We start from the raw sequence: 111,254 nt of genomic DNA on the forward strand, positions 1-111,254 counted from the left end.
CGTCGGCAAGACCACGCTCGCGCGTCTCATGGCCGATGCGTTTCACGCGCAGTTCATCTCGCTGTCGGCGGTGCTGTCCGGTGTCAAGGACATTCGCGAGGCGGTGGAAACGGCGCAGATTCATCGCGCGAACGGGCATCAGACGCTCGTGTTCGTCGACGAGGTGCATCGCTTCAACAAGAGCCAGCAGGATGCGTTCTTGCCGCACGTCGAATCGGGATTGTTCGTGTTCGTCGGCGCGACGACGGAGAATCCGTCGTTCGAGGTGAACAGCGCATTGTTGTCGCGCGCGGCGGTGTACGTGCTGAAGAGTCTGGACGCCGATGAACTCAAGGAACTGCTGGAACGCGCAACGAAGGAACTCGGCGGCCTCACGTTCACCGACGAAGCCCGCGACGCGCTGATCGGTTCCGCCGATGGCGACGGCCGCAAGCTCCTGAACAATCTGGAAATCGTCGCGCGCGCGGCGGCGCAGCAAAAGCAGACGGAGGTCGACGGCGCACTGCTCGGCAGCGCGCTCGCCGAAAACCTGCGCCGCTTCGACAAGGGCGGCGACGCGTTCTATGACCAGATCAGCGCGCTGCACAAATCGGTTCGCGGCAGCAATCCGGACGCGGCGCTCTACTGGTTCTGCCGCATGCTCGACGGCGGCGCGGACCCGCGCTACATGGCGCGGCGCATTGTCCGGATGGCGTGGGAGGACATCGGCCTCGCCGATCCACGCGGCGCGCGCATCGCGCTCGACGCCGCCGAAACCTACGAGCGGCTCGGCTCGCCCGAAGGCGAACTGGCGCTCGCGCAGGCGCTCATCTATCTCGCCGTCGCGCCGAAATCGAACGCCGGCTACAACGCGTACAACGAAGCGCGGCGCTTCGTCGGCAAGGATCAGTCGCGCGGCGTGCCGGTGCATCTGCGCAACGCGCCGACCAAGCTGATGAAGGAACTCGGCTACGGCCACGAATATCGCTACGCGCACGACGAGCCCGACGCCTACGCGGCCGGCGAGACTTATCTGCCCGACGGCATGCGCGATCCGTACTGGTACAAGCCGACGCCGCGCGGACTCGAAGGGAAGATCGGCGAAAAGCTCTCGCGTCTCGCCGAACTCGACGATGCGTGGCGGCGCGAGCATCGCGACGAGAAGAAGCGCTGAAACCGGCGCGGTCCGTTTCGCGCGCGCGCTCGCCGCGTTTCGCCGATCCCGCCCGGCGCGCGATGGCCGTGCGCTAAAATCGGCGTTTCCGATTACTTAACAAAGCAGCCCCGCCATGCTCGACATCCAAACCCTCCGCAAAGACCTGGACGGCGTCGCGAAGCGTCTCGCCACTCGAGGCTACACGCTCGACGTCGCCGCGTTCGCCGCGCTCGAAGCCGAGCGTCGCGAGATCCAGACCCGCACCGAAGAACTCCAGGCACGCCGCAACAGCCTGTCGAAGCAGATCGGCGCGATGAAAGGCCGCGGCGAGGACACGTCGGCGGTGATGGCGGAAGTGAGCGGCATCGGCGACACGATGAAGGAATCGGCGGCGAAGCTGGATGAGATCCAGAAGCGTCTGTCGGACCTGATGCTGACCGTGCCGAACCTGCCGCACGAAAGCGTGCCGGTCGGCAACGACGAGACGCAGAACGTCGAAGTGCGGCGCTGGGGCGCGCCGCGTTCGTTCGACTTCGAAGTCAAGGATCACGTCGATGTCGGCGCGCCGCTCGGTCTCGATTTCGAAACGGGCGCGAAGCTCTCCGGCGCGCGCTTCACGCTGTTGCGCGGGCCGATCGCCCGGCTGCATCGCGCGCTCGCGCAATTCATGATCGACACGCATACGGAGCAGCACGGCTACACCGAGGCGTACACGCCGTACATCGTGAATCCGGAGATTCTCTACGGCACGGGCCAGCTGCCCAAGTTCGCCGACGACATGTTCCGCGTCGAGAAAGGCGGCGACGAGAACACGGTCACGCAGTACCTCATCTCGACGTCGGAGATCTCGCTCACCAACACGGTGCGCGACAGCATCCTCGAAGCCGACGCGCTGCCGGTGAAGCTGACCGCGCATTCGCCGTGCTTCCGCTCCGAAGCGGGCTCGTACGGGCGCGATACGCGCGGCCTGATCCGCCAGCATCAGTTCGACAAGGTCGAGATGGTGCAGATCGTGGCGCCCGAGCATTCGTACGCCGCGCTCGACGAGATGGTCGGCCAGGCGGAGACGATCTTGCAGAAGCTCGAACTGCCGTATCGCGTGATTACGCTGTGCACCGGCGACATGGGCTTTTCGGCGGCGAAGACGTTCGATCTGGAAGTGTGGCTGCCGGCGCAAAACACGTATCGCGAGATTTCGAGCTGCTCGAATACCGAGGCGTTCCAGGCGCGTCGCATGCAGGCGCGCTTCCGCAATGCGCAGGGCAAGCCGGAGTTCGTGCATACGTTGAACGGCTCGGGCCTGGCGGTCGGCCGCACGCTCGTCGCGGTGCTGGAGAACTTCCAGAATGCGGACGGCTCGGTGACGATTCCCACAGTGCTGCGTCCGTACGTGCGCGGCGCGGAAAGAATCGAAGTTTCCGCGTCGGCCTGATGTTTATTTTCAAAAAGGGGCTTGGAAAGCGCGAAAGGGTTCGATATACTTTCGTTCTTCGTTGAGCAACGACCAGTTCACGAAGACCCGCAAGGGTAGACGGAGAGGTGGCAGAGTGGTCGAATGTACCTGACTCGAAATCAGGCGTACGGTTTTCCCGTACCGTGGGTTCGAATCCCACCCTCTCCGCCAAGACACAAAAACCCCGCAAGTCGAAAGGCTTGCGGGGTTTTGCTTTTGCGGCTCCGCTTCGTCGAGGCGGAGCGCGTCTTCAGGTCGTGCACCTCGCGATATCAAAGCGCAATTCGGGTTCGGGCACGCCGCCATCGTCGCTCGATGACTGCTGCACCTTCACGATCGATCCATAAGCCGAAGGCGTGAGCGTCACGAGCCACGCATTCGAGCCGACCAGCAACTCCGTCGAGCCCTGATCGCGTCGCGTCTGCGCGGACGGAATCATGCGTTGCAGACAACTCGATATATCCGACGCAGGCCGCGCCGACGAAACATGAATCACGGGTTTCGACGCACGCAGTTCGGGATCGCTCGTCGAACTGCAGGCGGCGAGGGTGGCGACGCCCGACAGCACGGCGCAAAGAGAAGCAGATCGATGCAGGTTCATAACACTCCGGCAGGTCAGAAGTCGCGCCACTAAAACACAAACGGTCGCTCATCACAAGATCGAACGACGACGGCGACGCACGCACAAACAACGCGCCCGAAGGCTCGAAATGCAGCGCCGATGCGCCTCCGCGAGCGGAGAGGCTGCGCGGGAGTGCTATCATCGGGCCCATTGTCCTCGCGCGCCGCCTGCGTCGAACATCGGCGAAAAGGCGCGCGCGAGGCGGCACGAACCCATTCGCATTGCTCAATGGCCATCACCCTCAAGACACCCGCCGACATCGAAAAGTTGCGCATCTCCGGCCGCATGGCCGCCGAAGTCCTCGCGATGATCGGCGAATACGTCCGCCCGGGCGTCACCACCGACGAACTCGACGCCATCTGCAATCGCTTCATCGTCAACGAACTGAAGGCCCTGCCCGCTAACGTCGGCTACATGGGCTTTCCGAAAACGATCTGCACGTCGGTGAATCACGTCGTATGCCACGGCATTCCGGGGGCGAAGGAACTGAAGGAAGGCGACATCATCAACATCGATGTCGCGATCATCAAGGACGGCTACTACGGCGACACGAGTCGCATGTACTACGCCGGCACACCGAGCGAGCAGGCGCGCCGCCTCACCGAAACCACCTACGAAGCGATGGTCGCCGGCATGCGCGAAGTGCGTCCCGGCGCGACGCTCGGCGACGTCGGCGCGGCGATTCAAAGCGTCGCGCATCGGGAAGGCTTCTCGGTGGTGCGCGAGTATTGCGGACACGGCATCGGCCGCGTGTATCACGAAGATCCGCAAGTGTTGCATTACGGTCAGCGTGGCGCGGGCCTGCGTCTGAAGCCGGGCCTCGTCTTCACGATCGAGCCGATGATCAATGCGGGCCGCGCCGGCACGCAGCAGTCGCGCGACGGCTGGACCGTGACGACGAAGGACCGCTCGTTGTCCGCGCAGTGGGAGCACATGGTCGCCGTGACCGACGACGGCTTCGAAGTGCTCACGCCGTGGCCGGATGGCACGGGCAGCTATGCAGCGCCATGAGCGCGCGTTCGCCATGCCGTGTGCGTTGTAAAGCACTTTCCCGGATTTAGGAATTGACGGGTTCGCCCGTTCGGTTGAAGCTATGCCGATGGCCCGAGCGCCGGACCGGCCGACAGAGCCGCACGCGTATCCCGCCTGAAAGCCAGAGAGAAATTGTCCGCATGAGCGCCCGCATGAGTCCCTCACTGACCGTCAGCCGCATCGCCGCGCAACAAGGTTCGGTCTTGCGCGAGCTTCGCACGGCATCGCTGCGCGAAGCGCCATACGCATTCGGCGAAACGCTGGAAGATGCGCTGCTCGTCGATCCGTCGTCGTTCGACGACACCGCGTCGCTGCATGCGAGTTCGCCCCGGCTCGCGACGTTTCTGCTCTACACCGAAGGTCATCCTTGCGGTCTCGTGCACGCGTACATCGAAGAGGCGCCGAACGAGCGCGCATTCGTGAGCGCGCTGTGGGTCGCGCCGGCCGTGCGGCATCTGCGTGGCGGCGAACTGCTCGTGAACGTCGCGTCGCGATGGCTCGCGCAGCAAGGCGTCGCAGAGGTGCATGCGTGGATATCCGAGGAGAACCGCACCGCGGTGCGCTTCTACGAGCGCCTCGGCTTCGGTCCCACCGGCGATCGTCGCGCGATGCCGTCTCACGAGCAAGAAGCCGAGTCGCTCTTCGTGCGCCACATGCATCCCGAAGAGGACGACTGAGGCGCCTCCGCTTCGGCTTCGTCTTCGCTTCACGCATGTTCGTCGTGCGCGTTCGTCGCACGCACTTCTCGTTTCCGATAGCTGAAATCGGTCCTAAAAATTATGGCCGTGTGCGACAACGCCTGTAAAATACGCAAAATTTTTGGCCGTTCTTATGTCGCTCAACAAAACGCCCTTCTTCGAACTGCGCAGCGGCTCCGTCGACACGCTTCTCTTCGTCGTCAAGACTCCCGACCTCGATGCCCTGCGCACTGAACTCACGCGGCGCTTCGAAGCGACTCCCGAATTTTTCGCAGGCGATGTCGTCGCCATCGACGTGCGCCGTCTCGCCGAAGGCGAACGTGTCGCGCTTGCCGATCTGGAAAAGGTGCTGAGAGACGTCCGCATGCGTCCGATCGGCATCGTCGCGCTGCCCGAGCAGACGTGGGCGATTCAATGGGCGAACGCGGGCGGCCTGCCTGTTCTCGAAGCACGTGACCGGCGCGGCGCGCCCAAGCCCTCCGTCGACGAAGCGAAGCCCAACACCGAAGCTGCCGCGGTGATCGAAGCCGCGGTCGCGAACACGCCGCCGCCGCCCGCGCTGCCGGCGCCGGCGACCATCATCGATCGTCCGCTGCGCTCGGGGCAGCAGGTCTATGCGAAGGGCGATCTCATCGTCCTCGGGCTCGTGTCGTACGGGGCCGAAGTGATCGCCGAAGGCAATATCCATATCTATGCGCCGTTGCGAGGCCGCGCGCTCGCGGGCGTGCACGGCAATCTCGACGCGCGCATCTTCTGCACCTGTCTCGAGCCGGAACTCATCTCCATCGCGGGCATCTATCGAACGACCGAGAACCCGCTGCCGGCCGACGTGCTCAGCAAGCCGGTGCAGATCTGGCTGAACGAAGAAAAACTGATGATCGAACCGCTGCGTCTGACCTGACGGGTTGCATCGATCCGCGCGCCCGATGCCCTTGGCGCGCGCTCGCAGGCAACGCAAGCGGACTTATTGACGAACACAAGGTACTTGTATGGCAAAAATCATTGTGGTGACCTCGGGAAAGGGCGGCGTCGGCAAGACGACCACCAGCGCGAGCTTCGCATCGGCGCTCGCATTGCGCGGCCACAAGACGGCCGTGATCGACTTCGACGTCGGTCTGCGCAATCTCGACCTCATCATGGGTTGCGAACGCCGCGTCGTGTACGACCTGATCAACGTCATCCAGGGCGAAGCGAATCTGCATCAGGCGCTCATCAAGGACAAGAAGTGCGAGAACCTCTACATCCTGCCGGCATCGCAAACGCGCGATAAAGACGCGCTGACTCTCGAAGGCGTCGAGAAGGTCATCAACGAGCTGATCAAGATGGACTTCGAGTACATCGTCTGCGATTCGCCGGCGGGCATCGAATCCGGCGCGCTGATGGCAATGCACTTCGCCGACGAAGCGCTCATCGTGACGAATCCGGAAGTGTCGTCCGTGCGCGATTCGGACCGCATTCTGGGCATTCTGTCGTCGAAGACCAAGCGCGCGATCGAAGGCAAGGAACCGGTCAAGGAACATCTGCTCATCACGCGCTACAACCCGAAGCGCGTAAGCGAGGGCGAAATGCTGTCGCTCTCCGACATCCAGGAAATCCTGCGCATCGATCTGATCGGCGTGATTCCGGAATCGGAAGCGGTGCTGCACGCATCGAACCAGGGTTTGCCGGCCGTGCATCTCGATGGCACGGATGTCGCGGAATCGTACAAGGACGTGGTGTCGCGATTCCTCGGCGAGGAAAAGGCGCTGCGCTTCACCGATTATCAGAAGCCCGGTTTGCTGCAACGCATCTTCGGCACCAAGTAAGGGGACGCAATGTCGATTCTTTCGTTTTTGCTGGGCGAGAAGAAGAAGTCCGCTACGGTCGCGAAGGAACGCTTGCAGTTGATCATTGCGCACGAGCGCGCGGGTGGCAAAGCCGCCGCCGATTATCTGCCGGCGTTGCAACGGGAACTGGTTGCCGTGATTTCGAAGTACGTGAAGATTTCCGATGACGATATTCGAGTCAGCCTCGAACGTCAGGACGATCTCGAAGTGCTGGAAGTGAAGATCGAAATTCCGCAGGCGTGATGCCGCGTGCGGCGCGTGCTTGCGCGCCGCGTTTATCGAAAGAGCCAGAATCTCGGGATTCTGGCTCTTTTGCTTGGCGCGTTATCGTTTGCGCGTGTCATTTCGACGCCGCCGATGCGCGGTCGATCAGCGTTTTCCGGGGCCAGAAAAAAGAACAGGCGCGAGGCTTTCGCCGGGCGCCCAAGAAACGCTCCCGCCATAAGCAGGAGCGGAGAGGAGATGAGAGCCGTGCGTTAGGTTCGACGAGCGATCCGACGAACGGCATTACCTGCTCAGAGTGCCCGCGCGGGGGAAAGTTCAACCGATTTGAAATTTTTCTGTAGGTCCGGCGTCTGATGCCGGCGCGCGCGGCTCAGGCGGTCAGCACTTCGAAGGCGAGCACGGCCAGGATCGCGCCGACATTCGCGATGACGGCTTCGACGAGCACGCCTCGCCATGTCGCCGGTCGGAACCTGATCGCGAGCAGCAACGCGGTCGAAAGCGCGATGGCGATCATCGCGACGAGATGAGCGCTCTCAACATGAATACGCATGCCCGGCCTCCTTCTGGTTCGCGGCACAAGTTTTCCGCGCATCGTTTTTGTCGAACTTCTTTCGAGTATAGGCAGCGGCATATTTACTGGAAAGCGGACAAAAAAGTCATTTTGCCGCCAGCTTGCCGACTGGCACCGAGTGTTAATTTAAATACTCGTTGATTAAAGGAATTTTCCTTTCGGAGCAGGTACAAACCGCGTATGTGCGCCAGCCCGTCCGGCGGCGCGCCGAAACCGCAGGTCCGTGGAGCATTCGCCAGATGACTTCCCCGACGACACGTTCTCTCGAAGTCGATTTCTTTCGAGGAATCGTGCTGCTCATTATCGCGGTCGACCATATAACGGGAAGCGTGCTATCGCGCTTTACGCTGCACCAGTATGCGTTTTGCGATTCCGCCGAAGTTTTCGTGTTTCTCGGAGGTTATGCGTCGGCGGCGGCTTATACGGCGCTTGCGACTCGCCGTAGCGATTCAGCCGCCCGCCGACGCTTTTTCAAACGCAGTTGGGAAATTTATCGCGCGTATCTGTTCACTGCGTTTCTGATGCTGGTCGGCGGCGCGATCCTGATGGCGCTTCAAGTCGACACGCCGATGGTCCAGTACACCGAGTGGCCGAACTTTCTCACGCGGCCGTTCGGCCTTGCGGTCGATATCGTGCTGTTGCGTCAGCAGCCGTATCTGTCGGCGGTTTTGCCGATGTATTCGGTGTTCGCGCTCGCAGTCCCGGCGATCGTGCCGCTCGCGCAGAAGAAACCCGTCATCGCCATTTTCGGCAGCCTGCTTGTGTGGCTCGCGGCCATGCCGCTGCTGCGCTTCCTGCCGGGCACATACGGCGAAGCGTGGTCGTTCAATCCGTTCGCGTGGCAGTTGATGTTCATGACCGGCGTGCTCGCGCGCGTGCAGCCGATCAGCGACGAATTCCACGCCGGCCGATTCGCGCGCTGGCTGACCGCCGGGGCGATCGCGCTGGCGCTGACCTTCGCGTTCGCCAAGCTCTTCCTCGAAACGCAGGCGCCGCCGGGATACATGAAGCAGAATCTCGCGACGCTGCGCATCGTGAGCTTCGCCGCCATCGCGTGGATCGTCGCGCGCGGCGTGTATGCGGGCTGGGTCGGCAAGCTCGCACGCAGGCTGCCGGGCGTCGTCACGATCGGCCAGCAGGGGCTCGTGTGCTTCATCGCGGGCACATGCGTGTCGCTCGTGCTCGATTCGGCGCTGCGCGCGATGGGCGTGCTCGGGCTCGGGCGGTATCCGTCGCACTGGATTCTGGGGCTGATCGCCGATGGCATCGCCATTGTCAGCCTGCTTGCGCTCGCGCGCTTCTGGGCGGATCGGAAGGCGGCGAAAGCGGCGCGTGCGAAGAGCGTCGAGCGGCCGGCGCCGCGTATGCCCGTCATCGAGGGCAGGCCGGTCCCGGCGCACGCCACGAACCGGCGCGATCGCTGAGCGCGCCGGTTTCTCTCGTGCTTACTCCAGCGTGATGTGGCGCGTCTCGCGCATACACAGCACGGCGATCAAACTCACCGCCGCAGCCGCCGACACATATCCGCCGACCCACGCGAGCCCGCCGCGATTGGCGAGCAATTGCGCGATGTACGGCGCCACCGATGCGCCCAGAATCCCGCCGAGGTTGTACGCGACGCCCGCGCCCGTGTAACGCACGTTGGTCGGGAAGAGCTCGGGCAGGAGCGCGCCCATCGGTGCGAACGTGACGCCCATCAGGAAGAGCTCGATCGTCAGGAAGAGCGCGACCTGGATCGTGTCGCCGCTGCCGAGGAGCGGAGCCATCGCGAAGCCGGAGAGGATCGCCAGCAGACAGCCGACGATCAGCACCGGCTTGCGTCCGAAACGGTCGCTCGCGATCGCGGAGATCGGCGTGGCGAGCGCCATGAACACCACGGCGAGGCACAGAAGGCCGAGGAAGGTCTCGCGCGCGAAATGCAGTTTGGCCACGCCGTACGACAGCGAAAACACCGTCGAGATATAGAAGAGCGTGTAACAGACGACCATCGCGAACGCGCCGAGCAGCGTCGGCACGAGATGGCGCCCGAGCAGCGTCGCGACCGGCACCTTGACGCGTTCTTCGCGCTCGACGGCCGCGCGGAACGCCGGCGTTTCCGCGATCTTCAGGCGCACATACAGGCCGAGCGCGACCAGCACCGCGCTCACGATGAACGGCACGCGCCAGCCCCAGCTGCGGAATTGCTCATCGGAGAGCGAGAGCGCGAGACCGAAGAACAGACCGTTCGACGCGAGAAAGCCGATCGACGGCCCGAGCTGCGGAAACATGCCGAAGAGACCGCGTTTGCCCTTCGGTGCGTATTCGGTCGCGAGCAGCGCCGCGCCGCCCCATTCGCCGCCCAGCCCAATGCCTTGGCCGAACCGCAGGATGCACAGGAGGATCGGGGCCGCGCTGCCGATCGAATCGTAGCCGGGCACGAAGCCGATGAGCGTCGTCGAGAGGCCCATCACGAGCAGCGAGGCGACGAGCGTCGATTTGCGGCCGATGCGATCGCCGAAGTGTCCGAAGATGAACGAGCCGATAGGCCGCGCGAAGAACGCGATGCCGAAGGTGACGAACGCCGAGAGCGCCTGCGCGGCGGGCGAGTCGTGCGGAAAGAACACCGGTCCGATGACGAGCGCGGCGGCGGTCGCGTAGACATAGAAGTCGTAGAACTCGATCGCGGTGCCGATGAAGCTCGCGAAAATCACGCGGGAAGCGCTTTGGGATCCGTCGCCGGGCTTTGCGGCGGAAAGCGAGGGTGAGGCCATGTTGTCTCCGTTGTCGTGTTGCCTTGGTGCGAAGCATTGTCGCGCGCATCGCCGGGCAAGAGCGATCGGAATGACGAACGATGTCGTCGTCCGGCGCGCGTCAGCTTTTTGTAGGGATTGCGATGCAATGGCGGGAAAGCCAGGGTTGGACGGCGCGTGAGTGGCGCGCGGTGTCGCGGCGCAGTTCGGCTGCGCTCGGGCGCTGCGCCGGACGCGCGGGGTGAGCGCGAGGCGAAGGCCACGCCGGAAGCGGGTCCGGCCGGGGTGCAAAAAAAATTATAACGAGCGTGCCGGCCGAGCGCCAATCAATCAATGGTCGTGGCTTGCGGCGAATGGGACGTCTGTAGCTGGAACTGGCCGTTGTCGTTGAACATCCAGCCTTCGAAAAGCTCCAGTTGGCCGTTGCCGTTCAAAAGGCGCGGGGGCGGCGCGGGCAGCGGCGATGCGCGGCGCAGCGAGGCGAGCGCGGTGGCTTCGGCTTCGTCATCGCCGTTGGTGCGATACACCGACGATTCGACGAGCCGCCCGCCGCGATCCACCGTAAACGACACGAGCACGAACGAGCGCAGCATCGCTTGCGGCGTGCCCTTCAGCACGAGCGACGGATTGCGCTCGAAGATGCGCTGCGCGATGCGCGCCTTGTACTCGTCGAGCGTTTGACCGGAGACGGCCGGCGCGGGCGCGCGCGCAGCCACGACGCTGGGGGGCGGGGTGATCGCGCAGGCGCTCATCGCCGACGCAAGGACGAGCGCGGCGGCGGTACGGCGAAGACGTGACGCGGACATCGCAACAATGGCGGGATGACGTTACTTAAATGGTAGTCGCTGCAAGGCCGTCAGCGAACCGAATTCGTGCGCCCGGACGCATTCAGGCGCGCGTTTTGCTGCCGATGCTTTCATTCGAAAGCACTTTAAGGAGGGCGCCATGAACAGCGAGACCAACCGTCCGGAAGACGGAAAGACGGCCGAGCACAGCGACAACGAGAAAAGCAAGCTGCCCGAGCGCGATGACGACAACCGCAAGCAAGGTCCGAACGACAGGCCGGGCAAGCAGTCGGGTGAGGGCGAGGCGCCGGTCGGCTGAGTCGTGCATGGCGTGTGCGGTATCGGCGGCGCGGTGCTAATGTGGAAAGGGGATGTCCCCGGATTTCGGGAGAATGCCATGACACGCAAGAACGATCCTGCACCGTCGGGCGCGCCCGCAACGAAGCAGCAACCGGCTTCCGCGGCGCATTCGAAGAGCGAATCGCAACGCGCCGCGCCCAAACAGGACGCTGCGAAGGCGGAGCCGGTTCCGCACGTCCGGCCGCCCGTCAGATCCGATGACAATTGAGCGTTCGGTTTCGATTATTCGGTGTAGGGCTTGACGAGTTCGGCGCAGCGCATCGGCGCGGCAGATCTGACCGCGCCGGTTTCGGCCGCGCGCGTTTCCACGCAGCGGTAGAGGCTATTGTTTTTCTGAAGCACGTAGGTGTCTTCGGGAAGGCCGGAGTTGCGCGCGGCCACGCTCGTTACCGCGACGATCCCATATCCGTTTTGAATCAGGTCGAAGAGCGTTGTTTCGGTCGCGCGCCATTGCGCGTTTGGCTGAGGCTGGGCATGCGCCGACAGGCTCACGGCGGCGATGCAGCCGACGAGGATGGGCATGATGCGGCCTGACTTCATGGGCGACTCTCCGCGTTGTGATCGATGAGGCGGTTAGATGGCGTTATGGCCGTAGTGTTCACGTCGATTGTTTCTCGGGGCGTGGCATCGGACGAAAAAAAGCCTCGCGAGTGCGAGGCCCAAGTCCAACCTTTCCCATTGAAGACCTCCTTCGAATCGAGCATGGGGGAAACTCGGAAGGAGGCAGAAGGGAAGATACGTGGCTCCGGAGACGTCGGATAGGCGTTTTGTCTGAAATTGATGGTTCAGGATAGCGAAGCAACGGCCAGCTTGGCGCGTTCGAGCGCGTCGCGAAAACGGAGCGGCAAAAGACAAAGCCCCGTAAGCGTTTGAACTTACGAGGCTTGATTTGATCTGGCGGAGGCGGTGAGATTCGAACTCACGGAAGGATCGCTCCTTCGCCGGTTTTCAAGACCGGTGCCTTAAACCGCTCGGCCACACCTCCAGCAAGGCGCGTATTGTAGCGCAACTCGCAGCCGCGCAGGAACGCTCATCCTTCGAGCGATTTCGTCGCCTTGAGCGCGGGAAAAAGGCGCATCCACAACAGCGCGACGACAATCGTGCCGATTCCGCCGATCAGCACCGCCGGCACCGCGCCGAGCAGTCCCGCCGTCATCCCCGATTCGAACTCGCCGAGCTGATTCGACGTGCCGATGAACAGCGAATTGATCGCGCCGACGCGTCCGCGCATTTCGTCGGGCGTCTGCAACTGCACGAGCGACATCCGCACGACGACGCTGATCACATCCGACGCGCCCAGCGCCGCCAGCGCAATCAGCGACACGTAGATATTGCGCGACAGTCCGAAGACGATCGTCGCGATTCCGAACGCGATCACCCCGCCGAACAGCGCATTGCCCGCGCGCTGCCGCAGCGGAAAATGCGCGAGCCAGATCGATCCGGCCAGCGCGCCGGCCGCGGGCGCCGCGCGCAGAACGCCGAGTCCCCACGGTCCGGTATGCAGGATGTCGCGCGCGTAGACCGGCAGGAGCGCGGTCGCGCCGCCGAGCAACACGGCGAAAAGATCGAGCGACAGCGCGCCCAGAATCACCGGCTTGCTGCGAATGAAACCGATACCCGAAAAGAGCGCTTCGAACGAGAGCGGCGCGCGCATACGCACGGCTTCGTCGATTCTGATCGCGGCCACGGCGCACGCCGCGACGAGAAACGCGACGCTCACCGCGCCGTACACGGTCAGCGCGCCGAACCCGTAGAGCACGCCGCCCATCGCGGGACCCAGGATCTGCGCCGTCTGATTCGCCGACGTCGACCACGCGCTCGCATGCTGCAACTGATTGCGGGCGACGAGATTGGGCAAGAGCGCGGCCATCGACGGCGATTCGAACGCGCGCGCCGCACCCGTCACGGCGGCGATCGCGTAGATCGGCGCGACATCGTGCCAGCCGTGCCACGCGCCGAGACACAGCACGAGCGCGGCGATGCCCTCAATCGACTGGCACACGTACGCGATCACGCGTCTGTCGTAACGGTCCGCAACGTGCCCGACGACGAGCGTCAGCACGAACATCGGCAGGAATTGCGCGAGGCCGACGAGACCGAGCGCGTAGGCGCTATGCGTGATCGAATAAACCTGCCATCCGATCGCGACCGACATCATCTGAAACGCCACCGACGACATCACCCGAGCGCTCCAGAAAAGCGCGAACGGGCGATGCCGCATCACCGAGTTCGGCGCCATCGTCGGCGCGCTCAATTGTGCGGATCCTTCAAGAACAGTTCCTGGAGATCGTTGAGAAAGCGTTGGCCGAGTTCGGTCGGCGCAATGCGTTCGATGTCGCGCGTGATGAGCCCGCGTTTTTCCGCTTCGGCGAGCGCCGGCTCGATCGCGGACAGCGCCAGTCCCGTGCGCTCGACGAACGAATGCACCGGAAAGCCTTCGACGAGCCTAAGCGTGTTCAGCATGAACTCGAACGGCAGATCGCGCGGACCGACTTCGCGTTCTTCCTGGATCGCGGTTTCGGCCGGCGAAAGCGCGTGATCCATATAGCTCGAAGGATGCTTGAAGCGCGCCTGACGCAGAATCTTGGACGGAAACGACAGCTTCGTATGCGCGCCCGCGCCGATGCCGAGGTAATCGCCGAAGCGCCAGTAGTTCAGGTTATGCCTGCTCTGACGGTGCGGCTTCGCATACGCCGACACTTCGTAGCGCGCGTAACCGGCCTCGCGCGTGCGCTCGTGGATCCAGTCCTGCATGTCGGCGGAAGCGTCGTCGTCGGGGAGCGCGGGCGGGTATTTGGCGAAGACCGTGTTCGGCTCCATCGTCAGGTGATACAGCGACAGATGCGGCGGCGCGAACGAGATGGCCGTCTCGATATCGTGCTTGCACTCGTCGAGCGATTGCTGCGGCAGCGCGAACATCAGATCGAGATTGAAGTTGTCGAAGTGCTTCGCGGCGATCTCGACGGCTTTTTTCGCCTGCATCGCATCGTGAATGCGGCCGAGTGCCTTCAAATGCGCCTCGTTGAAACTCTGAATGCCGATCGACAAACGATTCACGCCGCTCGCGCGAAACGACGCGAACTTGGCCGCCTCGAACGTGCCGGGATTGGCTTCGAGCGTGATTTCGGCGTCGGCATCGATGGGCAGCAGCGCGCGCGCATCGGAGAGAAGGCGGTCCAGCCCTTTCGCCGATAACAGCGATGGCGTGCCGCCGCCGATGAAAATCGTATGCACCTGCCGTCCCCACACGAGCGGCAGCGCGCTTTCGAGATCGGCGCGCAGGGCATCGAGATAACGTTCTTCGGGAAACGTGTCGTCCTTCCACTCGTGCGAGTTGAAGTCGCAGTACGGACACTTGCGCACGCACCACGGGAAATGCACGTACAGCGAAAGCGGCGGCAGCGACGTCAGCCGGATGCTTCCCGGCGACGTGAACGCCTGCACGATGTTGATCGTCTTCGGTCCGGCACTCACGCAAGTTCCTTCAGTCGTTGCAGTAATTCGCGCAACGCGAGCGCGCGATGGCTGAGCGCGTTCTTGCGCGCGGGATCGAGTTCGGCGGCGGTCGCATCGAGCGTCGGCAGGAAGAAGTGCGGATCGTAGCCGAAGCCATTTGCGCCGCGCGGCGCATCGATCACTTCGCCATGCCAGCGGCCTTCCGCGATGAGCGGCTCGGGATCGTCCGCGTGACGCACGAGCACGAGCACGCAGAAGTAGTAAGCGCGGCGATCCGTGTGCTGAGCGAGGTCGGCGACGAGCTTCGCGTTGTTCGCGGCATCGCTTTTGGCGCCGCCGCTCATCGACGCATAGCGCGCCGAATACACGCCCGGCGCGCCGTTGAGCGCGCGCACGCAAAGGCCGGAATCGTCGGCGAGCGCGGGCAGGCCGGTGAACGTCGCGGCGTGCCGCGCCTTCGCCAGCGCGTTCTCGACGAAGGTCGGGTGCGGTTCGGGCGCTTCGGGCACGCCGAGTTCGCCCTGCGCGATCAGTTCGATGCCCGCCGCATCCAGCAGCGATGCGAATTCGCGCAGCTTGCCCGCATTGTTCGATGCGAGCACGACGCGCCCAAGACCATTGACGTCAGACACCGCGAATCCCCAGTGCTTCCTTCTGCTTCAGGATCAGCGCCTTGATGCCGCTGTCGGCGAGCGCGATCAGCTCGTTCATCTCGTCGCGCGTGAAGGGCGCGCCTTCCGCCGTGCCCTGCACTTCGACGAAGCCGCCCGCGCCCGTCATCACGACGTTCATGTCGGTATCGCATTGCGAGTCTTCGTCGTAGTCGAGATCGAGCACGGGCGAGCCTGCGAAGATGCCGACCGAAATCGCCGCGACGAAATCCTTCACCGGCGACTTCGCGATCCTGCCCGACGCGAGCAGTTTGCCGACCGCATCGTGCGCGGCGACGAACGCGCCCGTGATGCTCGCCGTGCGCGTGCCGCCATCGGCCTGAATGACGTCGCAATCGATATGCAGCGTGCGCGCGCCGAGCGCGTCCAGATCGAACACCGAGCGCAATGCGCGGCCGATCAGCCGCTGAATCTCCTGCGTGCGGCCCGTCTGCTTGCCGCGCGCGGCTTCGCGGTCGCTGCGCGTGTGCGTCGCGCGCGGCAGCATGCCGTATTCCGCGGTGAGCCAGCCTTGCTCCCGGCCGCGCAGAAACTCGGGCACGCGCTCGGCGATGCTCGCCGTGCAGATCACCTTGGTATCGCCGAATTCGACGAGCACCGAGCCTTCCGCGTGCTTCGTGTAATGCCGCGTGATGCGTACGTCGCGCAGCTGATTCGCACGGCGGCCGCTCGGACGCGGGGGAGAAGGCTTGAGCAGGGGAGAGTCGGTCATGGATGTCGGAAGAAGAGTGTGGAACCAGCAAACCCAGCGATTTTATCGTCATTCACTTTCAGGCGTTGCGCGTGCGCCATGCGCACCGGTCCGCCGTCCGGGCGGCTTTCGCGGTAAAAATGGGATAATGCGGGTTCCTCGCCCGGCGGCCCAACGCAGGCCACTCACAGGCACTTTCGACAGCGCCGGGCGTTTCGTATCGAATGGGTCTTCGCAACGAAGGCTCTCTATCGCGAGACGTACCATGATCTACAGCATGACAGGCTATGCCAGCGCGACGCGCGAAGTCGTCGCGGATGGCGCGGGACCCAATGGCGCGGGCGGTTCGGGCGTCGGTGTATCGGTGGAATTGCGCACGGTGAATTCGCGCTTTCTCGACCTGAACTTCCGCATGCCCGAAGACGTGCGCGCGACCGAGCCGCAATTGCGCGAAATGCTGATGACCAAGCTCTCGCGCGGCAAGGTCGATATCCGCATCAACCTGAATCGCGTCGAGCAGACGGCAAACGCGGGCGCGCTCAATCGCGACGCGCTCACGCAGCTCGCCGCGCTCGAACGCGCCGTGCTCGATATCTTCCCCGACGCCGAGCGCATGCGTACCGGCGAAATCCTGCGCTGGCCCGGCGTGCTCGCGGAAAGCTCGGTGTCGCAGGAAACGTTGCGTGAGGCCGTGCTCGCGTGCGGCAAGCAGGCGATCGCCGATCTCATCGAAGTGCGGGCGCGCGAAGGCGCGGCGCTCGGCAAAGTGCTGATCGACAACGTGACGGAGATGGAAACGATCGTCGCGCGCATCACGCCGCTCGTGCCGGAACTCATCGCGAAGCATCAGCAGAAAATTGTCGAGCGGCTGCAGGACGCGCTCGGCATCGCGACGACCGAAGGCGGCGGCGCGGTCACGACGAGCGTGCCGCGCGAGGAAATCGCCGAGCGTATCCGCCAGGAAGTGACGATGTACGGCATTCGCATCGACATCGCGGAAGAATTGCAGCGTCTCACCGCGCATCTGAACGAAACGCGCCATGTGCTGCAAAAGGGCGGCAAGGTCGGCAAGCGTCTCGACTTCATGATGCAGGAGCTCAACCGCGAAGCGAACACGCTCGGCTCGAAGGCCGCCGCGAAGGAACTCGCCGACGCATCGATGACGCTGAAACTGCTCATCGAGCAGATGCGCGAGCAAGTACAGAATCTGGAGTAACGCAACATCATGCCGAATACCACGCATCGCTCGCACAGCCATTACACGGGCATCTATCCGGGCAACCTGTTCATGGTCGTAGCGCCCTCGGGCGCGGGCAAGTCCACGCTCGTGAACGCGCTGCTCGCCGAGGACAAGGACATTCTGCTGTCGGTTTCGTATACGACGCGCGAGGCGCGCTCGAAGGAAACCAATGGCGTGCAGTATCACTTCGTGTCCGTCGATGAATTCATGGAGCGGCGCGACAAGGGCGAGTTTCTCGAAAGCGCCGAAGTGCACGGCAACTACTACGCGACATCGAAGCTGTGGATCGCGGAGCAGATGAAGCAGGGCCATGACGTGCTGCTGGAAATCGACTGGCAGGGCGCGCAGCAGGTGAAGAAGCAGTTCCGCAATGCGGTGGAGATTTTCATTCTGCCGCCGTCGCTCGATGCGCTCGAAGACCGCCTCAAGAAACGTGGCCAGGATTCCGAAAAAGTGATCGTGCGGCGTCTGCTCGCGGCCGGCAGCGAGATGGCGCATGCATCGGAAGCGGAGTATGTCGTCATCAACGAGAACTTCGATCGCGCGCTTAACGAACTGCGCTGTCTCGTCGCCGCGACGCGCCTGCGCTTCACGTCGCAATACGCACGCAACACGCAGCTTTTCGTGGACCTCGGCATCCACTCCACGCCGCAAGCGTGACGCATTGCAGTGGCCGGGTCGATCGGTCACATAAGGTAGAATAAAACCCATATTCCGAAGGAAACAAACATGGCCCGCATCACTGTCGAAGACTGCCTGAAACAAATCCCGAATCGCTTCGAGCTCGCGCTTGCGGCAACGTATCGCGCGCGCCAGCTCGCACAAGGCCACACGCCGAAGATCGAAAGCCGCGACAAGCCGACCGTCGTCGCGCTGCGCGAGATCGCCGCGGGCCAGGTTGGCATCGAAATGTTGAAGAAGGTGCCCGTCTAAGGGCCGCAGTTCCACACGGTTTCATTTTTTGCAACCGACAACCCAGCGCGTCACGTCACCACGGAGGGGAAGATGAGTCAGACACCGTTGCCCATCTCCACCGCCGTGGATCCCGATATCGAAGTCGACGCCGACTCGATGCTCGATGCCGAAAAGCCGCACGCGGCGCGCAAGTACATCGACGCGGTTCTCGAACAATCCTTCCGCCATCTGTTCGGGCCGACCGCCACGCCGGAGCAGCCGCGCAAGCACGACGTCGTTTCCATCGCGAAACTCACGAACGCGCTCGCGAGCTACATCACTCCGGAAGAGATCAAGGAAGTCAAGGCGGCTTTCCACTTCAGCGACGAAGCGCACCTCGGCCAGTATCGGCAGAGCGGCGAGCCGTACATCACGCATCCGGTCGCGGTCGCGGAAATTTGCGCGGGCTGGAAGCTCGATGCGCAATCGATCATGGCGGCGCTGCTGCATGACGTGATCGAAGACCAGGGCGTGACCAAGACCGAAATCGCGGAGCGCTTCGGGGCCAAGGTCGCGGAACTGGTCGACGGCTTGTCCAAGCTGGACAAGATGGAATTCCGCAATCGCGAGGAAGCGCAGGCGGAAAACTTCCGCAAGATGCTGCTCGCGATGGCGCGCGACGTGCGCGTCATTCTGGTCAAGCTCGCGGACCGGCTGCACAACATGCGCACGCTCGGCGCGGTGCCGCCGGAAAAGCGCAGGCGCGTCGCGCGCGAGACGCTGGATATCTATGCGCCGATCGCGCATCGGCTCGGTCTGAACAATACGTATCGCGAATTGCAGGATTTGTCGTTCGCGAACTTCAATCCGAATCGTTACGCGACGCTCGAAAAAGCGGTGAAAGCAGCGCGCGGCAACCGGCGCGAAGTGGTCGGCAAGATTCTCGAAGCGGTGCAGCGCACCATCGCGGATGCGAAGATCAACGCGGAAGTCACCGGCCGCGAAAAAACGATCTACAGCATCTACAAGAAGATGCGCGACAAGCAGTTGTCGTTCTCGCAGGTGCTCGATGTGTACGGCTTTCGGGTCGTCGTCGAGGGCGCGCTCGAATGCTATACGTGCATCGGCGCGCTGCATGCGCTCTACAAGCCCGTGCCGGGCAAATTCAAGGACTACATCGCCATTCCGAAGGTGAACGGCTATCAATCCTTGCACACGACGCTGGTCGGCCCGTTCGGCGCGCCGATCGAGTTCCAGATCCGCACGCGCAAGATGCACGAGATCGCCGAGGCGGGCGTCGCGGCGCATTGGCTCTACAAGAACGGCGGCGCCGATCTGAACGACGTGCAGAAGCGCGCGCATCAATGGCTCAAGTCGCTGCTGGACATTCAGAGCGAGGCGGGCGACTCGAGCGAGTTCCTCGAACACGTCAAGATCGACCTGTTCCCGGACGCCGTCTACGTGTTCACGCCGAAGTCGAAGATCATGCCGCTGCCGCGCGGCGCGACGGCGCTCGACTTCGCGTATTCGATTCACAGCGACCTGGGCAACCAGTGCGTCGCGGTGAAGATCAACAACGAACTTCTGCCGCTTCGCACGGAGTTGAAGAGCGGTGACATCGTCGAGGTGATCACCGCACCGTACTCGAAGCCGAATCCCGCGTGGCTCGGCTTCGTGCGCACCGGCAAGGCGCGCTCGGCCATCCGTCACTATCTGAAGACGATGCGACTGAACGAGTCGGTCCAGTTGGGCGAGCGGCTCGTCGATCAGAGTCTCAAGGGTTACGGTCTCGCGCTATCCGACGTCACGCCGGAAGTATGGGAAAAGCTCGTGCTTTGGACCGGCAACAAGACGCGTCAGGAAATCTTCGCCGATATCGGTCTCGGCCGGCGCGTGGCGGCGGTCATGGCCAAGCGCATCGAGGTGCTGATGAACGGCATCGCCGATGACGAAGATCACCCGCATCGCGAGCATCACAACACGAATACCGCGCCGCCGGTCGTCATCACGGGTACGGAAGGCATGTCGGTGCAACTGTCACCGTGCTGCCGACCGATTCCGGGCGACGACATCATGGGCTATATCGGCATCGGACTCGGCATGGCCATCCATACGACCGAATGCCGCGTGGCGCAGCGCATCCATCGGCGCGATCCGGGCCGCTGGATCGACGTCGCGTGGGCGCCGCAGCCGGGCCGTCTGTTCGACGTCGCCGTCAAGGTGCTCGTGAAGAACACGAAGGGCGTGTTCGCGCGCGTCGCGGCGGACATCACGTCGGCGGACGCGAACATCGTGCATATCGCGATGGACGAAGACGTGTCGCAGGAAGCGAAGCTGCTGCGCTTCGTGATCCAGGTGAGCGACCGCGTGCATCTGGCGAACGTCATGCGCCGCGTGCGCACCAATCCGGACGTGATGCGCATCGCGCGCGAGCGTCCGAGCGACGAACCGCATCACCGCAATCAGGACGGCGGCATGCGCATCGACCGCGAGCGCGCCGACTACTGACGCGGCGCGGGTATGCGGCGTGCATGCCTGTCGTCGTTCGACGAACAGGAGAGAGCGCCGTAATGAACACATCCGATCTCGAAGGCGCCACGCTCGACTACTGGGTCGCGCGCGGGCTGCACGAATTCATCCGGGAAATCCACTTCACCGATAGCGGCGAGACGCTGTCCATTCGCGGCAACGATCGCGGCAAGCCCTGGGACGGGCGTTTCCTGCCATCGACGTCATGGGATGCAGCGGCCGTGGTTCTGGAGCGCGCCTGCAAGCTCCAGATGCACGACCACGGGCGCGGGGAAGTGGTCTGCACCGTCACGTTCGGCAAGGACGGCAAACCCGTGGAAGGGCGCGGCGCGTCGCTACGCATCGCCTTGCTGCGGGCGTTCGTGCGGCATGCTTTCGGCGATGCCGTCGACGACGAATTCCCGCGCCGTTCTCAGACGCTGCTCGGCGCGCGGGCTGAGGCGATCGGGGAGTCGAGCGCGGTGGCTTCGGTGGAGGATGTGCCGAGGCCGGACCTGGGTATCGGCGATATCGGCTCGGTGCCGCGACAGTAGATTGCGCGCTACGATCGGGACAAACAAAAAGGGCCTTCCGTCTGGAAGGCCCTTCGAAAGATGGCGCGGCTGGCAGGATTCGAACCCACGACCCCTTGGTTCGTAGCCAAGTACTCTATCCAACTGAGCTACAGCCGCACGCAAAACGGTACAACACTATGTTACTTCAACGCGCTAATGGTTAAGCGCTTGATGACCTCGTCAGAGCGAGAACATCCGAAAAGGTGGCGCGGCTGGCAGGATTCGAACCCACGACCCCTTGGTTCGTAGCCAAGTACTCTATCCAACTGAGCTACAGCCGCACGCAAAACGGTACAACACTATGTTACTTCAACGCGCTAATGGTTAAGCGCTTGATGACCTCGTCAGAGCGAGAACATCCGAAAAGGTGGCGCGGCTGGCAGGATTCGAACCCACGACCCCTTGGTTCGTAGCCAAGTACTCTATCCAACTGAGCTACAGCCGCACGCAGAAGCGGAATTATAGCCAAGCCTATTCTGAAAAGGAAGGGGTTTTGGCCAGAATTTCGAATTTTCGGTCGATGCGCCTCCGACGAAAGATGGCCTCGACGTGGTAAGTTGATGTTTCGAAAGCAAGTACATTCCGGAATTCGACATCAATCGGCAACGAGCGGCATCATGAACAAGGCATTTGTCAAAGAGTCGGACGACACCGACGACGACCTCGAACTCGGCCAGCCCGACGTCCCGGCGGGCACGAAGAACTACATCACGCCTCAAGGCCATCAGCGGCTGCGTGACGAGTTGCTGCAGCTTCTCGATACGGAGCGCCCGGAAGTCGTCAGGCTCGTTTCGTGGGCCGCTTCGAACGGCGATCGCTCGGAGAACGGCGACTACATCTACGGCAAGCGGCGGCTGCGCGAGATCGACCGGCGCATCCGCTTCCTGGGCAAGCGCCTGGATCTCGCGGAAGTGGTGGACAGCAGCAAGCAGGAGAATGTCGATCAGGTGTTCTTCGGCGCGACGGTGGACTACGCGGGCGACGACGGCGACGTGAAGACGGTGACGATCGTCGGCGTCGACGAAGTCGATCTGGATCGCGGCTACGTGAGCTGGATCTCGCCGGTCGCGCGCGCGCTGCTAAAGGCGAAGATCGGCGATACGGTGCCGTTGCACACGCCTGCAGGCATTCAGCAGATCGACATCCTGGACGTCCGATATCCACGCTGAAGCGACGCGCAACGACGAAAAAAAAGCCGCTCCGAAGAGCGGCTTTTCTACAGCGGGACTGCTTGTGAAGCTTAGAAGCGGTGACGCATGCCGACCGTCGCCGAAACCTGGTTGCCGTTCGACGACATACCAACGCCGTTGATCACCGCGCCGACCGGCAGGCCGTCCTGGTCGGTCATGTGCTGGTATTCGCCTTGCAGGTAGACGTCGGTGCGCTTCGACAGCGCATACGCCGTTTGCAGGCTGAACTGGTGGAACTTCGGCTTTTCGCCTTCGATACGGCTATCCGTGTACGTGTACGCACCTGCGATCGACAGAGCCGGCGTCAGGTTGTAGCGGCCGTTCACTTCGTAGTTCGTGAAGCGCATGCTGTCGCCGTTCAGCGCGATGTTGCCAGCGCCTTGCGAGCCGACGTTCGTCAGTTGCGTCGCGTTGTCGAGCATCGTCTGCGTGAACACGAAGCCGACGGTTGCCGGGCCGAACGCGTAGTTGATGCCGCCGCCGAAGATGCGCTGACGCGAAGCGACGAAAGGCGTGTTGTCGGTCGTGACCGCACCGGCCGTGTTGTTCGTCGGCGAGCCGACGTTGTTCAGTTGCATGTACGCTGCAGCAACGTTCAACGGGCCGTAGTTGTACGACGCGCCGACGCTGTACGCACGGTTATCCGCGAAACCGCCGGCTTCGTTCGAGAAGCCGTACATCGCGCCCATCTTGAAGCCAGCGTAGTTCGCGCTCGTGTACTTGACCGAGTTGTTGACGCGGAACGTGTTGTCGAGGTTGTCGTTGTCGAACGGGTGAGCGAACTGCGTGCCGCCGTATTGCGTGCCCGTCAGAGCCAGAGGCCCGAGGAAGTCGACCACGGAGTCATATTGACGGCCGAGCGTGATCGAGCCGAACTGGTTGCTCGACAGACCAACGAACGCCTGACGGCCGAACTCACGACCGCCCTGGCCGTTCGTGCCGTTCATGATGTTGAAGCCGTTTTCCAACGTGAAGATCGCCTTCAAGCCGCCACCGAGGTCTTCCGAACCGCGCAGGCCCCAACGGCTGCCGTTGACCGAACCGCTCGTCGCCTTCCAGTTGCTGTGGCCTTGCTGGTTGTTCGTGTAGGTGATGCCCGCATCGATCAGGCCGTACAGCGTGACGCTGCTTTGCGCATGGGCGGCGGTAGCAAAAACGCCCGACAGGGCGGCGACCATGAGAGTCTTTTTCATCTTTGTAACTCCGAGAGCAGATAGGGCCGGGGACCCAGGCTTTGAGGAAACCTCGCTCCGGCGCGCTGCGAGAGGCGCGGGCGGAGGAGCAATGGATCGGTGTCACCGACACATTTGTTTCCGGACCAGACGAAGTGTAAAGACGGGGTTACAGCGCTAGGCGTTCCAATTTCCACAATAAATCATTGTGGATGCGGCAATGATCGATGGAACGCATATTTTTCTTTATATACAAGGGTTTATCCGCGAATAAAGTCGTAAGAGATGCGGTGTCAACCAAATGACGTTGCGCATGCGCGACACGATTGCCGCAAGAAAACAACGGGAAACTTCTGGAAATTCGATTGTTGAGATATTTGAAACAGAAGTTTGCTGCTTTTGCGGGTAATGAATGCGGGCCGCATCGTTATACTGTCGTCTCTGCTTTCCGAAGCAGACTTTTTCGTTGACGGAAAAAGATCTCCAAACTTTGTCAGCGCGACTTCCCGGTCGCGCTTTTTTTTGCCCGGAGCCTTGTGGGACTTGGGTTCGCGTCCGCGTCGCGAAAGCTTTTGAGCGGCGGCTGCGCGCAGTAAGGAAGCCGCGGCGAGCGTTTCGCATCATTGCTCGAATGGGTCGAGCGGAATCATCGCCGATTTGTTTCATTACATTTAAGTTGCGACTTAGTTTGCAGGCCGGTTAATGTCGGAGAATCGGGCAAGACGAAAGGCGCTGACGATTAATATAATGCTCTGTGCAGCCCGGAGGCACTAAAGTCTTAATATCGTTCGGTATAGGAGAAGCCGCGTTGCGTCGCTGTTCTTTTTCGCCGATAAACCGTGCTTGCGCTATTTTCATTTAATGCGGACCGATTAACTAAGCGAGAAAACGGTCAGCGCGCTAAATGGACGCTGGCGGGCGGCAGCCACGGGCGAGCGCGGCGCAACGGCCCTCGCCCAAGCCTCGCAAGGTTCGCCTTCCTGCGGCTCAGCGAGCCGCGACGGCCGCAAACTCGTATCCTTGATAATCCGGAAATGCTTTTAAGGGTTATCCGCCATTGCGATGCGTTAAATTCAGCATCGGCTTAATGGGAAACTATCAAAATGGTGTGGTTTTAACTGAAGCAAAAACTAGCCAAAACAGCCGACTCGTCCCGCCCACCGACTGTTCCGGTAAAAGTCCGCCGCTTCCGGCTGCGTTAGAATGGGCAATCCAGCATTCGCTCCATCCAAGGCGCATCCCGCCGTCTCTCGCCGTTCACGATGCATCCCGATCCGTCCGCAAGCTACGCTTATCCCTCCGAACCCATCGTCTTCGTCGATCTCGAAACGACCGGCGGCACATTCGGCGTGGACCGAATCACCGAGATCGGCGTTGTCGAAGTCGGGCCGGCGGGCGTGTCGCAGTGGACATCGCTCGTCAATCCGCAGCGGCCGATTCCTTCGTTCGTGCAACAGTTGACGGGCATCACCGATGCAATGGTGCGCGAGGCTCCGACGTTCGAGCAGCTGGCGTCCGGCTTGCTCGACCGCATGAAGGGCCGCCTTTTCATTGCGCACAACGCACACTTCGACCACAGCTTTCTGAAGGACGAATTCCGGCGCGTGGACCTTCGCTTCGCGCCCGACGTGCTGTGCACGGTACAGCTTTCCCGCGCCGTTTATCCGGCGGAAAGCCGTCACGGTCTCGATGCGCTCGTCGCGCGCCACGCGCTCGTGCCGGCGGCGCGGCATCGTGCGCTCGCCGATGCCGATTTGCTGTGGCAATTCTGGCAGCACCTGCATCGCGCGCATGCGCCGGATGTGATGCGCACGCATCTCGAACGCGTGACGCGCCGGTTCCAGCTCGCCGCGCACATCGACGAGGACACGATCGAGCAGATCGTTTCGGGCTGCGGCGTCTACATGTTTTATGGCGACGACGACGCGCCGCTCTACGCTGGCCGCAGCGTGCGCTTGCGTCAGCGTGTGCGTTCGCATCTCGTCGGCCCGCGGCGCTCGGCGAAGGATCTGCGTCTCGCCGCGCTGGTGCGTCGTCTCGAATGGAAGGCGACGGGCGGCGAAATCGGGGCATTGCTGGCCGAGGCGCAATGGATCGCGAGCGCGCGTCCAGCGCACAACCGCGCGCCGAAGTCGCGTTCCGGCGACGTTCGCGGCGCGCCTTGGCCGTATGCGGGTGCTATCGCGATCGAAGAGTGCGATGCGGCATCGGGGCAACGCGCGTGGCATGTCATCGACAACTGGCGCTATCTCGGCACGGCCGGCACGCTCGAGGAAGCCGGCGCGCTGCGCGCAAGCGCGGATTCTCCCGCGTTCGAGCTGTCCACTTATCGAATTCTGAGCGAGCGTCTCGCGCGCGGTCTCGTCGCGACACCGCTTGTCGCCGCAACGCTCGCGTCCGCCATCTGACGCGCCGTCACCCGACCGCGCCCACGCCGCCCGACGCGCAGACGTGCGACAGCGCGCGCATGAGCGGCGCGTTCATCGACGAGTTGTAGCGCGTCAGATGCTTCCATCGCGCGACGCTTTCCGCGAGCCGCACGGGGCAGTCTTCGGCATGGCGGATCGGCTCGACATGCGCGAGCGCCGAGACGAGCGACTGCGTCAGCCGATCGAGCTTCGGACGCGTGTCCTTGGCGAGATCGGGCGGCGCTTCTTCCGGCGCAGCTTTCAGCGCGCGCCAGTTCGCGAAGAGCGCGTTCTGCACATCCTTGCTGGCTTCGATCTGATCGCGAAAGAACTGACGCGCGAATTCGGGATCGACCTGCGCGGCGCCGGCCTTTTCCTCGACGTGCTTGAGCAACGCTTCTTCGCGCGGCGCATCGGTGATCGGCTCGTGATGCGCCCACTTCCAGCGCGCGACCGGCTCCGCGAGTGCGAGCCGTTGGGAGACGAGGGCGATGAGGTTGGTGAACGGAGTGTCGTCGCCGTCTGCATGCACGGAAGAGGGCGCGGCGAACGCAAGCGCACAGGCGAACGCGGCGGAGGCGAGGAGAGAAGGGGGCGATCGGCGGCGCATCGGTATCCGGGCAAAAGCGCCAGAATAGCGCACCGCGGTCAAACGGGAACGACGGCAGCCAACTGGCGGAGGGGATTTCACGAGGCGAGCCGTAGCGCACGACCCGCCCCGATGCGGTCATGAACGAGAGGCGCGACGCGTCCTGGCGTGAGCCATGTGCGGACCGGATGGTCCGAGTGCGCCGCGCGCGGCGGGCGTCGTTCTCACGACGACGGCGTGATCCAGCGGGTCCGCCTACTTCGACTGCGCCGAGTCGCGCTGTTCGTCGAAGAACGCGCGCACATGCTCGGGCAGCTCCGTCGCGAGAAACTCGACGCCAACCGGTTCCGGATCCGGACAAAGCACCTTGTCGGGCGTCGGGATTTTCGTCGGTTTTGCGTCCATGATTTCTCTCCTGAATGACTACAACAATTGCGCTAACACGGTCGATGCGGCTATTGCGCCGCCGCATGCAGCCGAATTGCCGATTACGGTTCCTTCCATAGATGCGTTATCGGATCGCCACCGCTTCTGCTTGAGCCGAATCGGCGCGTTTCATCAAGAACGCATGATCGTTCGTGTCGGGACCGGAATGGCTTCGGTAATCGATTGCCGGCCGCTGTGTTCGTTGCTGCAAAAACTACGTTTTATCGCCTAGCGACTGCCGCCCCGCGAGCCGCATCCAGCTTGGGCTGTACCCCGAAAGGCATCAGCGCGTACTTAAACTGTAGCTTTTCCTCTATGGATATAACGATACCGGGAAACCAGCGTTGACGCTTCATGGTGCGCAGCGGAAAATGGCTCGTTGTTGTACGAAAGCGCACATATAAGACGAATCAGGCGCGCGGGTGCTGCCGAATGTGAAATCGCTGAAGCCGATTTTCGGTTCGAATCGCAAACCTGTTGTCGCGATGGCGATCGTTGCGAAAGTGCGAAAGATTGCGGGGGTTTCGAGAAACGCGGCGCAAAAAGCAAAACCCGCGACACATGCGTGATCGCGGGTTTTTAGTACTGCCTGAATTCTTGTGGTGCCGGAAAGAGGAATCGAACCCCCGACCTTCGCATTACGAATGCGCTGCTCTACCGTCTGAGCTATTCCGGCTCCGAATTTTTTCTTCGTTTTTTGCGTTCGTTTAGTTCGTCAGCAACGAAGAAGTGAGATTATGCAGAGCCTTTCTGGCTTTGGCAATACCTTAGATCAATTTTTCTTTTCGACGTGGTAGCGCGTCACGCGATCGACCTCGCTCTTCGAGCCGAGGAACACGGCGACGCGCTGATGCAGGCTCGTCGGAACGATATCGAGGATGCGCTGTTCGCCGTTGGTCGCGGCGCCGCCCGCCTGCTCGACGATGAACGACATCGGGTTAGCCTCGTACATCAGACGCAGCTTGCCGGGCTTCGACGGATCGCGCTTGTCGGCCGGATACATGAAGATGCCGCCGCGATTCAGAATGCGATGCACGTCCGCGACCATCGATGCGATCCAGCGCATGTTGAAGTCTTCCTTGCGCGGGCCGTCCTTGCCGTCGTTCAGCTCGCCGATGTAGCGCTGCACCGGCTCATACCAGTGACGGCTGTTCGACGCGTTGATCGCGTATTCGCGGGTCTCGACGGGGATTTTCATGTCGCGCTGCGTGAGCACCCAAGAGCCGAGCTCGCGATCGAGCGTGAAGCAGTTCACGCCGTGGCCGGTCGTCAACACGAGGACGGTTTGCGGACCGTACACCGCATAGCCCGCCGCGACCTGCTGCGAACCCGGCTGCATGAACGCCGCTTCGCTCGGATCGGCGCCGTCCGGGCAACGCAGCACCGAAAAGATCGTGCCGATCGACACGTTCACGTCGATGTTCGACGAGCCGTCGAGCGGATCGAACGTCAGCAGATAGTTGCCCTTCGGGTAGCGATTCGGAATCGGGAAGATCTTTTCCATTTCTTCCGATGCCATCGCGGCCAGATTGCCGCCCCATTCGTTGGCTTCGAGCAGGATTTCGTTCGAAAGCACGTCGAGCTTCTTCTGCACTTCGCCCTGGACGTTCTCGCTGCCTGCCGAGCCGAGCGCCTCGCCTAGGGCGCCCTTGCTGACGTGATAGCTGATCTGCTTGCAGGCACGCGCGACGACTTCGATCAACAGACGCAAGTCGGCAGGCAGGTTCTGATGTTCACGCTGCTGCTCGATCAGATACTTCGAGAGCGTGGTGCGGCTGGAAATGGAGGACATGCTTAGGCTCCGTGAGCGTTAGACGAATATTCACGATTCTAACCGCTCGATCCGGCCGCTCCATGTGACAGCGACCGCCTGCATCCGCCATAAGCGAGAACGGCCGCCGCGCGAGGTTCTCGCGCGGCGGCCGCTAAACACCAAAAACTCCCGACGAAACAGCGCTTAAGCAGCGAGCGCCTTTTCGACGACCTCGCGAACGTCGCGCGATTTCGCCTTCGCGGCGACGTCGCTCAACGCCGCGTGCATCTTCTCGCGCAACTGCGGCGTGAAGCGGCGCCACAGTTCGAGCCCGCGTGCGAGCCGCGCCGCGACCTGCGGATTGAGCGCGTCGAGCGCGATCACCTGTTCGGCCCAGAACGCGTAGCCGGAGCCGTCGGCGGCGTGGAATTGCGCGGGATTGCCGCTGCAGAAGCTGAAGATCAGCGAGCGCGCGCGATTCGGATTCTTGATGTTGAACGCCGGATGCTGCATCAGCTTGCGCACGATCTCGATCACCTTGCGATCCGGGCCGCCGCGCTGCGTCGCCTGAAGCGCGAACCACTTGTCGATGACGAGCGCCTCGTTCTCGAAGCGGCGATAGAAGTCCGCGAGCGCCGCGTCCGCGACGGTCGCATCCGCGCCCTTGGTCGCGCTCGCAAGCAGCAGCGCGGAAAGCGCCGCCGAGCGGTCGGTCATGTTGTTGGCGGCGTCGTACTGCGCCTGCGCGAGCTTGACGGCGTCGCGCGGATCGTCGAGCTGGCTGAGATAGGCGAGCGCGAGGTTCTTCAGGCCGCGCTTGCCCGCGTCTTCCGGCGTCGGACGATATTCGCCCGGCGTGCGGTTCGCTTCGTACGTCACGAGCCATTTGTCGCGCATTTGCGACGCGAGACGGCGGCTCATGAACACGCGCGCAGCGTGGACGGCGGCGGGATCGGACACGGTCATCTGCTCGGCCAGATAGCTCTCCGACGGCAGCATCAGCGCGAGCTCGCGGAAGGCGGGCGTGAGCGTGGTGTCGTCGAGCACGCGGGCGAACGCGGCGATCACCTGATCGTCGATGCCGAGTGCCTCGCCCTTGGCCGCGCGCTCGGCGAGCGCCAGCAACTCGCGCGTGGCGAGCCGCTGGCCGGCTTCCCAGCGGTTGAACGGATCGCTGTCGTGCGCGAGCAGGAACGCGAGTTCATCGTTCGTATAGTCGTATTCGACGATCACCGGCGCGGAGAAATTGCGCAGCAGCGACGGCAGCGGCGCCTCGTTCACGTCGACGAAAGTGAACGACTGCTCGCGCTCCGTGAATTCGAGCACGCGCGTCGTGCCGTTCGGTTCCTTCTCGCCTTCGAGGCGCAGCGGCAAGTCCGCGCCGCTCTGGCCGATCAGGCCGACCGAGAACGGAATCAGCAGCGGCCCCTTCTGCGTTTCGCGCGCAGCTTCCGACCCGTCGCCGTAACCCTGCGTGAGCGTCAGCGTGTAGCGCTTCGTCCCGGCGTCGTAATTTGCGCGCACCGACACGCGCGGCGTGCCCGCCTGGCTGTACCAGCGCTCGAATTGCGCGAGATCGCGATGATTCGCGTCGGCGAGCGCCTGGCGGAAGTCGTCGCAGGTCACGGCCTGGCCGTCGAACCGCTTGAAATACAGGTCCATGCCGCGGCGGAAGCCGTCGCGACCGAAAAGCGTCTGATACATCCGCACGACTTCCGAGCCTTTTTCGTAGACGGTCATCGTGTAGAAGTTGTTGATCTCGACGTAGCTTTCCGGGCGCACCGGATGCGCCATCGGGCCGGCGTCCTCGGCGAACTGCATTTGACGCAGCACGCGCACGTCCTCGATGCGCTTGGTCGCGCGCGCGGCGGCGCTCGCCGCGCCCTCGACGTCGCCGGCGGCCATATCGGCGGAAAATTCCTGATCGCGAAACACGGTCAGGCCTTCCTTCAGGCTCAACTGGAACCAGTCGCGGCAGGTCACGCGATTGCCGGTCCAGTTATGGAAGTACTCGTGGCCGACCACGGCCTCGATGTTGGAGAAGTCGGTGTCCGTCGCGGTTTCCGGGTTTGCGAGCACATACTTCGTATTGAAGATGTTGAGGCCCTTGTTCTCCATCGCGCCCATGTTGAAATCGCTCACCGCGACGATCATGAAGCGGTCCAGATCGAGCTCGAGGCCGAAGCGCTTCTCGTCCCAGCGGATCGAGTTGATGAGCGAATCCATCGCGTGACGGGTCTTGTCGAGATCGTGCGGCTCGACCCAGACTTGCAGCAGCTTTTCCTTGCCCGAGCCCGATTCGATGCGTTCCTCGATGCACACGAGCTTGCCCGCGACGAGCGCGAACAGATAACTCGGCTTCTTGAACGGATCTTCCCATTTGGCGAAGTGGCGGCCATCGGGCAGATCGCCTTCCTCGATCAGATTGCCGTTCGACAGCAGCACCGGACACGCAGTCTTGTCGGCGCGCAGCGTGACGGTGTAGGTAGCCATCACATCCGGGCGATCGAGGAAGTAGGTGATGCGCCGAAAGCCCTCGGCTTCGCACTGCGTGAAGAAGTTGCCACTGGAGACGTAAAGTCCGGAGAGCGTCGTGTTCTCGGCCGGATTGCAGATGCTCTCGATGCTAAGCTCGAAAGCATCCGCGGGAATACTGCCGATGGACAGTCCGTTTTCATTGACGCGGACATCCGCGTGCGCGACGCCGTCGATCGCCGCGCTCACGAATTCGAGCTGCTCGCCCATCAGTTCGAGGCGCGATGCGTCGCCTTGGGCGTCGGGGTTGCGCCGCAGCTTCATCGTGTTCTTCACGACCGTGCGCGATGGCACGAGGTCGAATTCGAGCGCGACGGAATCGATCAGGAACGCGGGCGGCGTGTAGTCCTGGCGGCGAATCACAGCGGATGCGGTCGTGGTAGACATGGCAAGATCTTCATGTTTGGATTGAACGGCGCCGGCGTCTCGCGCGTGCGCTTTTAGCGCACCAACGCGTGCGCGCCTGGTCGAATCATTGTACAAGCCGCCCGGCGATCGTGAATCGGGCGGCGCCACGCGTCGTGGACCCCACAAAACAAGGACGCCGCCATGCGACGCAAGGCGGTGCTGTCTATAACGGAGAAGGGTGCTGAACGAAGTGAGGACGACCATGAAATTCCCGATCAGGACGCTCGTCACATGGCCGCTGATGCTGGCGGCGATGTGGCTCGCCGGCTGCACGACCTACGTGCAGACGCAGGTCACTGCATTCTCCGACTGGAGCGGCAGCGACGCGACCCGCACCTACGCGTTCACGCGCAAGAGCGAGCAGCAGAACAGCATCGAGCAGACGACCTACGAGACGCTCGTCGCCAACGAACTCGCGAAGTACAACTTCCGTCAGGCGCCCGAGGCGAGCGCGAACTATCAGATCGCGATCGCCTATTCGGTTCGCGGCGACATGGTGACCGTGCGTCAACCGGTCTACTACGATCCGTGGCCGATGTACGGTCCGTGGGGCGCCGGCCCATACTGGGGCGGACCGTGGGGCGGGTGGGGGCCGTACGGTTCGTGGGGCGCGACGGGTTACGTCGATCAGAGCTATCCGGTCTATACGCACGCGCTGCAGATCCGCATGAACGACCGCAAGACCGGCCGCGAGACGTACAAGGTGACGGCGGTGAACGCGACGGGCGATCCGTCGCTGTATCAGGCGATGCCGTATCTCGTGCGCAGCGCACTGGCGGACTTTCCGCTCGGTAACGGCACCGTCAGAACGGTGACGCTGCCGGTGGACAAGAGCGGCGGCATGTCGAACGAAACGGCCGCGTCGGCCGGACCGAACGAGCGCAGCGTCGCACCCGCGCCCGCAGCGAAAACCGTCGATTGATCGGGCCGTCGCATCGACGCGAAAACGGCATCGGAATTTTTTGCCGTCATGCGCAGTGAGCATTGCCTTTTACGGCTTCGGGAAATGTTTCAAACACGCCCGCCGCCCTTGACTAAACAGGGAAATATCGCGGCGGCGCCGGGCCGCAATATATGCAGCTTCGGTCAATTAGCGATATATTCCCGGGATGACAAAATCGTGTCCGCCCAATCCTGAAGCCGTTCCCGAGCCCACCACATGGGATGCGCGGCTCGCACGCCGTCTCGTCACGCCGCTCGTCGGCACGCCGGTAACGCCCAACCATCTGACCACGCTGCGCCTCGCCATCGGCTTGGCTGGAGCGTGGTATCTGTCGCTCGGCCAGTTCTGGATGTGCACGCTCGGCGCGCTTCTGATCGCGCTGTCGAATTTCGTCGATCACACCGACGGCGAACTCGCGCGCATCAGCGGCCAGTCGAGCAAGATCGGCCATTTCTACGATCTCGCGTGCGATGCGCTCGTGACGGTGCTGCTGTTCCTCGGCATCGGGTTTTACGTGGCCGTGCATCATCCGTCGATGATCGTGCCCGCCCAATGGCTCGGCGGCATGGCGGGCGTGGCGGTTGCGCTGATCTTTTTCCTGCGCATGCGTATCGAATCGATGATCGGCAAGTCGGGCACGAAACAGGCGTCGTTGGCCGGATTCGAAACGGAAGACGTGCTGTATCTGCTTCCGCTCGTGACCATTCTGAACGGCATGACGCCGTTTCTGATCGCCGCGGCGATCGGCGCGCCGCTCTTCGCCATTTATGTGGCGGTGGACTATCAGCGCGTCGTCGCGCAGACGAAACGCCGCGCGCAGGCCACACGTGCAAAAGACGACAAAGATTTCCAGGCGGTGAGATGAGCGATACGGCAACTCCGGAGAGCACGCTGACACAACCGGCGCAGACGGCGACGACCGCGCGCCCGTCGAAGCGCGATATCGATTCGACGATGAACGCGCGCCTCGCCGCGCTGCAGACGCCGAAGCTGCGCGACGAGTACGGCCAGCAAGGCTCGTTTCTCTATATCGAAGACTTCCTGCCGCGCGACTACACGGAGCGGCTGATCGCCGCCGTGCGCGACGTGATGCCGTCCGTGAACCGCAACTATCTGCCGGGGCACAAGGCGGGCGGCAGCGTGAGCCGTCACACGCTCGACAAGCTCGCGCCGTTCATCGCCGACCTGTATCGATCGGAAGCGCTCATCAAGTGGCTGGAATCGATCACCGGCGACAAGCTGCAACTCTCGCCGGAGGACGATCCTCACGCCTACGCGCTTTACTTTTACACGAAGCCCGGCGACCACATCGGCTGGCATTACGACACGTCGTATTACGATGGCCGCCGCTACACGCTCCTGCTCGGCGTGATCGACGATTCGTCCTGCAAGCTCGATTACGAACTGCACACGAAGAATCCGGCGGTTCCCGATCAGCCCGGCTCCGTGCAATATCCGCCCGGCGCGTTCGTGTTTTTCGACGGCGACAAGCTGCGCCATCGCGTCACGCCGCTCGGCGAAAACGAGATGCGCGTGTCGCTCACGTTCGAGTACGTGACGAACCCGAACATGCGTCCGTTTCAGCGCTTCATCTCGAACATGAAAGACTCGATCGCGTATTTCGGATTCAGGCAGGTCTTTCGCCGCAAGGGCGGCAAGAACGGACAGGCATGAGCCGCGCGGGCACATTCCTGCTGTCGGTCGGCGTGGTGCTGTTCATCGCGCTGCTCGGCTGGCAAGGCTTCGGTTCGGTTGCATCGACGCTGGCCGCGGCGGGCTGGGGATTGATCGCGGTCGCGGCGTTTCACTTCGTGCCGCTCGTCGTCGATGCCGGCGCGATCAGCGTGCTCTTCTCCCGCAAGGAACGCGACGTGTCCCTGCGCGACGCCTTGCTCGCGCGCTGGGCCGGCGAATCGGTCAATAGCCTGATGCCCGCGGGCCAGATCGGCGGGCCGATGCTGATGGTCCGCTATCTCGCGCAGCGCGGCATGCGCGCGCGCGACGCGGCCGCCGTCATCACCGTCAGCACGACGATGCAGACCGTCGCGCAACTGATCTTCGCGCTGATCGGCGTCGTGCTGCTGACAGGCTATGCGGCGGGCGGCTCGTCATCGACGGTCACGATCGCCGTGCTCGCGGTGATCGGCGTGATCGGTCTGATGATCTTCGGTTTCTATCTCGCGCAGCGGCGCGGTCTCTTCGGCCGCGCGATGCGCTTTGCGTCCGGCATCGCCGCGAAGTTCTCGGCGAAGCGCGACTGGTCGTCGCTCGTCACGCGCGCCGAAGCCGTCGACGCCGCCGTCCACGAGATGTATCGCGAGCGCGGCAAGGTCGCGGCGAGCTTCGGGCTGAGTCTCGTCGGCTGGATCGTCGGCACGGGCGAAGTGTGGCTTGCGCTGCATCTGCTCGGCCATCCGGTCGGCTGGGCGGAAGCGTTGCTGCTCGAAAGTCTCGGCCAGGCGATTCGCGGCGCGGCCTTCGCCATTCCCGGCTCGCTCGGCGTGCAGGAAGGCGGCTATCTGCTGCTTGCGCGTCTGGTCGGCTTGCCGCCGGAAGCGGCGCTCGCGCTGTCGCTTGCGAAGCGCGCGCGCGAACTGCTGCTCGGCGTGCCGGGCATCGTCTATCTGCATTTCGTTGAAAAAGGCTGGCAGCGCCGCCGTCTCGCGCGCGTGCCGGATATCGACTGACCCACCCACGAAGGGAACACAAGCATGCGCGCAATTATTCTTGCGGCCGGGATGGGCTTGCGCCTCGTTCAGCCCGAAGGCCAGCAAAAGCCGAAGTGTCTGCTGCGCTTTGGTGATGCATCGTTGCTCGAACGTCATCTGCACTTTTTGAAAGCCGCGAACGTCGATGAAGTCGTCTTCGTGACCGGCTTCAAGAGCGAGCAGATCGAGGCGGAGCTTGCGGCGATCGACTGGAAGCCGAAGACGGAAATCGTCGTCAACGACGAATTCACGCTCGGCAGCGTGCTGTCCGTGCACACCGCGCGCGACGCGATGACGCGCGGCGGCGACGTCCTCCTGATGGACGCCGACGTGCTCTACGACGAACGCATCTTCGAGCCGCTCGTCGCGGGCGGCTCGTTGAATCGTCTGCTGATCGATCGCGATTTCGAAGCCGGCGACGAGCCGGTGAAGCTGTGCGTCGAGAACGGCGTGCCGGTCGAACTGCGCAAGCAGGTCGCGGCGGGGCTGAAGTACGACACGATCGGCGAATCTGTCGGCTTCTTCCGCTTCGATCACGCGACGGCCACGCGCCTCGCCGAAATCTGCGCCGATTATGTCGCGACGGGCCGCGCGAAGATGCCGCATGAAGAAGCGGTGCGCGACCTGTTGCTGGAAAAGTCCCACGCGTTCGATATCGCCGATGTGACCGGCGCGCCGTGGATCGAAATCGATTTTCAGAACGACGTGAAGCGCGCCGCGGACGAAGTGTTGCCGTCGCTCAACGCGCTGCGTCAGTTTGCAGGAGCCTCGCAACAATGAACGCACCCACGCAAATCCCGGTTGGCTACTCGCGCACGCTGCGCCTGCGCGAAATGCTGCAAAGCAACCGCCTCGAATTCCTGATGGAAGCGCACAACGGCATTTCGGCGCGCATCGCGAAGGAAGCCGGCTTCAAGGCGATCTGGGGCTCGGGCCTGTCGATCTCCGCGCAATTCGGCGTGCGCGACAACAACGAAGCGAGCTGGACGCAGGTCGTCGACAACCTCGAATTCATGGCCGACGCAAGCGATCTGCCGATCCTGCTCGACGGCGATACCGGCTACGGCAACTTCAACAACGTGCGGCGTCTCGTGCGCAAGCTCGAGCAACGCGGCATCGCGGGCGTGTGCATCGAGGACAAGCAGTTTCCGAAGACCAACAGCTTCATCAACGGCGAAGCGCAGCCGCTCGCGGATATCGACGAGTTCTGCGGCAAGATCAAGGCGGGCAAGGATTCGCAAAGCGATCCGAATTTTTCGATCGTCGCGCGCGTGGAAGCGCTGATCGCCGGCTGGGGCATGGAAGAGGCGCTGAAGCGCGCCGAAGCGTATCGCCAGGCGGGCGCGGATGCGATTCTCATCCACAGCAAGCTCTCGAAGCCCGACGAAATCCTCACGTTCGCGCGCGAATGGGCGGGGCGCGGTCCGCTCGTCATCGTGCCGACGAAGTACTACAGCACGCCCACCGATGCGTTCCGTCAGGCGGGCATCAGCTGCGTGATCTGGGCGAATCATCTGATTCGCGGCGCGGTTTCGGCGATGCAGGCGATCGCGAAGGAAATCCACGACAGCGAGACGCTCGTCAACGTCGAGGACCGCATCGCGTCGGTGAACGAGATTTTCCGTCTGCAGGACGCGGACGAATATTCCGCCGCCGAGAACATCTACCTGAGCGCGGCCAACGAGAAGCGCAGCGCGATCGTGCTCGCCGCGAGCCGCGGCGCGGGCCTCGAAGCGCTGACCGAAGCGCGTCCGAAGGTGATGCTGCCGGTCGCCGGCAAGCCGCTGCTGCGCCATCTCGTCGAGGCGTTCAAGAAGGAAAGCATCAACGACATCACCGTGGTCGGCGGATATCGCGCCGATGCGATCGAGAAGGGCGGCATCCGCCTCGTCGTCAACGAGAAGCACGAAAGCACGGGCGAACTTGCGTCGCTCGCGTGCGCCGTCCAGCACATGAACGGCGACACTGTGATTTCCTACGGCGACCTGCTGTTCCGCAGCTACATCCTGCGCGATCTGGTCGAGTCGGACAGCGACTTCTGCGTGGTCGTCGATTCGTCGCAGACGCTACAGGCGGGCGCGGCGGCAACCGATTTCGCGTACTGCTCGACCGCTGACGACCGCGCGCTCTTCGGCCAGAAAGTGTGGCTCGAAAGCGTGGTCGGCGCGGGCCAGATGATCGCCGATGGACGCGCGCCGCAAGGCCGCTGGATGGGCCTCGTCAAGGTGCGCGCCGCTGCGCGCGAACGCCTGCTCGCAACGCTCGGCGCGCTGCAGCAACGCGCCGATTTCGACACGCTCGACACGGCCGCGCTTCTCAACGCGCTGATCGCCGATGGCCAGAAAATCGAAGTGCAATACGTGCACGGCCACTGGCGCGGCGTGAACGATCTCGACGATTTCCGTCGCGCGGGCGATTTCGCGCACGGTCAGACGCCGATCGGCTCGGAAAGCACGGAGAACGCGCGTGATTGAGGCCGCCCAGTTTGTCGAGGCGGCGCGCGAGCGAGGCTTCGACTGGTATGCGGGCGTGCCGTGCTCGTTTCTGACTCCGTTCATCAACTACGTGTTGCAGGACGAATCACTGCATTACGTGTCGGCGGCGAACGAAGGCGACGCGGTCGCGCTGATCGCCGGCGTCGCGTTGGGCGGCGGGAAGAAGCGTCGCGGCATCGCGATGATGCAGAACTCCGGTCTCGGCAATGCCGTAAGCCCACTGACGTCGCTCACGTGGACCTTCCGTCTGCCGCAATTGCTGATCGTCACGTGGCGCGGCCAGCCGGGCGTCCACGACGAGCCGCAGCACGCGCTGATGGGCCCCATCACGCCGCAGATGCTCGAGACGATGGAAATCCCGTGGGAGCTGTTCCCCACGGAAGCCGGCGAGATCGGCCCGGCGCTCGATCGCGCGACCGACTACATGGACCGCACGGGCCGGCCGTACGCGCTCGTGATGCAAAAGGGCAGCGTCGCGCCTTACGAGCTGAAGAAAACCGGCTTGTCCGGCGTGCGCGTCAATGCGAATCCGGCGAGCGTGCAGCGCTTCGAAGGCGAGCGCGTGACGCGCCACGACGCGCTGCAAAAGGTCATCGCGAAGACGCCGAAGGATGCGACGGTCGTGCTCGCATCGACCGGCTTTTGCGGACGTGAGCTGTACGCGATCGACGACCGCGAGAATCAGCTCTATCTCGTCGGCTCGATGGGTTGTGTCACGCCGATGGCGCTCGGCCTCGCGCTTTCGCGTCCGGATCTGACCGTCGTCGCCCTCGATGGCGACGGCGCCGCGCTCATGCGGATGGGCGCGTTCGCGACGCTCGGCGCATACGGCCCGTCGAATCTCGTTCACCTGCTGCTCGACAACGGCGCGCACGAATCGACCGGCGGCCAGGCGACGGTGTCGCGCGAAGTCGATTTCGCGTCGATCGCATCGGCGTGCGGCTATGCGCTCGCGCTCGACGGCGACGACATCGGCGTGATCGATCGTCTCTTCGAAGCGAAGGATGTCGGCGGCGTGCGTTTCGCGCGGCTGTCGATCAGAACCGGCACGCCCGCCGACTTGCCTCGTCCGAAAATCACGCCCGAGGATGTACGCGCGCGTCTGCAACAACACATAGGAGGCCGTTGATGCTGCTGCTCAATCCGGGCCCTGTCACGCTGAGCGAACGCGTGCGCAAGAGCCTGCTGCAAACCGACTTGTGCCATCGCGAGCCGGAGTTCTTCGATCTGCAGGACGAAGCGCGCGAGCGTCTCGTCGCCGCTTACGCGCTCGATCCGGCCGTGTGGAGCGCCGTGCTGATGACCGGTTCGGGCACCGCAGCGGTCGAAAGCATGATCGCCGGGCTCGTGCCGGAAGGCGGGCGGCTGCTCGTCGTGGAAAACGGCGTGTATGGCGATCGCATCGCGCAGATCGCGAAGCAGTACGGGATCGATCACGAGGTCGTCAAATACGAGTGGATGCAGGCGCCGGACATCGACGCGATCATCGGCCTGCTCGACACGAAGAAGTTCAGCAATGTCGCGATCATTCATCACGAAACGACGACCGGCCGCCTGAACGCGATCGATCAGCTTTCGCGCGCGTGCAAGGAACGCGGCGTCGGTCTGTTGCTGGACGCGGTGAGCAGCTTCGGCGCCGAAGCGATCGATTTCGCGGGCGGCGGCATCGCCGCGATTGCCGCGACCGCGAACAAGTGCCTGCACGGCGTGCCGGGCGCGGCGTTCGTCATCGCGCGTCGCGATGCGCTGGCGCAGGCCGCGAGCCGCAACTATTACCTCGGCATCGCGCGCCTCGCGAAGCTGCAGGACGAGCGCAACACGCCGTTCACGCCGTCGGTGCATGCGTATTACGCGCTCGTCGAGGCGCTGCGCGAGTTCGAGGAAGAAGGCGGCTGGCGCGCGCGGCATCAGCGTTACGCGAAGCTCGCCGAACAGGTGCGCGCGGGGCTGGCTGCGCTCGGCATCGAGAGCGCGTTGCCGCCGGAAGAGTCGTCGGTGGTGTTGCGTGCGTATCGGCTGCCGAAGGGCGTCACGTATGAAACGCTGCACGACGCGCTCAAGGCGAAGGGCTTCGTGATTTATGCGGGGCAGGGCGGCCTGTCGAAGGAACTGTTCCGCATCTCGACGATGGGCGCGCTCGACGCGAACGACATGGATCGCCTGATTTCGTCGTTCGTGACGCTGCTGCGCTGATTACAGCTTGCAGAAAATCGCCGTGATGAAGGGCGCGACGTGGCGCACGACCGCGTCGCTGCCCGCCGCGCGCACTTTTTGCTCGACCTCGGCGTCGCCGCCCCAGACGACCGCGCCGTATGCCGCATCCCCGATCGGCTCGCCCTTGCCCTGCCTGAAGAGCGGATCGTCCTTCTGATACGCCACCAGCGCGTAGACCTTGAATCCATATGCCGTCAGCGTCGCGCCTTTCGCCGCGCGGAACGCGTTGATCGAGTTCGGCTCGACGCGCATCGGCTTCTTTTCCAGCAAATTGTTTTCTTGCAGCGGCGCGATAAAAGCGTGCGGCGTCGACTTGCAATCGAGTTGCGCATCGAGCGCTTCCGCGTGGGCGAGCGCGGCCAGCGACGCGAGCGTCATCGGCAGAACAAAGCGAACGAGTCGGGCAGCGATCATGGCGAAGCAGCGAACGTAACAGCCAGCACTTTAACGAGATTGCAACAAAAGTGCTCATTCCGTCGAGTGGATCGTCGCGGTTTGCGTGACGCTACATACAAAAACGCCCTTCGAAGGAAGGGCGTCGGTTGCGCGGATTCCTGAACGCGTCAGGCCGCCAGTTCCAGCTTCGCCGTGTTGCGCGTGTCGCGCGCGTGCACGCGCTTGCCGGCCGCGTAGGTCTCGAAGACCGCGCGATCGTCGCCGAGCAGCGCGAACGCGAACAGCAGTTCTTCCAGTGATTCGGTGCGCGACGTCCGGCGCGCGAGCAGCGGCGTCGAGTTCGGATCGAGCACGACGAAATCCGCCTCGCTGCCGGGCGCGAGCGTGCCGATCCTGTCGTCGAGTTCGAGCACTTGCGCGGCGCCTGTCGTCGCGAGCCAGAACATGCGCGTCGCGGTCAGATGATGGCCGGTGAGACGCGCGATCTTGTGCGCGGCGCCCATCGTCTGAAGCATGGAGAAGGACGTGCCGCCGCCGACATCCGTCGCGAGCGCGACCGGCATGTTTGACTCGCCAGCTTTCTCGAAATCGAACAAGCCGCTGCCGAGGAAGAGGTTCGAAGTCGGGCAGTGCGATGCAACCGAGCCCGTTTCCGCCATGCGCGCGCGGTCCTTGTCGTCGAGATGGATGCAGTGGCCGTACACCGCGCGGCGACGCAGCAAGCCGTAGTGATCGTAAATGTCGAGATAGCTGCGATGTCCCGGAAACAGGCTCTCGACCCATTTGATCTCGTCGGTGTTTTCCGCGACGTGCGTCTGGATGAACACGTCGTTGTGCTTCTGCGCGAGCACGCCGCATGCTTCGAGCTGCGCTTCCGTCGATGTCGGCGCGAAACGCGGCGTCAGCGCGTACTGCTGACGGCCGCGCCCGTGCCAGCGCGCGATGAGTTCGGCGCTGTCGTCGTAGCCGGATTGCGCCGTGTCGCGCAGAAACTCGGGGCAGTTGCGGTCCATCAGCACCTTGCCCGCGATCATGCGCGTGCCGCGCGCTTCGCTTTCAGTGAAGAACGCATCGGCGGATTGCTTGTGAACCGTGCAGTAGACGAGCGCGGTCGTCGTGCCGCACGCGAGCAGCTCGTCGATGAAAAAGCTCGCCGTCTCGCGCGCCACGGCGGGATTCTCGAAGCCGCGCTCGGTCGGAAACGTGTACGTGTTGAGCCACGGCAAAAGGCCCGGCGCGGGCGACGCGATCATGTCCGTCTGCGGATAGTGGATGTGCGAGTCGATGAAACCCGGCACGATCAGCTTGTCGCGCATCGTGTGGACGGTCGCGTCGGCGGCGAGCGTGTCGCGCAGCGACGCATACGCGCCTGCCGCGACCACTTTGCCGTCATCGACGACGAGGAGGCCATCGGCCTCGTACACCGCGCCGTCGGCGGCATGCGCGGGGTCCTCGCGAAAGGTCAGCAATTGGGCGCGGTAGGCGGTCTGAGTCATGGTGCAACGTCTCCGTATCTGATGTTCAAAGCTGCGAAAGCAGGACTAACGAGAAAGCCGCGATGATCCACATCGCCGGCTTGATCTCACGCGCGCGCCCGGTCGCCGACTTCAGCACGACGAACGCGAGAAAGCCGTACGCGACGCCGTCGGTGATCGAGTACGTCAGCGGGATCAGGATCATCGCGAGGAACGCGGGAATGGCTTCGTCGAAGCGATGCCATTCGATCTTCGTGATCGCTTCCATCATGAACACGCCGACGAGCACGAGCGCGGGCGCGGTCGCGATCGCCGGCACGAGCGACAGGAGCGGCGAAAGGAACAGGAACGGCAGGAAGCACAATCCGGCGACGACCGCGACGAGACCCGTGCGTCCGCCCGCCGAAATGCCCGCCGCCGATTCGATGTACGCGTTCGCCGGGCTCGTGCCGAGCGGCGCGGAAATGAGCGCGGAGAAGGAGTCGACCATCATCGACTGGCGGATGTTGCGGGGATTGCCGTCCTTGTCGTAGAGCTTGCCGGCTTCCGAAATCGCCATGAAGGTGGACAGCGCGTCGAAGAACGACGTGAACAGCATCACGAAGATGAACGGCCAGTAGATGACCTTCAGCGAGCCCATCAGATCGAGCTGCCCGACCGCCGAAAAGTCCGGCGCGGCGAAGAGGCCGTTCCAGTTGACGAGCGTTTTCGTGGCGATGGCGGCGGGCCAGTACGCGGTGCCGTCGCCGTAGAAGCGGCCGATCGGAATCGCGATGATCGTCGTGAACACGATGCCGAGCATCAGCGCGCCCGTGACCTTGCGCGCGACGAGAATCGTCGTGACGGCGAGGCCGATCAGAAACGTGACGACCACCGGATTGAGCGACGCCGAATGCACGATCGTCACCGGATCGCCGACGACGAACTTCGCGTTCACGAGCCCGATCAGGCTGATGAAGAGTCCGATACCGCACGAGACCGCGTGCCGCAGATTCGCGGGAATCGCATCGACGACGAGCTTGCGCGCGTTGAACGCCGCGAGAATCGCGAAGATCACGCCGGACCAGAACACGCAGCCGAGCGCGGTCTGCCACGGCATCTTGCCGCCGTGAACCATGACGAACGCAAAAAGCGCGTTCATGCCCATGCCGGGCGCGACGAGCACCGGATTGCGCGCATACAGGCCCATCGCGCAGCTGCCAAGAAAGCTGACGATGACCGTGGCGGTGAGCGCCGCCGGAAACGGCACGCCCGCCGCCGACAAAATGCCCGGATTGACGACGATGATGTACATCGCCGTGAGGAACGTCGTGATGCCCGCGACGATTTCCGTCTTCGTGCGCGAGCCGGCCGCGCGAATGCCGAAGAATCGTTCGAGCGCGGTGCTGTCTTGTTGTGTTGTTGCGGTTGTTTCCATCGTGCTTGCTTACTGCTTCCAGTGCTGATCCAGGCGCGCGACCATCGCGTCGCGTTCTTCTTCGGTGACGAACGAGGCTTCGAGGCTGTTTTTCAGCAGCGTGTAGACCTCGTGATCGGTGAGCTTCAACGCATCGACGATCGCGAAGTAATTCGCGTTGACGTAGCCGCCGAAGTACGCCGGATCGTCGGAATTGATCATCACCGCGACGCCCTGATCGAGCAGATCCTTCAGCGTGTGCTTCGTCATGTCGTCGAACACGCAGAGCTTGATGTTCGAGAGCGGGCACACCGTCAATGCGATGCGCGCATCGGCGAGACGCGCGACGAGCGCCGCGTCCTCGATGCTGCGCACGCCGTGATCGACGCGATCCACTTTCAGCAGATCGAGCGCTTCGTAGACATACGACGGCGGTCCTTCTTCCCCCGCATGCGCGACGAGCTTCAGACCGCGTTCGCGCGCTTTCGCGAACACACGCTCGAATTTCGACGGCGGATGGCCGCGTTCCGACGAATCCAGCCCGACGCCGATCAGCCGATGCGCGTACTTGTCGAACAGCGGCAACGCGCTGTCGAAGGTGGCGAGCGCGTCGTCTTCGGACAGATGGCGCAGGAAGCAGAGAATCAGCTTGCTCGACAAGCCGCGCTTTTCGCCTTCCGCGAGCGCGGCGTCGATGCCCGCGACGACCGTTTCGATCGGCACGCCGCGTTCCGTGTGCGTTTGCGGATCGAAGAAGATTTCCGCATGCACGACGTGATCCGCGAGTGCGCGTTCGACGTAGGCCATCGTCATGTCGTAGAAATCCTGCTCCGTGAGCAGCACGCTCGCGCCCGCATAGTAGATGTCGAGAAACGACTGCAAGTCGGTGAACGCGTAAGCCGCGCGAAGCGCATCGATCGAGTCGTACGCGAGCTTCACGTTATTGCGCTTCGCGAGCGCGAAGATCACTTCCGGCTCTAGCGACCCTTCGATATGGATATGCAACTCGGCTTTCGGCGCGTGCGCAATCTTGTCGGCGAGTGTGGGATTCATTTGGGCTTTTGAGTTTTGGGGCTACAAGTTCGCCTGTGGGTCAGGCGGTCTGTTGCGACGACGCATGGCTCGAAGCGTTGGCTTCGACCGCCTGCAGCAGTTGGGCTGCCGCTGCAACGGCGATCACTTCGGGCGCTTTGTCGACGATGCCGTCGATGCCGATCGGACACACCATCCGCGCGATGCGCGCCGGGTCGATGCCGCGCGCCGCGAGCCGATGCTCGAACTGCTTCTTCTTCGTGAACGAGCCGATCATGCCGAAGAACGCAAAGTCGCCGCGCCGCAGGATGCATTCGGCCAGCGCGAGATCCACCGTGTGGTTGTGCGTCATCACGATGAAGTACGCGTTGGGCGGCGCATTATCGACAGCTTCGTCGGGCGCGTCGGTCGGCTCGATCGTCACGTTATCGGGCACGAACTGCGGTGCGGGAAATGCCGCATCGCGCTCGTCCACCCAGGTCACGTGACACGGCAGCGTCGCGAGCACGCGCACGAGCGCCGCCCCGACATGGCCCGCGCCGAACAGCACGACCTGAAAGTCGTTCGGCGCGATGGTCTCGGTCAAAAGCGCGCCGCGCTCGTCGAAACCGGCGCCGTCCCACAGCAGGCAGTCGGCGTCGGTCGCGCCCGGTTCGGGATCGGAGAGCATCACCGCATCGCGAAGCTCGGGATCCGGCGCGAAGGAAACGCTGCGCACGGTCGATAAACCTTGCGCGGTGCGCTTGCCGAGCGTCGTCACCCAGTTCAGATCCGCGACGTCGAGCCGCTCGAATGCGAGCACGACGGCGCCGCCGCAGCACTGGCCGAGGCTCGGGCCGAGCGCGAAACGCTCGAGTCTGCGCATGCGCGGGCTGCGCATGCCGTCCTTCAGCACTTGCCGTGCGGTTTCGATGGCCTTCCATTCCAGATGGCCGCCGCCGATCGTGTAGCGCGCGTCCTCGCGGGTGACGATCATCTTCGTGCCCGGCTCGCGCGGCGCGGAGCCTTCGACACGCGCGACCGTCACGAGCACGACGGCGTCGCCGTGCGCGAGCAGGTGTTGCAGGTCGTTCAGCCAAACTTGCATCGAGTGAGCTCCGGAAGTGATCGGGTTTGTGCGGGGTTTGCGCGGATTTGCGTCGTCGCAGACGCTAGTTTACCGGGCGATGGACATCCCATCGGCCAGCGAGAGAAAAGCGGGAAAAGCGCGCACACGCAAACGCGTGCGAGCGCATAGGAATAGGGCGCAGAGCCGAAGGGAAGCGGATGGTTTGCGTTGTCATGATTCAGGAAGACATTGCGGACCGGGCGCGCGTTACGCGGTTTCCGTTCGTTTCATGCGTTACCGTGAAAAAAACCGGTTGCCTTTGAGCGAAGCGGACTGCGCGCACGTAGATCGCCATCCAGACACGACCTTAACACCGCAATATCTCAAAAACATCGCGGCAGACGTATCAAGATTATGCGGATGCGCTGATGCGGGAAAGAGAAAGCGCGCAAAGCGCGATGAAGCGGGGAAGGACGGGCGGCGCGGACGGCCGCCCGGAACACATTACCGGACGGTCGAGCGCAGTTTGCGCTTGAATCGCAGGCTGGCCGCGACGAGCACGAAGATCAGCGCGAACGCGATCAGCGACCACTGCGGCAGCGAGAGTCCGAGGATCGGCGGATACGGCGTTTCGCACAGACCGGCGACCTTGAACACTTGCGGCAGCCAGCTTGCGGGCGGCAGGCCGTCGACGATCGGTTGCAGCGCGTCGAAGCCGCAACTGAAGCCGGGATGCGACTGCACATAGACGTGGCGAATCGCGGTGATGAGACCGCCGAGCGCCGAAATCGCGACCAGCGTCTCTAAAAGCGCGATGCCGCGCCAGTTGCGGAATGCCGCGCCGAGAAACGCGAAGATCGCGATCAGCACGAAGAAATAGCGCTGGATGATGCAAAGCGGGCAGGGATCTTCGTTATGGAAGAACTGCAGATACAGCGCACCGCCGACGAGACCGAGACTGACCAAACCGAGCAGCACGAGCAGGCGGCGCTCGCGGCGCATCACCCGGTCGTCGTGATGCATCGTGAAGTGATGTAAAGAGTTGTTCATTATTTCGCAACGATTCGAGAAGGAAGCACCTGAGTTGCGTGGGGATCGCGGGGAATTCTAGCGCGAACGCCCGGTGCGCAAAATCAGCCGCGACGATTGGCCGAGTTTCCCGGCCCGCTCAGCGCGTCGTTTCCAGCACCGCTTCGACCGCCCGTCCGATCGACAGCAACGTGTCGTCGGAGTTCGGCGCGCCCGCGAGCATCAGGCCGACGGGCGCCTCGCCGCGCGGATGGCAGGGGAGCGAGAGCGCGCAGGCATCGAGAAAATTGAACGCGGTCGGATTGCGCAGGATCAGCGCGTTGGTGCGCGTGAAGGCGTCGTCATCCGATTCGAGATCGGCGATGCGCGGCGGCAGCACCGGCACCGTCGGGCAGAGAATCGCGTCGAAACGTTGCCAGAGCGTCGTGCGCGCGGCTTCGATCATCGCGGCGCGCGCCTCGCACAAGTCGATGTAATCCGCCGCGCTCGCCGCTTCGGCGCGTTGCAGGCGCGCCAGCACGCGCGGATCGTAATCGGCGCCGCGCTCGGCCATCAGCTTGCGATGCCATGCATACGCTTCGATCGCGACGAGCGGATAGCGATTGATCTCCGGCAGACGATCGAGCGGCGCAAAGCGCACGTCTTCCACGAGCGCGCCGGCCGCCGCGAGATGATTGACGGCCGCGGCGACGGCGCTGGCGACGCTCGCCTCGACGCCATCGGTGACGTAGTTCGTCAGCACGCCGAGGCGCACGCCTTCGAGCGGGCGCGTCGCGGGCACACCGGGATCGCGCCCCGCGAGAATCCGGTCGACGAGCGCGCAGCATGCGACCGACACGCCGATCGGACCGAACGAATCGAGCGTTTTCGACAGCGGCACGCCGCCTTGCTTCGGGATGCGGCTCGCGGTCGGCTTGAAGCCGGTGAGGCCGCACAGCGCGGCCGGAATGCGGATGGAGCCGCCGGTGTCGGTGCCGAGCGCGACGGCTGCCATGCCATCGGCGACCGATGCCGCCGCGCCCGACGACGAGCCGCCCGCGATGCGCGCGTCGCCCGGCACGTTCGCGCGCCACGGCGAGCGCGGCGTGCCGTAATGCGGATTGAGCCCGAGGCCCGAGAACGCGAACTCGCTCATGTTGGTGCGCCCGACGATCACCGCGCCCGCACGGCGCAGGCGCGCGACGGTCACGGCGTCGGCGCTGGCGGGCGCGTTGTCGGCGAGCGCCTTCGAGCCGGCGCGCGTCACCTGGCCTTCGGCATCGAAGAGATCTTTGATCGACACAGGAATGCCCGCGAGCGGCGAGAGCACGGTCCCGGCGCGGCGCAGCGCGTCGTGCGCATCGGCGGCGGCGCGTGCGTGATCGGCATCGACATGCAGGAAAACGGTCGAGCCCTGGCCCGACGGGTCGGCGATCCGTTCGAGCGCCGTCTCGACGAGCGCGCGGCTCGTCGTGCGGCCGCTTTTCAGATCGGCGGCGAGTTGGGCGAGAGGGGCGAACTGCGGCGAAGTGGTCGGCATGGCGTCGGGCAGTGGCGTCGCCGTCTGCGAGAAGCCGGCAATGCCCGGCGCTTCGCATCGGCAGTGAGTGGATGGACGCCGCAGCCGAAAGCCGGGGCGTCCAAGGTGGCTGTCATTCTAAGCCACCGACGCCGATCGAACACCGCTCAGATCGTGCGCGAGAAGCGCCGCAGACTCGATTGACCCAGATAGCGGTCGAATACCGATGCGACGTTGCGCACCAGCATGCGGCCAGCGGGCAGCACGCGGATCGCGTCGCGCGAGAGATCGATGAGGCCATCGCCGGCCATCGGCGCGAGGCGCGCGAGTTCGTCGGCGAAAACGGCGGGGAATTCGATGCCGTGCGCGTTCGCGACATCGTCGAAGCGCAGGTCGCCGCCGCACATGAGACGCATGATGACGTCGCGGCGCAGTGCATCGTCGGCGGACAGGCGCACGCCGCGCGCGATGGCGAGCCGCCCCGCGTCGATTGCCGCGGCATAGTCGGCGAGTTCGCGGGCGTTCTGCGCATAGACATCGCCGATCTTGCCGATCGACGACGCGCCGATGCCGATCAGATCGCAATCCGCATGCGTGCTGTAGCCCTGGAAGTTGCGCTGGAGCGTGCCGGCTTCGAAGGCGCGCGCGAGCTCGTCGCCGGGCAGTGCGAAATGATCCATGCCGATGTACACGTAGCCCGCGTCGCTCATGCGCCCGATCACGCGCTCGAGAATCGCGAGACGCACGGCCGGTGAAGGCAGCGCGCTTTCGTCGATCTGCCGCTGCATCTTGAAGAGTGCCGGCATGTGCGCGTAGCCGAACACGGAGACGCGATCCGGTTTCAGATCGACGATCGCGTCGAGCGTGCGCGAAAAGCTTTCGACGCTCTGATGCGGCAGGCCATAGATCAGATCGACGCTCACCGACTTGAAACCGTTCGCGCGCGCGGCGTCGAGCACGGTTTCGGTCATTTCCCGCGGCTGAATGCGATTGACGGCGCGCTGCACGCGTTCGTCGAAGTCCTGCACGCCGAGGCTCAGGCGGTTGAAGCCGAGTTCGCGCAGCAACGCGATGGTTTGCGCCGACGCCTCGCGCGGATCGACTTCGATCGAATATTCCGCGCGCTCGTCGGAAACGAGATTGAAGTGCTCGCGCGTCGCGGACATCAGCTCGGCCATCTCGTCGTGCGAGAGGAAAGTCGGCGTGCCGCCGCCCCAGTGAAGCTGCGTCACCGGGCGCGACGTATCGAAAAGCGCTGCTTGCAGCGCCAGCTCGCGCTTCATGCGATCGAGGTACGGGCGAGCGTGCGCGCGATTCTTCGTCGCGACCTTGGTGCAGCCGCAGTAGAAGCAGACGGTGTCGCAGAACGGAATGTGGAAGTAGAGCGAGAGATCGGCGTTCGCGTTGGACTGGCTCGCGGCTTCGCGATAGTGCGCGGCGTCGAAGGAATCGGTGAACTGGACGGCGGTCGGATAGGACGTGTAGCGCGGACCGTGCGCGTCGTAGCGCGCGAGCAGGTCGGGGCGAAAGAGCGGGGCGGCGGGAGTCATGGCGGACCTCGGGGGGAACGTCCGAGTGTAGTCGGACGATGCGCGCGAACATTGCGTGATAAGGTCGCAGCCCAATGGCAGCATTTGACGAACCGCAAAGAAGAGGCATGAGAAAATGCCGGTTCTCTTTGCGCTGTTCAGTCACGCCATGTCGATCGATTCTTCGCCCCATGCCTGCCGCGAGGGCTGCGGCGCCTGTTGCATCGCGCCGTCCATCTCGAGTCCGATTCCGGGGATGCCGGATGGCAAGCGCGCGGGCGAACGCTGCGTTCAATTGGGCGACGATCTGCGCTGCAGGATTTTCGGCGATCCGCGCAGGCCGGCGTGCTGCGGCGGATTGCAGCCTTCGCACGAGATGTGCGGCGAGACGCGCGAATATGCGCTGACGTGGATCGAGCGGCTCGAAACAGCGACGCAGCCGACGCAACTGTCGTGACGATCGACAGTCCAATCCGCGGACCGCGCCGAAGACGGCGCAGATTCGAAGAAGAACACTGGAGGATCAAGCATGACGGAACCCGTCGCGCCGCTGCGGCGCCGGTTCGTGCGGGCAGGGCTGATGGCGCTGCCCGCGCTCGCACTCGCATCGAAGGCCCACGCGGCCTCGAACTCGATATTCCCCTTCATTCCGGATCACTACACATTCTCGACGCAGCAGGTGCAAGCCGCCGTCGCGCGCAAGTTCCCGCTGCAACGCACGGCTTCGCAGATATTCGACGTCGTCCTGAGCAATCCCGTCGTCGGGATGGCGCCGGATCGCAATCGCGTGACCGTGCGCGTCGATGCGCGACTTTCGACGCCGTTCATGCCGAATCCCGTGATCGGCGCGTTCACGCTCTCGACGCAGCTCGGCTACGATGCGCCGAGCCGTTCGGTCATTCTCGTGTCGCCGTCCGTCGACGATGCGCAGTTCACGGGCGATGCCGCGCAATATAACCAGCAGATCGCGTCGGTCGGCGCGCAACTCGCGGCGCAATTGCTCGACCGCTATCCGATCCACACCTTCAAGCCCGAGGAGCTCCAGTTCGCCGGGGTGTCTTACGAACCCGGTACAATCACAGTCCTTACAAACGGCATACGTGTGCAGATTGTCGAGAAGTGAATCGAAATCGCTGCGCAATGTGCATCAAAACCTACGGCTACACCGCGAACAAGGGCTGACGGATGGACTGGATATTGATGGTGAAGGCGCTCATCCTGGGCGTCGTGGAGGGCTTGACCGAATTTCTGCCGGTCTCGAGCACGGGGCATCTGATCGTGGCGGGCAGCTTGCTGAATTTCACCGACGCGCAATCGAAAACCTTCGACGTCGTCATCCAGTTCGGCGCGATTCTCGCGATTTGCTGGGAATACCGCGCGAAGATCGGCTCCGTCGTCGCCGGCCTGCCCGCACGCTCCGACGCGCGGCGCTTCACGCTCAACGTCATCATCGCGACGATTCCGGCCATCGCGCTCGGTCTCCTGCTCGAAAAGCACATCAAGGCGGTGCTGTTCTCGCCGGTGCCGGTGTCGGTCGCGCTGATCGTCGGCGGCATCGTCATTCTCTGGGCGGAGTCGCGCCAGCGCGAGCGGGGCGTCATCACGCGCGTGCATTCCGTCGACGATCTTTCCTATGGGGATGCCTTCAAGGTCGGCCTCGCGCAATGTTTCGCGCTGATTCCGGGCACCTCGCGTTCGGGTGCGACGATCATCGGCGGCATGTTGTTCGGGCTCGAACGGCGCGTGGCGACGGAGTTCTCGTTCTTCCTCGCCATTCCGATCATCTTCGGCGCGACGCTCTACGAAATGGCCAAGTACTGGCGCACGCTGACCGTGAACGATATCGGGCTGTTCGTCATCGGGCTCGTCGCGGCTTTCGTCAGCGCGTTCGTCTGCGTGCGCTGGCTGCTGCGCTACGTCGCGTCGCACGATTTCACGGCGTTCGCGTGGTATCGCATCGGCTTCGGCTTGCTGATCCTGATCGTCGGATACAGCGGCGGATTGAGCTGGGCCGACTGATCCCGCTCTCGCCACGCAAAGGAAAACGCCACGGCTTGCCGTGGCGTTTTCCTTTCTGGGCGATGCCGTTCAGCGGCGGCGGAACATCAGATCCCAGACGCCGTGGCCGAGCCGCAGGCCGCGCCGCTCGAACTTCGTGACCGGGCGGAAATCGGGGCGCGGCGCGTAGCCGTCGGCGGTGTTTTCGAGCGCCGGTTCCGCCGACAGCACTTCGAGCATCTGCTCGGCATAGTTCTGCCAGTCGGTCGCCAGATGGATATAGCCGCCCGGCTTCATGCGCGACACGAGCAGCGCGACGAACTTCGGCTGAATCAGGCGGCGCTTGTGATGGCGCGCCTTGTGCCACGGATCCGGAAAGTAGATGTGCACGCCGTCGAGACTGTCGGGCGCGATCATGTGTTCGAGCACTTCCACGGCGTCGTGCTGGAGGATGCGGATATTGCCGAGCCCTTGCTCGCCGATCAGCTTCAGCAGCGCGCCGACGCCCGGCTCGTGCACTTCGACGCCGATGAAGTCATCGCCCGGACGCGCGGCCGCGATTTCCGCCGTCGTCGCGCCCATGCCGAAACCGATTTCGAGCACGCGCGGCGCGTGGCGGCCGAAGTGCGCGTCCCAGTCGGCGAGCTGCGGCGTGTAGGGCACGACGTAGCGCGGGCCGAGATCGTCGATCGCGCGCTGCTGGCCCGGCGATACGCGCCCCGCGCGCGTGACGAAGCTGCGGATGCGCCGATGCCGCAGCGTGGCGTTTTCGTTGACGTCGGACGGGTGCGTGCCGTTGTCGTCGGCTTCGTCTTGGGGATCGTGGCTCATGAGGCGATGCTGGAACGGATGCGCGAAACTAAAAAGCCGCCCAAACGTGACTTGGGGCGGCTTTCGCTGGGATTCTGGAGCGGGCGATGGGAATCGAACCCACGTCTGTAGCTTGGGAAGCTACGGTAATAGCCATTATACGACGCCCGCATGAGCCGGCTATTGTAAGCGCAACGCGTCCCGAGGCGCAATTGCGCGCGGGTTTCAGATGCCGAAGAGCGTCATCGAGACGGCGACGCGCGTCACGACCATCAGCAGCACCTGGACGATCACGAAGAGCAGAATCGGCGAAAGATCGATGCCACCGAGTCGCGGCAGGATGCGCCGCAGCGGATCGAGAAACGGCGCGGTGATCTGATACAGCAGCGGCATCGCCGGCGACTGCGGATTGAGCCACGACAGGAGCGCCATCAGGATCGTCACCCAGATAATCAGGTTCAGCGCCCATTTGACGACGGTCAGCAACGCGACGAGCAGAAGGGTCGGCGCCATGAGCGTGGGATCGACGCCCGCGAGCACGACCATCAGCGTCACGTAGACAGCCGAGGCGATGAACGCCGCGACGATGCTCGCCCAGTCGATCTTCCCGCCGGGAAGAATCTTGCGCAGCGGCAGCACGAGCCAGTTGGTCGCCTGCATCACGGCGTTCGACACGGGGTTGTAGGGCGGCATCCGCACGACCTGGATCCATGCGCGCAGCAGGAGCGCCGCGCCGAACAGGGTGAAAAGGGTGTTGAGCAGAAAACGGGCGATATCGCCGAACATCTCGGGTCCTCTAGGATGCGTGCGCAGTGTTGCGACGTGCGCCGGGTCGGGTTAAGCGAAAGGTGAAGGGAGACGAAAGGCGCTAGCGGGCGCAGAGCCGCCCGCGAGTGATGTCTGGATGGCGGCCGTCCGCGCGGCGCGAATCTTGAATGCTGACCTTGATCATTGTTCGTTCTCTGGACTGAGTATCTCGTCGAAGTCATCGCGGCGCGCGGCGCATCATGCGCGTTTGCGCGCCCGTCGCACGCACGCCGTTAGACGAAGCTTCGCGTTTTTCTGTTCTCGGCGATTCGAACTCCCCGCCCAACAGGCTTGCCTGATGGGGCGCCGGACGTCACCTTAACATGGCTTTGCAGCCGCTTGGGGACGTTGTCGCACGCGCCGCGCGCGATTGGTCGGGCGATTGCGTGAAAGGTACGCGAAAGTTAATCGCAGGAGACTCATCCGCATGAAACGCCAGTGTCGGAAAACCCTAGTGTTGCCATTTTGAGACGATCGCGAAAAGCGTATTTCACGCAAAACTGGCAGGATATAAAGACGGAAAGCGAAAGGGCCGAGCGCTTCATTGGGCGGGATTGTTTCCCTTCGAATGAGTGGGCGAGAAATCAGACAGGACGAATTTTCCGGCCAAAAAGCATGCTTTTCGCTGAATGTGGTTTAACACACATCAATCGCATATCGACGTGAAGGCTTGGTTTCTTTGCGTACATTGAGGAACGAACAGGGCGCTCGATACTAAAAGAGAAGACGATTTCAGCGGGAGCGCAGGCGCGGCGGGATGCGGCCGGCTCTCCCATCAAGGTTTCATTCGCTACGTTCGGAGGTTGCCGTGAGCATTTTCTCTTATAGAAAGCATCTGCGATTTTTGAGCCAAGCCCAACGGCGCCGCTGGTGGGATCAGAAAAAGCGACTGACGCCTCGCGTCGTTATCGGCGCGGCTTATGTGCCGCCGAACGTCACGCGTGAATTCGCTTACGTCAAAGTGGGTTGAACGACGCTTCGAGCTTTTAAGAATCTCGCGCATTACATGAGAAGCCCCGGCGGACGCATTGTCCGTCGGGGCTTTCCCGTTCTTTTGTAAATAGACGTTACGCCGTTTTTTAACTTATGGCGTATATCGAGTCGAGCCACCGCGCGCAGGTCCGCCGAACGGTCGATCGGAGCCTGTTTGCGGCCATCGCCCGGCTTTCGGTCTCCTGGCAGCGTTAAGCATCTTGCAATTTGCAACAAATGACTCCGCCGACCGATCTGCTTTTTCGATAAATTCGACTCATACCGTCGCTCGTGAGCCGCCTGGACCGGCCATCATGCGTAGCGGCGAGGAGAACGAAAGTGAAAAAGCTCGGTGGTTTGTTGGTCGCTGGTGCGCTCGGCGTGGGATTCGTCGGTGCAGCGCAGGCGCATGTATCGGTGGGCGTGGGTATCGGGGTGCCGGCTTACCCGGTGTACGCCGCGCCGCCGGCTCCTGTCTATGTCGCGCCGCCGCAGCCCGTTTATGTGGCGCCGCCGCCTGTCATGTATGCGCCGCCGCCCGCGGTGGTTTATGGCGGCTACGGCGGCTATGGTTACTACGGCCGTCCGTATTACCGGCATCACGGTTACTACCGTCACGGACCGGGCTACTGGCGCCGCTGATCGGCCCGAACGGCTTATTCCGAAGGCGATGCATGCATGCATCGCCTTCTGCGTTTACGGGCCGATTTCTGGATTTTTGCGACGGAACTGGGACAATGATGATCCTCCTCACCTCACGCTCTCACGCCGATGTCCACTCTTCCCGCCCCGACTTTCGATGACGTCGCCGACGCCGCCCGGCGCATCGAAGGATTCGCCCATCGCACGCCCGTCCTGACTTCCCGCACCGCCGACGCCATCGCGGGCGCGTCGCTCTTCTTCAAGTGCGAGAACTTCCAGCGCATGGGCGCGTTCAAGTTCCGCGGCGCCTACAACGCGCTCTCTCATTTCGACGACCGCCAGCGCGCAGCGGGCGTCATCACGTACTCGTCGGGGAATCATGCGCAGGCGATCGCGCTGTCCGCGAAGCTCGCCGGCATCCGCGCGACGATCGTCATGCCGGAAGACGCGCCCGCCGCGAAGATGGAGGCGACGCGCGGCTACGGCGGCGAAGTGATCACCTACGACCGCTACACGCAAAATCGCGAGGAAATCGGCCGCAAGCTCGCCGAGGAACGCGGCATGACGCTGATTCCGCCCTACGACCATCCGCATGTGATCGCGGGGCAGGGCACGGCGGCGAAGGAACTGATCGAGGAAACCGGTCCGCTCGATTATCTGTTCGTGTGTCTGGGCGGCGGCGGGCTCATCGGCGGATGCGCGCTCGCGGCGGCGGCGTTGTCGCCGGACTGCAAGGTGATCGGCGTCGAGCCGGAGGCGGGCAACGACGCGCAGCAATCGCTCGCTCGCGGCGAAATCGTGCATATCGACGTGCCGCGCACGATCGCCGATGGCGCCGCTTCGACGCACGTCGGCGAATACAACTTTCCGATCATCCAGCGTCACGTGGACCGGATCGTCACCGTGAGCGATGCGCAATTGATCGACACGCTGCGCTTCTTCGCGCAGCGCATGAAGATGGTCGTCGAGCCGACCGGCTGCCTCGCGGCGGCCGCCGTGCTGCAGAAGGTCGTGCCGGTCGAAGGCAAGCGCGTCGGCGTGATCGTGTCGGGCGGCAACGTCGATTTGCCGAAGCTGTCGCAGTATCTCGCGTGATGGCGGATCGTCACGACGCTGCGTTGACGATCAGATCGCGGTAGCCGTTCACGATCACGCTGTACGCGAAGTACGCGAACAGCACGGCGGACATCACGTGGCACGCGCGCAGGAGCTGCGTGCCGGCGCGCTTTCGGCCGTGGCTCGCGAGCGTGCAGATGAAGATCGTCCAGCCGAGCCCGCCGCAGAAGAAGCCGATCAGAAACACCGACGCGCTGACGGGACTCGTCGCGCCGGCCTTGGCGATGAGCGCGCCGCCGACCGCCGCAAACCACAATATCGCGCTCGGCGACGACACCGCGAGCAGGCATCCGCGCACGAAGCTTTGCCAATGCTTCGGGCGCGGCACGGTGAGATCCGCTTCGCCTTCGACGGGCGGCGCCGACGCCGGATTGAGCGCTTCACGCGCCATCTTCCAGGTGAGAAAGAGCAGCACGACGGCGCCGCCGATCCACACGACCCAGCGCACGGCGGAGAACTGCAAGAGCGCGGACATGCCCGCGAGCGCGAGCGCCGCGTAGAACAGATCGCCGAAGCACGTGCCGAGGCCGAGCACCATCCCCGGCTTGAATCCGTGCGACAGCGCGAGCGAAATGATCGCGACGTTGGCGATCCCGATATCCAGACACAACGACAGCGACAGAAAGAACCCGTCCGACAGCAACGACCACGAATGCATGTTGTTATTGATGGTTGTGAAGCGTGAAGCTGACATCGAGACGGCCGGTCGGCACGTTCATCGTGTTGCGTGTGGGCGGATTACGGAAGGCGGCGAGCGCATCGCGCTGTGCTTGCGTGCCGATGCCGAGCGCATCGAGCAGATGGACGACGACCGCGTTCACCACGGCCGTATTGCCGTCCTCGACTTTCACCGCGATGCCGATCGGACCTGTCTCGCGGCGCACGCCGATCGCGTAACTCGCGTCCGCGCCGGTCTTGGCGACGAGCGCGCCGCCGAACGCCTGCATCAGTAGCGTGCAGAAGCGGCCTTCGCCCGCGACGAGTTCCGGATGCGACGTCATCGCGCGATGGATGCGTGCGAGCGGCGAGCCGTCCGACGCGGCGGCGATGTTCATATAGAGCCGCGCGAGACGTTCGAGCGGGAAGGCCGGCGTCGGCAGATTGCAGCCGTCGATGGCCCATTGCACTTCGTCATCGGCGAGATCGACGGCGCGCGCCACCGTGCGCTTCACATGCGCCTGCAGCGGATGACCGGGCAAGTGGTAATCGGCGAGTGGCGCGTTCATCGCGCGCGCGCCCGCGAGCATGCCGGCGTGCTTGCCGGAGCAATTGCTGCAGACGGCGGTCGGCGTGAAATCGCGCCGGATCCAGTCCTTGTACACGGCGTCTGAAATCGGCGGATGGCCGCCGCAGCGCAGATCGCTTTCGCTCGCGTTCGACTTCGCGAGCATCGCGAGCGCGCGCTCGATATGACGCGGCTCGCTGCTGTGCGATCCGCACATCAGCGCGAGGTCCTCGTCGGTGAAGCCGAAGCGTTCGAGCGCGCCCGTTTCGATGACGGCGAGCGCCTGCGCGGGCTTTGCGGCCGAGCGCGGCAGCGTCACGCGGCGCGGATCGCCGAACGAATGGATGAGGCGGCCATCGGCATCGACGACCGCGACATGCGCCGCGTGCGTGTTCTCGATGACATCGCCTCGATAGAGCGTGGCCGCGATCGTCATTTGTCGAGTCCGAGTTCGGTCCAGAGCGTATCGACGCGGCGCTTCACGGCTTCGTCCATGACGATCGGGCGGCCCCATTCGCGATTCGTTTCGCCGGGCCACTTGTTGGTCGCGTCGAGTCCCATCTTCGAGCCGAGACCCGCAACCGGCGACGCGAAATCGAGATAATCGATCGGCGTGCTGTCGACCATCACGGTGTCGCGCGTCGGATCGACCCGCGTCGTGATCGCCCAGATCACTTCCTTCCAGTCGCGCACGTTCACGTCTTCATCCACGACGACGATGAACTTCGTATACATGAATTGCCGCAGGAAGCTCCAGACGCCGAACATCACGCGCTTCGCGTGGCCGGGATAGCTCTTCTTCATCTGCACGATCGCCATGCGATAGCTGCAGCCCTCCGGCGGCAGATAGAAATCGGTGATCTCGGTGAACTGCTTCTGCAACAGCGGCACGAAGACTTCGTTCAGCGCGACGCCGAGCACGGCAGGCTCGTCCGGCGGTTTGCCTGTGTAGGTGGAATGGAACAGCGCGTCGCGGCGCATCGTGATCTTCTCGACGGTGAAGACCGGAAACCATTCCTGCTCGTTGTAATAGCCGGTGTGATCGCCGTACGGGCCTTCGAGCGCGTGCTCGTATTTCGCCGACGCCCCCGCCGACGGACGCGGCGGCGCGCCTGCGGGCGCAGGCGGCGGCGCGCCGTCTTGCGGATAGATGAAACCTTCGAGCACGATTTCCGCGCGTGCCGGCACCTGCAATGTATCGACGCCCGGCGTCAGGCATTTGGCGAGTTCGGTGCGCGATCCGCGCAGGAGACCAGCGAACTGATATTCGGACAACGAATCGGGCACGGGCGTCACTGCGCCGAGAATCGTCGCGGGATCGGCGCCGAGCACGACCGCCACGGGATACGGCTTGCCGGGATTCGCGAGCGCAAACTCACGGAAATCGAGCGCGCCGCCGCGATGCGCGAGCCAGCGCATGATGAGCTTGTTGCGCCCGATCAGCTGTTGCCGATAGATGCCGAGATTCTGACGCGGCTTGTTCGGCCCGCGCGTGACGGTGAGGCCCCAGGTGAGCAGCGGACCGGCGTCGCCGGGCCAGCATGTCTGGATCGGCAGCCGATTGAGATCGACGTCGTTGCCTTCCCACACGATTTCCTGACAGGGCGGCGCGCTGACCGACTTCGGCGCCATGTCCCACACGGCCTTCGCGAGCGAGAGCAGCTTGCCGGCATCCTTCAGGCCCTTCGGCGGCTCGGGCTCCTTGAGCGCGGAAAGCAGCCTGCCGACATCGCGCAACGAACTCAGCGCGGCGACGTCGCTGCCGAGACTCACATCGGAACCGCTTTGCGCGTCCGTCTCGATGCCCATGCCGAGCGCGACGCGCCGCGTCGTGCCGAACAGGTTCGCGAGCACGGGCATCGTGTGACCGGTGGGCGCTTCGAACAGCAGCGCCGGTCCGCCCGCGCGCAACACGCGATCGGAGACTTCGGTGATTTCGAGAACGGGAGAGACGGGCTGCCGAATGCGGCGGAGTTCACCGAGCGCTTCAAGGCGGGCGGTGAAGTCGCGCAGATCTTTGTATTTCATCGATGGTCGGAAGTGGACTCGAAGGCGCCCGGAGGCAGAACTCGCCGGGCGGGACGGCTGCGCGCTAAGCGATTGTCGATTTTACCTGCGTCGGCGTCCGTGCGTTGGGCGACATTCAGCGAAAACCGCTTGGAATCGCCCGGGAGACGTGGTTTTCGGCTGCTGAACACCGTTCAATATAACTGTAAGTAATTGAAACCAAAGTCTATAGCATTGACGGATCATTAAACCCTGTTAGAATCGCTTGGCATCCGTTGCAGGTTTTGAAACTTTTTACCTTAGCCTCAGGTCTGTCAGACGCCAATGCGTCGCCTGCGCCGCTCCTGCCCGGCGATTCATGGCTGTTGGTTGTCATTGCCGGCGTTTCACACGCCGGTTTTTCGCGTGGAAAGCCACGTGCGCGTTCAGGGCATGCAGTTCGTGCCGCGCAACCCGGCGGATTTTTGCCGGATCGGCTTTTCAGACGGCGCTTGCCGTATCCCCGATGCCGCTGACGCTTACCGAGAGTGAGCGGTGTCTGATTTGTCTTTCGAGTACGTGCTTCATTCGTATTCATCTGCGCAAATCATGCAACATTGGGAGTATCGATGAATGCTTCGGTTTGGTGGGGTTCCGACTCCCGCGCCGCGCAGGTTGTGCGCGTAGCGCTACGTCGCGGACGCCGTTTGAGTCACCATCTCTTCGCCGTGGTCGGTTGCGCGGCCGTTGTCAGTGCGCTCGCGCTCTGGCTGGCGCCTTCCTGGCGCACGACGTTCGCCGCAAAGATCATGCCGTTCGTGTCGGCCGCGGTCCAGGCCGGTCCGGCGCGTTTGCTCGCCGGCCAGCCCCTGCCGCCGTTCTCGGCGGTGCATCGCGCGCCCGGCGACGCCGCGCTGCCCGTGAACGTGGGCGCTAACACGGCGGCGCCCCAAATTGCCAAGGCGCCGGCCGCCGTGACCCCGTCGCTCGGCGCGGCGGCCAGCGACGACGCCAGCACCCGTCAGCTCACCGGCGGCATTAGCCTGGCCGTGTCGCCCAACGGGCTCGATCCGCGCACGATGCCGTCCGTCGGGATGCTGGCGAACCTGATTCCTGCGCAACGCGTCGTCGCGGATGCGCGCGATGACCGCGTGCTCGTCTCGGCGCGTGAGCAGAAGCTCGTCGCGAATTTCATCGCGCGTCGCTATCGCGTGGCGCAAGAGCCGGTCACGGAACTCGTGCGCGCCGCGTTCGATACGGGTCGCGAAGTCGGCCTCGATCCGCTGCTGCTGCTTTCGGTGATGGCGATCGAATCGGGCTTCAATCCGTATGCGGAAAGCGGCGTCGGCGCGCAGGGCCTCATGCAGGTCATGTCGAAGGTGCATTCCGACAAATTCGAGTACTTCGGCGGCTCGCACGCGGCGCTCGATCCGCTCGCGAACATCAAGGTCGGCGCGCTCGTGCTGAAGGATTGCATCGCGCGCGGCGGCTCGGTGGCGGGCGGCTTGCGCTACTACGTCGGCTCGACGACGCAGGACGACGGCGGTTACGGCGCGAAGGTGCTGGCCGAGCGCTCGCGTCTGCGCGATGTCGCGCGTGGCCGCAATGTGCCGATCAACGCGCCGCAGGCGCCGGTCCAGGCCGCGCCGAAGCAGGTTCTCGCCTCGACGTCCGCGGACAAACGCGTTCACGCGACGATCGAATCGCCGAAGAAATCGCAGGACGATGGCGACGTGGACACGAAGCACGTCGCATCGGCGGAGCTGGGCGCGTAAGGCTTTCGGCAGACGTAAAAAGGAAAGGGCACCCGCGGGTGCCCTTTTTTGTTGCGCGTGCCGTCGCGATTATCGACGGAACAGCGTGCCCAGTCGCTGGACCGCTTCTTCCAGCTTCGCCTGCGACGTCGCATACGACAGCCGGATGTAGCGCTGCGGCGCGTGAAAACCGAAATCCGCGCCCGGCACGAGCACGACGCCCGCGTCGTGGAGCATCGAATGCGTGAGCGCATCGCTGTCGCCGGCGGCGGGGTGGCGGACCGTCGTCGTGTCGGCGTAGACGTAGAACGCGCCGTCCGGCACGACCGGCACGCCGAAACCGAGCGAGCGCAGCGCCGGCACGATGTAATCGCGACGCCGCTTGAACTCCAGTCGCCGTGCTTCGTAGATCGCGATCGTCCCCGGCTCGAAGCACGCGAGCGCCGCATGCTGCGCGAGCGCCGACGCGCAGATGAACAGATTCTGCGACAGCTTTTCGACCGCGCTGACCATCGCGTGCGGCACGACGAGCCAGCCGAGCCGCCAGCCGGTCATGTTGAAGTACTTCGAGAAGCTGTTCACGGTGACGACGTCGTCGCCGAAGGAGAGCGCGGACACGGGTTTCGCGTCGTAACTCAGGCCCTGGTAAATCTCGTCGACGATCGTGAAGCCGCCGCGCGCGCGCACCGTGTCGACGATGCGCCGCAGTTCGTTCGGCTCGATCGACGTGCCCGTCGGATTCGACGGCGACGCGAGCAGCACGCCGCGCGTCTTCTCGCTCCAGTTCTCCTCGACATGCTCGGCCGTCAACTGGAAGCGCTCGGCCGGGCCGCTCGCGATGAGCACCGGCTTGCCATCCGCCGCCGACACGAAATGCCGGTTGCACGGATAGCAGGGATCGGGCATCAGGACTTCGTCGCCGTTATCGACGAGCGCCATGCACGCCAGCAGCAGCGCCGCCGACGCGCCCGCCGTCACGACGATCCGCTCGGGGTCGACGGCCAGGCCGAAGGTATCGCGATAATGCTGCGAAATCGCCTCGCGCAGCGCGTGGATGCCGAGCGCGTTGGTGTACTGCGTCACGCCGCGCTTCAGGGCATCGGCGGCGGCGTTCGTGACCGGCTCCGGCGCGGTGAAATCCGGCTCGCCGATGCTCATGTGGATGATGTCGCGGCCCGCGCGCTCAAGCGCCTGCGCCTCTTTCATCAGCTCCATCACGTAGAACGGCTCGATTGCGTCGACGCGCGACGCCAGCCGCACGAGCGGTTCGGCTGTCTGGTTCATTTACGCTCCGCGGCCGCGCGCCTGCGCTTCGGTGGGCCGCATCACGACGGCGAGCTTGTCCAGCACGCCATTGACGTACTTGTAGCCGTCCGAGCCGCCGAAAGTTTTCGTCAACTCGACTGCTTCGTTGATGACGACGCGATACGGCACGTCGATGTGATGCTTGAACTCGAACGCGGCAACCAGCAGCACCGCGCGCTCGACCGGCGACAGTTGCTCGATCGGACGATCGAGGCACGGCTGCAACTCGGCCGACAGCGCGTCGGATTCCTTGATCACGCCGTGCAGGATCGCATCGAGATGATCCTTGTCGGCCTTGTCGAAACCTTGAGAATTGCGCAACTGCGCGTCGATTTCGCCGGCGGGCGCGCCCGACAGCAACCACTGGTAAAGCCCTTGCGTCGCGAGTTCGCGCGAACGGCGTCGTGCGCTCTTCATGCGCGGTCCTCGTCTTCTTCGTCTTCGTCTTCATCGTCGCCGCCGAGCTGCTCGAGCGCGACGGACAGATTCGCCATTTCGACCGCCACGCGCGCGGCGTCGCGACCCTTTTCGGTCATGCGGGCGACGGCTTGCTCGTCGTTCTCGGTCGTCAGCACGGCGTTCGCAACCGGAATGCCGAAGTCGAGCGCGATGCGCGAGATGCCCGAGCCGCTTTCGTTCGACACGAGCTCGAAGTGATACGTCTCGCCGCGCACGACGGCGCCGAGCGCGATCAGCGCGTCGAACTGGCCGGATTCCGCGAGCTTTTGCAGCGCGAGCGGAATTTCGAGCGCGCCGGGCACCGTGACGAGCAGCACGTCCTGGCCGATCGCGCCGAGGCGTTCCAGCTCCTCGATGCAGGCGTCGGCGAGGCCGTTGCACACCGGTTCGTTGAAGCGCGACTGCACGATGCCGATGCGCAGGCCGTCACCGTCGAGGTTCGGCTGGTATTGTCCGATTTCCATGAATGATTTCCGTTGGTTCAGATTGGGTTTGGCGTTCAGGCCGAGCGCAACTGCGTGATGCTCGTATCGGCGGGCGCGGCGGTGGCGGGGCAGCCGGGCATCGGCACGAAGCCTGTCACTTCCAGGCCGTAGCCCGACATGCTGCCGAGCTTGCGCGGATTCGCGAGCACTTCCATCTTGCCGACGCCGATATCGCGCAGAATTTGCGCGCCGATGCCGTAGGTCTTGAAGTCGATCGGGCGGCGCTTGAGTTCCGCCGCCTTGTCCTTCTGGTCGAACGCGCGGAACACGTCGACGAGATGTTCCTTCGTGTCGCCGCAATTGAGCATGACGATCGCGCCGAGATCGCGCGCGGCGATTTCCTTCATCGCGGCGTCGATGGTCCAAGAGTGCGTCGACGAGTCGATTTCGAGCAGATCCAGCACGGAGAGCGGTTCGTGCACGCGCACCGGCGTGTCGCGATCCGGACGCGGCGTGCCGCGCACGAGCGCGATGTGCGGCGAACCGGTGGGCTCGTCGCGATACAGCAGCGCGCGGAACGGACCGTGCGCGGTCTGCATCGTCCGCTCGCAGACTTTCTCGATGATCGATTCGGTGCGGCTGCGGTAGTGGATCAGATCGGCGATGGTGCCGATCATGATGCCGTGCTGCTGGCCGAACTCGATGAGGTCGGGCAGACGCGCCATTTCGCCGTCGTCCTTGATGATCTCGCAGATCACCGCGGCGGGCGTGAGACCCGCGAGCGCGGTCAGGTCGCAGCCGGCTTCCGTATGGCCCGCACGCACGAGCACGCCGCCCGGCTGCGCCATGATCGGGAAGACGTGGCCCGGCTGAACGATGTGCTCGGCGCGCGCATCGTGCGCGACGGCCGCGGCGATGGTTTTCGCGCGGTCGGCGGCCGAGATGCCGGTCGTCACGCCCTCGGCGGCTTCGATGCTCACCGTGAACGCCGTGCCGTACTGCGTGCCGTTGCGATGCGTCATGAGCGGCAGGTTCAACTGCTTGCAGCGTTCCTGCGTGAGCGTGAGGCAAATGAGGCCGCGGCCGTGCTTCGCCATGAAGTTGATCGCTTCGGGCGTGACGAATTCTGCGGCGACGACGAGATCGCCTTCATTCTCGCGGTCTTCTTCGTCGACGAGGATCACCATCCGGCCGGCTTTCAGTTCAGCGATGATCTCAGGAGTGGAGGCGAGCGACATGATGACGTCCCGAGCGGGCTCTGATTTGGGGAAAGCGCGTATTTTACGCCACGGCTGGTGGAGCGTCGGGGAAATCGACTCTCTTCGAGAGGTGGAGGTTTCCTAAGCCATTCGGACGAATGGCGCGACGGGCAAGCGTTCGGGAAACCGTCCTCACTGTAACTTTAAAGCGGATGGGTTTTGTACAATGTTGTGTACATTAAACTTAATGGGGCCGAACATGGCTTATAGGGCAAGGGACATCATTCCGCTCTCTCAGGCGCGTGCAAATCTCTCTGAACTCGTCGACGAGGTTCGCGGCGGCAATGAAAAGATCATCACGAAGAACGGAGAAAGCTATGCCGCGTTGATCAGCGCGGAAAAGCTCGAAGCGTTCTACCGCATGGAGAGGTCCCGCATTCATCTGGTGCTGCTGAACGACGCGTTGACCGCTCTGAAGAGCCTCGACAAGAACGAAACGGAAGATGCCGACGAGTACTTCATCCGTCTGAAAGCGCGTCTGGGAGCGCCGCGAACCGATGACGGAGAGTCGGACCGTGAATGATGAACGCAAGCGCGCGACCATCCGAATCTCGAGCGAATTCAATGCCCGACTTACGGATATCGAGCGCTACTGGAACCGCGTTGACCGGCCTGAAAGCTTCCTTCGGCTAGTCGAGGCGATCGAAAAGAAGGTCGTGCCGGTGCTTCGGCGCTTTCCGGCTCTTGGACGACGCCTTCTCAATTCGAAGCCGGATACGGTCGATGCTTTGCTGACGATCGAGGAGATCGTGGACGTCACGAAGTCGGGCGCGCCTCATCAAGGCGAGCTACACGAACATCTGTTCGATGACTACGTGCTGCTCTATCTGTTGTCCGGTGACACGATCACTTTCTTGTCGCTCCGGCGCATGAAAGAGACTTCCTCCGAATTCAGGGATCTGTGGGGTCCGGAGCGCTAGGTCAGGACAACGCGAGCATTCACCCCGCACTCATCATCCGCTCCACATACCGCGCGATCAGATCGATCTCCAGATTGACCTTCGCGCCTTTGGCAAGCGCCTTGAGCGTCGTCACTTCGACGGTATGCGGAATCAGATTGATGGAAAACTCGCAGCCGTCGGCGCTGTCGCTGACGGAATTCACCGTGAGGCTCACCCCGTTCACCGTCACCGAGCCCTTGTAAGCCAGATACTTGCCGATATCCTTCGGCGCCACGATGCGCAATTCGTGCGATTCGCCCACCGGCTCGAACTTCGACACGACGCCCAGCCCATCGACGTGACCGGATACGAGGTGCCCGCCAAGCCGGTCGTGCGCGCGCAACGCCTTTTCCAGATTCACGCCGGCGCCCGCATCGCCGAGTCCGACGGTCTTGTTGAGACTCTCGCGCGACACTTCGACGTCGAACGTGCCGGCCGATTTCTCGACAACCGTCATGCACGCGCCCTGAATCGCGATGCTGTCGCCGAGCTCGACGTCGGCGAGATCGAGATCGCCCGCGGCGACCGTCAGACGCACGCCCGCTTCCGGCTCGGCACCGAGCGGCGTGACTTTTTCGATTCGGCCCACGGCCGCGACAATTCCTGTGAACATCGGTCGGATTCCTCGATTCGGTGCTGGGTCAGCTCGCCACGTTGGCTTCGGCAAAACGCGCAAGTATGCGCAGATCGTCGCCGAGCCGGTCGATGCGATGAAATTTCAGATGCGGCCGCGCATCCAGCGTGTCGGGCGGCGCGAAGTCGAACATGCCGGGCGCGCTGCCGAGCAGGCTCGGCGCGAGATAGATCAGCAGTTCGTCGACGCAGCCTTCGCGCAGCAGCGAGCCGTTCAGCTTGTGGCCCGCTTCGACATGCAATTCGTTGATTCCGCGATCGGCGAGCGCCGTGAGCATCGCGGGCAGATCGACCTTGCCGTACTCGTTCGACAGCTCGATCAGATCCGCGCCTTTCTCGCGCAACGCGTCGATGCGCGCCGGATCGGCGTCGGCGGAATGGAAAATCCAGGGCGGCGCGCCGTCGAGGATGCGCGCGTGCATCGGCACATCCAGCCGGCTGTCGATCAGCACGCGTTGCGGCTGGCGCGGCGTGTCGACCGCGCGCACGGTCAGTTGCGGATCGTCCTCGCGCACCGTGCCGATTCCCGTGAGAATCGCGCAGGCGCGGGCGCGCCACGCGTGGCCGTCGGCGCGCGCGTCTTCGCCCGTGATCCACTGACTCTCGCCCGTCGGCAAACCGGTACGGCCGTCCAGCGTGGCCGCAACCTTCATTCGCACCCACGGACGGCGGCGCGTCATACGCGACACGAAGCCGATGTTCATCTCGTGCGCCTCGTTCGCGAGCAGTCCGCAACGCACGTCGATGCCGGCGTCGCGCAGCATCGTCAAGCCGCGGCCGGACACCGACGGGTTCGGATCTTCCATCGCGGCGATTACTTTCTCGACGCGCGCATCGATGAGCGCATGCGCGCACGGCGGCGTGCGGCCGAAGTGACTGCACGGTTCCAGCGACACATACGCGGTCGCGCCGCGCGGATCCTTGCCGCGCGAACGGGCGTCCTTCAGCGCCTGCACTTCGGCGTGATCCTGGCCGGCCGGCTGCGTGTAGCCCATGCCGATCACTTCGCCGTTCTTGACGAGTACGCAGCCGACGCGCGGATTCGGCGTCGTCGTGTACATGCCCTTCGAGGCGAGCGCGAGCGCGCGCTCCATGTGCGTGAAGTCGGTTTGCGAGAACATCGGCGCGGCCCGGAAACGTCAGGCGGCGAGCGACGCGAACGCGCCGCGCGCCGCGTCGATCGTCGCGTCGATGATCGCGTCGTCGTGCGCGCTCGACACGAAGCCCGCTTCGAACGCGGACGGCGCGAAGTACACGCCGGCATCGAGCATCGCGTGAAAGAACGCATTGAAGCGCCTCGTGTCGCCTTGCTGGATCTGCGCGAAGCTGCCCGGCACGCTGTCCATGAAATACAGGCCGAACATGCCGCCGATCGAATCGGCGGAGAAGGGCACCTTCGCGTCGCGGGCGGCGCCGGTGAGGCCGTCGACGAGCTTGCGCGTCTGCTTGGCGAGATCGTCGTAGAAACCGGGACGCTGGATCAGTTGCAGCGTCTTCAGGCCCGCGGCCACCGCGATCGGATTGCCCGACAGCGTGCCCGCCTGATAGACGCCGCCGAGCGGCGCGAGATGAGCCATGATGTCGCGGCGTCCACCGAACGCGGCCGCCGGCATGCCGCCGCCGATGACCTTGCCGAGACAGGTGAGATCGGGCTTGATGCCGTAGACCTGCTGCGCGCCGCCGAGCGCCACGCGAAAGCCGCACATGACTTCGTCGAAGATCAGCACGGAGCCGTATTCGTTGCAGCGTTCGCGCAGCGCGTTGAGAAACTCGGGCGTCGCGCGCACGAGATTCATGTTGCCCGCGACCGGCTCGACGATCACCGACGCGATTTCCGGCCCGAACGCCTTGAACGCCTCGTTCAATTGCTCGACGTTGTTGTACTCGAGCACGGTCGTGTGCTTCGCGATGTCGGCGGGCACGCCGGCGGAAGTGGGATTCCCGAACGTGAGCAGACCGGAGCCGGCTTTGACGAGCAGGCTGTCCGCGTGCCCGTGATAGCAACCTTCGAACTTGACGATGCGGCTGCGGCTCGTGAAGCCGCGCGCGAGGCGCAATGCGCTCATCGTCGCTTCGGTGCCGGATGACACCATCCGCACCTGTTCGATCGACGGCACGAGCTTGCAGATTTCCTCGGCGATTTCGATTTCGGCTTCGGTCGGCGCGCCGAACGAGAAGCCGTTCGCGAGCACGCGTTGTACGGCGCCGAGCACTTCCGGATGGACATGGCCGAGAATCATCGGGCCCCACGAGCCGATGTAGTCGATATAGCGCTTGCCATCCGCATCCCAGAAATACGCGCCTTCTGCGCGCTCGATGAAGCGCGGCGTGCCGCCGACCGAGCGGAACGCCCGCACCGGCGAGTTCACGCCGCCGGGAATGGTTCGCTGCGCGCGTTCGAAGAGAGCTTGATTCTTGGACATGGATGGAAGCCTGCACTGAAAAGTGGATGCGGGAGTCGCGAGGACACGCGCCCGGCTGCCGCTGCAACGTCTGCACGGCGCGCGAAACGCGCCGTCCGGCGCGAAAAACGATGCTGAAATTGTACCGGAGTCGTTGCAATGCAACCGTGTCCGGCTAGGGTCGCATCGAGCGCCGTCCGGTGCGTGCGGCCCACAGTTTTTCCAGCGCGCCCTCGGCGATCGGCTTGATGAGCGTGCCGGACATCTGCGCGTCCCACGTCTGCACGGAGAACGGATGCGCGCGCAATTCGTCGCGCGTGACGACGACCTGCTCGCGCGCATCGACGAGCCAGTCATAAACGAAGTCGATGCACAGCCGATAGCCGCGCTTGGCTCCGGCATCCGGCACTTCGTACGGCGCGCGCGTCACCCAGCCCGACGCGAACACGCCCCTGGGTTCCTGCGACACGCGATGCACGAAGACCCGGTCGCCCGGCAAGAGTCCGCGCGCGGTGCCGCAGCCCCATACGTCGGCAACGGCATCGCCTGCGGCGACGCGCCGCGCGAACTCGGGCAAGTCGGGCCACGGCCATTTCTTTGGGCTCCAGATCAGCAGAAAGGCGGTCATGGGTTCGGTCGGACGAGAAGAGAGCGATGAGCTTAACGCAGCGTCGCGACCGGGGCCGGATCGCGGCAAGGGCTCGCGTACAATGTTTGCTCCTTGCGCGGTAAGGATGCCGCGCGGCCTCAACGCTTCCCCGTCTCCCGAACCCCATGTCCGACACCACCCGGCGCCGGCCCGATGGCCGTTTGATCCTTCTGCTCGGCGCGCTCGCCGCGTGCGGCCCGCTGTCGATCGACATGTATCTGCCGAGCCTGCCGTCGCTCGCCGCCGCGTTCGGCACGAGCCCGGCCGCCGCGCAAAGCACGCTGACGAGCTTCATGTTCGGCTTCTCGTTCGGCATGCTGCTCTACGGTCCGATGTCCGACGCCTATGGCCGCCGCCCCGTCCTGCTCGGCGGCATCGCGCTGTACGCGCTCGCGAGCATCGGCTGCGCGGCGGCGTTTTCCATCGACGCGCTCGTCTTCGTGCGCTTCCTGCAGGCGCTCGGCGCGGGCGCGGCGTCGGTGCTCGCGCGCGCGATCGCCCGCGACGCCCACGCGCCGACCGACGCGGCACGCGTCCTGTCGATGCTGTCCATCGTCACGTCGATCGGACCGTTGCTCGCGCCGCTGATCGGCGGGCAATTGCTGCTGCTGGGCAGCTGGCGCGTCGTGTTCGTCGCGCTGACGCTCTTCGGCGTGACATGCGCGGTGACGGCGTATCTGCGGGTGCCGGAGACATGGCCTAAGGAAAGGCGCGCGAGCGCGGCGGTCGGCAAATCGTTCGCCGCTTACGGGCATCTGCTGACCGATCCCGTCACCTGGGGCCACATGATGTGCGGCGGCATGGCTTTCGCGTCGATGTTCGCGTACATCACCGCCACGCCGTTCGTCTATATCGATTACTTCCACGTCAGGCCGCAGTATTACGGGCTGCTGTTCGGCCTGAACATCGTCGGCATCATCGCGGGGAATGTGCTCAACACGAAGTTCGTCGGCCGCGTCGGCGCGATGAAGATGATTTCGGCTGCATCGTTCGTGAGCGTCGCGGCGGCGCTCGCGGTCGCGTTCGTGGCGCTGACGGGCTTGGGCGGCCTGTGGTCGATCGTCGTGACGCTGTTCTTCGTGGTCGGCGTGGTCGGACTGCTGTCGGCCAATTGCACGACCGAGCTGATGCATCGGTATCCGCACAACGCGGGCGCGGCCGCCGCGGTTTTCGGCGCGATGCAGCTCGCGCTCGGCGCGCTCGCGAGTCTCGCCGTCGGCTTGTTTCACGATGTTTCGCCGCATGGCATGGGCATCGTGATAGGCGTGTGCGGCGTGCTGACATTCGCCGGGCGCACGCTGGTGCTGCGCTCGCACGCGGCGCCCGTGAAGGTCTGAACGGCGCGCAGAAACAAAAAAGCCTCGCTATGTGGCGAGGCTCAACATTTGATGCTCGTTTTTGCGGTCTCGAATCAGATGTGCCTGGGTCAAAGGTGCTTCCTGGGTCGATCGCAGTTGTTTGTCGATTCGGTAACTTACTGGGTCAAAGTTGTTTACCGGCTCGCTTCGGTCGCAGGGGCAATAGGCATGTTCTCCAGATGAGCGATCAGTGGTGCCTGGGTCAAAGGTGCTTCCTGATCGGGTTCGTGTCGATTCGGTTATTCCTCGTTGCCGTTTCAGCCTTGTCGACGAAGCTGGACTGCATCAAGGAATGAGACGAGTGTAGGCCGTCGTCGAACGACGACATATCGAAGGAATTCGAATCGGTGGGCAAGGCCGCGTGACGGCCGAAACGCGCTGTTGCGCGCCGTGAAACCGATGTTCGCCTAAACTGCGCGCGCGAGCGTCGGCATGGGCGGCGCGAGAGGAGTGCCGCGCGCCGCGAGCGCGGACAGCGTGGCCTCGTTGACATCGGAGATCACGCAGAGCGCGACGATCTCATGCAGGTTCGACGTGACGAAGGCGCGTTCGCCGGCGGCGGCGAACGCATCGGGGTCGAGCGTGAAGCGTGTCGGCGGGATCGGTATCGGCATAACTCGGGAAGCGCATTCGAAGGGTCCAGATCCTGCAGACTGCGTTCGCGCTTCTCGATAGGCATCGACTGAAACGTCCCCGCGTGCTGCTATTCGAGCGGGCCGATCGTTGCCGCGAGAAACGTGAAGGCCGCGGCTTCCGCCTGCGCGACCGCTCCGGGTTCGACGCCCGCGCCGTGCCCGCCGTCGCCGGTCTCCTGATACCAGACGTCGGCGTGGCCTTGCGCCTGCATCTTCGCGGCCATCTTGCGCGCGTGGCCGGGATGCACGCGGTCGTCGCTCGTCGATGACGTGAACAGCGCCGGCGGATACGTCACGTCGGCCTTCACGTTCTGATACGGCGAATACGCCATCAGATGATGAAGATCGCCGGCGTCGTCGGGATCGCCGTATTCGTCGATCCACGATGCGCCTTGCAACAGCAAGTGAAAGCGCGCCATATCGAGCAGCGGCACTTCGGACAGCACGGCGCCGAAAAGCTCGGGCCGTTGGACCATGCACGCGCCGGTGAGCAGGCCGCCGTTGCTGCCGCCCCGAATGGCGAGCTTCTTCGGCGTCGTGACGCCGCTATCGACGAGCGCTTGCGCCACCGCGGTGAAATCATCGAACGAAATTTGACGGTTCTCGCGCAATGCCGCCTGATGCCACGCCGGGCCGAACTCGCCGCCGCCACGGATATTCGCGACCGCGTACAGCCCGCCGCGTTCGAGCCACGCGATGCCCGTGGTTGCGTCGTAGCCGGGGTCGAGCGCGACTTCGAAGCCGCCGTAGCCGTAGAGCAGGCAAGGGCGCGGTTCGGCGGTGGTCTCGATGTCTCTTCCGATCAGCCAGTAAGGAATGCGCTCGCCGTCCGGCGCGATCGCGTGGCGGCGCACGGCGGCGAGACCGGTTGCGTCGAATTGCGCGGGAAGGCGCGCGAGCAGTCGCCAGGGCGCGTCGCTGGCGAGATCGGCGTGATAGAGCGACGGCGGCAACAGAAAATGCTCGACGTGGATGAGCACGGTGTCGTCGCGTTCGCTGTCGATCGAATCGACCCATGACTGGCTCGCTTCCGGCAGCGCGAATTCGCGCGCCTGCCATGCGTCATCGGGATTCGCGTCCGGGCGCAGCAGCGTGACGCGCGGCGTGCCGTCATCCATCTGCGAAACGATGAGGAACTGCTTCGTGAAGTCGATGCCCGCGAGGACGAGGCGTTCCGACGGCGTGAAAAGCGCCGTGAACCGGCGCGAGCCGGCGAGAAACGCGTCGCGGCGGATGACGGTCAGCGTGCCGGGCGCGTAGCGGCGCCCGCCCGCGTTCCAGAACTTGCGCGGCGTGACGAAGAGCCAGCCGTTCCAGTGCTCGATTTCCGCGTGCGACGGCAGATCGTACTGGCGCCATTCGTTGGCGGTTTCGTCGAGCCAGTAGTTGAGCGTGTCGTAGAACGTGACCGCGCGCGACGCGAGATGCAGCTTCTCGATCGGATCGTAGTCCACGCCCGCCGACACGTCGCGCCGATTGCCTTCGAACACGACGGGCGCATCCGCGAGCGGCGTGCCGCGCTTCCAGCGACGCGCCTGCCGTGGAAATCCGGATGTCGTCAGCGCGGGGCTCGGGTTCGTCTTGCTGTCGTCCCAGCCGACGTACACGGTGTCGCGATCGATCCACGAGATGTCGTGCTTGCCGACATCGGGCAATGCGAAGCCATCCGCGACGAACGTTTTCGACGCGATCTCGAACTCGCGCACCATGCACGCGTCCGAGCCGCCCGGCGACAGGCTCACGAGCGCGCGATCGTAGTCGGGATAGAGCATGTCGAAGTCGGCGAGGGCCCAGCGTGTGTCGCCCACCGCGTCGGTGTTCAGGTCGAGCGCGTCGACGTCGAGGATCGTTTCCCATGCGGGCTTGCCTTCGAGCCACGCAGACCACGGCGTGCGGCGTACGATGCCGAGCGGATGCGCGTCGTCCTGCCATGTGTTGTAGCCCCAGTCGCCGTAACGCGAACAGGCGACGATGCGGTCTTTCGACGTGTACGCCTTTTCGAGCCGGCCGGCGAGGGCGCGCGCGTCGGGCGTGTTGCCGAACGCGGCTTCGGTGCGGCGGTTCTGGGCGTCGATCCACGACTGCACGCGGGCGTCGTCGAGCGCTTCGAGGCCGATGAAGGGATCGGGGCCGTCGGAGGGCGGCCAGGCGAGTTCGGGATTCTGATCGAGGATGGTCATGCGGAATCGGAGCTTCGAAAGGCAAAACGCCGATTGTGCCTGTTATGGCGGCGCAATGAAAAAGCCGCGCATCAGCGCGGCTTTCAACTTCAACGACCAGGCAGACTCAAGCCAGCCGCTCTTCCGTCTGCGGATCGAACAGCACGGCCTTCGACACATCGAACAGCAGGGTCATGTTCGTCATCGGCTGCGGATTGCTCGCAGGGTGCACGCGCGACACGACGCGCTTGCCGTTCACCTGCGCGAACACGAGCGTGTCCGGGCCGGTCGGCTCGATCACGTCGACGCGCACGTCGACCGGCTGCAGGCTCGCATCCGACACATCGTGCGCGCTGCGCGAATCGGTGATGCGCTCCGGACGCAGGCCCAGAATCACATCCTGCCCGACCTTGCTGCGCAAACGACCCGCATCGAACGGCAGATTCAGCACCTTCTGCGTGACGCCCGTATCGAGTTGCAAACCGACGCCCGAACCCGACTCGACGAGCTTGCCCGTGATGAAGTTCATCGGCGGCGCGCCGATAAAGCCCGCGACGAACAGATTCGACGGCGAATCGTAAATCTCCTGCGGCGCGCCGAACTGCTGCACGATGCCGTCCTTCATCACCGCGATGCGATCGCCGAGCGTCATCGCTTCGATCTGATCGTGCGTCACGTAGACGATCGTCGTGCCGAGGCGCTGATGCAAGAGCTTGATCTCCGAACGCATTTCGATGCGCAGCTTCGCGTCGAGGTTCGAAAGCGGCTCGTCGAACAGGAACATCACCGGATCGCGTGCGAGCGCGCGGCCCATCGCGACGCGCTGACGCTGCCCGCCCGACAGTTGCCCCGGCTTGCGATCGAGCAGATGACCGATCTGCAGCGTCTCCGACACGCGATCGACGATCTTCTTCTGCTCGTCCTTCGGCACCTTGCGAATGTTGAGACCGAACGAGATGTTGTCGCGCACGCTCATCGAAGGGTAGAGCGCGTAGGACTGGAACACCATCGCGATATCGCGGTCCTTCGGCGAGAGGTCGTTGACCGTCTTGCCGTCGATCATGATGTCGCCACGGGTCACGGTCTCCAGACCCGCGATCATGTTCAGCAGGGTCGACTTGCCGCAGCCCGAGCCGCCGACGAGGATCAGGAACTGACCGTCCTCGATATCGATATTGACGCCCTTGAGAACCGGCACCCCGTTCGGGTAGGTCTTGTACACGTCACGGATGGAAAGGCTTGCCATGTGAATCCTCTATCTCTCGATACTGCTCGTTTAACCCTTCACCGCGCCGGCCGTCAGCCCGCGCACGAAATAACGTCCCGCGATCATGTAGACGAGGATCGTCGGCAATGCGGCGATGATCGCGCCGGCCATGTCGACGTTGTATTCCTTCACGCCCGTCGATGTGTTCACGAGGTTGTTCAGCGCCACCGTGATCGGCATGGAATCCACGCCCGAAAACACGATACCGAACAGGAAGTCGTTCCAGATCTGCGTGAATTGCCAGATCAGGCACACCATGAAGATCGGCAGCGACACCGGCAGCAGAATCTTCGTGAAAATGGTGAAGAAACCCGCGCCGTCGATGCGCGCCGCCTTCACGAGCTCGGCCGGAATGCTCACGTAGAAGTTGCGGAAGAACATCGTCGTGAACGCGATACCGTAGATCACATGCACGAGCACGAGGCCGGTCGTCGTGTTCGAAAGGCCGAGAAAGCCCTGCAGACGCGCCATGGGAAGAAGGATCGCCTGGAAGGGGATGAAGCAGCCGACGAGCAGCATCGTGAAGATGGCGTCCGCGCCGCGGAAGCGCCAGTGCGTGAGCACGTAGCCGTTGAACGCGCCGATGAACGACGAGATCAGCACGGCGGGGATCACCATGCGGACCGAGTTCATGAAGAACGGCTCCATGCCGTCGCAGCGCACGCCGGTACACGCTTCCTGCCACGCTTTGACCCACGGCGCGAACGTGAAGTGCGTCGGCGGCGTGAGCAGATTGCCCGTGCGAAGCTGGTCGAGATCCTTGAACGACGTCGACAGCATCACGTAGATCGGGAACAGGAAGTAGAGCGCGAAAAGTATGAGCACCGCGTAGATGACGGCGCGGCTCAGGGTCATCTTAGGCTGCATTGCGGGTGCTCCTCGATTCGAGATACATGAGCGGCACGAGCACGGCGACGACGGTGGCGAGCATCATCATCGACGATGCGGCGCCCACGCCCAGTTGCCCGCGATTGAACGAGAACGTGTACATGAAGATTGCCGGCAGCGACGACGACGTGCCCGGACCGCCCGCCGTCAACGCGACGACGAGGTCGAAGGTCTTGATCGTGATGTGGCAGAGGATCAGCAGCACGGAGAAGAACACCGGGCGCATGCTCGGAATCACGATCTTGCGGTAGATGGTCGGCAGCGTCGCGCCATCGACTTGCGCGGCCTTGAAAATTTCGCCGTCGACGCCGCGCAGACCGGCGAGGAAGAGCGCCATCACGAAGCCCGTCGATTGCCACACCGCGGCGATCACGACGCAGAAAATCGCCTTGTCCGGGTCGCCGAGCCAGTTGAACGAGAAACTCGTCCAGCCCCAGTCATGAAACACTTTCTCCAGACCGAGGCCGGGATTCAGAATCCACTGCCACGCGGTGCCGGTCACGATGAACGAAAGCGCCATCGGATAGAGGAAGACCGCGCGCAATGCACCTTCGTTGCGGATCTTCTGGTCGAGAAGGATCGCAAGGAAAAGGCCGAGGAACACGCAAATCCCGATGAACGGAATGCCGAACCAGCCGAGGTTGGCGGCGGAAGTCCACCAGACATCGTTGGCGAAAAGCTGTTTGTAGCGGTCGAAGCCCGCGAAATCGTAGCGCGGCATGAGCCGCGATTCGGAAAGCGACAGATACCCGGTAATGGCGATGAAGCCGTACACGAAAACGAGCGCGATCACGACGCTGGGAGCGAGCACCAGCTTCGGAATCATGCGATCGGCGAGCGCCGCCGTCGGTGACGCGCGACGGGGCGGGTTTTGCGGTTTCTTGTCCGCGGCGATGGAGGCAGTCACGACTCGACTCCTGGAAGATGCGCCGGCGCTTTTCGTGCGTTTAGGTGCACTGACTGGCGCTTCTGTGGCGAATGCCTGCTGGCGCTGAAATGTTGCGACGTTACAGATGCAGTCCTGCTCTGTCTTGCCCCGCCCGGCGCATGCCTTTCGCACACGCGCCGGGCGGATGCGGCCTTACTTCGTCTTGGCGGCGTTCGCGAGTGCGGCAACCGCGCTCTTCGAATCCTGCGACGAATTCATGAACTTCGTCACGACGTCGGTCATCGCGCCGGCGACGGCATCGCCCTGAGCCATGCCGTGCGCGAGCGACGGAACATAGCCGCCCGATTTGATCGCCGTCTGTTCATCAGCGTAGGACTTCTTCGCGCAGTCGTCGAACTTATCCATCGGGACGCCGAGACGCACCGGGATCGACCCCTTGTTCAGACTGAACTGCTCCTGGAATTCCGGCGTCATGATGGTCTTCGCGAGCGCGAGCTGGCCCGGCGTCGCGGCCTTCTGGCCCTTCTGCTGGAAGAACACGAACGAGTCGACGTTGAACGTGTAGGCCTTCTCCGTGCCCGGCACCGGCGCGCACACGTAGTCCGTGCCCGCCTTCTTGCCGGCGCCGGCGAATTCGCCCTTCGCCCAGTCGCCCATGAACTGCATGCCGGCCTTGCCGTTGATGACCATCGCGGTCGCGAGGTTCCAGTCGCGGCCCGTGCGGCCGCTATCGAAGTAGCCCTGGATCTTGCGGACCGTGTCGAAGACCTGAACCATCTTGTCCGAGGTCAAGGTCTTCTGATCGAGATCGACGATCGCCTTCTTGTAGAAGTCCGCGCCCTGCGACAGCACGACGTCTTCCCACAGCGTCAGGTCCTGCCACGGCTGGCCGCCCATCGCGATCGGCATGATGCCCGCGGCCTTCATCTTGTCGGCGACCTGGAAGAACTCGTTCCAGTTGGTCGGGACCTTGCCGCCCGCCTTGTCGAGCGCGGCCTTGTTGATGTACAGCCAGTTCACGCGATGCACCGAGAAGGGCGCGGCGACGTAGTGGCCGTCGGCGTGGATGATCTTGTCGATTTCCGGCGGCAGGTTCTTTTTCCAGTCGCCCGCGACGGAATCGATCGGCACGAGGACGCCTTGCTCGGCCCATTCCTGGATCAGCGGACCCTTGATCTGCGCCGCCGACGGCGCGTTGCCCGAGATGACCTGCGTCTTCAGCGCGGTCATCGCGGCCGCGCCCGCACCGCCCGCGACAGCGAAGTCCTTCCAGGTGTAACCCTGCTTCGTCATGTCGTCCTTGAGCACGCCGACAGCCTTGGATTCGCCGCCGGACGTCCACCAGTGCAACACGGAAACGGCCTCGGCAGCCTGAACCGCCGACGCCGTCGCGCCGCACAGAAGACCTGCGGCGCACAGCGCGCCCATGAGCTTACGGACTTTCATTGTTTATCTCCTCCAGACACCTGACAAGAAACGATTGGCTCCCGATGCAGCCAGAAGCATGGCTAAGAAGCGGTGGTCGAAAAAACGGCGAAACTGGATGGCCGGGGATCGGCGGTGTCGGCGGGGATGCGGCAGGCGCGAGTCACGACGGACGCGACGTGCCGGGCCGGCAGACCGATAGTCGGCCGCACGGCGCTCAAGAGATGAGTGGGTTGAATCGCAACGGCTGTCTCCTCTTTTGATTTTTACCCGTTCGTTCGAGCGTTGCCCCGAAAGACGCACTCGACGGCGAGGCGCGAGGCCTGAACGATCGTGAGCCGCAAGGGGCGCTTTCCGTGGAAAGCGGCGCGCCGCGCGCTCCGTTAACATGCGCTCAGAACGATCATCTGTAAAAAAGCTCGTCACCAGACTTGTCTGATTGACTTTGGCAATTTTCTGTAGATGACATTTCCTCTTGATTTGGATTGTAGTTAAACTACAATTCAGTGTCAAAAAAAATTTTATCGGACTACGCTGTCATCCGTAGTCACCCGGGCGACTCGCCCCGATTCGACTCACATCCGCTCTCGAACCCACGTAGAGACTCATGCAAAGCGACTCGAACTTCACCTTCGTACTCTTCGGCGGCACCGGCGACCTCTCCATGCGCAAGATTCTTCCCGCGCTCTTCGAGGCGCATCGCGCGGGCATGCTCAATCCGGCGGGCAGAATCGTCTCGGTCGCGCGCGAGGCCAAGCAGCAAGAGGAATACCGCGCGTGGGTCGAGGATCACGTGAAGCCGCATGTAGCGAAGAACGGCATCGATGAAGCCGCGTGGCAGAGCTTCATCGAGCGCTTCGAGTACGTCGGGCTTGACCTGGGACGTCCGGAGGACTTCGTCGTCTTGCGCGACGCGCTCGCCCGGTTCGACGGCACGCGCGTCTTCTATCTGGCGACGGGGCCGTCGCTGTTCGTGCCGATCTGCCGGGCGCTGGCCGATGTCGGCCTGAACCAGAACGCGCGCATCGTGCTCGAAAAGCCGCTCGGCTACGACCTGAAGTCGTCGAACGCGATCAACGACGCCGTCGGCGAAATCTTCCAGGAAGAGCAGATCTATCGGATCGATCACTATCTCGGCAAGGAGCCGGTGCAGAACCTGCTCGCGCTGCGCTTCGGCAACGCGCTTTTCGAGCCGCTGTGGCGGCGGGAATGGGTCGAGAGCATCCAGATCACGATCGCCGAGGAACTGGGCGTGGAAGCGCGCGGCGACTTCTACGACAATACGGGCGCGCTGCGCGACATGGTGCAGAACCACTTGCTCCAGTTGCTTTCCATCGTGACGATGGAGCCGCCGCACTCGATGGACTCCGACTCCGTGCGCGACGAGAAACTGCGCGTGCTGCGCGCGCTCAAGCCCATCGACGAGCGCGACATCAGCCGCGTCGCGGTGCGCGGCCAATATCATGCGGGTGTGATCCGCGGTACGGCTGTGCCCGCGTACGTGACCGAGCCGGGCGTGCGCCCCGACAGCACGACGGAAACTTTCGTCGCGCTGAAGGTGGAAATCGAGAATTGGCGTTGGGCGGGCGTGCCGTTTTTCCTGCGCACCGGCAAGCGGCTCGCGGATCGCGTCGCGGAGATCGTCGTGAATTTCCGCGCGGTGCCGCATTCGGCGCTCGGCGCGAACGCATTGCGCGCGGGCGCGAACCGTCTCGTGATCCGGTTGCAGCCGAACGAGTCGATTCGTCTCTACTGCCTGGCGAAGCAGCCGGGCGAGGGCATGAACCTCGCGAGCGTGCATCTGGATCTCGCGTTCGATCAGTTCTTCAAGGAAGGACAGATGGAGGCGTATCAGCGGCTTCTGCTCGATGTGATTCACGGCCGCCTCGCGCTTTTCGTGCGGCGCGACGAGCAGGAAGCGGCGTGGCGCTGGGTCGAGCCGATCCTGAACGCGTGGGCATCGGCGACCAGCAAGCCGAAGCCGTATGCGGCGGGCACGTGGGGACCGGCGGCATCGAGCGCGATGCTCGCGCAGGCGGGCACGTGCTGGCTGGAAGAAGAGAATTGAGGGAGTGACGCCGACGTAGCCCGCAAGAGGCGCGCGGCGCGCACGAAGATTCAGGACACCGCTTCGCCCGTCATTGCGACGGCGCGAACAGAAAGCGGATCGATAAACCAGAACAAGCAGGAGGAGCAGTGATCGAGCTTCATACTTTCGACGATCCGCGCGCCCATTCGAACGCGCTGGCGAAAGCCGTGAGCGACGCGCTGAAAGCGTCCCTCGCGGCAAGAGGCGCGGCATCGGCCGACGCCGCCGGACAAACCGCTCACGCCACGCTGGCGGTCTCGGGCGGCACGAGTCCGAAACCGTTCTTGCAGTCGCTCTCGCGCGAGCCGCTCGACTGGGCGCACATCGACGTGACGCTCGTCGACGACCGCTGGGTGCCCGAAACCGATTCCGCGAGCAACGCGCAGCTCGTGCGCGACACGCTGCTGCAGAACGCGGCGGCGTCGGCGTATTTCCTGCCGCTCGTCGATACGGCCAAGCCGCTCGAGGCGCACATCGCCGAACTGAACGCCGATCCGCGCCGCCGTCTGCCGGACGTGGCCGTGCTCGGCATGGGCGAGGACGGCCACACGGCCTCGATTTTCGCCGACGCGCCCGAATGGGATTTCGCGATCTCCACGCCGGACCGGTTCATCGCCGTGCATCCGGGCGCGGCGCCGCATGCGCGCGTGAGCCTGTCGATGTCGGCGCTCAAGCAGATCGGGCAGTTGTATCTGTTCATCGCCGGGCAGAAGAAACTCGACGTCCTGAACGCGGCGCTCGCCGCGCCGCAAAAAAACGCCATCTCGACGCTGGCCCACGCTGAAGGAGTGAAGCTCGATGTCTACTGGTGTGCATAAGACAGCGGCTCAGCACGCCGACGGACCGCGGCTTCTGGCCGACATCGGCGGCACGAACGCGCGCTTCGCGCTGGAGACCGCAACCGGCGAGATCGGGCAGATCCGCGTGTATCCGGGGGCCGATTACCCCGGCATCGCGGAGGTGATGCAGCAGTATCTGAAGGACACGAAGGTCGGCCGCGTCAATCATGCGGCGATCGCGATCGCGAATCCGGTCGACGGCGATCACGTGAAGATGACCAATCACGACTGGAGCTTCTCGATCGAGGCGACGCGCCGCGCGCTCGGCTTCGACACGCTGCTCGTCGTGAACGACTTCACCGCGCTCGCGATGGCGCTGCCCGGCCTGACCGACGCCCAGCGCGAACAGGTCGGCGGCGGCTCGCGGCGGCAGAACAGCGTGATCGGTCTGCTCGGCCCCGGCACGGGTTTGGGCGTCTCCGGGCTGATTCCGGCGGACGATCGCTGGATCGCGCTCGGCAGCGAAGGCGGTCACGCGACGTTTTCGCCGTTCGACGAGAACGAAGACCTCGTCACCCGCTATGCGCGCCGCAAGTTTCCGCACGTCTCGTTCGAGCGCGTGTGCGCGGGGCAGGGGCTGGAGCTGATCTACCGGGCGTTCGCGGAGCGCGACAACGTCACGGTCGCCGACACCTTCACCGCCGCCGATGTCACGACGCGCGCGCTGCAAGGCGAGCCGCTCGCGCTCGAAACGGTGAACTGTTTCTGCGCGATCCTCGGCACGTTCGCGGGCAATATCGCGGTGACGCTGGGCGCGCTGGGCGGCATTTACATCGGCGGCGGCATCGTGCTGAAGCTCGGCGAGCTGTTCCACAAGTCGCCGTTTCGCGAGCGCTTCGAGTCGAAAGGGCGCTTCCAGCAGTATCTGTCGGGCATTCCGACGTACATCATCACGGCGGAATATCCGGCGTTTCTCGGCGTGTCGGCGATTTTGTCGGAACAGTTGTCGAATCGCGCGAACAGCGGTTCGTCGGCCGTGTTCGAACGCATCCGCCAGATGCGTGACGCGCTGACGCCCGCCGAGCGGCGCGTCGCCGATCTCGCGCTGAATCATCCGCGTTCGATCATCAACGATCCGATTATCGACATCGCGCGCAAGGCCGACGTCAGCCAGCCGACGGTGATCCGCTTTTGCCGCTCGCTCGGCTGCCAGGGCTTGTCCGACTTCAAGCTGAAGCTCGCGACCGGCTTGACCGGCACCATTCCGGTGAGCCACAGCCAGGTGCATCTCGGCGATACCGCCACGGACTTCGGCGCGAAGGTGCTCGACAACACCGTGTCGGCGATCCTGCAGTTGCGCGAGCATCTGAACTTCGAGAACGTCGAGCGCGCGATCGATATCCTCAACGGCGCGCGGCGCATCGAGTTCTACGGGCTCGGGAATTCGAATATCGTCGCGCAGGACGCGCACTACAAGTTCTTCCGCTTCGGCATTCCGACGATCGCGTACGGCGACCTGTACATGCAGGCGGCGTCCGCGGCGCTGCTCGGCAAGGGCGATGTGATCGTGGCGGTGTCGAAGTCGGGGCGCGCGCCGGAACTGCTGCGCGTGCTCGAAGTGGCGATGCAGCAAGGCGCGACGGTCATCGCTATTACGTCGAGCAACACGCCGCTCGCCAAGCGCGCGACGGTCGCGCTGGAGACGGATCACATCGAGATCCGCGAGTCGCAGCTTTCGATGATCTCGCGCATTCTGCACCTCGTCATCATCGACATTCTCGCGGTCGGCGTCGCGATTCGCCGTGCCGCGCCGAAGCCCGGCGCGAAGATCAGCGAGACGGTCGCGAAGGCGCGTCAGTCGAGCGACGATGACGCCGCCGCCGTGCTCGACTGGCTGAGCCACGGCGCATCGGGAATGGCGCGCGACTGAAGCGCTTTCGAAGCGCGATGAACGAAGGGCCGCCGATGCGAATCGGCGGCCCTTTGTCTTGCGGATCGAACCGGCGCGTCAGAACGAGTGCTGGATGCCCGCGTACACGCCCGACTGGCTGTGTCCGACGAGCGGGTTGTCCGTCGCCGCCGACGTGCCGTAGTTGTTGGCGTTCAAGCCGTAGTTCGCGGTGCTGCTGTTGCGCACCGTGGCGATCTGAATGTCGAACAGCGTGCGCTTCGAGATGTTGTACGAACCGCCGACCGAATAGATGGTCGCGTTGCCCGCGCCGTTGTTGCCGTTCACGTGATACACCGCGCCGATCAGCGCCGCTGCCGGCGTGGCTTGCCACGTCACGCCGCCCCATTCGTGATCGAGCGTGCTCGGCTGGCCGGGCAGCAGGTTCGTCATGCCGGACGTGCGGATCGCCTGATAGCCGCCCTGGAGCTTGAACTGGCCGAGGAACACGTTGAACATCGCCGTGTATTCGCGCGAGTAGGCGTAGGCACCGTTGCCCGTGCTGTAGTCACCGCCGAGCGTGCCGTTCGCCGGGTTGCGGATCTCGTCGTAGATGCCGCGCACCTGAAACAGCGGCGATGTGTAGGTGATCTGCGCACCGGCCTGACGGCCCTGCGGCGTGGTGCCGTTGCCGTTCCAGTTGGTCGCGTTGGACAGCGCGTACTGGCCGTAGAAATCGAAGCCCGCGAACTTCGGCGACTGATACGAAATGTTGTTGCTCGACTGCGGCCAGTTGCGGCCACGCACCAGCGATGCCGACGACCAGTTCGACTGACCGAACGGATCGAAGTCCCATATGCCGTTCGAGATGAAGAGCTCACGGCCGAGCAGAACCGTACCGAACTGATCGTTGGCGATACCGACCGTCGCCCAGCGATTGAAGAGGTTGCCTTGCGCCTGGCCGTTCATCGCGTTGAAGCCGTTTTCCAGCCGGAAAACGGCGCGGTTGCCGCCGCCCAAGTCTTCGGCGCCCTTGATGCCCCACAGGCTCGTGCCCCAATCGCCGCTTTCGGCGCGAAAACGATGCGTGCTGCCGCCGGCGCCGTCGGGCACGCCGCTCATGTATTCGAGTCCCGCGTCGATGCGGCCGTACAGCGTCACGCTGCTCTGTGCATGTGCCGCTGCGCTGAACGCCATGAGTGCTGCCGACGCGAGCAATACCTTCTTCATCATCCCCTCCAAAACGCTGTCAAAGAAAACATGTGCATGACGAAGCATCGCGATCACGCCGCGATCCGCGTCATTTCTCGAATTCGGAGGGATTGTGAAGTAGAACTACTTTGTCGGATGCCCGATTTTGTAGTTTTAGTTGCCGAGTTGACAAATGTCGTGCGCGGGCAGGATACCGTCGGCATCGACGTTCGTTATGCCCGAGCTGCAAACGCCCGAAAGTCTCGCGATCCAATAAAAAACGGTGCGATACCCTTTCGGGCACCGCACCGATACGCGCCTCTCGCAGCAGCGTGAAAACCTTCTAAAAGACTTTTCTGTCAGACCCGTTGCTTAGAACGAGTGCTGGATACCTGCGTACACGCCCGTCTGGCTGTGGCCAGGGAACGGGTTGTCCGTCGAAGCAGCCGAGCCATAGTTGTTGGCGTTGAGACCGTAGTTCGCGGCCTTGCTGTTCTGCACCGTCGCAACCTGCAGGTCGAGCAGCGTGCGCTTGGACAGGTTGTACGAGCCGCCGACCGTGTAGATGGTCGCGTTACCCGCGCCGTTGTTGCCGTTGACGTGGTACACCGCCGCGATCAGCGCTGCTGCCGGCGTGGCTTGCCACGTCACGCCGCCCCATTCGTGATCGAGCGTGGTCGGTTGGCCGGGCAACTGGCCCGTCATGCCCGAGCTGCGGATTGCCTGATAAGCGCCCTGTACCTTGAACTGACCGAGGAACAGGTTGAACATCGCCGTGTACTCGCGCGAGTACGCATAGACGCCGTTGCCGCCCGAGCCGCCGTCGATCGGGTTGTACGCGCCGCCGAGCGTACCGTTTGCCGGGTTGCGGATTTCGTCGTACATACCGCGAATCTGGAAGAGGGGCGTCGTATAGGTGATGTACGCGCCCGCTTCGCGGCCTTGCGGCGTCGTGCCGTTACCGTTCCAGTTCGTCGCGTTCGAGAGCGAGTACTGACCGTAGAAGTCGAAGCCCGCGAACTTCGGCGACTGGTACGAAATGTTGTTGCTCGACTGCGGCCAGTTGCGGCCACGCACCAGCGATGCGGACGACCAGTTCGACTGACCGAACGGATCGAAGTCCCATACGCCGTTGGCGATGAAGAGTTCACGACCCAGCAACAGCGTACCGAACTGATTGTTCGCGATACCGACCGTCGCCCAGCGATTGAAGAGGCCGCCGCCGCCCGGGCCTTGACCCGTCATGGTGTTGAAGCTGCCTTCCAACTGGAACACGGCGCGATAGCCGCCGCCCAGATCTTCGACGCCCTTCAAACCCCACAAGCTCGTGCCCCAATCGCCGCTTTCCGCCTTGAAGCGGTGCGAAGAGCCGGTGGCGGGCGCGCCGGCCGGACCGGTCGGCACACCGTTCATGTATTCGAGCCCCGCGTCCAGGCGGCCATACAGCGTCACGCTGCTCTGAGCGTGCGCCCCCGCGCTGAACGCCAGCAGTGCTGCCGACGCGAGCAAAGCTTTCTTCATCATCTCCTCCAACCCTGTCAAGAAATAGAACCCAAGTGCTGCTGTGTGGTTCGATGCGAGCGCACCCAACCGAAAATGTTTTCAGAGGAAGGACACGCGCGGGCTGTAGTGCTAGTGACGATTCGCACGTCGTGGGCGCGAATCTGACCCCGATCCGTCGATCGGTGCCGTTCCTCAGTTTCTTTTGGACTTTTGAAGTAAAACTACTTTTTGTGTACTTCGTTTTGGTACTTTCGTTACCAATTTAACAAATTACGTTATGGTCGCCAAAGAAAAATGACGATCGCCGACCGTTTGTGTCAAAAATGCAATGCCCATGTGCTAGGCAGTCGACCCACAGGATGGGAAATACGCCGCAAAGCCTTATTCCATCAGGGCTTCAGCGGCATGTAAGTTTCGGGGTCAGGTTTGTCGCCTATTGACGCGCGCTCGCCGCGGCGCTAGGTCGAGGCAGGGCGCGAAAGAGGTCTAAAGCCTTGCGGCCGGGCGTAAAAAAAGCGCCTCACGGACGCTTTTTTTGGAGTGGAAGGCTGCTTCCGGCAGCGATCGCTTACTTCAGGCTGCCCGACAGAAACTGCTTCAGGCGCTCGCTCTTCGTGTTGCCGAACACGGCATCCGGATGGCCTTCTTCCTCGATGCGCCCCTGATGCAGAAACACCACATGGTTCGACACGTTGCGCGCGAACGCCATCTCGTGCGTGACGACTATCATCGTGCGGCCTTCCTCGGCGAGCGTCTGCATCACCTTCAGCACTTCGCCGACGAGCTCCGGATCGAGCGCGGAGGTCGGCTCGTCGAAGAGCATGACATCGGGATGCATCGCGAGCGCCCGCGCGATGGCCACGCGCTGCTGCTGCCCGCCCGACAGATGCGACGGGTACTGCTTCTCCACGCGCGGCGCGAGCCCGACTTTCTCCAGATAGGTACGCGCGCGCTCCTCCGCTTCTTTCCGCGAAAGTCCGAGCACGTTGACGGGCGCCTCGATCACGTTCTCCAGCACGTTCATGTGCGACCAGAGATTGAAGTGCTGGAAGACCATCGACAGTTTCGAGCGAACCTGCCGCAATTGCTGCGGGTCCGCCGCCTTCAGCGCGCCGGTCTTGTCCTTCATCGTGCGGACTTCTTTCCCGTCGACGAAGATGCGCCCCTGATTCGGCTGTTCGAGAAAGTTGATACAGCGCAGCATCGTGCTCTTGCCCGAGCCCGACGACCCGATGATGCTGATGACGTCGCCGGCCTTCGCCTTCAGCGACACGCCCTTGAGAACTTCGTTGCTGCCGTACTGCTTGTGAATGTCATCGACGAAAAGCTTGTGCTGCTGGGAAATCATGAACGGTCCTTGAGCGGCGGTGAACTTATTTGCCTTGCGGCCGCAAATAAGCGAGCCAGCGATGCTCGGCGCGGCGGAACAGCCACACGAGCGCGAACGAAATGCAGAGGTAGAGCAGGGCGGCGAGGCCGAACGCCTCGAACGACTGATACGTCGCCGAGTTGACATCGCGCGCGATCTTGAGGATGTCCGGCACGGTCGCCGTGAACGCGACGGTGGTCGCGTGCAGCATCAGAATGACTTCGTTGCTGTAGTAAGGCAGCGCGCGCCGCAACGCCGACGGAAGAATCACGCGCCGATACAGCGTGAAGCTCGACATGCCATACGCGCGCGCGGCTTCGATTTCGCCGTAGGGCGTCGCCTTGATCGCGCCGGCGAAAATCTCGGTGGTGTAGGCGCACGTATTCAGCGTGAACGCGAGCAGCGTGCAGTTCATCCCGCTTCTGAAGAACTCGGAAAGCAGCATGTGATCGCGCACGACCTGGAGGCTATACAGGCCCGTGTAGCAGAGCAGCAATTGCACATAGAGCGGCGTGCCGCGAAACACGTAGGTATAGAGCCACACCGAACGCGAGAGCAGCTTGTTCTTCGACACCCGCGCGACCGCGAGCGGCACCGAAAGACAAAAGCCGAGGCCGATGGAGATGACGAGCAGCCACATCGTGATCGCGAGACCGGTGATGCGGTAGCCGTCGGTGAAGAGGTAATTCTTCCAGTATTCCTGGATGATTTCGATCATGATCCCTGCCGCCCTGTAATGGACCGATTAGAGGTCGGCCTTGCGCACGCCGATGGAATAGCGCCGCTCCAGCCAGATCAGCACGAGATTCGAGATCGTGGTGATCGCGAGATAGATCGCGCCCGCGAGCAGCGTGAAGAAGAAGAAACGCAGCGTGCCCTTGCCCGCGTCCTGCGAGGCCTTGACGACGTCCGCGAGACCGATGATCGACACGAGCGCCGTCGCCTTGACCATCACCTGCCAGTTGTTGCCGATGCCCGGCAGCGCGAAACGCATCATCTGCGGAAACATGATGCGCGCGAAGGTCTGCCACGGCGTCATGCCGTAGGCCGCGCCCGCTTCGAGCTGGCCGCGCGGCACGGAAAGAAACGCGCCGCGGAAGGTTTCGGTGAAATACGCGCCGTAGATGAAGCCGAGCACCAGAATGCCGGCGAGGAACGGATCGATGTCGATCTGATCCCAGCCCATCGCGTCGGTGAAGAGATTCAGCCAGATCTGGATGCTGTAGAAGAGCAGCAGCATCAACACGAGATCGGGCACGCCGCGGATGAGCGTGGTGTAGACGGTGCCGACGCCCGACGCGACGCGGTTCTTCGACAGCTTCGCCGCCGCGCCGATCAGGCCGATCACGAAGGCGAACACGAGCGACAGCACCGCCAGCTTGACGGTCTGCCAGGTGCCCGCGAGGATCAGCGGACCGTAGCCTTGCAACATGGTGATTCCTTGGTAAGGTGCCTGACGTGCATGGAGTGTGACGAGCGCGGCGGTCGGTATTCTAGATGGCCAAAATTGCGAGCAGCCGCTGCTGCTAACCCTGCCAACGTTTCCGATGCGTTTTTCCGGCGCATCGCGGCGCGTTCCCGGCGTCTCGCGGGCGTTCCCAACCCGTCGCCGCCCGGAAAAGCGCGGTATTTTACCCGAAGCCGGCCAGGGCGCGAGTTCGAAGCAGGATGTGTCCGATTACATGCATCAGCGGAACGATGTAGTGCCGTGGCGCGCGTTGTTTCGGAAGGGCGTCGCCCTTACATTCTCTCCATCGCAAAACAACGCCTTGGGCGGGAGCAAACACCATGATCGAGATTCGCCGCAGCAACGAACGGGGTCACGCCAACCACGGCTGGCTCGACTCGTATCACAGCTTCTCCTTCGCCGATTACTACGATCCCGAGCACATGCACTTCGGCGCGCTGCGCGTGATCAACGAGGACCGCGTCGCGGGCGGACAGGGCTTCGGCGCGCATGGCCATCGCGATATGGAAATCGTGAGCTACGTGCTCGAGGGCGCGCTCGCGCATCGCGACAGCATGGGCAACGGCTCGACGATCCGTCCCGGCGATGTCCAGCGCATGAGCGCCGGCACCGGCGTGCGTCACAGCGAATTCAACGGTTCGCCGACGGACACCGCGCACTTCCTGCAAATCTGGATCATTCCGGATGCGCCGGGCGGCGCGCCCGGGTATGAGGAAAAGCGCTTCGCCGACGATGAAAAGCGCGGCCGCCTGCGGGTGATCGCATCGCCGGAAGGCACCGACGGTTCGGTGAAGATCGGCGCGAACGCGCGCATCTTCGCGGGACTTTTCGACGGCGACGAGCGCGCGGACTTCGACGTGCCGGCGGGCCGCCGCGTGTATGTGCATGTGGCGCGCGGCGCGGTGACGGTCAACGGCGAAGCGCTCGGCGCGGGCGACGCCGTGAAGCTCGAAGACGTGTCGAAGGTGACGATCGACAAGGGCGATAACGCGGAAGTGCTGCTGTTCGACCTCGCCTGATCGTTCCACTGATGTAAAGAAGGCCGCGGAGCGCATGCTCCGCGGCCTTCTTTCATGCGCCGAGACGGCTTACGGCTTGGCCGTGGCGGATGCGCCCGCCGCCGCGCCCGGTGCGCCGTCCGGGCCGCCGCGGTGCTTGCCCCAGCGCTCGTGCATCTTCTGCTCGTGCTCGCGCATCTTCGCGAAGTGCTTCTTCAGCGCCGTGCTGACCGTCGTCTTCTGCTGGTCGTTCAGCGCGTTATAGAAGTTCAACCACGCGGTCGCGGTCTGCTCGCGCAACTGCTCGTTCTGCTGCTCGATCTTCTGATGCGCGGCGTGCATCGCGTTCAGGTCGAGGATCGGCTGGTTTTCCATCGACTTCATCTGATCGTGCATCTGCCTGAAGCTTTCGCGCATCGCCTGACGATTCTGCTTCATCGTCGTGAGCGCGGTCTGCCACAGCTTTTCCTGATCCGCGTTCAGCTTCAACTGGCCGTGCAGTTCGTCCAGCTGCTTCTGCATCCGCATTTCCATGCGGTGGCCGCCGTGACCGCCGGGGCCGCCCATCATGGCCGGACCGCCCGGAGGCGGCGGGGGCGGCGCGTCGTTCGTCGCGGCGTAGGCCGTGCCGAACGTCAGCGCGATTGCTGCAGCGGCGGCGGTGAGGATGCGATATTGCTTGGCCATCTTGGTACTCCCTTGATTGTTTTCGAAGCCGAAGCCGCGAAACCTGCATCGACGTACGGGTTGATGCGTGGAGGTCTCGCGCTTGTCGGTGAGACACAGCGTAGGGGTTCGCCGTGCACGGCGTGTTACGGCATGGTTTAGGCTTGTTACGCAGGTTTACGCCTCGCTTTCGTCGTAACACCCCGTAACCCTTATGGCAGGCCTGTCATCAATCGAGGTCTGACGCACGCGCTAAACTCCATTCCATGACTACGCAAATACTTGTCGTCGACGACGACGCCGAACTGCGCGACCTTTTGCGCGACTATCTGGTCCGGCAGGGCATCGAGGTATCGGTGCTGCATGACGCCGGCGGTCTCGAACGCCGCATCGAACGCGAGCGGCCCGATCTCATCGTGCTCGACCTGATGATGCCGGGCGTCGACGGGCTGACCGCGCTCAAAGCATTGCGCGCATCCGGCGACGACATCCCCGTCATCATGCTGACCGCACGCGCGGACGACGTTGACCGCATCGTCGGCCTCGAACTCGGCGCGGACGATTACCTCGGCAAGCCGTTCAATCCGCGCGAACTGCTCGCGCGGGTGCAGGCCGTGCTGCGCCGCCGCCGCACGATTCCGTCCGCCGCGCCGGAGCAGCGCGAACCGTATTCGTTCGGCCGCTTCAGGCTCGACTTCCAGTCGCGCACGCTGCAACAGGACGACAGGCCGCTCACGCTGTCGGGCAGCGAATTCGCGCTTCTGAAAATTTTCGTGAACAACCCGATGCGCACGCTCACGCGCGAGCGCCTGCTCGAACTGCTCCACGGTCCGGAGTACGACGGCACCGATCGCGGCATCGACGTGCAGGTGTGGCGCCTGCGCCGCATCCTGGAAACCGATCCGTCGGCGCCGCGCTTCATCCAGACGGTGCGCGGACGCGGTTACGTGTTCGTGCCGGACGGCGAGCAAAATGCGCCGGGCAATTGACACGCTGTTCGGCCGGCTGGTCGTCATCGTCATCGGCATGCTGGTGTTGTCGCATGTCGCGTGGTTCGCGATCATCCGCTTCGAGCGCGATAACGTGCAGACGCGCTTCGCCGTCGAGGAGGCCGTGTTCCTGGTCGAGGCGGTGCGCCAGCACATCGCCAATACGCCGGATCAACCGCTGCCGCCGCGCGTGCGCCTCGTGGCGCTCGATAGCCCGGACGTGCCGAAGCAGCCCGACGAGGGCACGCCGCCGCCGCTGCAGCGCTTTGTCGAGGATCTGAAAGACCGTCTGCCCGACGGCACCGACGTGCGTCTCAACGAGCCCGGCGGCCCGCCGAGCGTCTGGGTGCACGGCGCGAAGGACGCAGGCTGGGTCGTCGTGCCGGTGCAGCCGCTGCGTCCGCCGCGCTCGCGCGACCGCATGCTCGTCTGGCTCGCGCTGATCTTTTCGACCGCCGTGCTCGCCGCGCTTTTCGGCGCGTGGCAGTTGCAGTCGCCACTGCGCGCGCTCGCGCAGGCGGTCGGGCGCTTCGGACGCGGCCAGCCGACGCCGCCCGTGCCGGAGCGCGGTCCGCGCGAATTGCGGCAGCTCACGCACGGCTTCAATCAGATGGTCCGCGAGGTCTCGCAGACGGAGAACGATCGCGCCGTCATGCTTGCAGGCGTCGCGCACGATCTGAAGACGCCGCTCGCGCGCCTGCGTCTGCGCGCCGAAATGATGGACGACGACAAAATGCGCGACGGCGTCGTGCGCGATGTCGATTCGATGGCGCATATCGTCGACCAGTTCCTCGTGTTCGCGCACGACCGCCCGGACGGCAGCGAGCCGGTTCCCGTCGACGAGCAGTGCGAGCGGATCGCGCGGGCGTATCGCGCGGTGTCGCCGGACGCGCAGCCGATCCGCCTCAAGCTCGAAGCGGGGCCCGCTTTCGCGCTGCCGGCGGCGTCGCTGGACCGGTTGTTGTCGAATCTGCTGGATAACGCCCATGCATACGGCGCGCCGCCGGTCGTCATCGAGACGCGGCGGGAAGCCAAGGGCTGGGTATTGTCGGTGTCCGATCACGGCAAGGGCATCGCGCCGGACGATCTCATCAAGGCGAGCCGGCCTTTCGTGCGGCTCGATCCGGCGCGCGGCGGCAGCGGCCACAGCGGGCTCGGACTCGCGATCGTGGAGCGGCTCGCGCGACGTGCGGGCGGCGAGTGCGAGATCGGCAATCGTGCCGACGGCGGATTGCAGGTCACGATGACCTTTCCGTTCGACAGCGCCACGCGGCCGGTGCAGGAGCGCCGCGCCGGGTCGCAGCACGAAGAGCGCGCGCTGTAACGGCGCGCTCGGTCAGAGAGGCGGAGCGGCGTCAGTCGAATAGGGTTTCGAGCGCGGACGCCGCTTCGCTGTCCACCGTGTTGTACGTCACCGTCGACGCCTCGAAGATGTAGTGCGTCGTGTACTTGCCGAGGCGCGAGAGAATCTCCTCCTGAATCACCTCGGGCGCGAGATCGATCTTCAGGAACCACGTCGTCGACGACAGCCGCGTCTGAAAAGAGCCGTACTCGGCGAGCAGATGGTCGAACGTTTCTGCGTCCTGATCCCGGCACACGATGACCAGATTTCCCTTCATGCAATCCTCCCGATTCACGCCAGCGGCATTCGATTTCGAACATCGATGATACCTGCGCGATGCGTGCGCGTCGCGGCACGCGCATGACCGTGCGGTGACTCGACGCGCCGGTTCGGCCGGCTACTTGCCGGCCAGCGTGTCTTCGGGATGCCGGGTGGACGGGCCGGGATCGGCGGGGCGCATTTCGCTGCGGTCGCGCCCGCGCGATTTCGCCTCGTAAAGCGCGAGGTCGGCGCGCGAGAGAATCCATTCGAGCGCGTCGTCGGGCGCGAGCTCCGTGATGCCGATGGATACCGACAGCGCCGCGTCGTCCGGCAGATGCGCGCAGTGCTCGTGATGGAAGCGCTTCCGCAGGCGCTCAAGCACGGCGTGCGCGTCGGCGAGCGGGGTTTGCGGCAGCAGGATGCCGAATTCCTCGCCGCCGAGCCGCCCGATCGCATCGCTCGGACGAAGCTGCGCACGGCACACTTCGACGAAATGCTCCAGCGCGCGATCGCCCGACGCGTGCCCGAAGCGGTCGTTGATCTGCTTGAAGTGATCCAGATCCGCGATCGCCACCGACAGCGGGGTGCCGACCGAGCGCGCGAGCTCCACTTCGTGACGCAGCGTGTCGAGGAAATAGCGGCGCGAGAGGGCGCCGGTGAGCGCGTCGTGGCGCGCTTCGGCCGAAAGCAGCGTATTGGCCGACTGGAGCTGTTCAGCGAGATCGCGGGTCGCGCGGTGCAGGCGCCGCTCACGCGAATACGACGTCGCGATCACGATCGCGAGCGTCACGACGCCGAGCATCGTCAGGAACACGAGGAAGCGGTCGCGGCTGTGATTGCGGCTGATCTCCGGCCAGCTCGTGAGCGGATGCACGATATGCGCCGACAGTCCCGAATTGAGACCCGTGCGCTCGTCGTAGAGCGAAGGCACGTTGCTGCCGTTCGCGGCGTAGAAGGTTTGCGCGAGCGCGGGCGCGAGCCAGTGCTCCGAGGCGCGCATCTGCTCGCCGATGTGCGCGATGCGCAGCTCCGGAAACGACTCGCGCCGATAGTGCTCGACGCGTTCGCGCTCCGTCATGCGCGCGATGGGCGCATTGGGCATCGCCTGGTATTCGAGCCGGCCGTCGTGCGCCATCACGACGACGCCGTTTTCATCGGTCACGAAGGTGCCGGCGCGCGACACCCAGTGCCGCAGCCGGTCGATGCTCACTTTGGCGATCACCGCGCCGACCAGGATGCCGTCTTCGTAAGCGGGCGCCGCGATGAAGATGCCCGGCTCGCCGGACAGCCGCCCGACGCCGTACATCTCGACGAAGCCGCCGAGCAGCGCGCGGGCGACATAGCCCCGGGCGCTCATGTCGTAGCCGATGAAGCTGTCGTCGTCGGCGGCGTTGCTCGACGCAATGCAGAAGCCGCGCTCGTTGACGAGCCAGATCGAGTCGAGGCCGGAGAAGCCCTGCGCGTCGTGCAGGAAGTGATTGACCTTTTCGAGCGCGGGGCGCGCGGTCCAGTCCTTGCGGCGTTCGAGTTCCGTCCCGGCCGGGTTCGAGGCATAATTCCGCGACTCCGCGAGCGCGCGCTGCGTGAGGTCCATCTGCGCGAGCGTGGCGGGAATGGCGCGCGACATCGCCAGATCGCTCGCGATGATCTGCGCCATGTTGTCGACGATCGACCCCGCCATCTGACGCTCGGTACGCACCGTCGCCGTCATCTCCTGTTGTACCATTCGGTCCGACAACAAGCCGGCGGCCACCCAGCACGCGCACGCCAACGCGGCGATGCCGAGCGTCGCGATCACACGGTGCAGGATGAGTTTGTTCATCGGACGCGCGCGCATGGGAGGTTCACGCGAGACAAAGGTCGCATGCGCCATGCCGGCCATTCGGCGCGGTGTGCACATGGCGGTCGACGCGGGCGTGTGGATTGCAGCGCGTGATGTCTGCCGTATTCCGGCTTGTGCTCGCAACGGGGCGGCGGGCGCGGCTCAGGCGGTTATTCGGCTCGGATCTGGCGTCTCGCATCGCATCGGCGCTCAAATTATTGTTTGTGATAAGCCCAGATTGGACGATGTTTTTTGCCGCCTATCAAGCGCCATGTCACGGCGTGCGACGTCTGTCCAACACAACGGACGCGCGCCGGGCGCACGCGCTGGCGCTTCTTCGTCGAATAGCGGCGAGCCGCAGCCAAACTGAAAGGAAGCGAAAGCACGAGCGCCGGGCGCATTCGACGCGGGCTGCCCTTCATTTTGCCCGTGCCGTGCCGAAGAGCAACAGAAACATCGCATGATTCGCGTGCCGGACCGCATGAAGGTTGTGCCTGTCACGCGGGTTGGTGTAGTGTCGCGCGGTTCAGAACGGGGATCGTCTGACGCGGCGACTGCCTGGCGCCGCGCTGCGAGCTGAACGTGTCGTCGTTTCGGCGGCTCCGTGCGTTGAGCATGGGGTCGTCCCGGGCAGAGGCTTCTTGCCCGCCTGACGGTTATCTGCCGTCGGAAGCAACATCCCGCGCCCGGCGCGGTCGGAACAAAGCCTTACGGGGAGGGCCTTGCATGGAATTTGGTTTCAATCTGAATCGCACGGCGAATGCGTCGGCGTGGCGGATCCTGCCCAACCGCTGGGATTTCGTCGCGTTCCCGATGATCATCTGCATCATCGCGCTCGCCGCAGTCGGTTTCCACGAGACCCTGGCGCCGATCTCGACCCTGCAGACCCAGGCGATCTCGCTCGACCCCGCGAATCTCCCCGAATACGCGTTGCGCACGACCTTGCGCATGCTGCTGGCGATGGTCGCGTCGCTCATTTTCACGCTGATCTACGGCACGCTCGCGGCGAAGAGCCGGCGCGCGTCGATCGTGCTCGTGCCGATTCTCGACATTCTCCAGTCGGTGCCGGTGCTGGGCTACATCTCGTTCACGGTGACGTTCTTCCTCGCCATGTTCCCGGGGCGCGTGATCGGCGCCGAATGCGCGGCGATCTTCGCGATCTTCACGAGCCAGGCGTGGAACATGACGTTCAGCTTCTATCAGTCGCTGCGCACGGTGCCGCGCGATCTGGACGAAGTCTCGCGCGGTTTTCATCTCACCAACTGGCAGCGCTTCTGGAAGCTCGAAGTGCCGTTCTCGATGCCGGGCCTCATCTGGAACATGATGATGTCGATGTCGGGCGGCTGGTTCTTCGTGGTCGCCTCCGAGGCGATCACGGTCGGCAACCGCACGATCGTACTGCCGGGCATCGGCGCGTATCTCGCGACCGCCATCGGCGAGCGCAATCTCTCCGCGATCGGCTGGGTGATTCTCGCGATGACCGTCGTCATCCTGGCCTACGACCAGTTGATGTTCCGCCCGCTCGTCGCGTGGGCGGACAAATTCCGCATGGAGAACACGAGTTCCGGCGACGAGCCGAAGTCGTGGCTGCTCGACCTGATCCGCCGCACGCGCCTGATTCACCGTCTGCTGGTTCCGGCCGGCTGGATCCTCGCGAAGGCGGCGCGCGTGCCGATCAAGCTGCCGTCGCTGCAGGGCGCGCTGGAAAACGTCGGCCTGCCGCTGCGCGCGAAGGTGCCGTCCACGCGCGCGGGCGATATCGCGTGGGGCACGGCCGTGCTGCTAGTCACGGTGTTCGTCGTGTGGAAGGTCGCGTCGTTCGTCGCGACGGGCGTCACGTGGAGCGAAGTCGGCCACGTGTTCGTGCTCGGCTTCATCACGCTCTTGCGCGTGGTCGTGCTGATCGCGATCGCTTCGGTGATCTGGGTGCCGCTCGGCGTGCTGATCGGCCTGCGCCCAGCGCTCGCCGAGAAGATCCAGCCGCTCGCGCAGTTCCTCGCCGCGTTCCCGGCGAACCTGCTGTTTCCGGTGTTCGTCGTCGTGATCGTGCGCTGGCATCTGAACCCGGATATCTGGCTCTCGCCGCTGATCGTGCTCGGCACGCAGTGGTATATCCTTTTCAACGTGGTGGCGGGCGCGTCTTCCTACCCGAACGATTATCGCGAGGCCGCGACCAACTTCCAGATTCGCGGCTGGCAGTGGTGGAAGAAATGCATGCTCCCCGGCATCTTCCCTTACTACATCACCGGCGCGATCACCGCTTCGGGCGGCGCGTGGAACGCGAGCATCGTCGCGGAAGCGGTGTCGTGGGGCAAGACGGAGGTTGTCGCGCATGGTCTCGGCGCATATATCGCCCAGACGACCGCCGCGGGCGACTATCCGAAAATCATTCTTGGCATCGCCGTGATGTCGCTGTTCGTCACGCTGTTCAACCGACTGTTGTGGCGCCCGCTATACGCCTACGCCGAAGCAAGACTCCGGCTGGATTGAGGACGAGTTCCGATGCAGAACCTGAAAACTACGCAGACGTCCGCTGCGCAAGACTCGCGGCGACCCCAGGGCACGCCGCCGCGTCTCGGCGCGGAAATCCTGCGCGTCGCGAACGTGAGCCGCGGCTTCAACAAGACGCAGGGCGAACTGCTCGTGCTCGACGATGCGAATCTCTCGCTGCGCGAAGGCGAGATCGTCGGGTTGCTCGGACGTTCGGGCTCGGGCAAGTCGACACTTCTGCGCATCATCGCCGGGCTGATCGAGCCGACGGGCGGCGAAGTCACTTATCTGAACGAGCCGTTGCGTGGTCCCGCGAAGGGCGTCGCGATGGTGTTTCAGACCTTCGCGCTGTTTCCGTGGCTGACCGTGCTGCAGAACGTGGAAGCGGGTCTGGAAGCGCAAGGCGTGGCCGCGCGCGAGCGGCGCGAGCGCGCGCTGGCCGCGATCGACCTGATCGGTCTCGACGGCTTCGAGAACGCGTATCCGCGTGAATTGTCGGGCGGGATGCGTCAGCGCGTGGGTTTCGCGCGGGCGCTGGTCGTCGATCCGACCTTGCTGTTGATGGACGAGCCGTTCTCCGCGCTCGACGTGCTCACCGCCGAAAACCTGCGCACCGACCTGCTCGATTTGTGGACGCAAGGGCGCATGCCGATCAAGTCGGTGCTGATCGTCACGCACAACATCGAGGAAGCGGTGTTCATGTGCGACCGCATTCTCGTGCTGTCGTCGAATCCGGGCCGCGTGATGGCCGAGATCAAGGTGCCGTTCAAGCATCCGCGCAATCGCCTGGATCCGGCGTTCCGGCGTCTCGTCGACGATATCTACGCGAAGATGACCGCGCGGCAGATGGGCGAAGCGAAGAAGAAGGGGCTGGAATTGGGAAGCTGGCTGCCCGAAGTCTCGACGAACCTGATGGCGGGTCTCATCGAAACGCTCGCGGCCGAGCCGTACCACGGCCGCGCGGACATGCCGGAAATCGCGCGGTCGCTGCATCTCGAAGTGGACGATCTCTTCCCGATCGCGGAAGTGCTGCAACATCTCGGTTTCGCGGACGTGCGCGAGGGCGACATCTATCTGACGCCGCAGGCGCGCGTGTTCGCGGAGTTCGGCACGCAGGAGCGCAAGATGATGTTCGCGGAGCATCTGCTGCGGCACGTGCCGCTGGCGGCGCGGATCAAGAAGGTGCTGAACGAGCGGCCTGGGCATCGCGCGCCGCGCTTGCGCTTCGAGCAGGAACTGGAGGACTTTCTCTCCGACAAGGCCGCGCAGGAAACGCTCGATGCGGTTATCGACTGGGGCCGCTACGGGGAAATTTTCTCGTACAACGATCAGACCGAGATGCTGAGCCTGGAGGACGTGGAGGCTTGAGTTTCCTGTGGATGCAAGCACGCGAAGCGCGGTTGCCGGCGACGGCGCCGCGCTTTTTCTTTGCGCGTTGGCCGTTTGGCTGAATGTTCGCGCGGTGCGTTGAATCGTACCGTTTTCGTCTTGAACAGTGTTGCTGCGTGTGTAAAGCTACACACGCAGCGTTCGGAGACGAGATGGATTCATCGCGCTTGATACGAATGCTGCTGGATGACGGGTGGGAGCGCGTTCGCTCGCGCGGCAGTCATCACCAGTTCAGACACAGGACCAAGACCGGTTGTGTGACTGTGGTTCATCAAAAGAAAGACGTGGCGATCGGGACCGTCAGATCGGTACTCAAAGCCGCCGGATTGCTCAACCGTCTGTATTCGTCGTAACGGAGTTGGACATGGAGTTTGCCCTCGCCATTCACAAGGATCCTGATAGCTGCTACGGCGTGACCGTGCCCAATGTGCCCGGCGTTTTTTCGGCCGGCGATACGATCGACGAAGCGATTCATAACGCCCGGGAAGCCATCTTCTTCCACATCGAGTCGATTATCGAAGACGGCGGGGAAGTCGAAATCACGTCGCGAAGCATCGAGGAACTGATCGTCGATCCCGACTTCGCCACGGCAATCTGGGCCTACGTCGAAGTCGATCTCTCGAAGCTCGACTCGCGTCCCGAGCGCATCAACATCAGCCTGCCGCGATTCGTGCTGCGCAAGATCGACAGCTACGTCGAGGCGCGCCACGAAACCCGCAGCGGCTTTCTGGCGCGGGTCGCGCTCGAAGCGATCGCGAACGGCTGAGACCGCAAAAAAGCGCGGCGCTCGTGACGAGCGCCGCGCGTTCGATATCCAGCCGCGGGAAACTTACTGCAGATTCCCCCAACGCTCGACGGCCGGTTCCGCCGACGCCCATTTCCATCCTTCGGATTGCTGGCAGGCCGTAGCGACGAACCACTCGGCGGGCGCTTTCGCATCGTCGCCATCGACGACCGAAAACGCGAATTCCTTGCAGCTCGCGAGCGCGCTATTGAACTCGCGCAGCACGCGCACCTCGCCGTGGCCGTTCTCGACCGGCAACGTATGCTTGACCTTCCATGGCCGCGTTTCGCCGACCTGCGACATGCCCGCCGTCACCGCGATCATGACCTGCTGATCCTGATGCAGCGATTTCATCGTGCGCGCGACGAGTTCGTCGGTGGCGGCCTGCACCGCGATGCCGACGCCCAGGCCCACAGCCGGGTTCGTCGTGAACGCGCCGGTCGCGACGCCCGCCACCGCACCCGTCGCGGCGCCGATCGATGCGCAGCCGCTCATCGTCACGCACGCGGCCGCGCCGGCAGCGACGAGCCCAAGACGCAGCGCAAAAGATACGTCGAAAGACAGCGTCATTGCAGGGCGCCCCAGCGCGGCGTAGCCGGTTCGGCCGACGCCCACTTCCACTTGTTGCCGTCGCGGCAAACCGATGCCACGTAGAACGCGCTGTCGGCGGGGCGGTCCTTGGTCGCGTCGCGATCGACGGAAAACACGATCTCCTTGCATTCGAGCACGCCGCTGCTGATGGTGCGGCTCACCGTCACGCGGCCTTTTTCGTCGTCCTCGATCGGCACTGAATGCACGGCCTTCCACGGCGCAACCGCGCCGACCGCGAGCGGACCGGCGACCGTCGCAATCTGATCCTGCGAGTAGGTATGCGCGACGCGCTGCGTGTACTGCACGCCCGCGCGCGCGGCGGCGACCGCGCCGAGGCCGATGCCCGTTGCGACGGCGGCGTTGCTGGTGACACTGTTTGCCACCGCGGCGCCCGCGATACCGGCGCCGGCCGTCGCGCCTTCGCTGTAGAGCGAGTTGCATCCGCTGAGACTCACGCAAGCGATGGCGCCCGAAACGATCGCGGCGAGCGCGGCGGCACGCGACCCGCTCCGATGAACCCTGATCTGCATGTTGCTTTTCCTTCGTCTTCCGTTTCCCGACGCTTGCGATCGGGGTTCGAGGGCCTCGAATCTACTTGAGGTTCCGCCCTCAAGTCACCGCCCGGCAACGCGAAGCGACGAAACGCGCACGCGGGCTCCGCGCATTTTGAAGCATGCTTCTAATTACCGGTTTGAGAAAATTGCAAGAAATTGCAAGCGTGAAGAGCACGTTTCGATCCACGTACCGCACCGAGGGCGAAATAAAAGCGAGCGCGGATGTCTGCGCTCGCTTCCCGGTCATGCGGATATCGCCTCGGATACGCTTCAGCTTTCGCTATTCGACGACGCGTCGCTGCCCTCGGTGTCCTCGTTTTCGTACGCGCCCAAGCGGTTGTACAAAGTCTTCAGACTCACCCCGAGCGCTTTCGCGGCGCGCCGCTTGTCGCCGCCGCAGTGTTTGAGCGTGCCGAGGATGATCTGCTTCTGCGCATCGGCGAGCGGCGTGCCGACCCAGACGTTCATGGCGTCGCCTTGCGTCACGGGCTTCTTCACGCGCGATGCGAGATGCGGATGCGCGATCTCCACCGTCTTCTCCGCCAGAATGAACGCGCGATAAACCGTGTTCTTCAGTTCGCGCACGTTGCCCGGCCACGAATACGTTCGCAGCACGTCGAGCGCGCGTTTGCTGAATACCTTGTTCGTGCCTTCCTGCGCGTTCATTTCGGACAGGAAATGCTGTGCGAGCAGTTCGCGATCCGAATCGCGCTCGCGCAACGGCGGCGCGCGCAGCGGGAATACGGCGAGCCGGTACATGAGATCCTCGCGCAGGCCGTTTTCCTTCACGGCCGCGACAGGATCGCGGTTCGTCGCCGCGATCACGCGCACATCGGAGCTGATGAGATCGTTGCCGCCGACGCGAAAGAACGTGCCTGTTTCCAGCGCGCGCAGCAGCTTGACCTGGCGCACGGGCGACATCTCGGTCACTTCGTCGAGGAAGAGCGTGCCGCCGTTCGCATGCTCGAAATAGCCGATGCGTCCCTGCACCGCGCCCGTGAAGCTGCCTTTCTCGTGGCCGAAGAGCTCGGCCTCGATGAGATTGTCGGGAATCGCACCGCAGTTCACCGCGATGAACGGCGCGTCCTTGCGCGCGCTGTGGTCGTGAATCGTACGGGCGACGAGCTCCTTGCCTGTGCCCGACTCGCCGATGATGAGCGCGGTCGCATCGGTCGCGGCCACGCGCTCGATTTGCGCGTACAACTCCTGCATCACGGGCGACGAGCCATAGAGCAGTCCATAAGACTTCAAGCCCGGCACTTCCCCCGTGTTGCGTTTTCTTTGCGCGGGTGTATCGCCGACCGCGGCGGGCGGCTGATCCAGATCGGTTGACGCCATGTGTCCTGATCGTTCCTGAGTGCTGCGTATGTAGTGGGCGGGCGGCGGACTCGCGCGGGCGCTTCCGGTTGCAATCGGCCTGGCGCGGCTCGGCGCGCGCGAGCGGCGCAACCGTGGATGACCGCGCGCATCGGCATATGACGCGCCCTTGCGCGCTGCCCTTGAGACTCACGCGATCCGTGAGCGTCGTTCCTGGTTGAGCGTCGGTCCAGGCGCGTCTGCATCGGCTGCTTGTTCAGAGCCGGTTCGTTGCAAACGCACCTATCTCATAAACGCTATTTAACCATTCGCAACGACATTGCGGCAATGCGCGGGCCGGCCGTTCAGCGCATTTTGTCTGCATCGCGCGGGCCCTCGCGGCGCTTCCGGAAAGGTTCTCCTTGCCGTACTGAAAATTTACAAGGCGACGACGTAATTGTTACCCGATCGTCGGCGGGTTTGCCTCCCATCGGCAGTCCCGCGCGGTGTCGCCGGATCTGGCACGAAAGCTGCATGATAGGGCTCACATCGTGACTCATATTCGAAAAATTGCCGAAGGGCGCGGTCTCGGAGGCGCACACACGAGGATGGGCGAGAGAGGCAACGCATCATGGAAGACATTTTCAACTTCGACGGGGGCGCACATCCGCGCTCGATTCCCACGCGGCCGGCCCGGACCCGGAAGGAACTCACGGCCGGCGAGCCGATCGACATCTATCACTGGGCCGCTGTCGCGCTCGTGACCGCGCTGATGTGCGCGGTGCTAGGCTATGCGGCGGGCACGCCAGCGCTCGCGCGTGCCGCGAACGTGACGAGCCTCGTGTTCGCCGCGATGGGCGGCGCGTTGATGGCGAGCGGCGTCGTGCGCAGCCTGCGCGCGCGGAGCGCGGCGGGCGAGCGCCTCCGCGTCGCGGGCGTGCCTGTCGCCGAAACGCGCTGACGCGCGCCGACGATCCCGACAAACCCACTTGGGCGAGGACTACATTCCATGAGTCAAACGACTGTCCAGCTTGCGTTGGGCAAGCAAAAGATCATCGAAGACATCAAGGTGCTGCTGAACGACGCGGAGGAATTGCTGCGCTTGTCGGCGACGCTGCCAGGCGAGGGCGTCGATGCGCTGCGCTCGCGTCTGCGCGATCACGTCGATTCGGCGCGCGGCGCGCTCGAAGATGCACAGGCGAGTGCGCAAAGCCGATACCGCGCAGGCGTCGATTGCACCGAGAAATACGTGAAGGACAATCCCTGGCAATCGCTCGGCATGGCGGCGGGCGTCGGTTTTCTGGTGGGACTTCTGGTTTCGCGGTGATTTACAGCTTTATCGCTCCGGCCGGCTTTCCTGACAGCGGCGATTTTCATTAGACGAAGGAGAGAACACAAATGGCACGGCCTTCAATCGGAATTTTCGGCGCGCTGTTCGCGCTAGGCGGCGTTCTCGCATGGAAGTGGGTGCAGTCTCAGGACGCCGGGCGGCGCACTGCACGCGATCTGAGCCGTTGGGAAGACGAGGGCGGCAAGGTGCTCACGCCCGCCACCGGCGCGAGCGGGCAGGCCGTAAATGGCCACGGTGCGGTCGGCGGCACCGCCGATGCATGGCATTTTCCGCGGAGTTGATTCATTTCAGACATTCGGCCGAATTAATGGTCCGATCAATCAAACGCACGCTGGACCAGCGTGCGTTTTCATCTTGATAAACGCTTATAATCAGTGAAACTTCGGCCATAAGTTGCCTAAATGGAAAAACTTACTTGGGCCGAATCAAGCGTGCAGAAATCGGAAATTATTTTATTTTTCGCGCATTCTGCGTGACGCCGATTATCTTTTTTCGGCCGTAACCGCGAGTCGCACCGGCCCGTGCGGCAGCGCCGCCGCGCGGAGAAGACCACGCCGCCACCTGGCGTGTGACCCTGAAACGCTTAGGAAGAATTCGAAACGCAATGCCACACGTATTGATTGTCGATGACGATCCCAGTACCCGCGAGGCGCTAGCCGCGATCATCGGCGAAGACGGATTGACGACGGCCACCGCCAGCGATCTGCGCGAGGCGCGCATCCAGCTCGTGCGGCAAACGCCGGACGTCGTATTCACCGATCTCAAACTGCCCGATGGCACGGGCGTCGACCTGTTCGAGGATCTCGATCCGCGCTCGGGCGTCGAGTTCATCGTCATTACGGGACACGCGACGGTGGAATCCGCCGTCAGCGCGCTCAAGATGGGCGCCGCCGACTACCTCGTCAAGCCGATCAACATGCAGCGCGTGAAGGCCATCCTTTCGCGCCTGCCGCGCGCCGGCGACCTGAAAGCGGAAATCGGCACCTTGCGCGGCGAATTGCGCCGCATGGGCCGCTTCGGTCTGATGCTGGGCAATTCACCTGCCATGCAGACCGTCTACGACCAGGTCGGCCGCGTCGCGCCGACGGCGGCATCGGTGCTGCTCATCGGCGAGTCGGGCACCGGCAAGGAAGTCGCCGCGCAGACGCTGCACGAGCTCTCGCTGCGCCGCAAGCATTCGTTCATCGCGGTGAACTGCGGCGCGATCTCGCCGAACCTGATCGAATCGGAGATGTTCGGCCACGAGCGCGGCTCGTTCACGGGCGCGGATCGGCAGCACAAGGGTTATTTCGAACGCGCGAACGGCGGCACGCTGTTCCTCGACGAAATCACCGAAATGCCGATCGAGCTTCAGGTGAAACTGCTGCGCGTGCTGGAGACGGGCATGTTCATGCGCGTCGGCACGACCAAGGAAATCGAGACGGACGTGCGCCTGATCGCCGCGACCAATCGCGATCCCGAGCAGGCCGTGCTCGAAGGCAAGCTGCGCCTCGACCTTTATCACCGTCTGAACGTGTTCCCGATCAACCTGCCGCCGCTGCGCGAGCGCGGCAAGGACGTCGAGCTGCTCGGCCAGGCGTTTCTCGACGAACTGAACGCCCGGTACAACACGAAAAAGGATTTCCCGCCCGCCGTCCGCGAGATGCTGGCGTCGTACAACTGGCCCGGCAACGTGCGCGAACTGAAGAACTACGTGCAGCGCGCGTACATCATGTCGGCGTCGGACTCGGACAGCACCGCGACCGTGCCGCTGCAGATTTCGCTTTCGAAGCCGTCGGCGGGCACGGCGGTGACGATTCCGTTCGGCACGTCGCTCGCGCAGGCCGACCGTCAGCTCATTCTGGCGACGCTCGATCAATGCGGCGGCGTGAAGACGCGCGCGGCGGAAATCCTCGGCATCAGCCTGAAAACGCTCTATAACCGGCTCGTCGAGTACGGCGAGGATGCGAACAAGGCTGCCGTCGGCGAAGGCGGCGACATAAGCGATTCCGACAGCGAAAATCCCTGAACTTCGCGTATCTTTAGACAAATCGACGCCTGCGGCTTGTAAAACCGCAGGCGTTTTTCATTGGCAGGCGCGTTTTCTACGCCGATAATGTCTCAGAAGCGAACGTAGCCGATGTGTCTCAGGGGCATGGCCCTTGCTGCCGATCGAATGACATCCGCGCAGTCGCGCCAGTGCGTGTCGCGGATGGGAAAAGTACGATCACAAGACCGCAAGGAGCCCATCATGTCACTCAACATGTCGATCCGCGCTTCCGACGATGCCCGTTTCGAAGCTCAGACGCCGCAGCCGCCGGACCCGCCGGTGACGCCGCCGGACCAGCCGCCGCCCACGCCGATTCCGCCCGACACCAATCCGGACCCGACGCGCGAGCCGCCCGAACCGCCGTCGCAGCCGATCGGCGATCCGCCGCCTGGACCGGGCGATCAGCCGCATGTGCAGTAGCGTGTCAGAACGATGTTGAACCGCAGACGTTGGACAATGCCCAGAATTCGTGCAAGGTTTGAATAAGTTTCCATCCCGGACGTAGGGATTACAACGATGACGCAACGATGACCGGCGACACGTTCTGTCGCCGGTCGTTTTTTCTGAAGCCGCGCTCATCGCAGCGCATCGGTCCGACGCCGCCGACGTCACAATCGCGACGGCCTTCTTACCTGGAGGCATCATGAGGCATCCCGCACTTCGACGCTCCGCGCGTCATTCTTCCAAGCGCGAAGCGCGCGCCGAAGCCGCCAAGTCGGCCGGCACGCAGAGCGCGTCCGCACCTTCCGCCGAACACGATCCCGCCTCGCAGAACCGCCCCGCGCCTGGCGTACCGCCCGATGGCGAACACAATCAGGGCGGCGTGCGGCGCGAAGGAATCGACTATCAGCGCGATTTGGGCTCCGAGCAGGACTCGTGATTTCAGCCGGCGGCAGCATCCGGCAAAAGAACAAAAATTTCTACGCGGCGCGCCTTCGCCGCGTGTTTTCGTTCGTCCGTAACATCTCCATACAAACTTTCGTTTACAAAAACCAACAAAAAGGCACAGCTTTTGCATACCCTTGATCGCCAATTCGAGCATGCAACGACAACTGATGAGGTGATGCTGTAATGAGCAGATTGATCGTGGTATCGAATCGCGTCGCACCGATCCAGGAAGGCAAGCCCAGCGCGGGCGGCCTCGCGATCGGCGTTCTGGACGCGCTCAAGGAGACTGGGGGCGTGTGGTTCGGATGGAGCGGCGAGATCGTCGGCGAATCGGGCGCGCCTGTTCTGGAGAACAGCGGAAAAGTGACCTACGCGACCGTCGGCCTGACGCGCCGCGATTACGACCAGTATTACCGAGGTTTCTCGAACGCCACCCTGTGGCCGACTTTTCACTATCGCAACGACCTCTCGCGCTTCGATCGAGAGGAGTACGCGGGCTACATGCGCGTGAACGCGAGTCTTGCGGCCAAGCTGAAGACGCTGCTCAAGCCCGACGACATCATTTGGGTGCACGACTATCACATGCTCCCGTTCGCGCAGGAGCTGCGCAAGCTCGGCGTCGCGAATCCGATCGGCTTCTTCCTGCACATTCCGTTTCCGGTGCCGGAGATGATGCGTACGGTTCCGCCGCATGAGGAACTGATCGCGGCGATGTGCCAGTACGACGTCGTCGGCTTTCAGACGGATGCCGACAAGCAGTCGTTCATCGATTACGTGGAACGCACGAGCCGCGGCCACTACAACGACGACGACGGCATGCTTCAGGCCTTCGGCCGCATGCTCAAGGTGGGCGCGTATCCAATCGGCATTTATCCGGACGCCATCGCCAAGGCCGCCGAGCAGTTCTCGAACCGCAAGCCGGTGAAAAGCCTGCGTGACAGCATGCGCGGCCGCAAGCTCATCATGAGCGTCGATCGTCTCGACTACTCGAAGGGTCTCGTCGAGCGCTTTCAGGCGTTCGAGCGCCTGCTGCTGAATGCGCCCGGCTGGCATGGGCGCGTATCGCTCGTGCAGATCGCGCCGCCGACGCGCTCGGACGTGCAGACCTATCAGCGCATTCGACAGAATCTGGAAGGCGAGGCGGGGCGCATCAACGGACGTTTCGCGCAGCTCGACTGGACGCCGATCCAGTATCTCAACCGCAAATACGAGCGCAATCTGCTGATGGCGCTGTTCCGGCTCTCGCAAGTCGGCTACGTGACGCCGCTGCGCGACGGCATGAATCTCGTCGCGAAGGAATATGTCGCGTCGCAGGATCCGGCCGATCCGGGCGCGCTCGTCCTGTCGCAGTTCGCGGGCGCGGCGGACCAGTTGCCGGGCGCGCTCGTCGTCAATCCGTTCGATCTGTCGCAGATGTCCGAAGCGCTGGAGCGCGCATTGTCGATGCCGCTCGCCGAACGCCAGGCGCGTCACGCCGACATGATGGCGCCGCTGCGCGAGAATAATCTTTCGGTCTGGCGCGATTCGTTCCTGTCGGACTTGCGCAGCGTCGCGACGGCGACTTCCGTCACGGAGAAAACCGTCAAGACCGTGAAGCAGGGCGCGTCCGAAGCCAAGCGGCCGGCCGCCAAGGCCTGAACGCTCCGATTCGCCGATAGAGAGAACCCGCGCTTCGAAAGAAGCGCGGGTTTTTTTACGCGCGGAACGGGACTTGCGGATTCATCGTGGACACGAACGAAGGAGGTCATGATGAGCGGAAGCACATTGAACCCGCCCGAAGACGACGGCGCGGAATACGGCAAGGGACACGGCACCGGCGCGCTCGGCCCGAGCGACTCGTCGGATAGCGGCTCCGACGTGCAGGGCGAAAAGCGCTATCCCGGCGACATCGAGGACGAGCTCGACGCCCACGCGCTCGGGCAGTCCGAGGCGGAGCTGAACAGCGATACGGACCGCTTCGGCACGGGCGAGGCGGCATCGGCGGATGGCGACAACAATCTGGAAGCCGATGCCGACATCCTGCCCGACGAAATCGAGGACGAAACGCGCGATCTCCCCGACGAGGACGCCGACCCCGCAGCCGATCGATCCTGACACGCATCGGCTGAGGCACACTGCAAGCGGCGCGCTCCGGACGGAGCGCGCCGCTTTTTACACGCGCTTCGCATCGCGGGGCTAACATCGTCGGATTGCTCCCAGTCACGCTCACGATGGATCAGGACGTCTCCGCCACACAATCCGCGCCCGTCGCATCGGGCCGCACGTCGCGCTTCGGCTGGCTTTCGTGGATCGTCGATCCCGTCATGCAATGGTCGCAGGACCACTGCCTGATGTTCTCGGCGGCGATCGCGTTCTTCGCCGCGTTCTCGCTTGCGCCGACACTCGTCATCGTGATCGCGGTGGCGAGCGTCTTCTTCGGCGCCGATGCCGTGCAAGGCAGGCTCTTCGACGAAATCAGCGGCGTCGTCGGCGTCGATGCGGCGCACGCGCTGGAAGCGATCGTCGCGAACGCGTGGCACGCGGACATCGCGCGCAGCACGGCGATCCTGTCGCTCGCGGGCGTGCTGATCGGCGCATCGGCGACATTCTCGTCGCTGCACAGCGCGCTCAACGTCATCTGGCCGACGCCCGCCGTGAGCACGCGCGAAAGCATCGTCACGCTGCTGCGCGTGCGGCTGATGTCGTTCGGGCTCGTGGTCGGTTCGGGTTTGCTGGTCGCGGTGCTGCTCGTGCTCGACGCGCTCGTCGAGTTGCTCGGACATTGGGTGCTGGGCGATGGCAGTCCGTTCGTCGTGCTCTCGGGGCTCACGCGACGCGCGATATCGCTCGGCGTGCTGATGATCGCCTTCACCGTGCTGCTCAAATTCCTGCCGACGACGCGCATGCTCTGGCGCGATGCCGCGCTCGGCGCCGCCGCCGCCGCGATGCTTTTCGAAGCCGGCAAGCGCCTCTTCGCGTTCTATCTCGCGCACGCGGGCACGGCGAACATGTTCGGCGCGGCCGGTTCGCTCGCGATCATCCTCATGTGGCTGTACTACTCGGCGGCGGTGTTTCTGCTAGGCGCGGAGCTAGCGGCGACGGCGGCGAGGAAGCGCACGCATCGCGCATCGGGCTGGCGTTGAGCATCAATGAAAGAGGCCGTCCGCGAAGGGACGGCCTCTTCAGCAGTTACCGGCTGTGATGCGTGAAACGCCTTACGCCTGACGACGCAATTCCGCAGGCGGCACCTTCATCAGATGGCGATACTTCGCTACCGTCCGGCGCGCGACGATCACGCCCTGATCGGCGAGCATCTTCGCGAGACTCACGTCGGAGAGCGGATCGCGCGTGTTCTCCTTCGAAATCATTTCCTTGAGCAGCGCGCGCACGGCCGCGGCCGAACACGTGCCGCCGCTTTCCGTCGACAGCTCGCGCGGGAAGAAGTGCTTGAACTCGAAGATGCCGCGTGGCGTCGCCATGTACTTGTTGCCCGTCGCGCGCGAGATGGTCGATTCGTGCAGGCCGAGTTCATCGGCGACATCGCGCAGCACGAGCGGCTTCAGCGCAATTTCGCCGTAATCGAAGAACGCCTTCTGATGCGACACGATGCATTCGGCCACGCGCTGAATCGTCGTGAAGCGCTGCTGCGCGTTGCGAATCAGCCAGCGCGCTTCCTGCAACTGCTGCGCGAGCGGCGAACGGCTCGCGCCGGCCGACTGCGCGAACAGTTCCGCGTACATCCGATGGATGCGCGCACGCGGCAACACCGCCGGATTGATCGTCACGACCCACTGCTTTTTCACCTGACGCACGATGACGTCGGGCACGACGTAGTTGTCCTCGCTCGACCCGTAGTTCTCGCCCGGTTTCGGATCGAGGCGGCGTACGAGCGCGCACGCGATGCGCAGTTCATCCGCGCTGCAGCCGATCTTCTTCTGCAGTTCCGCCTGCTCGCGGCGCGCGAGGCGCTCCAGATGATGCGCGACGATTTCCATCGCAACGGCGCGGCCCGGCGTGTCCTCGTCGAGCGCCTGGAGTTGGAGCGTCAGGCATTCCGAGAGATTGCGCGCGCCGACGCCCGGCTTGTCGAGCGATTGCACGAGCTTCAGCGCGATGTTGAGTTCGTCCTCGTGAAGCGCGGGTTCGATCTCCACGACATTCGCGAGGTCGCTCAAGTCCTGCCGCAGATAGCCGTCGTCATCGAGCGCTTCGATGATGAGCTGCGCGATGGCGCGATCGCGTTCGTTCAATTGATAAAGGCGCAGCGCGTCGTGGAGCGTTTCGTGCAACGAAGGTTCGATGCGAACCCAGTCGGCGGGATCGGAGCCTTCGCCGTCGCCGTTGTTGCGCGACGCGCCGCGGCCGAACGGATCGGACGAGAATTCGCTGACGGAATCGTCGCGCGAGCCGGAATCCACGTTCGTTTCGGCTTCCATGCTCGCTTCGGGCGCGAGCGGCGTCTCGGTGGCGTTGTCGGATGTGGTCGACAGGGTCGAGTCGGACATCGAGCTGCCGTTGTCGGCGCCGAGCGCGTTGTCCTCGGTCTGGGACTCGTCGTATTCGAGAAAGGGGTTGGTATCCAGTGCGTTTCGCAGTTCCTGCTGGAACTCGAGCGACGAGAGTTGCAGAAGGCGAACCGACTGTTGAAGGCGCGGCGTGAGTGCGAGCGTTTGCTTCGCGCGTAGTTCGAGTGTAGGCGGCATTGCTTGCTAATCCTCGATTGTTCCAGACGTGATGGGCAGGTTTGCGACTACTAAAGCAACAGCCATGCCATCGAACGTTAAGGTCGTGCAGGGACTACGTTTTTCGTCACCGGCACCCTTCTTTTGAAGCCTTTCCGAGGCCGCTTTCACGCAGTTTTTACACGCGCTCAGACAAAACCGCTGCGGGTTTCAGGCGCGTCGCGTTGCGCGCGGGCAAGCCTTCCGATGAACGTCGAAGATTTGTTCGCCTACGCACTCAGGCCTTGCCGCGCGGGGCATTCAGGACGCTTCGGCTTCGGTCGGCTCGCGCGGCCGCCGGATCTGGCACGCAAGTTGCGGAACGAAGTTCACGATCCGCGTGCTACGGCGCGGACGTCATCGAAGAGCCGCGTCTAGCACGGAATGCGTGAACGCGGCGTCAGACCAAAATCGAAAAAAGGGAGTATCGACATGAAGACGACTCAAATCCTGAAGGCAGCCGGCGGTATCGCGTGCGTGGTGTTCGCGCTCAACGTCGGCGCACAGACCAACGCAGCGTCGTCGACGAGCGGTTCCGGCACGTCGATGGGCCAGAAGGTCGACGACAGCGCGATCACCACCAAAGTGAAGGCCGAACTGCTCGGCGCGAAGAACGTCAAGTCCACGCATATCCACGTCAAGACGCACGCGGGCGTCGTGTCGCTGACGGGCACGGTGCCGTCGGCGGAAGACAAGACCGCCGCCGAAGAAGTCGTCTCGAACGTCTCGGGTGTTGCTTCCGTGAAGAACCATCTTAAAATTGCCGCCAAGTAATGGCATAGTTCGTATGCCCGGCTTCGCCTCGGCGGGCCGCGGTTGAGTGCCAGCAGTACCGGAACCCGCGCGGGTTCGACGATTCGCCGCAAAAGGCGATGACTCGGACGAAGCGCGGGTTCTCGCTTGGAGGCATCGGTTCACGTTTTCGTCGTCCGGTGCTTCAGTCGCAAGTTCTCGCAAGACGCTTCACCAGTGCGCAGCACCTCGCAGCACTTCGAAACTCAAAAACGAGACGGCCGTTCAGGTCGACACTCAAACAGGCGGCTCACGAATGCGCAGTAGCCCGGCGTTCAGAGGCCCCGGCAAAAAGGAGCTCTTCAT

The 111,254-nt window shown here is 63.8% G+C and carries 109 protein-coding genes and 7 tRNA genes (2 of these 116 cut by a window edge); 57 read left to right on the plus strand and 59 right to left on the minus strand.

Translation table 11 applies throughout. The features are described from left to right. From NCR93_RS03725 to NCR93_RS03735, 3 genes are all read left to right on the plus strand, one after another. A protein-coding gene (locus tag NCR93_RS03725) for a replication-associated recombination protein A (RefSeq protein ID WP_034471382.1) crosses the window boundary here: on the plus strand, positions 1-1,153 show its 3' portion. It extends 164 nt beyond the left edge of the window; the window shows 1,153 of its 1,317 coding nt (coding positions 165-1,317); its start codon lies beyond the left edge, outside the window; the stop codon is at positions 1,151-1,153. Between the two features lie 115 nt (positions 1,154-1,268). After that, positions 1,269-2,567 carry a serine--tRNA ligase gene (serS, locus tag NCR93_RS03730; protein WP_175981753.1) on the plus strand — a complete coding sequence of 433 codons (1,299 nt, stop codon included), beginning with the start codon at positions 1,269-1,271 and terminating at the stop codon, positions 2,565-2,567. A 101-nt stretch (positions 2,568-2,668) separates the two neighbouring features. After that, a tRNA-Ser gene (locus NCR93_RS03735) sits at positions 2,669-2,759 on the plus strand. 79 nt (positions 2,760-2,838) lie between these two features. Here NCR93_RS03735 and NCR93_RS03740 read toward each other — a convergent pair. Beyond that, the gene (locus NCR93_RS03740) at positions 2,839-3,189 is read right to left on the minus strand and encodes a hypothetical protein (protein WP_034471379.1); all 351 of its coding nucleotides are present in this window, start codon (positions 3,187-3,189) and stop codon (positions 2,839-2,841) included. A gap of 249 nt (positions 3,190-3,438) precedes the next feature. Between NCR93_RS03740 and map the strand changes: the two genes are divergently transcribed. The 5 genes from map to minE all read left to right on the plus strand — a co-directional run bounded on the left by map (position 3,439) and on the right by minE (position 7,009). After that, positions 3,439-4,221, plus strand: a complete 783-nt coding sequence (map, locus tag NCR93_RS03745) for a type I methionyl aminopeptidase (protein WP_175981755.1) — start codon at positions 3,439-3,441, stop codon at positions 4,219-4,221. A 173-nt stretch (positions 4,222-4,394) separates the two neighbouring features. Next, the gene (locus NCR93_RS03750) at positions 4,395-4,919 is read left to right on the plus strand and encodes a GNAT family N-acetyltransferase (protein ID WP_008350962.1); all 525 of its coding nucleotides are present in this window, start codon (positions 4,395-4,397) and stop codon (positions 4,917-4,919) included. Between the two features lie 154 nt (positions 4,920-5,073). Then, the gene (minC, locus tag NCR93_RS03755; RefSeq protein WP_008350959.1) at positions 5,074-5,841 is read left to right on the plus strand and encodes a septum site-determining protein MinC; all 768 of its coding nucleotides are present in this window, start codon (positions 5,074-5,076) and stop codon (positions 5,839-5,841) included. An 88-nt stretch (positions 5,842-5,929) separates the two neighbouring features. Further along, entirely contained in the window at positions 5,930-6,745 is an 816-nt protein-coding gene (gene minD, locus NCR93_RS03760) for a septum site-determining protein MinD (protein ID WP_008350957.1), read from the plus strand. A gap of 9 nt (positions 6,746-6,754) precedes the next feature. Further along, complete coding sequence (minE, locus tag NCR93_RS03765; protein WP_008350955.1) at positions 6,755-7,009, plus strand: cell division topological specificity factor MinE; 255 nt, start codon at positions 6,755-6,757, stop codon at positions 7,007-7,009. A 352-nt stretch (positions 7,010-7,361) separates the two neighbouring features. Here minE and NCR93_RS03770 read toward each other — a convergent pair whose 3' ends face one another. After that, entirely contained in the window at positions 7,362-7,541 is a 180-nt protein-coding gene (locus NCR93_RS03770) for a hypothetical protein (RefSeq protein WP_008350954.1), read from the minus strand. 260 nt (positions 7,542-7,801) lie between these two features. On the opposite strand from NCR93_RS03770, the gene NCR93_RS03775 reads away from it, so the two are divergent. Beyond that, on the plus strand, positions 7,802-8,986 hold the full coding sequence (locus NCR93_RS03775) for an OpgC domain-containing protein (protein ID WP_175981756.1): 1,185 nt from the start codon (positions 7,802-7,804) through the stop codon (positions 8,984-8,986). A gap of 21 nt (positions 8,987-9,007) precedes the next feature. On the opposite strand, the gene NCR93_RS03780 is transcribed toward NCR93_RS03775, so the two are convergent. Together NCR93_RS03780 and NCR93_RS03785 are read right to left on the minus strand one after the other, a co-directional pair. Beyond that, positions 9,008-10,312, minus strand: coding sequence for an MFS transporter (locus tag NCR93_RS03780; protein ID WP_034471371.1), 1,305 nt, complete (start codon positions 10,310-10,312; stop codon positions 9,008-9,010). 305 nt (positions 10,313-10,617) lie between these two features. Then, positions 10,618-11,097 (minus strand): TonB family protein, encoded by a 480-nt coding sequence (locus tag NCR93_RS03785; RefSeq protein ID WP_175981758.1) that lies wholly within the window; start codon positions 11,095-11,097, stop codon positions 10,618-10,620. A gap of 139 nt (positions 11,098-11,236) precedes the next feature. Here NCR93_RS03785 and NCR93_RS03790 point away from each other — a divergent pair, with 139 nt between their 5' ends. Both NCR93_RS03790 and NCR93_RS03795 read left to right on the plus strand, forming a co-directional pair. Beyond that, on the plus strand, positions 11,237-11,395 hold the full coding sequence (locus tag NCR93_RS03790; protein ID WP_008350949.1) for a hypothetical protein: 159 nt from the start codon (positions 11,237-11,239) through the stop codon (positions 11,393-11,395). A gap of 78 nt (positions 11,396-11,473) precedes the next feature. Next, positions 11,474-11,644, plus strand: a complete 171-nt coding sequence (locus NCR93_RS03795; RefSeq protein WP_175981760.1) for a hypothetical protein — start codon at positions 11,474-11,476, stop codon at positions 11,642-11,644. Between the two features lie 14 nt (positions 11,645-11,658). Here the strand turns inward: NCR93_RS03795 and NCR93_RS03800 are convergent, their stop codons facing one another. The 6 genes from NCR93_RS03800 to rph all read right to left on the minus strand — a co-directional run bounded on the left by NCR93_RS03800 (position 11,659) and on the right by rph (position 16,275). Continuing rightward, complete coding sequence (locus NCR93_RS03800; RefSeq protein WP_034471367.1) at positions 11,659-11,976, minus strand: hypothetical protein; 318 nt, start codon at positions 11,974-11,976, stop codon at positions 11,659-11,661. A 355-nt stretch (positions 11,977-12,331) separates the two neighbouring features. Continuing rightward, a tRNA-Ser gene (locus NCR93_RS03805) sits at positions 12,332-12,421 on the minus strand. Between the two features lie 45 nt (positions 12,422-12,466). Further along, positions 12,467-13,675, minus strand: coding sequence for an MFS transporter (locus NCR93_RS03810; protein ID WP_175981895.1), 1,209 nt, complete (start codon positions 13,673-13,675; stop codon positions 12,467-12,469). Positions 13,676-13,686: 11 nt separating this feature from the next. Next, positions 13,687-14,910 carry a radical SAM family heme chaperone HemW gene (hemW, locus tag NCR93_RS03815; protein WP_008350946.1) on the minus strand — a complete coding sequence of 408 codons (1,224 nt, stop codon included), beginning with the start codon at positions 14,908-14,910 and terminating at the stop codon, positions 13,687-13,689. Then, complete coding sequence (gene rdgB / locus NCR93_RS03820) at positions 14,907-15,524, minus strand: RdgB/HAM1 family non-canonical purine NTP pyrophosphatase (protein WP_008350944.1); 618 nt, start codon at positions 15,522-15,524, stop codon at positions 14,907-14,909. The genes hemW and rdgB overlap by 4 nt, the downstream gene beginning before the upstream one ends. Beyond that, positions 15,517-16,275, minus strand: a complete 759-nt coding sequence (gene rph, locus NCR93_RS03825; protein WP_008350941.1) for a ribonuclease PH — start codon at positions 16,273-16,275, stop codon at positions 15,517-15,519. The genes rdgB and rph overlap by 8 nt, the downstream gene beginning before the upstream one ends. 244 nt (positions 16,276-16,519) lie before the next feature. Between rph and NCR93_RS03830 the strand changes: the two genes are divergently transcribed. The 5 genes from NCR93_RS03830 (at position 16,520) to NCR93_RS03850 (ending at position 21,450) form a co-directional block, all read left to right on the plus strand. Next, on the plus strand, positions 16,520-17,470 hold the full coding sequence (locus NCR93_RS03830; RefSeq protein ID WP_008350939.1) for a YicC/YloC family endoribonuclease: 951 nt from the start codon (positions 16,520-16,522) through the stop codon (positions 17,468-17,470). A gap of 9 nt (positions 17,471-17,479) precedes the next feature. Then, positions 17,480-18,154 carry a guanylate kinase gene (gene gmk / locus NCR93_RS03835; RefSeq protein WP_008350937.1) on the plus strand — a complete coding sequence of 225 codons (675 nt, stop codon included), beginning with the start codon at positions 17,480-17,482 and terminating at the stop codon, positions 18,152-18,154. A gap of 69 nt (positions 18,155-18,223) precedes the next feature. Beyond that, the gene (rpoZ, locus tag NCR93_RS03840; protein WP_006999799.1) at positions 18,224-18,427 is read left to right on the plus strand and encodes a DNA-directed RNA polymerase subunit omega; all 204 of its coding nucleotides are present in this window, start codon (positions 18,224-18,226) and stop codon (positions 18,425-18,427) included. Positions 18,428-18,499: 72 nt separating this feature from the next. Continuing rightward, positions 18,500-20,896 carry a RelA/SpoT family protein gene (locus NCR93_RS03845; RefSeq protein WP_008350928.1) on the plus strand — a complete coding sequence of 799 codons (2,397 nt, stop codon included), beginning with the start codon at positions 18,500-18,502 and terminating at the stop codon, positions 20,894-20,896. 62 nt (positions 20,897-20,958) lie between these two features. Beyond that, complete coding sequence (locus tag NCR93_RS03850; RefSeq protein ID WP_175981762.1) at positions 20,959-21,450, plus strand: phage protein NinX family protein; 492 nt, start codon at positions 20,959-20,961, stop codon at positions 21,448-21,450. Positions 21,451-21,511: 61 nt separating this feature from the next. Here the strand turns inward: NCR93_RS03850 and NCR93_RS03855 are convergent. The 3 genes from NCR93_RS03855 to NCR93_RS03865 all read right to left on the minus strand — a co-directional run bounded on the left by NCR93_RS03855 (position 21,512) and on the right by NCR93_RS03865 (position 21,916). Continuing rightward, a tRNA-Arg gene (locus NCR93_RS03855) sits at positions 21,512-21,588 on the minus strand. A gap of 87 nt (positions 21,589-21,675) precedes the next feature. After that, positions 21,676-21,752: transfer RNA gene (locus tag NCR93_RS03860), tRNA-Arg, on the minus strand. 87 nt (positions 21,753-21,839) lie between these two features. Continuing rightward, positions 21,840-21,916: transfer RNA gene (locus NCR93_RS03865), tRNA-Arg, on the minus strand. A gap of 172 nt (positions 21,917-22,088) precedes the next feature. Here NCR93_RS03865 and greB point away from each other — a divergent pair. Further along, positions 22,089-22,640, plus strand: coding sequence for a transcription elongation factor GreB (gene greB, locus NCR93_RS03870; RefSeq protein ID WP_008350924.1), 552 nt, complete (start codon positions 22,089-22,091; stop codon positions 22,638-22,640). 71 nt (positions 22,641-22,711) lie between these two features. On the opposite strand, the gene NCR93_RS03875 is transcribed toward greB, so the two are convergent. After that, positions 22,712-23,854 (minus strand): porin, encoded by a 1,143-nt coding sequence (locus NCR93_RS03875; protein ID WP_008350922.1) that lies wholly within the window; start codon positions 23,852-23,854, stop codon positions 22,712-22,714. Between the two features lie 1,241 nt (positions 23,855-25,095). Here NCR93_RS03875 and NCR93_RS03880 point away from each other — a divergent pair. Then, on the plus strand, positions 25,096-26,241 hold the full coding sequence (locus NCR93_RS03880; protein ID WP_008350920.1) for an exonuclease domain-containing protein: 1,146 nt from the start codon (positions 25,096-25,098) through the stop codon (positions 26,239-26,241). 7 nt (positions 26,242-26,248) lie between these two features. On the opposite strand, the gene NCR93_RS03885 is transcribed toward NCR93_RS03880, so the two are convergent. Further along, positions 26,249-26,851, minus strand: a complete 603-nt coding sequence (locus NCR93_RS03885) for a chorismate mutase (RefSeq protein WP_008350918.1) — start codon at positions 26,849-26,851, stop codon at positions 26,249-26,251. A 234-nt stretch (positions 26,852-27,085) separates the two neighbouring features. Beyond that, a complete protein-coding gene (locus NCR93_RS03890; protein ID WP_008350916.1) occupies positions 27,086-27,235 on the minus strand; it encodes a hypothetical protein in 150 nt (49 codons plus the stop codon). On the opposite strand from NCR93_RS03890, the gene NCR93_RS03895 reads away from it, so the two are divergent. Next, positions 27,234-27,488, plus strand: coding sequence for a hypothetical protein (locus NCR93_RS03895; RefSeq protein ID WP_175981764.1), 255 nt, complete (start codon positions 27,234-27,236; stop codon positions 27,486-27,488). The genes NCR93_RS03890 and NCR93_RS03895 overlap by 2 nt on opposite strands. A 368-nt stretch (positions 27,489-27,856) precedes the next feature. On the opposite strand, the gene NCR93_RS03900 is transcribed toward NCR93_RS03895, so the two are convergent. The 3 genes from NCR93_RS03900 to pepN all read right to left on the minus strand — a co-directional run bounded on the left by NCR93_RS03900 (position 27,857) and on the right by pepN (position 31,931). After that, positions 27,857-27,932: transfer RNA gene (locus NCR93_RS03900), tRNA-Thr, on the minus strand. 96 nt (positions 27,933-28,028) lie between these two features. Then, positions 28,029-29,048: a class 1 fructose-bisphosphatase gene (locus tag NCR93_RS03905; RefSeq protein WP_008350914.1), complete on the minus strand. Its 1,020-nt coding sequence runs from the start codon at positions 29,046-29,048 to the stop codon at positions 28,029-28,031. 165 nt (positions 29,049-29,213) lie between these two features. Beyond that, on the minus strand, positions 29,214-31,931 hold the full coding sequence (pepN, locus tag NCR93_RS03910; RefSeq protein WP_175981766.1) for an aminopeptidase N: 2,718 nt from the start codon (positions 31,929-31,931) through the stop codon (positions 29,214-29,216). A 223-nt stretch (positions 31,932-32,154) separates the two neighbouring features. On the opposite strand from pepN, the gene NCR93_RS03915 reads away from it, so the two are divergent. The 8 genes from NCR93_RS03915 to NCR93_RS03950 all read left to right on the plus strand — a co-directional run bounded on the left by NCR93_RS03915 (position 32,155) and on the right by NCR93_RS03950 (position 40,291). Then, positions 32,155-32,874 (plus strand): DUF4136 domain-containing protein, encoded by a 720-nt coding sequence (locus tag NCR93_RS03915; protein WP_051079049.1) that lies wholly within the window; start codon positions 32,155-32,157, stop codon positions 32,872-32,874. Between the two features lie 187 nt (positions 32,875-33,061). Continuing rightward, a complete protein-coding gene (locus NCR93_RS03920) occupies positions 33,062-33,760 on the plus strand; it encodes a CDP-alcohol phosphatidyltransferase family protein (RefSeq protein ID WP_175981768.1) in 699 nt (232 codons plus the stop codon). Beyond that, the gene (locus tag NCR93_RS03925; RefSeq protein WP_175981770.1) at positions 33,757-34,569 is read left to right on the plus strand and encodes a HalD/BesD family halogenase; all 813 of its coding nucleotides are present in this window, start codon (positions 33,757-33,759) and stop codon (positions 34,567-34,569) included. Before NCR93_RS03920 ends, NCR93_RS03925 begins: the two co-directional genes overlap by 4 nt. Continuing rightward, on the plus strand, positions 34,566-35,582 hold the full coding sequence (locus NCR93_RS03930) for a flippase-like domain-containing protein (RefSeq protein ID WP_175981772.1): 1,017 nt from the start codon (positions 34,566-34,568) through the stop codon (positions 35,580-35,582). The genes NCR93_RS03925 and NCR93_RS03930 overlap by 4 nt, the downstream gene beginning before the upstream one ends. 24 nt (positions 35,583-35,606) lie before the next feature. Continuing rightward, complete coding sequence (locus NCR93_RS03935) at positions 35,607-36,383, plus strand: phosphocholine cytidylyltransferase family protein (RefSeq protein WP_008350902.1); 777 nt, start codon at positions 35,607-35,609, stop codon at positions 36,381-36,383. Then, positions 36,380-38,077 (plus strand): phosphoenolpyruvate mutase, encoded by a 1,698-nt coding sequence (gene aepX / locus NCR93_RS03940; protein ID WP_175981774.1) that lies wholly within the window; start codon positions 36,380-36,382, stop codon positions 38,075-38,077. Before NCR93_RS03935 ends, aepX begins: the two co-directional genes overlap by 4 nt. Further along, on the plus strand, positions 38,070-39,227 hold the full coding sequence (gene aepY, locus NCR93_RS03945) for a phosphonopyruvate decarboxylase (RefSeq protein WP_008350898.1): 1,158 nt from the start codon (positions 38,070-38,072) through the stop codon (positions 39,225-39,227). Before aepX ends, aepY begins: the two co-directional genes overlap by 8 nt. Continuing rightward, a complete protein-coding gene (locus NCR93_RS03950) occupies positions 39,227-40,291 on the plus strand; it encodes a 2-aminoethylphosphonate aminotransferase (protein WP_175981776.1) in 1,065 nt (354 codons plus the stop codon). Before aepY ends, NCR93_RS03950 begins: the two co-directional genes overlap by 1 nt. Here the strand turns inward: NCR93_RS03950 and NCR93_RS03955 are convergent, their stop codons facing one another. From NCR93_RS03955 to hemN, 8 genes are all read right to left on the minus strand, one after another. Then, entirely contained in the window at positions 40,292-40,726 is a 435-nt protein-coding gene (locus NCR93_RS03955) for a hypothetical protein (RefSeq protein WP_008350894.1), read from the minus strand. Between the two features lie 149 nt (positions 40,727-40,875). Beyond that, positions 40,876-42,204, minus strand: coding sequence for a guanine deaminase (guaD, locus tag NCR93_RS03960; protein ID WP_034471346.1), 1,329 nt, complete (start codon positions 42,202-42,204; stop codon positions 40,876-40,878). Positions 42,205-42,229: 25 nt separating this feature from the next. Continuing rightward, a complete protein-coding gene (locus NCR93_RS03965; protein ID WP_175981778.1) occupies positions 42,230-43,600 on the minus strand; it encodes an NCS2 family permease in 1,371 nt (456 codons plus the stop codon). Positions 43,601-43,609: 9 nt separating this feature from the next. Next, the gene (locus NCR93_RS03970) at positions 43,610-44,632 is read right to left on the minus strand and encodes an adenosine deaminase (RefSeq protein ID WP_175981780.1); all 1,023 of its coding nucleotides are present in this window, start codon (positions 44,630-44,632) and stop codon (positions 43,610-43,612) included. 40 nt (positions 44,633-44,672) lie between these two features. Then, positions 44,673-45,698 (minus strand): xanthine dehydrogenase accessory protein XdhC, encoded by a 1,026-nt coding sequence (gene xdhC, locus NCR93_RS03975; RefSeq protein ID WP_008350887.1) that lies wholly within the window; start codon positions 45,696-45,698, stop codon positions 44,673-44,675. Positions 45,699-46,163: 465 nt separating this feature from the next. Continuing rightward, positions 46,164-46,682 carry a disulfide bond formation protein B gene (locus NCR93_RS03980; protein ID WP_175981897.1) on the minus strand — a complete coding sequence of 173 codons (519 nt, stop codon included), beginning with the start codon at positions 46,680-46,682 and terminating at the stop codon, positions 46,164-46,166. A gap of 145 nt (positions 46,683-46,827) precedes the next feature. Then, a complete protein-coding gene (locus tag NCR93_RS03985) occupies positions 46,828-48,207 on the minus strand; it encodes an amidase (RefSeq protein WP_250532174.1) in 1,380 nt (459 codons plus the stop codon). A 146-nt stretch (positions 48,208-48,353) separates the two neighbouring features. Next, entirely contained in the window at positions 48,354-49,736 is a 1,383-nt protein-coding gene (gene hemN / locus NCR93_RS03990; RefSeq protein ID WP_250532175.1) for an oxygen-independent coproporphyrinogen III oxidase, read from the minus strand. 148 nt (positions 49,737-49,884) lie between these two features. Between hemN and NCR93_RS03995 the strand changes: the two genes are divergently transcribed. From NCR93_RS03995 to NCR93_RS04005, 3 genes are all read left to right on the plus strand, one after another. Then, the gene (locus tag NCR93_RS03995; RefSeq protein ID WP_033536695.1) at positions 49,885-50,172 is read left to right on the plus strand and encodes a YkgJ family cysteine cluster protein; all 288 of its coding nucleotides are present in this window, start codon (positions 49,885-49,887) and stop codon (positions 50,170-50,172) included. Positions 50,173-50,244: 72 nt separating this feature from the next. Further along, positions 50,245-50,838 carry a DUF1439 domain-containing protein gene (locus NCR93_RS04000; protein WP_008350882.1) on the plus strand — a complete coding sequence of 198 codons (594 nt, stop codon included), beginning with the start codon at positions 50,245-50,247 and terminating at the stop codon, positions 50,836-50,838. 62 nt (positions 50,839-50,900) lie between these two features. Continuing rightward, positions 50,901-51,734 carry an undecaprenyl-diphosphate phosphatase gene (locus NCR93_RS04005; RefSeq protein WP_175981786.1) on the plus strand — a complete coding sequence of 278 codons (834 nt, stop codon included), beginning with the start codon at positions 50,901-50,903 and terminating at the stop codon, positions 51,732-51,734. 69 nt (positions 51,735-51,803) lie between these two features. On the opposite strand, the gene trmB is transcribed toward NCR93_RS04005, so the two are convergent. From trmB to NCR93_RS04020, 3 genes are all read right to left on the minus strand, one after another. Then, a complete protein-coding gene (gene trmB / locus NCR93_RS04010; protein ID WP_008350880.1) occupies positions 51,804-52,544 on the minus strand; it encodes a tRNA (guanosine(46)-N7)-methyltransferase TrmB in 741 nt (246 codons plus the stop codon). Between the two features lie 75 nt (positions 52,545-52,619). Continuing rightward, positions 52,620-52,694 (minus strand) — tRNA-Gly (locus tag NCR93_RS04015). A gap of 54 nt (positions 52,695-52,748) precedes the next feature. Next, positions 52,749-53,309 (minus strand): YggT family protein, encoded by a 561-nt coding sequence (locus NCR93_RS04020; RefSeq protein ID WP_008350879.1) that lies wholly within the window; start codon positions 53,307-53,309, stop codon positions 52,749-52,751. A gap of 1,332 nt (positions 53,310-54,641) precedes the next feature. On the opposite strand from NCR93_RS04020, the gene NCR93_RS04025 reads away from it, so the two are divergent. After that, entirely contained in the window at positions 54,642-54,944 is a 303-nt protein-coding gene (locus NCR93_RS04025; RefSeq protein ID WP_034471336.1) for a hypothetical protein, read from the plus strand. Positions 54,945-55,073: 129 nt separating this feature from the next. Beyond that, positions 55,074-56,039: a threo-3-hydroxy-L-aspartate ammonia-lyase gene (locus tag NCR93_RS04030; protein WP_175981788.1), complete on the plus strand. Its 966-nt coding sequence runs from the start codon at positions 55,074-55,076 to the stop codon at positions 56,037-56,039. Between the two features lie 10 nt (positions 56,040-56,049). Here NCR93_RS04030 and NCR93_RS04035 read toward each other — a convergent pair whose 3' ends face one another. From NCR93_RS04035 to NCR93_RS04045, 3 genes are read right to left on the minus strand one after another with little or no spacing between them, the layout of a single operon-like run. Further along, complete coding sequence (locus tag NCR93_RS04035; protein ID WP_008350875.1) at positions 56,050-56,718, minus strand: LysE family translocator; 669 nt, start codon at positions 56,716-56,718, stop codon at positions 56,050-56,052. 4 nt (positions 56,719-56,722) lie between these two features. After that, on the minus strand, positions 56,723-57,721 hold the full coding sequence (locus tag NCR93_RS04040) for an asparaginase (RefSeq protein WP_175981791.1): 999 nt from the start codon (positions 57,719-57,721) through the stop codon (positions 56,723-56,725). After that, positions 57,718-59,313 carry a UbiD family decarboxylase gene (locus tag NCR93_RS04045; protein WP_175981793.1) on the minus strand — a complete coding sequence of 532 codons (1,596 nt, stop codon included), beginning with the start codon at positions 59,311-59,313 and terminating at the stop codon, positions 57,718-57,720. The genes NCR93_RS04040 and NCR93_RS04045 overlap by 4 nt, the downstream gene beginning before the upstream one ends. 587 nt (positions 59,314-59,900) lie before the next feature. On the opposite strand from NCR93_RS04045, the gene NCR93_RS04050 reads away from it, so the two are divergent. Then, positions 59,901-61,046, plus strand: a complete 1,146-nt coding sequence (locus tag NCR93_RS04050; RefSeq protein WP_175981794.1) for a lytic transglycosylase domain-containing protein — start codon at positions 59,901-59,903, stop codon at positions 61,044-61,046. Positions 61,047-61,115: 69 nt separating this feature from the next. On the opposite strand, the gene NCR93_RS04055 is transcribed toward NCR93_RS04050, so the two are convergent. The 4 genes from NCR93_RS04055 to ribBA are packed head-to-tail and all read right to left on the minus strand — an operon-like array spanning position 61,116 to position 64,452. Further along, a complete protein-coding gene (locus tag NCR93_RS04055; RefSeq protein ID WP_175981797.1) occupies positions 61,116-62,309 on the minus strand; it encodes a pyridoxal phosphate-dependent aminotransferase in 1,194 nt (397 codons plus the stop codon). Beyond that, positions 62,310-62,747: a transcription antitermination factor NusB gene (gene nusB / locus NCR93_RS04060; RefSeq protein WP_008350865.1), complete on the minus strand. Its 438-nt coding sequence runs from the start codon at positions 62,745-62,747 to the stop codon at positions 62,310-62,312. Further along, positions 62,744-63,253, minus strand: coding sequence for a 6,7-dimethyl-8-ribityllumazine synthase (gene ribH, locus NCR93_RS04065; protein WP_175981799.1), 510 nt, complete (start codon positions 63,251-63,253; stop codon positions 62,744-62,746). Before ribH ends, nusB begins: the two co-directional genes overlap by 4 nt. Before the next feature lie 35 nt (positions 63,254-63,288). Then, positions 63,289-64,452, minus strand: a complete 1,164-nt coding sequence (gene ribBA, locus NCR93_RS04070) for a bifunctional 3,4-dihydroxy-2-butanone-4-phosphate synthase/GTP cyclohydrolase II (RefSeq protein ID WP_033536677.1) — start codon at positions 64,450-64,452, stop codon at positions 63,289-63,291. Between the two features lie 208 nt (positions 64,453-64,660). Between ribBA and NCR93_RS04075 the strand changes: the two genes are divergently transcribed. Together NCR93_RS04075 and NCR93_RS04080 are read left to right on the plus strand one after the other, a co-directional pair. Then, positions 64,661-64,996 carry a type II toxin-antitoxin system Phd/YefM family antitoxin gene (locus tag NCR93_RS04075; RefSeq protein WP_372492571.1) on the plus strand — a complete coding sequence of 112 codons (336 nt, stop codon included), beginning with the start codon at positions 64,661-64,663 and terminating at the stop codon, positions 64,994-64,996. Next, positions 64,989-65,393: a hypothetical protein gene (locus NCR93_RS04080; RefSeq protein WP_008350857.1), complete on the plus strand. Its 405-nt coding sequence runs from the start codon at positions 64,989-64,991 to the stop codon at positions 65,391-65,393. The genes NCR93_RS04075 and NCR93_RS04080 overlap by 8 nt, the downstream gene beginning before the upstream one ends. Before the next feature lie 19 nt (positions 65,394-65,412). Here the strand turns inward: NCR93_RS04080 and NCR93_RS04085 are convergent, their stop codons facing one another. The 4 genes from NCR93_RS04085 to NCR93_RS04100 form a co-directional block, all read right to left on the minus strand. Further along, positions 65,413-66,027, minus strand: coding sequence for a riboflavin synthase (locus tag NCR93_RS04085; protein ID WP_175981801.1), 615 nt, complete (start codon positions 66,025-66,027; stop codon positions 65,413-65,415). 28 nt (positions 66,028-66,055) lie between these two features. Next, the gene (gene ribD / locus NCR93_RS04090; protein WP_034471322.1) at positions 66,056-67,168 is read right to left on the minus strand and encodes a bifunctional diaminohydroxyphosphoribosylaminopyrimidine deaminase/5-amino-6-(5-phosphoribosylamino)uracil reductase RibD; all 1,113 of its coding nucleotides are present in this window, start codon (positions 67,166-67,168) and stop codon (positions 66,056-66,058) included. 18 nt (positions 67,169-67,186) lie between these two features. Further along, positions 67,187-68,470, minus strand: coding sequence for a glutamate-1-semialdehyde 2,1-aminomutase (gene hemL, locus NCR93_RS04095; protein ID WP_175981803.1), 1,284 nt, complete (start codon positions 68,468-68,470; stop codon positions 67,187-67,189). A gap of 154 nt (positions 68,471-68,624) precedes the next feature. Further along, positions 68,625-69,077, minus strand: coding sequence for a hypothetical protein (locus NCR93_RS04100; protein WP_008350847.1), 453 nt, complete (start codon positions 69,075-69,077; stop codon positions 68,625-68,627). A gap of 146 nt (positions 69,078-69,223) precedes the next feature. Between NCR93_RS04100 and NCR93_RS04105 the strand changes: the two genes are divergently transcribed. Then, entirely contained in the window at positions 69,224-70,435 is a 1,212-nt protein-coding gene (locus NCR93_RS04105; RefSeq protein WP_008350845.1) for a Bcr/CflA family multidrug efflux MFS transporter, read from the plus strand. A gap of 428 nt (positions 70,436-70,863) precedes the next feature. Here the strand turns inward: NCR93_RS04105 and NCR93_RS04110 are convergent, their stop codons facing one another. From NCR93_RS04110 to NCR93_RS04135, 6 genes are all read right to left on the minus strand, one after another. Further along, entirely contained in the window at positions 70,864-71,070 is a 207-nt protein-coding gene (locus NCR93_RS04110) for a hypothetical protein (RefSeq protein ID WP_175981805.1), read from the minus strand. Positions 71,071-71,159: 89 nt separating this feature from the next. Next, complete coding sequence (locus NCR93_RS04115; protein ID WP_034471316.1) at positions 71,160-73,271, minus strand: prolyl oligopeptidase family serine peptidase; 2,112 nt, start codon at positions 73,269-73,271, stop codon at positions 71,160-71,162. 106 nt (positions 73,272-73,377) lie between these two features. Further along, positions 73,378-74,496 (minus strand): ABC transporter ATP-binding protein, encoded by a 1,119-nt coding sequence (locus NCR93_RS04120; RefSeq protein WP_008350840.1) that lies wholly within the window; start codon positions 74,494-74,496, stop codon positions 73,378-73,380. Between the two features lie 30 nt (positions 74,497-74,526). Then, entirely contained in the window at positions 74,527-75,384 is an 858-nt protein-coding gene (locus NCR93_RS04125) for a carbohydrate ABC transporter permease (RefSeq protein ID WP_008350838.1), read from the minus strand. Then, complete coding sequence (locus NCR93_RS04130; RefSeq protein WP_235366287.1) at positions 75,374-76,231, minus strand: carbohydrate ABC transporter permease; 858 nt, start codon at positions 76,229-76,231, stop codon at positions 75,374-75,376. Before NCR93_RS04130 ends, NCR93_RS04125 begins: the two co-directional genes overlap by 11 nt. A gap of 255 nt (positions 76,232-76,486) precedes the next feature. After that, positions 76,487-77,740: an ABC transporter substrate-binding protein gene (locus NCR93_RS04135; protein WP_008350833.1), complete on the minus strand. Its 1,254-nt coding sequence runs from the start codon at positions 77,738-77,740 to the stop codon at positions 76,487-76,489. Between the two features lie 586 nt (positions 77,741-78,326). Between NCR93_RS04135 and zwf the strand changes: the two genes are divergently transcribed. The 3 genes from zwf (at position 78,327) to NCR93_RS04150 (ending at position 82,517) form a co-directional block, all read left to right on the plus strand. Then, complete coding sequence (gene zwf / locus NCR93_RS04140; RefSeq protein WP_008350831.1) at positions 78,327-79,787, plus strand: glucose-6-phosphate dehydrogenase; 1,461 nt, start codon at positions 78,327-78,329, stop codon at positions 79,785-79,787. A gap of 128 nt (positions 79,788-79,915) precedes the next feature. Continuing rightward, complete coding sequence (pgl, locus tag NCR93_RS04145; protein WP_175981807.1) at positions 79,916-80,626, plus strand: 6-phosphogluconolactonase; 711 nt, start codon at positions 79,916-79,918, stop codon at positions 80,624-80,626. Further along, complete coding sequence (locus NCR93_RS04150; RefSeq protein WP_033536676.1) at positions 80,607-82,517, plus strand: bifunctional transcriptional regulator/glucokinase; 1,911 nt, start codon at positions 80,607-80,609, stop codon at positions 82,515-82,517. The genes pgl and NCR93_RS04150 overlap by 20 nt, the downstream gene beginning before the upstream one ends. 78 nt (positions 82,518-82,595) lie before the next feature. Here the strand turns inward: NCR93_RS04150 and NCR93_RS04155 are convergent, their stop codons facing one another. The 5 genes from NCR93_RS04155 to NCR93_RS04175 form a co-directional block, all read right to left on the minus strand. Next, positions 82,596-83,705 (minus strand): porin, encoded by a 1,110-nt coding sequence (locus tag NCR93_RS04155; RefSeq protein ID WP_008350824.1) that lies wholly within the window; start codon positions 83,703-83,705, stop codon positions 82,596-82,598. A gap of 333 nt (positions 83,706-84,038) precedes the next feature. After that, a complete protein-coding gene (locus tag NCR93_RS04160; protein WP_008350822.1) occupies positions 84,039-85,187 on the minus strand; it encodes a porin in 1,149 nt (382 codons plus the stop codon). 550 nt (positions 85,188-85,737) lie between these two features. Then, positions 85,738-86,517: an ABC transporter ATP-binding protein gene (locus NCR93_RS04165; protein ID WP_175981809.1), complete on the minus strand. Its 780-nt coding sequence runs from the start codon at positions 86,515-86,517 to the stop codon at positions 85,738-85,740. A 25-nt stretch (positions 86,518-86,542) separates the two neighbouring features. Next, positions 86,543-87,256, minus strand: a complete 714-nt coding sequence (locus tag NCR93_RS04170; RefSeq protein WP_008350819.1) for an ABC transporter permease — start codon at positions 87,254-87,256, stop codon at positions 86,543-86,545. Between the two features lie 27 nt (positions 87,257-87,283). Further along, positions 87,284-87,970 (minus strand): ABC transporter permease, encoded by a 687-nt coding sequence (locus NCR93_RS04175; protein ID WP_008350817.1) that lies wholly within the window; start codon positions 87,968-87,970, stop codon positions 87,284-87,286. Between the two features lie 356 nt (positions 87,971-88,326). On the opposite strand from NCR93_RS04175, the gene NCR93_RS04180 reads away from it, so the two are divergent. Next, positions 88,327-89,025, plus strand: coding sequence for a pirin family protein (locus tag NCR93_RS04180; RefSeq protein WP_175981811.1), 699 nt, complete (start codon positions 88,327-88,329; stop codon positions 89,023-89,025). 69 nt (positions 89,026-89,094) lie between these two features. Here NCR93_RS04180 and NCR93_RS04185 read toward each other — a convergent pair whose 3' ends face one another. Further along, the gene (locus tag NCR93_RS04185) at positions 89,095-89,691 is read right to left on the minus strand and encodes a Spy/CpxP family protein refolding chaperone (RefSeq protein WP_034471310.1); all 597 of its coding nucleotides are present in this window, start codon (positions 89,689-89,691) and stop codon (positions 89,095-89,097) included. Between the two features lie 245 nt (positions 89,692-89,936). On the opposite strand from NCR93_RS04185, the gene NCR93_RS04190 reads away from it, so the two are divergent. Continuing rightward, positions 89,937-90,659, plus strand: a complete 723-nt coding sequence (locus NCR93_RS04190; protein ID WP_008350810.1) for a response regulator — start codon at positions 89,937-89,939, stop codon at positions 90,657-90,659. Then, complete coding sequence (locus NCR93_RS04195) at positions 90,643-91,983, plus strand: ATP-binding protein (protein WP_008350808.1); 1,341 nt, start codon at positions 90,643-90,645, stop codon at positions 91,981-91,983. Before NCR93_RS04190 ends, NCR93_RS04195 begins: the two co-directional genes overlap by 17 nt. 31 nt (positions 91,984-92,014) lie before the next feature. Here NCR93_RS04195 and NCR93_RS04200 read toward each other — a convergent pair whose 3' ends face one another. Together NCR93_RS04200 and NCR93_RS04205 are read right to left on the minus strand one after the other, a co-directional pair. Next, positions 92,015-92,278 (minus strand): hypothetical protein, encoded by a 264-nt coding sequence (locus NCR93_RS04200; protein WP_008350806.1) that lies wholly within the window; start codon positions 92,276-92,278, stop codon positions 92,015-92,017. A 120-nt stretch (positions 92,279-92,398) separates the two neighbouring features. Next, positions 92,399-94,084, minus strand: a complete 1,686-nt coding sequence (locus NCR93_RS04205) for a sensor domain-containing diguanylate cyclase (RefSeq protein ID WP_239295194.1) — start codon at positions 94,082-94,084, stop codon at positions 92,399-92,401. Positions 94,085-94,810: 726 nt separating this feature from the next. Between NCR93_RS04205 and NCR93_RS04210 the strand changes: the two genes are divergently transcribed. From NCR93_RS04210 to NCR93_RS04225, 4 genes are all read left to right on the plus strand, one after another. Then, positions 94,811-96,574, plus strand: a complete 1,764-nt coding sequence (locus NCR93_RS04210) for an ABC transporter permease (protein WP_008350803.1) — start codon at positions 94,811-94,813, stop codon at positions 96,572-96,574. Positions 96,575-96,586: 12 nt separating this feature from the next. After that, on the plus strand, positions 96,587-97,942 hold the full coding sequence (locus tag NCR93_RS04215) for an ABC transporter ATP-binding protein (RefSeq protein WP_033536675.1): 1,356 nt from the start codon (positions 96,587-96,589) through the stop codon (positions 97,940-97,942). Between the two features lie 173 nt (positions 97,943-98,115). Further along, complete coding sequence (locus tag NCR93_RS04220; RefSeq protein WP_175981815.1) at positions 98,116-98,316, plus strand: type II toxin-antitoxin system HicA family toxin; 201 nt, start codon at positions 98,116-98,118, stop codon at positions 98,314-98,316. An 11-nt stretch (positions 98,317-98,327) separates the two neighbouring features. Then, on the plus strand, positions 98,328-98,729 hold the full coding sequence (locus tag NCR93_RS04225; protein WP_175981817.1) for a type II toxin-antitoxin system HicB family antitoxin: 402 nt from the start codon (positions 98,328-98,330) through the stop codon (positions 98,727-98,729). A gap of 63 nt (positions 98,730-98,792) precedes the next feature. Here NCR93_RS04225 and NCR93_RS04230 read toward each other — a convergent pair whose 3' ends face one another. From NCR93_RS04230 to NCR93_RS04240, 3 genes are all read right to left on the minus strand, one after another. After that, positions 98,793-99,317 carry a hypothetical protein gene (locus NCR93_RS04230; protein ID WP_008350799.1) on the minus strand — a complete coding sequence of 175 codons (525 nt, stop codon included), beginning with the start codon at positions 99,315-99,317 and terminating at the stop codon, positions 98,793-98,795. Then, on the minus strand, positions 99,314-99,868 hold the full coding sequence (locus NCR93_RS04235) for a hypothetical protein (protein WP_175981819.1): 555 nt from the start codon (positions 99,866-99,868) through the stop codon (positions 99,314-99,316). Before NCR93_RS04235 ends, NCR93_RS04230 begins: the two co-directional genes overlap by 4 nt. Positions 99,869-100,162: 294 nt before the next feature. After that, positions 100,163-101,230 carry a sigma-54 interaction domain-containing protein gene (locus NCR93_RS04240; RefSeq protein WP_008350797.1) on the minus strand — a complete coding sequence of 356 codons (1,068 nt, stop codon included), beginning with the start codon at positions 101,228-101,230 and terminating at the stop codon, positions 100,163-100,165. Positions 101,231-101,819: 589 nt separating this feature from the next. Between NCR93_RS04240 and NCR93_RS04245 the strand changes: the two genes are divergently transcribed. The 9 genes from NCR93_RS04245 to NCR93_RS04285 all read left to right on the plus strand — a co-directional run bounded on the left by NCR93_RS04245 (position 101,820) and on the right by NCR93_RS04285 (position 108,578). Beyond that, complete coding sequence (locus NCR93_RS04245) at positions 101,820-102,149, plus strand: hypothetical protein (RefSeq protein ID WP_175981821.1); 330 nt, start codon at positions 101,820-101,822, stop codon at positions 102,147-102,149. A gap of 48 nt (positions 102,150-102,197) precedes the next feature. After that, positions 102,198-102,515 carry an ElaB/YgaM/YqjD family protein gene (locus tag NCR93_RS04250; RefSeq protein ID WP_008350795.1) on the plus strand — a complete coding sequence of 106 codons (318 nt, stop codon included), beginning with the start codon at positions 102,198-102,200 and terminating at the stop codon, positions 102,513-102,515. Between the two features lie 71 nt (positions 102,516-102,586). Then, positions 102,587-102,820, plus strand: coding sequence for a hypothetical protein (locus tag NCR93_RS04255; protein ID WP_008350794.1), 234 nt, complete (start codon positions 102,587-102,589; stop codon positions 102,818-102,820). A gap of 323 nt (positions 102,821-103,143) precedes the next feature. Further along, entirely contained in the window at positions 103,144-104,547 is a 1,404-nt protein-coding gene (locus tag NCR93_RS04260; protein WP_008350792.1) for a sigma-54-dependent transcriptional regulator, read from the plus strand. Between the two features lie 222 nt (positions 104,548-104,769). After that, on the plus strand, positions 104,770-104,988 hold the full coding sequence (locus NCR93_RS04265) for a hypothetical protein (protein WP_008350790.1): 219 nt from the start codon (positions 104,770-104,772) through the stop codon (positions 104,986-104,988). Between the two features lie 223 nt (positions 104,989-105,211). Further along, the gene (locus NCR93_RS04270) at positions 105,212-105,448 is read left to right on the plus strand and encodes a hypothetical protein (protein ID WP_175981823.1); all 237 of its coding nucleotides are present in this window, start codon (positions 105,212-105,214) and stop codon (positions 105,446-105,448) included. A gap of 191 nt (positions 105,449-105,639) precedes the next feature. Then, positions 105,640-107,094 (plus strand): alpha,alpha-trehalose-phosphate synthase (UDP-forming), encoded by a 1,455-nt coding sequence (gene otsA / locus NCR93_RS04275; protein WP_008350786.1) that lies wholly within the window; start codon positions 105,640-105,642, stop codon positions 107,092-107,094. A 108-nt stretch (positions 107,095-107,202) separates the two neighbouring features. Then, positions 107,203-107,550: a hypothetical protein gene (locus NCR93_RS04280; protein WP_008350784.1), complete on the plus strand. Its 348-nt coding sequence runs from the start codon at positions 107,203-107,205 to the stop codon at positions 107,548-107,550. Positions 107,551-107,666: 116 nt separating this feature from the next. After that, positions 107,667-108,578, plus strand: a complete 912-nt coding sequence (locus NCR93_RS04285) for a YihY/virulence factor BrkB family protein (RefSeq protein WP_034471304.1) — start codon at positions 107,667-107,669, stop codon at positions 108,576-108,578. 72 nt (positions 108,579-108,650) lie between these two features. On the opposite strand, the gene NCR93_RS04290 is transcribed toward NCR93_RS04285, so the two are convergent. After that, on the minus strand, positions 108,651-110,138 hold the full coding sequence (locus NCR93_RS04290; RefSeq protein WP_175981825.1) for an RNA polymerase factor sigma-54: 1,488 nt from the start codon (positions 110,136-110,138) through the stop codon (positions 108,651-108,653). A 450-nt stretch (positions 110,139-110,588) separates the two neighbouring features. Between NCR93_RS04290 and NCR93_RS04295 the strand changes: the two genes are divergently transcribed. Continuing rightward, positions 110,589-110,930, plus strand: a complete 342-nt coding sequence (locus NCR93_RS04295) for a BON domain-containing protein (protein ID WP_008350779.1) — start codon at positions 110,589-110,591, stop codon at positions 110,928-110,930. A gap of 322 nt (positions 110,931-111,252) precedes the next feature. Then, positions 111,253-111,254 carry a 2-nt sliver of a hypothetical protein gene (locus NCR93_RS04300; RefSeq protein WP_008350777.1) on the plus strand. Its footprint extends 220 nt past the window's final position, so just 2 of its 222 coding nucleotides fall inside the window; only part of the start codon is in view: it crosses the right edge, with 2 bases visible at positions 111,253-111,254; its stop codon lies beyond the right edge, outside the window.

This window comes from Caballeronia sp. ATUFL_F1_KS39 (genome assembly GCF_023630985.1).
GTDB classification, from domain to species: Bacteria; Pseudomonadota; Gammaproteobacteria; order Burkholderiales; family Burkholderiaceae; genus Caballeronia; species Caballeronia zhejiangensis.

What these genes read in the sequence shown, in the direction of transcription:
- NCR93_RS04195 (WP_008350808.1), top strand. Translation starts at nt 90,643, where the DNA reads ATGCGCCGGGCAATTGACACGCTGTTCGGCCGGCTGGTCGTCATCGTC.
- NCR93_RS04230 (WP_008350799.1), bottom strand. Translation starts at nt 99,317, where the DNA reads ATGACGCTGTCTTTCGACGTATCTTTTGCGCTGCGTCTTGGGCTCGTC.
- NCR93_RS04005 (WP_175981786.1), top strand. Translation starts at nt 50,901, where the DNA reads ATGGACTGGATATTGATGGTGAAGGCGCTCATCCTGGGCGTCGTGGAG.
- NCR93_RS04075 (WP_372492571.1), top strand. Translation starts at nt 64,661, where the DNA reads ATGGGGCCGAACATGGCTTATAGGGCAAGGGACATCATTCCGCTCTCT.
- NCR93_RS04020 (WP_008350879.1), bottom strand. Translation starts at nt 53,309, where the DNA reads ATGTTCGGCGATATCGCCCGTTTTCTGCTCAACACCCTTTTCACCCTG.
- NCR93_RS04050 (WP_175981794.1), top strand. Translation starts at nt 59,901, where the DNA reads ATGAATGCTTCGGTTTGGTGGGGTTCCGACTCCCGCGCCGCGCAGGTT.
- NCR93_RS03850 (WP_175981762.1), top strand. Translation starts at nt 20,959, where the DNA reads ATGAACACATCCGATCTCGAAGGCGCCACGCTCGACTACTGGGTCGCG.
- aepX (WP_175981774.1), top strand. Translation starts at nt 36,380, where the DNA reads ATGAACGCACCCACGCAAATCCCGGTTGGCTACTCGCGCACGCTGCGC.
- trmB (WP_008350880.1), bottom strand. Translation starts at nt 52,544, where the DNA reads ATGAGCCACGATCCCCAAGACGAAGCCGACGACAACGGCACGCACCCG.
- NCR93_RS04270 (WP_175981823.1), top strand. Translation starts at nt 105,212, where the DNA reads ATGAGGCATCCCGCACTTCGACGCTCCGCGCGTCATTCTTCCAAGCGC.
- NCR93_RS04105 (WP_008350845.1), top strand. Translation starts at nt 69,224, where the DNA reads ATGTCCGACACCACCCGGCGCCGGCCCGATGGCCGTTTGATCCTTCTG.
- NCR93_RS03890 (WP_008350916.1), bottom strand. Translation starts at nt 27,235, where the DNA reads ATGGACGCAAAACCGACGAAAATCCCGACGCCCGACAAGGTGCTTTGT.
- NCR93_RS03830 (WP_008350939.1), top strand. Translation starts at nt 16,520, where the DNA reads ATGATCTACAGCATGACAGGCTATGCCAGCGCGACGCGCGAAGTCGTC.
- otsA (WP_008350786.1), top strand. Translation starts at nt 105,640, where the DNA reads ATGAGCAGATTGATCGTGGTATCGAATCGCGTCGCACCGATCCAGGAA.
- greB (WP_008350924.1), top strand. Translation starts at nt 22,089, where the DNA reads ATGAACAAGGCATTTGTCAAAGAGTCGGACGACACCGACGACGACCTC.
- NCR93_RS04185 (WP_034471310.1), bottom strand. Translation starts at nt 89,691, where the DNA reads ATGGCCAAGCAATATCGCATCCTCACCGCCGCCGCTGCAGCAATCGCG.
- NCR93_RS03970 (WP_175981780.1), bottom strand. Translation starts at nt 44,632, where the DNA reads ATGAATCCCACACTCGCCGACAAGATTGCGCACGCGCCGAAAGCCGAG.
- ribBA (WP_033536677.1), bottom strand. Translation starts at nt 64,452, where the DNA reads ATGTCGCTCGCCTCCACTCCTGAGATCATCGCTGAACTGAAAGCCGGC.
- NCR93_RS04265 (WP_008350790.1), top strand. Translation starts at nt 104,770, where the DNA reads ATGTCACTCAACATGTCGATCCGCGCTTCCGACGATGCCCGTTTCGAA.
- NCR93_RS03885 (WP_008350918.1), bottom strand. Translation starts at nt 26,851, where the DNA reads ATGCGCCGCCGATCGCCCCCTTCTCTCCTCGCCTCCGCCGCGTTCGCC.
- NCR93_RS03935 (WP_008350902.1), top strand. Translation starts at nt 35,607, where the DNA reads ATGCGCGCAATTATTCTTGCGGCCGGGATGGGCTTGCGCCTCGTTCAG.
- NCR93_RS03845 (WP_008350928.1), top strand. Translation starts at nt 18,500, where the DNA reads ATGAGTCAGACACCGTTGCCCATCTCCACCGCCGTGGATCCCGATATC.
- NCR93_RS04200 (WP_008350806.1), bottom strand. Translation starts at nt 92,278, where the DNA reads ATGAAGGGAAATCTGGTCATCGTGTGCCGGGATCAGGACGCAGAAACG.
- NCR93_RS03905 (WP_008350914.1), bottom strand. Translation starts at nt 29,048, where the DNA reads ATGTCCTCCATTTCCAGCCGCACCACGCTCTCGAAGTATCTGATCGAG.
- zwf (WP_008350831.1), top strand. Translation starts at nt 78,327, where the DNA reads ATGCAAAGCGACTCGAACTTCACCTTCGTACTCTTCGGCGGCACCGGC.
- pepN (WP_175981766.1), bottom strand. Translation starts at nt 31,931, where the DNA reads ATGTCTACCACGACCGCATCCGCTGTGATTCGCCGCCAGGACTACACG.
- NCR93_RS04110 (WP_175981805.1), bottom strand. Translation starts at nt 71,070, where the DNA reads ATGCCGATACCGATCCCGCCGACACGCTTCACGCTCGACCCCGATGCG.
- NCR93_RS04205 (WP_239295194.1), bottom strand. Translation starts at nt 94,084, where the DNA reads ATGAACAAACTCATCCTGCACCGTGTGATCGCGACGCTCGGCATCGCC.
- NCR93_RS04000 (WP_008350882.1), top strand. Translation starts at nt 50,245, where the DNA reads ATGACGGAACCCGTCGCGCCGCTGCGGCGCCGGTTCGTGCGGGCAGGG.
- NCR93_RS03955 (WP_008350894.1), bottom strand. Translation starts at nt 40,726, where the DNA reads ATGATCGCTGCCCGACTCGTTCGCTTTGTTCTGCCGATGACGCTCGCG.
- NCR93_RS04100 (WP_008350847.1), bottom strand. Translation starts at nt 69,077, where the DNA reads ATGACCGCCTTTCTGCTGATCTGGAGCCCAAAGAAATGGCCGTGGCCC.
- NCR93_RS04085 (WP_175981801.1), bottom strand. Translation starts at nt 66,027, where the DNA reads ATGTTCACAGGAATTGTCGCGGCCGTGGGCCGAATCGAAAAAGTCACG.
- NCR93_RS03950 (WP_175981776.1), top strand. Translation starts at nt 39,227, where the DNA reads ATGCTGCTGCTCAATCCGGGCCCTGTCACGCTGAGCGAACGCGTGCGC.
- rpoZ (WP_006999799.1), top strand. Translation starts at nt 18,224, where the DNA reads ATGGCCCGCATCACTGTCGAAGACTGCCTGAAACAAATCCCGAATCGC.
- NCR93_RS03770 (WP_008350954.1), bottom strand. Translation starts at nt 7,541, where the DNA reads ATGCGTATTCATGTTGAGAGCGCTCATCTCGTCGCGATGATCGCCATC.
- NCR93_RS04220 (WP_175981815.1), top strand. Translation starts at nt 98,116, where the DNA reads ATGGATTCATCGCGCTTGATACGAATGCTGCTGGATGACGGGTGGGAG.
- hemN (WP_250532175.1), bottom strand. Translation starts at nt 49,736, where the DNA reads ATGACTCCCGCCGCCCCGCTCTTTCGCCCCGACCTGCTCGCGCGCTAC.
- NCR93_RS04260 (WP_008350792.1), top strand. Translation starts at nt 103,144, where the DNA reads ATGCCACACGTATTGATTGTCGATGACGATCCCAGTACCCGCGAGGCG.
- NCR93_RS04165 (WP_175981809.1), bottom strand. Translation starts at nt 86,517, where the DNA reads ATGATTTCCCAGCAGCACAAGCTTTTCGTCGATGACATTCACAAGCAG.
- NCR93_RS04235 (WP_175981819.1), bottom strand. Translation starts at nt 99,868, where the DNA reads ATGCAGATCAGGGTTCATCGGAGCGGGTCGCGTGCCGCCGCGCTCGCC.
- NCR93_RS03785 (WP_175981758.1), bottom strand. Translation starts at nt 11,097, where the DNA reads ATGTCCGCGTCACGTCTTCGCCGTACCGCCGCCGCGCTCGTCCTTGCG.
- NCR93_RS04035 (WP_008350875.1), bottom strand. Translation starts at nt 56,718, where the DNA reads ATGCATTCGTGGTCGTTGCTGTCGGACGGGTTCTTTCTGTCGCTGTCG.
- NCR93_RS03920 (WP_175981768.1), top strand. Translation starts at nt 33,062, where the DNA reads ATGACAAAATCGTGTCCGCCCAATCCTGAAGCCGTTCCCGAGCCCACC.
- NCR93_RS03925 (WP_175981770.1), top strand. Translation starts at nt 33,757, where the DNA reads ATGAGCGATACGGCAACTCCGGAGAGCACGCTGACACAACCGGCGCAG.
- NCR93_RS03775 (WP_175981756.1), top strand. Translation starts at nt 7,802, where the DNA reads ATGACTTCCCCGACGACACGTTCTCTCGAAGTCGATTTCTTTCGAGGA.
- NCR93_RS04170 (WP_008350819.1), bottom strand. Translation starts at nt 87,256, where the DNA reads ATGATCGAAATCATCCAGGAATACTGGAAGAATTACCTCTTCACCGAC.
- NCR93_RS04190 (WP_008350810.1), top strand. Translation starts at nt 89,937, where the DNA reads ATGACTACGCAAATACTTGTCGTCGACGACGACGCCGAACTGCGCGAC.
- NCR93_RS04295 (WP_008350779.1), top strand. Translation starts at nt 110,589, where the DNA reads ATGAAGACGACTCAAATCCTGAAGGCAGCCGGCGGTATCGCGTGCGTG.
- NCR93_RS03995 (WP_033536695.1), top strand. Translation starts at nt 49,885, where the DNA reads ATGTCGATCGATTCTTCGCCCCATGCCTGCCGCGAGGGCTGCGGCGCC.
- nusB (WP_008350865.1), bottom strand. Translation starts at nt 62,747, where the DNA reads ATGAAGAGCGCACGACGCCGTTCGCGCGAACTCGCGACGCAAGGGCTT.
- NCR93_RS03740 (WP_034471379.1), bottom strand. Translation starts at nt 3,189, where the DNA reads ATGAACCTGCATCGATCTGCTTCTCTTTGCGCCGTGCTGTCGGGCGTC.
- minE (WP_008350955.1), top strand. Translation starts at nt 6,755, where the DNA reads ATGTCGATTCTTTCGTTTTTGCTGGGCGAGAAGAAGAAGTCCGCTACG.
- NCR93_RS03980 (WP_175981897.1), bottom strand. Translation starts at nt 46,682, where the DNA reads ATGCATCACGACGACCGGGTGATGCGCCGCGAGCGCCGCCTGCTCGTG.
- NCR93_RS03780 (WP_034471371.1), bottom strand. Translation starts at nt 10,312, where the DNA reads ATGGCCTCACCCTCGCTTTCCGCCGCAAAGCCCGGCGACGGATCCCAA.
- NCR93_RS04135 (WP_008350833.1), bottom strand. Translation starts at nt 77,740, where the DNA reads ATGAAAGTCCGTAAGCTCATGGGCGCGCTGTGCGCCGCAGGTCTTCTG.
- NCR93_RS03965 (WP_175981778.1), bottom strand. Translation starts at nt 43,600, where the DNA reads ATGGAAACAACCGCAACAACACAACAAGACAGCACCGCGCTCGAACGA.
- NCR93_RS04125 (WP_008350838.1), bottom strand. Translation starts at nt 75,384, where the DNA reads ATGCAGCCTAAGATGACCCTGAGCCGCGCCGTCATCTACGCGGTGCTC.
- NCR93_RS03915 (WP_051079049.1), top strand. Translation starts at nt 32,155, where the DNA reads ATGAAATTCCCGATCAGGACGCTCGTCACATGGCCGCTGATGCTGGCG.
- NCR93_RS03930 (WP_175981772.1), top strand. Translation starts at nt 34,566, where the DNA reads ATGAGCCGCGCGGGCACATTCCTGCTGTCGGTCGGCGTGGTGCTGTTC.
- serS (WP_175981753.1), top strand. Translation starts at nt 1,269, where the DNA reads ATGCTCGACATCCAAACCCTCCGCAAAGACCTGGACGGCGTCGCGAAG.
- NCR93_RS03880 (WP_008350920.1), top strand. Translation starts at nt 25,096, where the DNA reads ATGCATCCCGATCCGTCCGCAAGCTACGCTTATCCCTCCGAACCCATC.
- minD (WP_008350957.1), top strand. Translation starts at nt 5,930, where the DNA reads ATGGCAAAAATCATTGTGGTGACCTCGGGAAAGGGCGGCGTCGGCAAG.
- map (WP_175981755.1), top strand. Translation starts at nt 3,439, where the DNA reads ATGGCCATCACCCTCAAGACACCCGCCGACATCGAAAAGTTGCGCATC.
- NCR93_RS04040 (WP_175981791.1), bottom strand. Translation starts at nt 57,721, where the DNA reads ATGACGATCGCGGCCACGCTCTATCGAGGCGATGTCATCGAGAACACG.
- NCR93_RS03875 (WP_008350922.1), bottom strand. Translation starts at nt 23,854, where the DNA reads ATGAAAAAGACTCTCATGGTCGCCGCCCTGTCGGGCGTTTTTGCTACC.
- NCR93_RS03810 (WP_175981895.1), bottom strand. Translation starts at nt 13,675, where the DNA reads ATGGCGCCGAACTCGGTGATGCGGCATCGCCCGTTCGCGCTTTTCTGG.
- NCR93_RS04045 (WP_175981793.1), bottom strand. Translation starts at nt 59,313, where the DNA reads ATGAAATACAAAGATCTGCGCGACTTCACCGCCCGCCTTGAAGCGCTC.
- NCR93_RS04290 (WP_175981825.1), bottom strand. Translation starts at nt 110,138, where the DNA reads ATGCCGCCTACACTCGAACTACGCGCGAAGCAAACGCTCGCACTCACG.
- ribD (WP_034471322.1), bottom strand. Translation starts at nt 67,168, where the DNA reads ATGTTCTCGCAAACCGACTTCACGCACATGGAGCGCGCGCTCGCGCTC.
- NCR93_RS04120 (WP_008350840.1), bottom strand. Translation starts at nt 74,496, where the DNA reads ATGGCAAGCCTTTCCATCCGTGACGTGTACAAGACCTACCCGAACGGG.
- NCR93_RS04255 (WP_008350794.1), top strand. Translation starts at nt 102,587, where the DNA reads ATGGCACGGCCTTCAATCGGAATTTTCGGCGCGCTGTTCGCGCTAGGC.
- NCR93_RS04160 (WP_008350822.1), bottom strand. Translation starts at nt 85,187, where the DNA reads ATGAAGAAAGCTTTGCTCGCGTCGGCAGCACTGCTGGCGTTCAGCGCG.
- NCR93_RS04030 (WP_175981788.1), top strand. Translation starts at nt 55,074, where the DNA reads ATGTCCACTCTTCCCGCCCCGACTTTCGATGACGTCGCCGACGCCGCC.
- NCR93_RS04280 (WP_008350784.1), top strand. Translation starts at nt 107,203, where the DNA reads ATGATGAGCGGAAGCACATTGAACCCGCCCGAAGACGACGGCGCGGAA.
- NCR93_RS04150 (WP_033536676.1), top strand. Translation starts at nt 80,607, where the DNA reads ATGTCTACTGGTGTGCATAAGACAGCGGCTCAGCACGCCGACGGACCG.
- hemL (WP_175981803.1), bottom strand. Translation starts at nt 68,470, where the DNA reads ATGTCCAAGAATCAAGCTCTCTTCGAACGCGCGCAGCGAACCATTCCC.
- xdhC (WP_008350887.1), bottom strand. Translation starts at nt 45,698, where the DNA reads ATGCAAGTTTGGCTGAACGACCTGCAACACCTGCTCGCGCACGGCGAC.
- NCR93_RS04210 (WP_008350803.1), top strand. Translation starts at nt 94,811, where the DNA reads ATGGAATTTGGTTTCAATCTGAATCGCACGGCGAATGCGTCGGCGTGG.
- NCR93_RS03800 (WP_034471367.1), bottom strand. Translation starts at nt 11,976, where the DNA reads ATGAAGTCAGGCCGCATCATGCCCATCCTCGTCGGCTGCATCGCCGCC.
- ribH (WP_175981799.1), bottom strand. Translation starts at nt 63,253, where the DNA reads ATGGAAATCGGACAATACCAGCCGAACCTCGACGGTGACGGCCTGCGC.
- NCR93_RS04225 (WP_175981817.1), top strand. Translation starts at nt 98,328, where the DNA reads ATGGAGTTTGCCCTCGCCATTCACAAGGATCCTGATAGCTGCTACGGC.
- NCR93_RS04055 (WP_175981797.1), bottom strand. Translation starts at nt 62,309, where the DNA reads ATGAACCAGACAGCCGAACCGCTCGTGCGGCTGGCGTCGCGCGTCGAC.
- NCR93_RS04240 (WP_008350797.1), bottom strand. Translation starts at nt 101,230, where the DNA reads ATGGCGTCAACCGATCTGGATCAGCCGCCCGCCGCGGTCGGCGATACA.
- NCR93_RS03750 (WP_008350962.1), top strand. Translation starts at nt 4,395, where the DNA reads ATGAGTCCCTCACTGACCGTCAGCCGCATCGCCGCGCAACAAGGTTCG.
- NCR93_RS04180 (WP_175981811.1), top strand. Translation starts at nt 88,327, where the DNA reads ATGATCGAGATTCGCCGCAGCAACGAACGGGGTCACGCCAACCACGGC.
- NCR93_RS04155 (WP_008350824.1), bottom strand. Translation starts at nt 83,705, where the DNA reads ATGAAGAAGGTATTGCTCGCGTCGGCAGCACTCATGGCGTTCAGCGCA.
- minC (WP_008350959.1), top strand. Translation starts at nt 5,074, where the DNA reads ATGTCGCTCAACAAAACGCCCTTCTTCGAACTGCGCAGCGGCTCCGTC.
- gmk (WP_008350937.1), top strand. Translation starts at nt 17,480, where the DNA reads ATGCCGAATACCACGCATCGCTCGCACAGCCATTACACGGGCATCTAT.
- rph (WP_008350941.1), bottom strand. Translation starts at nt 16,275, where the DNA reads ATGACCGACTCTCCCCTGCTCAAGCCTTCTCCCCCGCGTCCGAGCGGC.
- NCR93_RS04115 (WP_034471316.1), bottom strand. Translation starts at nt 73,271, where the DNA reads ATGACCATCCTCGATCAGAATCCCGAACTCGCCTGGCCGCCCTCCGAC.
- NCR93_RS03795 (WP_175981760.1), top strand. Translation starts at nt 11,474, where the DNA reads ATGACACGCAAGAACGATCCTGCACCGTCGGGCGCGCCCGCAACGAAG.
- NCR93_RS03985 (WP_250532174.1), bottom strand. Translation starts at nt 48,207, where the DNA reads ATGCCGACCACTTCGCCGCAGTTCGCCCCTCTCGCCCAACTCGCCGCC.
- NCR93_RS04245 (WP_175981821.1), top strand. Translation starts at nt 101,820, where the DNA reads ATGGAAGACATTTTCAACTTCGACGGGGGCGCACATCCGCGCTCGATT.
- NCR93_RS03790 (WP_008350949.1), top strand. Translation starts at nt 11,237, where the DNA reads ATGAACAGCGAGACCAACCGTCCGGAAGACGGAAAGACGGCCGAGCAC.
- guaD (WP_034471346.1), bottom strand. Translation starts at nt 42,204, where the DNA reads ATGACTCAGACCGCCTACCGCGCCCAATTGCTGACCTTTCGCGAGGAC.
- NCR93_RS04175 (WP_008350817.1), bottom strand. Translation starts at nt 87,970, where the DNA reads ATGTTGCAAGGCTACGGTCCGCTGATCCTCGCGGGCACCTGGCAGACC.
- NCR93_RS04250 (WP_008350795.1), top strand. Translation starts at nt 102,198, where the DNA reads ATGAGTCAAACGACTGTCCAGCTTGCGTTGGGCAAGCAAAAGATCATC.
- NCR93_RS04215 (WP_033536675.1), top strand. Translation starts at nt 96,587, where the DNA reads ATGCAGAACCTGAAAACTACGCAGACGTCCGCTGCGCAAGACTCGCGG.
- NCR93_RS04130 (WP_235366287.1), bottom strand. Translation starts at nt 76,231, where the DNA reads ATGATTCCGAAGCTGGTGCTCGCTCCCAGCGTCGTGATCGCGCTCGTT.
- NCR93_RS04285 (WP_034471304.1), top strand. Translation starts at nt 107,667, where the DNA reads ATGGATCAGGACGTCTCCGCCACACAATCCGCGCCCGTCGCATCGGGC.
- NCR93_RS03895 (WP_175981764.1), top strand. Translation starts at nt 27,234, where the DNA reads ATGATTTCTCTCCTGAATGACTACAACAATTGCGCTAACACGGTCGAT.